The sequence below is a fragment of the Acinetobacter chengduensis genome (genome assembly GCF_003664645.1).
Classification (GTDB): Bacteria; Pseudomonadota; Gammaproteobacteria; order Pseudomonadales; family Moraxellaceae; genus Acinetobacter; species Acinetobacter chengduensis.
Genome location: NZ_RCHC01000016.1, coordinates 1 through 81492, shown reverse-complemented (window position 1 = coordinate 81492; position 81492 = coordinate 1). Strand labels below are relative to the sequence as shown.

The window sequence follows — 81492 nt, the reverse complement described above, 5'->3', positions numbered from 1 at the left end:
TTCGAAAAAAAGCTTTAAGCGTCTTTTTATTGCTCAATTTTGGCTATTTTTAACTAAAACTGGCATTGAATCTGCTTGTGTCATGCGGACAGACTGGTCTTGTTGATGCTCTTGCCAATTCAAATTGCGACAATCAATATATTCGCTATATCCCCCCTCACCTTCTTCTAACTGTTCGTTTAATTGGATTTGATAACTAAAACTTCCAGCATAACCTGCGCCTAAACCAAATTTAAAATCTCCTCGACTTTGTCCTTGCAAGCGAATCTGCATGTTTTCATTTTGCATACACCACTCAAATTCTCGTGGGAGATACATGTTACGCCCAGAGGGTGTGGTAATTTTGGGATACACGCGATGTATTCGAAAATAAACTGCTGTATCGAACATTTGCTGTGTATTGGCCTGAAGATCTCTTAAATAGATACGAGACTGTACGATTTGATTTCGCGTATCACGGAGTTGCATAAAAATGAGTTGTCGATCATTCCTCAGGTTCAACATACTCATGCTGTAAAATGCCAATGGAAAATGTGGAAAGGCTCTGGCTCTGGCGAACTCCAATGTTCCGAGCTGGTTAATATTATAAACTTGGCCCTTGTACGCCACTTGCCCCTGACATTGGCTCAATACACTCCAGTGTTCTGCCATGCCCATTCGTAGTTTAGTAATACATGAAACTATGTCAGAGCTTTGCACGCTCAGATCCAAGCGCAGCTCGGAATGTTCGCGTTGAAATTGAAAATTTGGAAAATCGCCAAAGACATCTGCATCATCCGCAATGTGAATATGTCGAGAAGCTAAATCAAATGTTGCATCTTTCTGATGCGCTTCAAACTGCCCCACCATGCGTGCACTACAGCTACTCATCAAATGAATTTTCTTTGTATCTAGAGCTGACTTATTATGAGCATGTTGCAATATAGGGACATTCACTTGACCAAGTTGTACGAAGAAATTGAGATAATGTAAGGGTGCTGGCAAGTTTGGGACTTTGAGTGCAATTAAAATGCCTTTGTATTTTTCTGTTGGCGTATGGAAAGGAATTTTTTGTTGTTTATAGAAGGGAGCTTGATTCAGCTGTTTGGACTGATCAAAGAAATCTTGAAATAACTGCATATCAAGCTCCTATTGATTTTGATTTTACATTTATGAGGCTCTTTGTTTTCTCGCCATTATTGTTGTTACAAAACCTGAAAGTGCATAAATAACCGCAATCACCAATACACCTACAGGAATATTATAAGTGACTGCCGCTAAAACAAATACAACAATAGGCAATACGGCAAATGGTACGCGCTTACGGTCGACTGTTTTAAATGAGTAGTATTTAATATTTGAAATCATGAGCAGACCAACCGCAATAATGACCCCCGCATTCAGTGCTTGAATACCAGCTTCACGCAAATCAAAAACGGCTGGGAAATCACGTGCTACCAAGACCAGTGAAATAATAATAACAGCTGCTAATGGGCTTGCAACACCAATAAAATATCGCTTATCTACAACGCCAATTTGCACATTAAAACGCGCCAAGCGGAATGCGGCGCATGCGGTATACACAAAACACGCAGCCAAACCAATACGCCCAAGATCATTCAAACTCCAGCTATACATTAAAATGGCAGGTGCCACGCCAAATGCAAGCAAGTCTGATAGTGAATCGAACTGTTCACCAAATGGGCTTTGCGCCCCAATGGCACGAGCAACACGACCATCTAAACCATCTAATAAAGCCGCAATAAAAATCGCATACACCGCTTGAGTGTAATCACCATTCATACTGGCAATAATTGAATAGAAACCTGATAACAACGCTGCGGTTGTAATCAGGTTCGGCCACAGATAGATACCTCGACGTTTGACTTTCTGTCCTTCATGGGTATGTTCTTCTTCCTCCACCTCAAAAGTAATGCCATCAAAGGCACTTTCATCTTTAGTAGAAGCTTCCCGTTCAGGTTTATTTATATTTGTCATTCTTCGATCCTAACTGTGACCTTTTGTCTTACTTAAATATTATGTGTAGCGTCTGGCTTATTCGCCAACCAACCAACGTACAGCAGCATGACCGCCACTTTCACTCATGCGAAGGTGTGGGAATAACCATTGTAATGCTTCATCAGCATCTTCAGAGAATTTCCAAGGTGGGTTAATCACCAATAGACCACAACCATTTAAGCCCACTGGAGTATCATCAGGCCATACACAAACTTCACATACCAACTGACGGCGAATACCTGTTTTGTACATTTTCTTTTCAAAACGTTCAATCATGGCGCGGTCTTTAATTGGATACCACACTGCAAAAACGCCTGTTGGCCATTTCTTATAAGCAGCAACCAATAATTCTACCAATTGTGGGAAATCTTTTCGTTCCAATTCGTAAGGTGGGTCAATCATCACTAGGCCACGTTTTTCTTTCGGTGGAATAACCCCTAAAAGACCTTCGTAAGCATCGCGTTCATGCAAGCCTGCACGTTTGTCAAAAATGTTGTGGCGTAACTGTTGAAATACATCACGTTGCATTTCAAAAATGGTTGCCTTATCTGTTTCACGCATACCTTCAAGCGCAAACCACGGTGAACCCGGATAAGCACCCTTACCAAAATTTTCACGCATTTTTTCAACAATTTTTAAATATTGTTGTACACCTTCTGGCGCATTGCGTTTAATCGAATCATCAAGTTTTACCAAACGATGAATACCATTTAAAAACTCACCTGATTTTTGTGCTTCAGAGGTTGATAAATCGTACTTACCTGCACCACCATGGGTATCTACATAGCGATAAGGTTTGTCTTTCGCATTCAGCCGACTCAATAACTGAAGCAATAAAACATGCTTCATAACATCGGCAAAGTTGCCTGCATGGAAATGGTGACGGTAGTTCATGTTTCTAAAATTCCTAATATCAACGGCTATTTTAGCATGAAAAATAGTTTCATTCCGATGCTATTCTTCTACTAGAATACATCGCTATTTTCCGACCATCATTAGGCTGTTTTATATGGATGCAATGCATCTCCCAAAGTCTTGGCCTGTTGAGCAAATTTTAGATAATTTAGCTCAACATGGCTTTGCAATTATTGACCAAGCGTATTCATCTGAATATACACGCGCATTGGTCCATGAATGTTCAACGCATTTAAATGAATTTCGCGACGCAGCCATCCAAAATGGCGTGGTCTCCAATATCCGTAGTGATCATATTTTATGGATTGATCAGCAACTCAAGGTCGCACAACAACATATTCAAGCTTTAAACGCCCTTTCACAACATTTGAATCAGGCGTTTTTTTTGGGCATTAAAGAAGCTGAAGCACATTTCGCTTGCTATAACGCGGGTGAATTTTATGCATTACACCGCGATAATCCCCAAGGTAAAAATGGACGCATGATTTCTACCGTGTATTACATACATGAAGCATGGGAAGATGGCTGGGGCGGAGAACTACGCCTCCAAGATAAAAATAATCAATGGCATATCATTCATCCACAACCCAATCGCATTGCTATTTTCCAAAGTGATTTGCTCCATGAGGTCTTAGAAGCTAAGCATCAACGCCTCTCTATTACGGCGTGGCTCCGAGCAGACCAGCCACTTTGGTAAAGGCAAAACTTTAAATTTAACAATTCATCCTCATATATGCTTCATTGCAAACATGAGGATGCTACCAATGCGTGACCTAACCAAAGACATCATTCAACGTATTGGTGAAACGGATCAATTGTACTTACAAGGCAATCAACCCGAACTCGCTTTAGAACGCGCTGACCTGCGCTTACAGTTGGTTACCCTAAGCCGTGTACGCCAAGAACAAATTCATTTCTTACAAGAAGCAGTCGTGCTGTTAGAGCAAGGTCGTCTTGAGTTTGAAGAAATGCCATTGAGCTTATATATCGACTTATCTTTGCACTTGGCTAAAGCGTATATGCTGTACTTTGAAGTAACACGTGAAGAACGCTTTGCAACCATTACCCAGCAAATTTTAAAGCCACTTGCACACGATGATGATGGTGATATTTACTTCTTCTTGGCCTATGCAGCTGCTTCAAAAAATGAACCCGCAATGACACGCCATTGGTTGGGTAAATATGCTAAAACCAATGCGTTTGACTTACAACTCATGAAAACACATCCTGCATTTGATGCTTACCGTGCTGAAGCATGGATGGATAAAATTGTAAAAAGTCGCTTGCACTGAGTCTTCTACCTAGGTGCGTAGTCCTAAAAACAAAAAAAGCCTCTAGAGATTGAGGCTTTTTTTGATATTGGGTTTATACCGCTTGAAGTTTATAAGCATCTAAGTGGAGTTGTTGGTTCAGCTCGTCCACCCAAATGGCCCAGTCATCATCTTGCACCAAATGACTGATTAAAAGCGCACGCTGTCCCTTATTCCAAAATGGTGCATCATGTAGTGACACATTGGCTGCCAGCTGATGTGTACGCACATAGAGTTCAATAGCAGCAGGACTGTTAGCGAGACCGAGCTGCGAAAATAGAAGTTCTAAGGATGGTTTGTTCTTCATGAGCTTTCGCCCTCCTTATCAGCTTAATTGTCATTTATTATTGAATTAACTTATAAGATGTCATAAAAAAAACCTAGTCATAAAACTAGGTTTGTTGTTACTTTTTGTGAGTGTTTTTTAATCTGCATGAAGTTGTTCATTCAATTGGTCAATGACCATGGCCCACTCATCATCTTTTTTCCAATGGCTGATTAAAAAATCTCGTTGGGATTTAGTCCAAAAATCTGCCTTATGCATAGGCGTATCTAAAGTTAGCTGATGTGTTTGAATAAACTGTTCGATAGCCTCAGGCGTGCTGTCTAAACCCAATTGCTGAAATAATAATTCTTGTGTGACATTCATATCCAACATGGGATTTTCCCTCTGATTTTCTTCTTTTTTAACTTAGCATGTTCAATCCTGTGCTTGTGCTGATATTTTTGAATGCATTGTTATTTTTTGTGCATAAAAAAACGCTCCAAATGGAGCGTTTTTTCTAATTTAATCGAAGATCAAATTATTTAATCATGTCAGCAACTGCTGCACGTTCTTCTTCTAACTCGTTTAGAGTGAAGTTGATACGTTCACGGCTGAATTCATCGATTTCAAGACCTTGAACGATTGTGTATTCGCCATTTTCGCAAGTTACAGGGAAACCGAACATTACGCCTTCAGGGATACCGTAAGAACCGTCAGAAGGAATACCCATAGTTACCCATTCGCCATTTGTGCCAAGAGCCCAATCGCGCATGTGGTCGATTGCAGCGTTTGCAGCAGAAGCAGCAGAAGACAAACCACGTGCTTCGATGATCGCAGCACCACGTTTACCAACAGTTGGAAGGAACACGTCTTTGTTCCAAGCAGCATCGTTGATTTTGTCTTTTAAGCTTTCGCCGTTTACTGTAGCAAAACGGTAGTCAGCATACATTGTTGGAGAGTGGTTGCCCCAAACTGTCATTGTTTTGATGTCAGAAACAGCAACACCAGCTTTTTGAGCCAATTGAGTCAACGCACGGTTGTGGTCAAGACGAAGCATAGCTGTGAAGTTTTTCGCTGGAAGATCTGCAGCAGATTTCATTGCGATGTAAGCGTTAGTGTTTGCAGGGTTACCTACAACAAGAACTTTAACGTCACGGCTAGCAACTTCGTTAAGCGCTTTACCTTGACCGATGAAGATTTCACCGTTTACTTTAAGAAGGTCAGCACGTTCCATGCCTGGGCCACGTGGACGTGAACCAACAAGAAGAGCGTAGTCAGCATCTTTGAATGCAACTTTAGGATCATCAGTACCGATCATGCCTTCTAAAAGAGGGAATGCGCAGTCATCAAGTTCCATCATTACGCCTTTAAGCGCTTGTTGAGCTTTCTCAACTGGAATTTCTAATAATTGAAGGATAACTGGTTGGTCTTTACCCAACATTTCACCGCTTGCGATACGGAATAATAAGCTATAACCGATTTGACCAGCTGCGCCAGTAACGGCAACACGAACTGCTTGCTTCATGTAATTATCTCCAATTGAGGAAGGTCATAATGATTAAATAGCTGTTCTATCTAATCTTAATAATCATAAACGGCAAAGATTGTACTCCAATCTTTTGACGCTTGCATGTAAAAGAGAATGCTTTTCAACAAAAGTATGATAGGAAATATAAATAAAATAGCAAAAAAGGCTTAAAAAGAGCCTTTAATTGTGAAAGTCGCTGGGCAATTATTTTGTACGTTTTTCGGACAAGCCTTGTAACGACCATTACTTTGATAGCAAATTTTAATTTCGGTTAATATGCTATTTGTTTTGTTCTGCTGACAACTAAATTCAAAACCTTGCGTTGGCAAACCTGGATTCAACCGCAACATACGATTACGTAACACCGAAGCTTGTATAACACGTGTTTCTTGACTGGTTAATTCATCAGGAATTTTTAGCTTTTCGGCATAGTTAATCATCATGCGAAAATACTGATTGGCCGCCATAGGGACACAACCACCTATGCTATGCCATAACTGTTTACGCGCATTTTCGTCTGGCATGACCCGTGCAACAACTTTGGCTTGAATTGGTGGCAAAGTTAAAGCGGTACTACTCACACAATTGTGCTGAGACGTGACTTCTGGATAAAGGCCAACAACATTCAATGAATAGCCTTCTAGACATTTACGTTTTTTATTGCGCTGGGGATCTAAAGAACACACAGCAGGCACAAGCTGTATTTCCATGACATATCCTGCAGGTGTAGGGCTTGCATGTGTACTCACTGCAAACATTCCCATACCCGCAATGCCATAAAAATATTGCAACAACTTGTCAGCATTTAGCCTGCTTAACAGCATGTATGTTGTCCCCAGTTTTTAAATTATTTATCTATGGGCGTAGCTATTATTGCGAATTTCTCAATGGAATCGCTTGCATACGCTGACCAATAGTTTGTGAGCCTTGTCCCAACAAGATACCGTAATGAGTAGCATTCGTCATTACATGTTTCACATAATCACGTGTTTCAGTTAATGGAATGGTCTCTGTATATTGGTCAGCTGCGATCGGTTGAGCATCGGGTTGCCAACGTCGCGCACGATTCGGACCCGCATTGTAGCCCGCTGTTGCCAATACAGGACTATTGCTTAATTGGCGTTGAATCATCGACAAATAGAAGGTGCCATAGCGTACGTTAGTATTCATATCACTTAAAGCAGCAGGGTTATAAGTTTCCCCCATTTGGCGTGCCACCAATTTAGCGGTGTCAGGCATAATCTGCATGAGTCCACCTGCCCCCACATGGGAACGTGCACTGGTCACAAAGCGACTTTCTTGACGCATTAAACCATAAGCCCAAGCAGGGTCAATGCCAGCATTTTGGCTATGTGCAACTACATAAGAGCGGTGTGGCATGGCATAACGGTAGTTATAATTATGCTTAACTGTAGTTCTGTCGGCCGCATAAATAGCACGGTCATACCACCCCATATCCGTTGCGCGTTTAGCTGCTGCCAAAATTAAACCATCATCATGGCGTAAATACGCTTGTCGTACAGCCCAGTTCCATTCACGGTTCACAAAGCTGTCTGAAGCACCTACGCTACGTAAAGCAAATGCGCGTCGGAAATGTATATCTTGGCTCAATCGAACTGCATCTTGATTGGTCGCTTCGCTATACGCTGGAATATTGTTATAAGCTTGCCCAATACGGTCTTTGGCCAAAAGGTTGTGGTAGTCATCCCCCACAGACAATTGACGATAAATTTCCTGCGCAGCTTTTTTAGACTTATTATCACCTTGCTGTTCATAAGCACGTGCTAGCCAATACTGCCAACGGTCTTCTTGACGTTGCGTGACACTCATGCCATCAATTGCACGAAGAAGACTATTCCAGCCATTAAAGCGAATTGCTTGGCGAGCATAGATTTCCGCTTCTTCAGGACTGAGTGGCAAACCGTAACTAGCATCATAAAAATCCAGCACTTCACGATTAAAATTATTTTTCATTACTGTAGTGCCCCCGACATACGCCACTGCACGATACACAGCTTTTTGTACGTCTTCAGGTAGCCCTTCTGCTGTACGGCGCGCAGTCGAGAATGCTGCATTTAAATCACTATCGGCCAAACGACCAATGGCATAAACAATGTAGGCTTGATCTTCTTTTGTGGCTTTAGGCGCATTCCACAAATAGTTTAAAGCATTGGCTTGAATGCTATTGAGCTGTGCCAAACTCAAATTTATGCCAATACTTTGCGCTGTCGCAATGGCTTGACCAGATTGACCTGCTCTTAACTGCCCCCACAAACGTTGCTGACGATCCTGTGTAGTCATCAGTGGGCTAGAAAGCATCATACGTCCCAAGCCCGTACAAGAATCAGGTTGTGAGTTGGTGGTTAGCCAGACATCTTTATATTCTGCAAACACCAATGGATCACCTGATTTAGCACGAACTTGTGCCATTGCACAGCTTTCTGCTTGGTCTGGATTACTCACATACTGTAAAACTGGTTGGGCTGAAGCAAAGTCTGCCATTTTGACTTTTTCTTCAACATAATCTGCGGATAGTTTTTCTGCCATTGCAGACTGAGGATAGCGCTGTGCAAAATTGGTAATAGAACTGGTCGGTTGCGAGGCTAAATTCGTATTGAGCATCCAATATTCAGGATAGTAACCTAAAGCATCGTTTTGCATTTGTGCCTGATACTGCTGCAATAAGGAAATATTACCTGAGTTGGCCGCACGTAATGCGTCATTAAACTGTTCATCTGCAGCTTGTGCAGAAATACTGGCGCATGCAGTTGCTACACCTAAGGCAAGTATTTGATAAGATTGTTGAGATTTGAAAATTCGATTTAACATCTACGACTTGCCTTCTATTTCTTGCATCGTTTTATGACATCGCCCATGACATTTTTAGTGCTCATGTTTAAATTTAGCTATGCGGCTACATTTGCAGTTTTCAACCAGTTTAATAAGTCTAAACCAACGATATTGTTCTGTTGTGTAACCTTATGATTAAACAATATTAATTTTCAAACATTTTTCGTTCACAAATCAATATTGTTGATTGCTTATTTTAAACTATAAGTTTAGCTCGAATTACTGCTAAAATACGGCCCTTTCAAAATTTCCTTATACAGAACTTCGCCACTTAGCGACGAATTGCGCGCCAAGTAGCCGATAATGTATATCTCAAATCTATCCTAGGAGCCTGCATGACGGTTCAAACCTTCATTCCAAATGCTGCCCCAGCTGCCTCAGAAAACACTGTCACCCAGCCACAGCACACCCCAGCTAACGATACAACAGTGAAAAAACTGTACATCGAAACGCAAGGGTGTCAGATGAATGAGTATGATAGTCACCGTATGGCTGACCTGTTGGGCGATTCGCACGGTTATGTACTCACCAAAGACCCGAAAGATGCTGATATTCTACTAATGAATACCTGTTCTATTCGTGAAAAAGCACAAGAAAAAGTGTTTTCTGAATTGGGTCGCTGGCGTAAGCTGAAAGAAAAAAATCCAGATTTAATTATTGGTGTGGGTGGTTGTGTTGCGTCTCAAGAAGGTGACAACATTCAAAAGCGCGCCAATTATGTCGATATGATTTTTGGTCCACAAACCTTACACCGTTTGCCTCAAATGCTGGATCAACACTTTGAGCAAGTAGAAAAGCCGAAAAAAGAAAAAATCAAACTGGTGGATATTTCATTCCCAGATATTGAAAAATTCGACTTTTTGCCTGAGCCTCGTGTTGAAGGCTATAAAGCTTTTGTGTCTATCATGGAAGGCTGTTCTAAATACTGTTCATTCTGTGTTGTACCGTATACACGCGGTGAAGAAGTTTCTCGCCCACTCGATGACGTATTAGCAGAAATTGCAACACTGGCTGAAAAAGGTGTGCGTGAAATTTCACTCTTGGGTCAAAACGTAAATGGTTATCGCGGCGAAACTTTCGAAGGTGAAATTTGCACATTTGCAGATTTACTGCGTTTGGTTGCAGAAATTCCGGGTATTGGCCGTCTGCGCTACACCACTTCTCACCCGCTTGAGTTTAATGATGATTTAATTCAATGCTACCGTGATTTACCGCAAATGGTTTCGCATCTGCATTTACCTGTACAAAGCGGTTCAAATGATGTGTTACAAGCGATGAAGCGTAACCACACCATTGATGTCTACATTGAAAAAATTGCAAAACTACGTAAAGTTCGTCCAGATATGCATTTATCGAGTGACTTTATTATTGGCTTCCCTGGCGAAACTGATGAGAACTTTGAAGAAACCTATCAATTTATTAAAGATATGGACTTTGATCACTCATACAGCTTTGTGTATTCAAAACGCCCAGGTACGCCTGCAGCCGAACTGGAAGACACGACATCTGAAGATGTGAAAAAAGAGCGTTTGGCGAAAGTTCAAGATTGGATTAAACAATCGAGTATTGATAAGACCAATGCGATGCAAGGCACCATTCAACGTGTATTGATTGAATCTGTTTCAGAGAAAGATCCAAATATACTGATTGGTACTGCAGACAATACTCGTTTAGTTGGTTTTATTGGTGATCCTGCTTGGGTAGGCCGCTTTGCAGAGATTGAAATTACCGACATCAAAACTTTGAAGTTTGTGTATGGTGAACTCTTGAATCTTGAGCCTGACGTGGCGTAATGTAGAGGTATTCGCTAGACCACTTAAAGGAATTCTCTTGACTGCAGCGATTCGACGTACAGTAACATTTCCAGGCATTTCAATGGACCGTTTACAAAGCATGCTTGGTGCATATAACGGTCACTTGAAACAAATAGAACAACGTTTAGATGTCCAAATTGCTCACCGAGGCGACGCCTTTTTTGTCGATGGTGATATCCAAGCGGTAGAGCGAGCTGAGGGCTTGCTCCACCGTTTATTTGAAGAATCCGAAAGCACAGCACAAATTACCGCAGATACACTTCACCTTATGATTCAGGGCAGTCAAACTGACCGTGAACTGCAAGAGGACCTTGACGATCAAGAACATACTGGTTTAGAAGACGTTTATTTACAAACTCGCAAAGGCCGTATTAACCCGCGTGGTGCCAATCAAAAGCGCTATGTTCAGCGTATATTACAAAGTGATATTTCTTTTGGTATTGGCCCAGCAGGTACAGGTAAAACCTATCTTGCCGTTGCTGCTGCCGTGGATATGTTGGAACGCAATGAAATTCAACGTATTTTATTGGTTCGTCCAGCAGTTGAAGCCGGTGAAAAACTCGGTTTCTTACCTGGCGATTTAAGCCAAAAAATTGACCCCTACTTACGCCCTTTATATGACGCTTTATATGAAATGCTTGGTTTTGAAAAAGTAACCAAGCTGATTGAACGTCAAGTGATTGAAGTTGCACCACTGGCTTATATGCGTGGTCGTACACTGAATCATTCATTTGTGATTTTAGACGAAGCACAGAACACCACACCTGAACAAATGAAAATGTTTTTAACTCGTTTAGGCTTTGGTTCACGTGCCGTGATTACGGGTGACATTACACAAGTCGATTTGCCTCGTGGTCAGCAATCGGGCTTAGCGCATGCGCTTCGCGTGATTGATAAAATCAAAGAAATTCATATCACTCGTTTCCATTCTCGTGATGTCGTTCGTCATCAGCTGGTACAAAAAATTGTCGAAGCGTATGAGGGTTGGGACAGTGAACAACAGCGTTTAAGCGCAGAAGCCCGTGCAGAGCGTAAAGCGCGTCAGGAAGCTTTGATTGCTGACAATGACGCCAAAGCCGATGCACAAAATGATGATAATTAAGGATTCATTTTGAAACTTAGCCTCTCCCTACAGCAGGATTTTCAAGCATCAGAATTGGTGTTGAAACGTGCTCATATCAAAAAAGTGGTGGAAACCACCCTTCGCTTTATTGATACCCAAAGTGATTGTGAAATTGGTATTGCCTGTGTAGACAACGAAGAAAGCCATAAACTCAATTTGGAATATCGCAAAAAAGACAAGCCGACCAATGTCTTGTCTTTCCCTAGCGACTTGCCAGATGAAATGGCTGCAGTCTTAGACGTATTTCCAATTGGTGATTTGGTCATTTGTATTCCAGTTGTACTACGTGAAGCCAATGAACAACAGAAGGCACCACTTACTCATTTTACGCACATGCTGGTACACGGTACGCTACATTTAATGGGTTATGACCATGAAACTTCTGAAACAGATGCTGAAGAAATGGAAGCTTTGGAAATTGAGATTTTGGCGAAGCTCGGTTTTGACAATCCTTATTTAGAACAAGACTAAAACCTAAAAAAGCGAACTTCGGTTCGCTTTTTTATGCTCGATTCCAATCATTAATATAACCCCCCACTTTCTAAAATGATCAGTAATTAAAGCTATGAAATATGTTGTGATTTTTAAAGCCCAAATTCAACACTTAGACACTGGCTATTTTCAAATGGCTCAAACCCTACGTGAAAAAGCACTACACAGCTTCAACTGCCTTCAATTTGAAGCATTAAGTGAAAATGGCCATGAAATTGCACTGTCATATTGGGAAAATCTTGCTGACATTCACGCGTGGCATTTAGATACGGAACATCAAGTCGCACAGCAGTTGGGTAGAGACAAATGGTATAAAAACTTTAGTGTTGAAATCTGTGAAATTAAAAAACAGTATGCCTCAGACCCAACCATATCGCACTAATTCCTAGCGATACTCCCATCAACAATACGCGAACGACAAAACCAATCACAATGAACTTTAACCATTCAGAGTAGCTATAACGCGTATAATGTTCACCAAAACGTTGCTTAATATTTGCAACTTGCTGACGTACAAATAAAAAATACCATAAGATTAAATACCAGAAAAAAAAGCCATTGATCATTGCGGTATTTGTGGGATAAGCCAAACTGCAAATGATCGAGAGTAACCACACAGCCAGACCCGCAATCATCCAATTTTTTGCTTTGCTCGCCGCGTCTAGATCATTCAGCTTTTGCGCATTTTTATACAGTAAATAGCTACTACAGATAGGAGTAACGAGCAGAGCCCAACAACCCGCAGCATTGGGATTCCATAATTTTAACGGCTTTTCTTGTAATTGAAGTTCAGACATTGAATTTACTTTTCTATTTTAAAAACAAATATATCCTATGTTTTAGTTTACTTCAAATTCTGCTTCTGCTGGGTCAAAACGCCATGTACGAACCACGCGCAGTTCGGATATATCTTTCATCTTAGAATCAAAATGCGCAAAAGGTGCAGCTTTACGCACAGAGGCCTTAGCCGCTTCATCTAAAACAGGATGTCCAGAACTCTCCAGCAAACGAATCGCGCGAATCCCCCCACTCGCGTTTAAAATCACCATTAACTGTACTTCACCTGCTAAGTTCTGGGCGCGTGCCTGCTCTGGATAATTTTGGTTGCCATAAAATTCTACTTTTTGGCGGAATTTTTCCATATAAGCGGCGGTATCATCTTGCTTCGCTTGTACACCATCAATGGTTTTAATTTTTTGCTGACGGCTAAAATTTTGCTGGCGCTGTAAATATTGCGCTTCAATACTTGCCACCATCGCCGCTTTGGCAGAAAACTGGCTTTGTAATTCTTCAGCTTGTTTTTTTCGTTGGTTTTCGTCGGCTTGTTTTTGCCAGCTGAGCGTGGTCATCAGTACTTTTTCTTCAAAGTTCAGTTCGCGCTTTTGCTGAATTTTATCCAATGCTTGCTGGGCTTGCTCGCCACTGTCCTGATCGACCATCGGTGCAGGCATGTCTGTAGACATCCGATGCTTCTCTCGAAACTTTCCTGAACCTTGTTGATCGGCTTGTGCAAGATAATCTGCATCTTCCACAGTCGTATCACTTGGCCTCAGACTCACAGCAATTTCTTTGGTGGTCTCAAATGCTGCTTGTGGTACTCCAAATTGCACCATGAGCAGCGAGATATGTAATACCGCAGCAACTGTAAATGCACTGACAAATATCGGGTCTTTCCACCATTCATTTTGCAAAGGTTTGAATGTCTTTTTCTTCAGCATCACATTAATACGACAATTTGCCGAGTTCCCTAACAAGCATAAAAGAGTATAAAATAAACCTAGTTTTCATATTTTTATGAAAGCGAGAGGTTTATCAACAAATACACAACACATGACTCTGTGCACTTTAAAATCCTAAAAATGGTGCAATTTATTTTGCTAAACTGCAAGAAAGAAAACTTGTATTTTTTCAATTATTCGACAAGATACACCACGCTAAAAAGCCTACTTGCCAGGATGCTTTCAATATGCAAACGCTTATTTCCAATATTTCTAAACGTATACGCCAAGTCTATCAACGGGCGGAAGGATTTATTGAAGACGAGCGTGAATTTCCACTTTCTCAAGTTTTTTTAAATGCAACCTTTCAGCGTTTTGTGACTGACAACGTTAAAATGCTACAAGATCTGCATGCCGATTTGCATGATGACTGGTTACGGTTATATGCCACGCTGAATTATAATGGTTTAGATATTACGCTGACCGTTGACCTAAAACTGGTGCAAATGGAGCTCAACAAAACCACACAGTTAATTGTGTTTGAGCAAATTAGTGACACCAAAGTTTTAGATGCCAAATACCCCAATATTTTTTATAAATGGGGCGTAAAGTTTGCGCTGTTTTTCTATCAAAAAGTACTGAATGATGATCCGCTCGGTATGATTTTAGAAAAACTCAATGTGATTAAAGTCAAAGATGATTTATTGCATTTAGATTTAAACCGCTGGCTTGGTAAAAGCCGTTCGATTATTGAAACCTTATCCAAAGTTCATGTGAATCACGCCACGCTCAGAGAGGCTGAATTGGTAGTGATTGGCAACGTCAACATTGCTGCGCTATTTAGTAAAATGGCAGAAGAACGCATAGAAGACTGGGACGAAGAGCCTGAATCGGATAGCGAAGTCACCCCGATTCAACAAAAGATCAAATAACAGCAACTCAAACAAAAATGCAGTGCTAAAAATAAGCAGAAAATTACATTTCTTACGATATTTCGCTTATTTCTCCACAATCAAGGTGCATAATTCTGTTTAATTGCAGAATATTCTGCACCAAATACAAAGCTTAGAAGGAAAAATACTGATGGCTAAATATGTGATGAAAACTTTTGGCATCGCAGCAGCTGTATCGACTGCAGTCCTTTGTTCAGGATTTGCAAGTTCTGCTTTTGCCATGAGTCCCTATCAAGCAAATTACCAATTCAACTATAACGGTAAAAACGTCGGCTCTGCCTCACGTAATCTGACGCAGTCAGGTAATAACTGGACTTATGTATTTGCAGCCAAAGCGATTGGTATGGCATCTGCGACCGAAACCAGTAACTTTAGCTTCAGTAATGGCAAAATTACTTCAAAAAGCTTTAGTCGTACCAGTAAGATTCTTATTCATAACAACACGATGAGTATTAACTTTAACCCAAACAGCAAAACCATCAACACCAAAAAAGATGATAAAGCACGTTCGTTTGCTTGGCAAAATGGTGTGTTAGATGAACTAAATGCTGAACTTCAAATCCGTGAGGATTTAAAAAATGGCGGTTTAAAGTCTAAATACTATTTGGCTGATGCGAAAGACGTGGAAGCTCGTCGCTTTGTAAAACAAGGCAATGAATCGGTTAAAACCACTTATGGAACATTTGATACCATTAAAGTCGTAATGCAACATGACAAGCCGGGTCGTGAAACCATTTTCTGGCTTGCGCCAAAATTGGATTATCTTCCTGTAAAAGTGAGCCATGTCGATCAAAAAACGTCATATTCTCTGCTTTTAACAGGCTATAAGGGTCCAACAAAGTAAGTAAATTAGCCGATTTTGCTTGCATTTTCTGCAATGCTTTTTAAAATACGCTTTTGCTTTAATGAGCACCCGCTCTTGAGGATTCTCCCGTGCATGCACTAGAACAGAAAATCTTAGCTGAAGGTATCGTTCTATCTGATGAAGTTTTGAAAGTCGATTCTTTCTTAAACCACCAAATTGACCCCGTAATGATGCAGCAAATTGGTCAAGAATTTGCGCGCTTATTTAAAGATGCAGGCATCACTAAAATTATTACGATCGAAGCTTCAGGTATTGCGCCTGCAGTGATGGCTGGTTTAGAGCTTGGTGTTCCAGTTATTTTTGCACGTAAATATCAATCTTTAACTTTAAAAGATGATTTATTTCGCTCAAAAGTATTCTCTTTCACGAAACAAGTTGAAAGCACCATCGCGATCTCTAAAAAGCATATTTATGCTACAGACAAAGTTTTAGTGATTGATGATTTCTTGGCAAATGGCCAAGCAGCATTAGGTCTTGCTGACTTAATTCATCAAGCAGAAGCTTCTGTTGTTGGTATTGGTATTGTGATTGAAAAATCATTCCAACCTGGTCGCGATATTTTGCTTGAAAAAGGTTACCGTGTTGAATCATTGGCACGTGTTAAATCTTTGACCAATGGTACTGTTGAATTTGTTCGTGACTAATTCAAACACCATTAAAAAAGCGCCATTTGGCGCTTTTTTTTGCTCAAAATTACTGTTTTTTCCAAACATGCTCTTTAATTTGTACAGGATTTGGAATGAGCTTCAGCTCTGAAAATAAATCTGCAATTTTTTGCTGATCTTGTATGACAGTGTCATTCAGATACTGGGTTTGTACCGTATCTGGGCGCTTAGACAGCACTTTCTCAGCCACAGTTCGGTCAATGCCCGTGCTGTCTGCCAAAATTTGAATCGCCTCTTGTGGATGTGCCTGAATCCATTTATCTGTTTCATTTAAAGTATCCACAATTTTTTGCGCATCTTTAGGGTGTGCAGTCAAAAATTGTGGCGAAGACAGATAGAAACTATAAATAGAAGGCAATTGTGAGGCATCAAAAATTACCCGTGTATCCCCTTTAAGTGCTGCAGCACTTGCATAGGGATCCCAAACGGCCCATGCATCAATCGATCCTTTATCCAAAGCTGCACGAGCATCTGCTGGCGTTAACCAAATGGGTTCAATATCTTGCCAAGATAATTTAGCTTTGGTTAAAACTTGTGCCAAGAAATAATGCGCACTTGAGCCTTTAGTCAAAGCAATACGCTTGCCTTTTAAATCCGCTAAATTTTGAATTGCACTATTTTTAGGGACCAATAAATCATGTGAACTTTTAGAGTTAATTTCGTAACCTAAGTAATCAATCGGTTTATTTGCAGATAGCGCGAAAATAACTGGGGTATCTCCCGTATAACCAAAATCGATCGCACCCACATTCAGTGCCTCTAAAGTTTGTGGCCCCGCAGGAAATTCTTTCCATTCTACTTTTACATTCGGAAAAGCCTGTTCAAAGGCTTGAGTCTTTTTGGCCACAATTAATTTGAGTGCCGCTTTTTGATAACCAATATTTAACTGTTTTAAGCTTTGCTCCGAAGCAACGTCCTGAGGCTTAGTCTTATTATTTTGATCACAGGCAACCAATCCTAAACTCAAACCGAGGACCGCAACAGATGCCAGAATTTTTTTCATCGTTTTATCCAATATATTCTTTAAAAATTTATACTGCACACCTTAACGACTTTTGATTTTCTGCTGAAATCATTTTTTATCACAACTAAATCTTAGAAATTAATTTAATATTACAAAATTGCTGAATATAAACTTGGTCATTTAGGTCAGCATAAGTCAGTTAAAATCATGTTTTAATAACAACTGAAATACATAAAATTGAGTAAATGGATCTTTTGAACATACTCAATAATGGATGAGCCAACACTATGAATGAACTTACGCCCGTGCAATGCCCAAAATGCGCTTCGAGCGATGTAGAAGCACGTAATCACGAACAAACCCTAGAAAAAATTGGTGGCGTTTTACTTAGTGGTGCAGGCACTGCAGCAGGTACTGTAGGCGGTGCAGCATCTGGTGCATCTATTGGTGCTGCCATTGGTGGTGTAACCGCTGGGCCACTTGGTGTCATTATGGGCGCAACCATTGGCACCTTTGTGGGTGCAATTAGTATTGGTGTTACAGGTGGCTTTTTAGGGCATCGCGTAGGTAAAAAAGCCGGTCAAATTGTAGATAAAAATATATTCCTCGACTATCAATGCAACACATGTAAACACCGTTTTGCGGTCGAACATGCCGTACAAATTAAAAAATAATACGATAAATACTCTTAGAAAAAGCGCTCAATGAGCGCTTTTTAGTTTTTAGCCCGCTAGCTTTTGCACAACTTGTGCCAAACGCTTGCCTTGTTCTTCACACAAGATTTTCTCATCTTGACTGATAGATAAGTCATGACGTGGGCCACTCACATGGCTTGCTCCATAAGGCGTACCGCCAGTTTTAGTATTCGACAGTGCAGGCGCTGCATTGCTTAACCCCAGAATCATCATGCCATGATGAAATAAGGGTGGAAGCATGGTTAATAAAGTACTTTCTTGACCACCATGCATCGAGCCCGATGAAGTAAATACGCAAGCAGGCTTGCCATGTAATGCTCCATTCAGCCATAAGCTGGTAGTTTGATCGAGGAAGTGTTTCATTTCAGATGCCATATTGCCAAAACGAGTCGGTGAACCCAAAGCCAATCCAGCACAATTGGCTAAGTCATCTAAACTACAGTAAATATCACCTTCATCTGGAATACTGGCTGCTGCGACAGTCACCACAGTAGACAATTGCGGTACGGTGCGAATTTTGACTTGCATGCCTGTAGACTCAATACCATTCGCAATGAAGTGTGCCATTTCCTTGGTTGCGCCATTTTTACTGTAATACAGAACTAAAATATAAGGTTGCATGGTGATTTAGGCGATGTAATTAAAAAAATAAACTATACGGTATTTTTTCAATTTTTTGGTTAAGCTTAGAGCCGAATATTGAAAAATGATGATTAGAACAATTGAGGCTGTAATTTATGATTGCCGAATATTTCAAGAAACTTCCCTTTTATGACAAGAAATGGTTTCAGTTTGTTTTATTCGTTATACGGCGTTTTGAAGCCGATCGTTGCCGTGAACAAGCAGGTTCTTTGACCTATACTACGCTGTTTGCTGTCGTGCCTATGCTGACGGTTTTTTTGGTGATTATCTCTTCCATTAAAGCGCTAGAACCTGCACGCCAACAACTCCAACAACTGATTTATAGTAATTTCTTACCTAAAACCACCATTGCATTTGATAAAGCACTTAATGCCTTTACTGATAAATCCAGTAATTTAACAGTGATTGGTATTTTATTTTTATTCGTCACCACCGTGATGATGTTGACCAGCATTGAGACCGTATTTAATCGCATTTGGCGTGTAACTGAAACTCGTGGTGGAATTTTGGGCTTTATGCGCTATTGGACCATTATTTCACTCGGACCCATTTTATTGGGTAGCGCATTTGTCATTTCCTCTACGATGGCCTCGTTAAATGTGCTGAACAATAACTTTGCAGGCTATGAGCTTGATGGTGAGTTCATCTTCTGGCTCATCTCATTTGGTTTAACTATTTTAGGTTTTTTTATTTTAAATTGGACCATTCCCAATCGGAACGTCCCGATCAAAGCGGCTTTCATTGCTGGTTTATTTAGCGCAGTCGTTTTCGAGCTACTCAAAAATCTATTTGGTTTCGTGATGAGCAACTTCACCAGTTATCAACTGGTTTATGGTGCATTCGCCGCAATTCCTATTTTCCTGCTGTGGATTTTCTTATCTTGGAATATTGTGCTATTGGGTGTCGAAATCAGCTATGCGCTGACTGCCTTTGATGCTGATGCCAGTCGCGACCGTAAGCGCCACCCTGTAATTATGCTACTTGATCTGCTTGAGCTGTTTTACCAAAAGCAAAAAGTCGGTTTGAGTGTCAGTGAATCCGAAGCTTTAGAAGTGCTAGGTCGTGATGAAATTGGCCGTTGGCCGAGCTATGTCAAATTACTCGAGAAACAAAACTTGATTACGCGCACGGATAACAATAATTTTGTGTTGGCACGTAATCTTGCACACATTGATTTTTGGACTTTTTATTCACAGCTTCCGTATCCACTGCCCCATCGTAAAGACATTGGCAATATTCATGCAGATGATGTGTGGATGGAAAAAATTGGGCCTGCCTTAATTGAGTCCGATGATTATTTGGCAGCTAAATTGGCCATTCCTTTATCAACGATTTTGGAATCTAAATAAGCACGCCTCAGATTTAATCAAAAGCCTCATTCAGTGAGGCTTTTGATTATTTGCTAGTGGTATCTCACACAGCACTTAGCGACTTGGCTGTTTAGCACGCCCAGATAAGCTCACAATGAGTACACCCAGCATGACCATGCTAGTACCAATAATAAATGCACGTTCTAAAGGCTCATTTAAAATAACCACACCAAACAAAATACCAAATAGAGGAGTTAAAAAAGAAAATACTCCTAAGCGTGAGGCCAAATATTTTTTAAGTAACCAAAACCAAGTTAAATAACTGACAAATGAAATCATCACCGCATGAAACAGCAAGCTACTGATGGTCAGCATAGACCAACGAATTTCGCTTTGCCCTAATACAAATGCCATGGGCAACAAGCAAATAAAGCCACCGAATAATTGATAAAACAAAGTCTGTGTAGCTGGTGCTTCAGACAAATTTGTTAATCGCACCGCAAGCGTCGTAGATGCCCAAAATATGCCAGCGCACAGTGCCAGTAAATCACCCAAAATCACATGACTTAGGTTTTGTAATGATGATTCACGCTCACCGCCCAAAAATGTGGTGACAATACCTAAAAAAGCAAGCGCAATACCACTCCACTGCTTCCATGTCAGACGTTCTGCTGGTAATTTCCAATGCAACCCCAATGCCACAAAGATTGGAGCGGTATATAACAAAACTACAGTGTGTGAGGCCGTCGTAAAACGTAAAGCTTCGGCCAATAGGCAAAATTCTGTGGCAAACAACCCTGCAACCAGCGCACCAGAAAACCAATACTGACGTGACCACAAAGACTGACCTTGCGCCAACTTAATCAGTGGAAAGACCAATAATGCGGATAACCCTGAACGCAAAGCCATTTGCATCAGGGGGGAAATATCCTCTGCGGCCAATTTCACCACAATTTGTTGCAAACCCCACAATATACATAAGCCAAACATTATTGATGAAGCTTTGGCATCCAATGCCTGACGTTCTTGCACACCGTCTACTCTTTGCCCTAAACCGCAACACAGTAGCACTGTCCTGTCTAAAAAACACCTGCGAATATTGACTTTTTAGCTCTTACATCACATACCAATTTCTCGGTAGATCAAATACTTCTTAGCAAATATCAGCTAAATTTGAGTCTAAAGTCCTTCAAAAGAAAAATACTTTATTTTATAAAATGAACCCGTGTCCATGTGCGTGCAATCTGACGATGTAAACTTACCGTCATCACGCCCAACATAACGAAACCCGTGCCAATCAGAAAATTAAACTCAATGTGCTCATGCAAAAAAATCACACCAAACAGCATGCCAAAAATAGGCGTCAGAAATGAAAATACCCCTAAGCTGTTGGCTAAATATTGGCGTAATAACCAAAACCATAGCATCAGGCTAAAGAAAGACATGAGCAGCACATTAAATAGTGTGCTAGTTAGCACTACCCAACTCCAATGAATCACGCTTTGGCCTGTAATAAAAGCCAGAGGCAATAGAATGAGAAAGCTACCCAACAACTGATAAAACAGTGTTTGTGTCGCAGGTGCATCAGCCAACTTGGTCAAACGCAGTGAAATTGTGGTTAAGGCCCACATCACACCTGCCATCAGAGCCAAAAAATCACCCCAAAGCGCATGTGTTAATTCTCCTGTGGCGTCATCACGGCCCATAAAGGACAATACAATGCCTGAAAAAGCGAGAAAAATACCGCCCCATTGAATTAAATTGAGCTGTTCTGCGGGCAATTTCCAATGCAAACCCAATGCAACAAAAATTGGCGCGGTATACAGCAACACAACTGTATGTGAGGCCGTGGTATAACGTAATGCTTCGGCCACAAAAAGAAATTCGGCAGAAAATAAAATAGCCAGCCACAGACCAGGGAGCAGATAGTCTTTACGATATAAATCTGAAAATTGCTGAAGACGAAGCAATGGAATGACCAACAAAACCGATAAGCCTGAACGAAGCGCGATTTGCATGATGGGGCTAATATCAGGTGTAGCCCATTTCAGCACCACCTGCTGAATTCCCCAAATCATACATAATAAAATCATCCAACCCGATGCTTGTGCATCAAGTGCTTTACGCTGTTCCACGGTCATTGCTCAAAACTCAAAGAGCCTGCTACTATAGACCTGTCATAAATCAAATATATAGTTTAAAACAGACAATTGATTGTTGAATTCAGGCAATTTTAAGCATGGGAAATCGCACAAGCGCATCACGCCCTTTAGGCATGCAACTCAAAACTAATGATCATATCGATGCGGCACTCTGGATCAGCTTCCGCGATGATCCAGCGCAGTCAATTTACCCCCACATGGCCATGCATGGGGAGAGTTTATTTATGCCTTTGATGGCATTATGGAGCTCAATATTGATCAAATTGATTATATCACTCCACCGCCTCATGGGATTTGGCTACCCCCGCACGTTCAACATAGTGGGCTAAATCGTACGGCGGTGTCTCATGGCACACTCTATGTTCATGAAAGTCTATGCCAAGACTTACCACAGCAAGCTGGTATCTTACTTAGCTCACCATTGGTTTCCGCCATTTTTGAACATTTAAGACAAACACCAAATACTGAGTCTAGCGCCGAGCACCAACGCTTACTCAGCGTGCTGGTCGATCAACTCAAATATGCCCAATTGGTTAGTAGTTATTTACCACACTCTGAGCACCCAACACTGCAAAGCCTGTTAAATGATTTACACCAAGCACCTGCGAACAATCAATCTTTAGCTATGCTGGCAAAACAATACAATATGACGGAGCGTACGCTAGCCCGACTCAGTCAAAAAGAATTAGGCATGTCTTTACATGAGTGGCGCCAGCGCCTCAAAGTGATTAAAGCAATGAGCTTACTCAATCGTGGCGATACCGTAGAAAGTATTGCTTTCGATTTAGGCTACGCCAATTCATCCGCATTTATTAATATGTTTAAACGTTGGATGCACATTAGCCCCGATCAATTTCGTAAAAAGTTTGCCAAATAAAAAATAGCTCTAAAACAATTTTTCTGTGTATTGTTTTTCAGTAGATATAAAAAAGGACTGTAGCGACAGTCCTTTTTTGATGACTTTCAATTATTTTACAAAGGTCGTCCAAACATAATCTTGTTGTTGGCCTTGCAAGGTCATTCGCAATTGATCACCTGCCTGTAAAGCCGCAACGCCAGCTGGCGTACCCGTCATAATTACATCACCCGCTTCAAGCGTAAACACCTGACTGATATCTGCCAGTAAAGTACCCACATCAAAAATCAGGAGTGCCGTATCACCTTTCTGGCGGATTTCATCGTTTACTTGCAACGTGTAATGCACATCTTTCCAGTCATTTACCACCAATGAAACATCCACCCAATCGGCCAACACACATGAACCATCATAGGCTTTCGCACGTTCCCAAGGATGACCTTTCTTTTTCAAGTCATCTTGTAAATCTCTTAGGGTAAGATCTAAACCTAAAGTGACTGCATCTACGGCTTCTAATGCTTTTAGTGGATCAGTTTCGGCTTTGAGTGTCTTAGCAATTCTTAAAGTTAACTCGCACTCATAATGACAACTGCCTAGTGTTTTATTCCACTCAATGCCAGCGTCTAAAGGAGATAAAGCACTCGGTGGCTTTATAAACAGAACAGGTCGATCAGGAATTGCATTGCCCAGTTCTTTCGCGTGATCTGCATAGCTACGACCGACGCAAACAATTTTAGATGGACGTTTCATCATGATCTCCCCTTTCTGTTTTGATTAGATTATTTCTTAAATGAATTTTCAAAAATGCTTTGATCTGCTGGATTGGTAAAAGCACGTTTTGGAATAATCACCACCGTACGATTTTTCATTTCCAACATATAAGTCAGCTTACCTGAGGCAAAGGTTGCGACATCGGCATAATTAAATATATTTTTACGCTCATTGGCAAAAATTTCACCATGATCTTGATACAGATCAATGCCCTGTTCACTTTTACCAAATTGGTACTTAATAAACTGACGCTTAAACATCATCGGTAAGAACCAATAACGCATCAGTATTTGCATGATTAAAAAGAAGGCGCCTAAAGCCACGTAATAACGACCGACACTACTAAAGCCCAAAGAAAAGCCCCAAATGATAATACCGATGCTAATTAAAGGCGTAATAAAGCGAGTGAATTGCTTTTTACCAAAAGTCGCTAAAGCAAAACCATCTTGAGATTCTTCTAAATTCAAGGTGTAACGTAACGATAATGCGGGTTGAGTCTCTGACATCTGCTCACATACATATTTTAAAATCTAAATTGAGCTAGATATTACACCAGAAAAGTGACTTTCCTTATTCTTTTTAGTATCAGATATACACACTTCGGCGCTGTTCTTTTCGTTGAAAATGCGCTAAAACTGCCAACAAATAAAAAATGCATATTACAGGATGTCCTATGCAGTATATTCAAATAAAAACATCACTCATGCTCACTTGTCTCATGCTTGCAGGAAACGTATCTGCACAAATTGTGCCTTGGAAAGCTCAAATTCCGAGTGCATTAAGTGAATTTAATAATGATCCTCAAGCCTTAGCAACACTGACTGGAGAGCATATTTTGATTTATGCCCATCCTGCACAGTCCATACAATTACCAACTATGCGTACAGGCAAAAAAACAACGGGACAATACTATAGCGCATCGGTGGTCATTCCAGCCAATGTACAACAAGTCAGCCGTTTGCTCCTCAACTACAGTAATTATGCAGGCTTATTTCCGACGCTTAAATCAGCCAAAGTGCTTGAGCAACAAGGCACCATCAGTCAAGTTAAATACAATATTCATATTCCAACGCCCATTCCTGTACTGAATTTCCGTGAAACGGTACTCATGCAACATCAGGCCGATGCCAATAGTATTTCAACTCTGATCTTAGATGCACCCGTGCCTTATGCTGCAGGTAAAATTGAATGGTTTGAACTCAAGCCAAATCAAACCTTAGTCACGCTCACGCAATGGGGAGATTTGAATCAGCCCAAAGGTTTTTTATTTAGTAAAATTCTGAATGCATTGCCCGATGCCAAACTTGGCATTCCAGCTGGTACCAACGCTTTTTTACTCGAGTCTTTACAAAAGCGCTTTAAGACCAGCCAAGCACAGCCTTTAGGCACAGGCATATTGCCTACAGCCGGCTTAGACCGAAATGAACAAGTGAAAGTGGCGCAACTGAGCCGAAACTCACAGGAACCCGTAAGTTTTGTACTTACGGCTAAAAATGTGCCCTATTCACATGGCACAGAGAAATTACGCTTTAGTACCAGCTATCAATATTATGCCCATAGCCCTGCTCAGCTTCAGCAATGGTTAACGCCAAGTAGCTATCAACAATTATTTCCCAATCAAATTAAACAGGTCCGTGTACGCAAGCTGGATAACAAGCAAATGGATGCAAGCTATAAAGTGTCTGTGGGCTTAGGCGTAATTAACATTCCCTTCGATTTTAAAATGCGCTTTAACTACGCCACAGATTGGCAAAATGAATTTTATGCCAATGGTGGCGATTTAAAATTTGTGAGGGGTGGCATGCAGTTAATACCGCTTCAGCAAGGCACACTATTGAGTGTAACCAGCGCCATGAAAATTGATCAAGATGCGCCATTTTTATTACGTGCCATGCGAAGTATGCCTTATTCAGACATGTTACCTGCTTTAGGTGGCAATACCGTTTTTGTACTTAAAGTAAAACAAAAGGCTGGCGCTTAATTTTTTGAATTCGATTTAGAGTTATTTTAAATAATTCAGGCACAAAAAAACCGCAACAAATGCGGTTTTTTCAATTTAAATCAAGTTGGTGCGCCCAGAGAGATTCGAACTCCCGACCCCTTAGTTCGTAGCCAAGTGCTCTATCCAGCTGAGCTATGGGCGCGACGTCTTGATGTGGTGCATTATACGTGAAATTTCAGCTTTGTTAAGCTTTAATTTGTATGAACACGATCAACTGCCTAGATATTAGACATTAAGAGCTTTATTCTATTAAAACTAAGCCTATTTAAATTATGATCTAAGGATACACAGTGCTGTATTTAACGCCTATGCTCAAAGCTAAATGTTGTTCATGATAAAAATGTGAGCGCGCTTGCCCTAATATGAACTGGCTGTTCTTTTTCGCTTTACGATACGTATAGTAGGTAGAAGATTTGATGCAAAATGTACAGGCACAAAAAAACCGCAATAAATGCGGTTAATTGTTCAAGTTGGTGCGCCCAGAGAGATTCGAACTCCCGACCCCTTAGTTCGTAGCCAAGTGCTCTATCCAGCTGAGCTATGGGCGCTTAACTTGTGTCGTCTTAAAAGACTACGTTATCTACTTTACTTATTGGTGCGCCCAGAGAGATTCGAACTCCCGACCCCTTAGTTCGTAGCCAAGTGCTCTATCCAGCTGAGCTATGGGCGCGACATAAGTAAAGTTGGCGGTGAGAGAGGGATTCGAACCCTCGATACAGTTGCCCGTATGCATCCTTAGCAGGGATGTGGTTTCAGCCACTCACCCATCTCACCGTAACGTGGCGCCATAATACAAAGTTAACCCCATACGTGCAAGCACTATCCCCCACTTTTTTTCATATTTTCGTTCAATTAAATATTTTTTATACAATTTTTCAAATTAAAGCCCGAAAAACACTTTAAAAATGCCACATTAAGCACATTAATTCAGCATTCGTTATAAAATGCATGTCAAACACACAATATTGCAATCATTTACGTGCAGTCTGCTGTCGCATGACTTATGCTAAACCTATCTTCTGACATGAAGCCAAAGACATTATGAAAAATTGGGTCGATCCTGAAGCAAAAGCTGAAGCCGAACGTTACGAAAATCCGATTCCGAGCCGTACGCTCATTTTAGACATTATTGAACAGCGTGCACCGCTGTCGCATGCCGACTTGGTTGAGCATTTTGAAATTGCTGATCAAAAAAGTATTGATGCGCTCAGCCACCGCCTAATTGCGATGGTTCGTGATGGGCAATTAATGAAAGATGGATTTAAGTTTCAATTGGCCACTGAACAGCCGACCCATGATGCGACGGTTTATGTCAATTCTAAAGGTATGGGCAGTGCCAGCATAAAAGGTGAAGATGATCTTCTATTGCCTGAGCGTGAATTACGTCAGGTCTTTAATGGTGACCGCGTTAAAGTACGTCAGACCTCAGTTGACCGTAAAGGTAAAGCATGGGGCTTTATTACTGAGGTTGTAGAGCGTCGTGTTAAACAAATTATTGGTAAAGTCTCAATTCACGATGGCGAATACTTTATTCAACCCGCGAATCCAAATGCACATCAGCCAATTACTTTAGAAAAAGAACTGATTGAGCATGCCAAAGTAAACTTAGGCGATTCAGTGCGTGTTGAAATTGATGACTACCCAACCAAAGAAGAATTTGCGACAGGTCATGTCATTCAATCTATGGCAGATAAAGCCGATACAGAAATTATTATTCCACAAACTATTTTAGAGTTTGGCTTACCTTACGAGTTCCCAGAAGAAGTTGTAAAAGAAGCAGAGAGCTTTAAAGAACCATCAGCTAAAGACCGTGAAGGCCGTATTGACCTACGCGATTTGCCATTAGTCACCATTGATGGTGAAGATGCTCGTGACTTTGACGATGCAGTTTATGCTGAAAAACGCCCAGGTGGTGGCTACAGAGTTGTCGTAGCGATTGCCGATGTCAGTCACTATGTGCGGATTGGTAAACCTTTGGATGATGAAGCACAAGAGCGTGGTACCTCAGTGTACTTCCCGCATTTTGTTTTGCCAATGCTCCCTGAAGCGTTGTCAAATGGTCTGTGCTCACTTAATCCAAACGTCGACCGCTTATGTATGGTGTGTGACTTGAACCTTTCACGCGCAGGTCGTGTGACAAGTTATGAGTTCTATCCTTCGGTCATGCACTCTAAAGCACGCTTAACCTATACCCAAGTGGCACAATACTTTGATGGTGACAGTCAGGCTGTGACTGAAGACCGTAATGTTCGTAAGTCACTGAATACGCTTTTCCAGCTTTACCATGTGTTAAAAGATCTACGCGCTCAGCGTCATGCAATGGAATTTGAAACTGTCGAAACCTACATGACCTTTGACGAGCTTGGTGGTATTAATGAAATTTTACCGCGTACACGTAATGATGCACACAAACTGATTGAAGAATGTATGTTATTGGCCAACGTAGCAGCGGCCGAATATGCATTAAAAAATGAAGTTCCAATGCTCTACCGTGTGCATGAGCCACCAGAGTTTTCACGTATTCAAAAAGTACGCGATTTTGTGAAGTTATTGGGTCTTAAATTCCCAGAGCAACCAACGCAAGCGGACTATCAAGCCGTGATTGAAGCGACCAAAGACCGTATTGATGCTCCGAGCATTCATGCCGTGTTATTACGTTCAATGATGCAGGCGTATTACGGCGCGAAAAATGCAGGTCACTTCGGCTTAGCTTATGAAGCATATACACACTTCACTTCACCAATTCGTCGTTATCCTGACTTACTCTTACACCGTGCAATTAAGGCCAGCCTGACAAACAAAAAATATCCGCTTTCGGGTGCTTCATTGGATGATGCAGGTCAACACTTCTCTGCAACTGAACGTCGCGCAGATGAAGCTTCTCGCTCTGTAACCACATGGCTGAAATGCCATTATATGCAACAGCATTTAGGCGCAGAGTTTGTTGGTACGATTTCTGCAGTAGCTGAATTTGGTTTATTCGTGACCCTCAAAGACCTTTATGTCGATGGTATGGTACACGTAAGCCAATTGGGCGATGACTTCTTTGTATTTGATCAATCGAGCCAAAGCTTAGTTGGACAAAACCGTGGCCAGACCTTTAGCTTAGGTGATGAAGTTCGTATTAAGGTGGCGGGTGTTAATCTTGAAGAGCGTAAAATCGACTTTGAATTGATTCAACAGTTGAGCCATGCAGGTCGCCCTATTCGTAGCAAAGCACCACGTGTGACTAAGCCTAAAGTGGTCCGCGAAGCGAAAGAAGAAGTCTTTAGCGAACGTCCGAAGAATCACGAAGCGCCTACGTTGAGTGAAGACGGAGAACGTCCCATTCGAAAGAAAAAGCCAAAATCAAAACCCAGCACCTACGGCAAAAAGCCTGCTAAAAAATCTGCAACAAAATCTGAAGCAAAGGCTAAAGATAAAGTAAAGAAAAAGGCCAAATTAAAAAAGAAAAAGTCGAATGCGAAAGCAAAGACTGAGTAATTTTAGCTTGGACTTAAAAAGAGCGCTTCGGCGCTCTTTTTTATTGGCTGATCGTTTTACACAAGTTCAGAACATAAAAGAATAAATTCACTGCTTTACTTGATTTATGCCTAAATTACCCCTACATCTACAGATAACATAGGAAATTAAGACGGCATACCCAACATGACATTAGAAAAGGCAACTTTGCCCGTTCCACAATTTAATCAAATCACATTAGATCAACTTAAAACACAAATCCAACAAGCCATTCAGCAAGGCCAAAACTTTTTAGATGAATTAAAGACTGTCCCAGACAGCATTCAACAGCAATTAACCGTACTCGAACAAATTGATACTCTCGAAAATAATATGAGCGAGGCTTGGGGCGTACTATCACACCTCAATGCAGTGATGAACAATGCACAAACACGTGAAGTTTATCAAGCACTGTTACCGAGCTTAAGCGAATACTATACAGCGCTCGGGCAACATACCGTGCTGTACCAAACCTATCAGCACGTCCGTGACGGTAGCTTATTTGAAACACTCCCAGCTGCACAGCAAAGTGCTATCAAATTATCACTACGCGACTTCAAGCTCTCAGGCGTGGCTTTAGAAGGTGAAGCGAAAAAACGCTATGCCGATATTTCTGCGCGTTTATCGCAATTATCGTCGGACTTTTCCAACCACGTACTGGATGCTACACAAGCCTTTATGCTTCCGCTGAGTGAAGAACAATTAAAAGGCCTTCCTGACAGTAGTATTGAATTACTCAAGCAATATGGCCAGCAACGCGAACAAAATCAGCCGACTGCAACTTTAGATATTCCCTCTTATTTGGCCATTATGACCTATGCTGAGGATCGTGCATTACGTGAAACTTTGTACAAAGCCTACACCACACGTGCATCTGATCAAGCAGATACACCTGAATTTGATAACACGCCAGTGATGGAAGAAATCTTAAGTTTGCGTCAGGAAATGGCGGGCTTATTAGGTTTTGGTAATTATGCAGAACTGTCTCTTGCTAGCAAAATGGCGCCAAACGTAGAAACAGTACATCAATTTTTGGTAGATCTTGCAGAACATGCACGCCAGCCTGCACTCAAAGAAGTTGCAGAACTGAAGAGCATTGCCAGTGCAGATGGAATTCAAGACTTGCAACCTTGGGACACCGGTTTCTATTCTGAAAAGCTGAAAATGCAGCAGTTTAATCTGTCGCAAGAAGCACTCAAGCCCTACTTCCCTGCACCAAAAATTTTGCAAGGCTTATTTAGCATTGTAAATCGCTTATACGGCGTTCAAGTGATTGAGCGTGATGCACCAGTATGGCATCCAGATGCACGTTATTTTGAACTTGAAGAAAACGGCACAGTGATTGGCGGTTTTTACTTCGACCTTTATGCACGTACTGGCAAACGTGGTGGTGCATGGATGAGTGGCTTCCGCTCACGTATGCAGACGGAGCACGGCTTACAAAAGCCAATTTGCTATATGGTGTGTAATTTTACACCACCTGTAGGTGATCAACCTGCGCTATTAACTCATGATGAAGTCAATACCTTGTTCCATGAGTTTGGTCATGGTCTACATCACATGCTCACAGAGGTTGATAATATTTCTGTGGCTGGTACACATGGTGTTGCATGGGATGCAGTCGAATTACCAAGTCAATTTATGGAGTTTTGGACATGGGATACAGAGAGCCTCGACTTACTCAGTGAGCACATCGAAACACAGCAACCTTTACCGGCAGATTTGCTTCAAGCTTTGCTGAATGCTCGCTTCTTCCAATCTGGTATGCAAACGCTACGTCAAATTGAATTTGCTTTATTTGATCTGAACATTCACAGCCGAACACCTGCACTGAATGCCACTCAAATTCAGGCCGAATTAGATCAAATTCGTACCCAATTTGCTGTAGTACCAACTGTTGCCTACAACCGCTTCCAACATGGTTTTAGTCATATTTTTGCAGGGGGTTATGCTGCAGGATATTACTCATACAAATGGGCCGAAGTTTTGGCCAGCGATGCTTTTGACCGCTTCGAAAAAGAAGGCATTTTCAACACCCAAACAGGTAAAGATTTTCGCCAAGCGATTTTAGCGGTAGGTGGAAAAGATGCTGCACTCGACGCTTTTGTGAATTTCCGTGGACGCGAGCCGAAAATAGATGCACTGCTTCGTCACCAAGGTTGGACGAACGCATCATAAACTCTTAAACTAAGGGCCTTAATTTTATAGTAGGTAAGTATGATGACCATTAAACGCCGATTTATTGCTGGCGCCAAATGTCCGAAGTGTCAAGCGATGGATCGTGTTGTCATGCTTAGCTCAAATGATGATGAATGGATTGAGTGCATTGATTGCGGTTATAGCGAAAACCGTCCGACGCATGTAGAAGAGCCTGAGACTCCGGCAGTGCCCGACGAAATTGGTGTCATTCAATTCAAACCTCGTCAGCCAAAATAACAATTTAGGTCTATGTATGACAGAAGATCAAAGAAATAGCCCGAAACTTTTAATCGGGATTATTGGGGGACTCGGCGTACTGGTTGCGCTTTTTTTTGCTTATCAATGGTTCAGCTCTTCAGCAGAAGACGTTGCTCCTGTTTATGACACCATTGCCAGTGAAGCAGTAATTACAGCCATAAGCGAAGCGAGCACAGAAACAACGGCAGCCTCTGAAATAAATACACAAGAATCAAGCTCAGCGGAAGCAAGCCATACAACTGAGTCAAAACCGCTGGTTACAGAAGATATATTAACAGCACCGATTCCTGAAAATGCCTCTTTAGCCAAAGAGGAACAGGCTCGACTCGCGGACCTGCAAGCGCAACTTGCAGAGCAAGAAAAAACCCTGAAAGCACAGCATGCTGATGCTGATCAGCTGATTAAATTAAAAGAAGAACAACTCAAACTCCTTGAGCAACAATTGGCACAAGAGCACTAAACAACTCAATAGTTTATTTTCCTCACATAGTTTTGCATATAAAACAGGCTAGAATGACTTCAGATTTTCTGGCTTGTTGTTTATGTCTACACTTTCCTCATTCAATCACACCCTAAAAGCGATTGGCTTTTTAATGCTGTCTGCCTTTTTATTTTCAATTATGGGTGTCTGCATTCGTTTGGCTTCACACAGTGTGGACAATGCCACTATTGTATTTTTTCGCAATGTCGTAGGCCTATTCATTTTTCTGCCGTTTATAATCAAAAAAGGCAGTGGATTTTTTAAAACTGAAAAACTCTGGATGCATACATGGCGTTCTGTGGTTGGATTGATTGCGATGTATGGTTTTTTCTATGCCATTGCACATTTAAAACTGTCCAATGCCATGGTATTTACCTATTCCTCCCCTATTTTTATTCCACTCATTGCTTGGCTATTTCTAAAAGAAAAAATTACTGCAAAAATGCTGATTGCTGCTTTAGTTGGACTGATCGGTGTTCTTTGCGTCGCCAAGCCAGATTCTGGCATGTTCAATCAACTTTCGTTGATTGGGTTAGGCGCAAATTTTTTAGCAGCCATGGCCTTTGTGACGGTACGTGCACTCACAGCAACAGAACCACCTGAGCGCATCGTGTTTTATTTTTGCTTTTTTGGCACGCTCATTTCAGCTATTCCAATGTTTTGGTCATGGCGTCTATTCACATTCACTGAGCTCATGTACCTGATCTGTGCTGGATTATTGGCAAATATCAGCCAGCTGTTTATGTCTACCGCTTATAAACTCGCACCAGCAGGCCAAATTGGCCCCGTCAATTATATTGCCATTATTTTTGCAGGGATTTGGGGCTTTATAATGTGGCATGAAATTCCAGACTTTTATAGCCTCATCGGATTTGCCATTATTTTTATGGCCATTATTTTATGCAATCCTTTTTCAAGCTATCTAAGTGCTTTACACGCACAGACAAAACCGAATCATCTTAAGTTCATATCACACATAAAAAATGCACCCCAAGGTGCATTTTTTATTTCATTATTTGTACCAGTCAAATAACTTAAAGATGTACGGCGCATAGGTCACAATCAGTAATGATGGGAATAATACCAATATTGGTAGAATCCAACGCTCATAACGATAGTAGAAATTGGTGTACATCGCTTTTGCTTCTGCATCCGCCTCACGCACCTCATCATCACCAACGGACAATCGTGTCAGCAAATGATTCAGTGCCACAGGTGGAGATACATAACCTAACTCAAATGCAACCAGTACAATCATCCAGAAATGGATTGGATGAATGCCATTTTCATACGCGACAGGTGCAACTGTTGCCGCAACCAAAATTACCGCGCCAAATGGGTCGGTGGTCATACCAATAATCGCCAGTAGCAATGCAATAAAGGCCAACGAAATGTAAATATTACCCAAATGTGTTGGTAATAATTCTACCACTTCAGTACGTTCAATTAAGCCACCCACGCTTGCAGATAACGCCATCAAGATAATCAGCGCGCCAATATGACCGACTGTTTCAGATGAAGCAAACCAAATTGAGCTACCAAAGCCACGGCGCTGTCCGTCATGCTCACGCATAAATGTTGAGCTTTGTGCATGCTGTTCTGCCAAGGTTGCATGTTGATCGACAGGTGTCGGCGTAAAACGATCCGCAAACCAACGGTCAAACATAATGTAAGCAATCAAGATAATTGGTAACACTACAGGTGCAGTGAACTCGTCCATCTTGGTGTCTAAACCATATTTATAGAATGCAATCACAATGAGCGTTAGCACAATGTATGGAATCACAGGAACAAAGGCACGAAGCATACCTGGAATTGCCACTTTTGGTGAATTCACACGGAAACGTGTTTCCGCTAAGAATAATGAAATACCTAAGAAAATAAATGCAGTCAGCCAGAATACATAAATACCATGATCAAATAGCTCATCGGAGGTGACATGACGACTGTCGAGCATTGAAATCAAAATAATTAATAAACATGGACGAATCACTACACCAAGCGAGCCCGACATGGCAGACACAGCCAAAGCAAATTGACGGCGTGAACCGGAGTTCCAGACTTCTTTATAAATTATCGCACCTGCAGCCACAACAAAGATACCCGAAGCACCGGTATAAGCTGTAGGAATAGCAGCAGCAATCAAAATTAACCAAGTCAGGGTTTCTGGTGCCAAGTTCCATGGACGCAAAATCCCCAAGAAAAGATCCATCACCCGTGTTTGGGTGAGCAACATACCCGCCCAAATGAACAGCGCAAGGTTTAAGAAAATACCTGAGAACTCAACCAACTGTCCCAAATAAATCCCTTGCCCCATTGGATAGTCCATGAAGAAGGTAAACGCGATCCCTGTAATAATCGCCATGTACGCATACAGTGGCACGCTGAGTAATGCAAAACCAACATTACCTGGCCCCTGTTCTTTCACTGCTGGCGTTTTAAAGAACTGGAAAATACTAATCAGCATGACTGAGCCAAATAGTGCTAACCAAAGCCAATAGACGGCCAGAGTTTCAGTAGTGGATGCGACTCCAGAATTGAGCACTGAGTTAAATTGGCTATACACGGAATAGGTTAATAGACCATTACCAATTGCCATAAAGAGCGCATATACGCGATAGTCTAGCTTCGTGGTCGGTGCACGTAGGCCAATATGGTGGAATTTTACTGATGCTGTAATTGCAGACACCAAAACCATCAACAGTAAAATCAAGACACGGTTTTCAGAACCGAATTTGAAAATACCAAAGAAGGTGGTTTCAACCGTACGATAGGTACGAATACTTGGATGATCATCCAAATATTTTTTTGCTTTGTCATAAAATTGGAATTTTTCTTCACACTGTTGCACACCCGCCATAATAGACGCGCGTACATCTGACTCAGAGGCACTGCCAAAGATATCTGCAAATTCGTCATTTGCATTTTGCTTCATTTGGGTCTGCACCATTGCATCGACATTCGGATGACGATCACAATCAGGTGCAACTGGTTCAGCACGTAAAAAAGAGTACTGCATACCAATAGCTTCATTGCCATACAGTTTTTCACCTGTACGCAATAGCTGGCCATGAATCATTTCGCCCGTGCCAATGATGAGAGTCAACAGCAGTAAGAGCAGAACGATAAAGGTCGAGATCCAGTTATTCCATATATAACTTAACAGTCCGAGTCCGGATCTGCTGTTTTGATCATTTTGCATGTATCTTCCTATTTTTATTTTGGGTGCGAGCTCTTGGCTTCACCCTTGTCCTTCTTCCCGAAAAATTCCTTTTTCGGTATTTCTGTTTGTTATTCCGATTTTCTTTCAATGTGCAACAATTAGGCAGATATTAAAATGACAATATGTATTTTCTTTTATGAAAAAAATGTCAACTCGATCACTTCTCTATTCATCATTTCTCTGCAATGAAATAACTCCCAATCACATAGATGACGGCTAATACAATGCCCCAAATCACCCCTAATAAATGGGCTTCAACTAAAACGGGACTCCCGATCAATTGAGCAGTCCCCATACTGCCAAAAGTATTTTCCCAAACCAATTTTGACAAAATTAATAACAGTACAAATGTAGCAAAACGACGTTCACGCTTATATAACAAATGTACACAGGCAATAGATGCATACGCCCCATGTAGTACGCCTGAAAGCCCAGCATAGGCTTCTACATCTGGTAAAAAAATGTAGAAACTCAGGCTAATTAACGGTGGAAGTGCCAGTAACAACGCGACAAAGTGCCAAAGGGATACACGTGGAAAAATAAAAGGTAAACAAATAAATGCCAGCATATTCAAAAAATAATGCATCCATCCCACATGAACCCAATGAGCTGTCCATAAGCGCCAAAATTCGCTAAACAGCCCATCTTGCCAGTAGATGAATGCATCCATATACACTTGCAAACAGGCAGAGAAAGATACAAATACTGCTAAAAAAACAATTTTTCGAATTAAAAATTGATCTTGCATGTACCTTACTCCATGATATTTGCCCACACGTCGCAATGAGCTTCCGCTCAATTCCTGAGACTGATGTTTATTGCGATTTACCCTCTTCAAATAAATCATCTAAATCAGAAGAAGAACCGCTGTCATCCCAAAAACGTTGCATGCCATCATCTGCGGTACGTGTACCCGTATGCTCTGTCCAATAGCGATCTGAAATGCCTTTCACCATCAACTCAGCCATACTATCAATCAGCTTAAATTGTGGATTGACTGGTTTTTCTTCAGAACGAGCCTGTGCAAAACTTTTTAACGCATCACGAATTTTAGCATCATCACCGCTGGCTTGAGCGGCCACTGCATACATCGCATGCGGTAAGCGCACGCCTTTTTGCTCACCAATGGCCATGGATTGTTTTAAAGTTTGGTATGGATCTGGTTTATCATCCCCCGCCCCTGGCAATAGCGTCCAAATCACGGCGCGAGTTGCATTTGGCGCACCCCAAAATTTTTCATTATTTAAGCAACTCATACCACGTTCAACCACGGCTGCAATATCTTTAGGGACATTGACTGCACCACCGGAGTTAATATCATTGGTCATGGCCTGTAAACCACTGAGCATTCCCAATAAATAAACAGTCTGTTCAATATCACTGTTCATTTTGCCACAACCATCACCGAGTGCTTTTTTGTATTTCTTTTCATAGCGCGACTGGAACAACTGATAGCCTGTATATTGGCGCTGTGCGGCTAAACCCGCCCAACGTTTTTGCTCAATACGCGCATCTTGTGCTTCAGTCACTTGATTAGATTTAGATGCACGAAGATAGCGTAGCTCTGCATCCAAAGCTTTTTGCTCTGCACACATCCCAGAAGCTGAATACATCAGTACTGCCACACGTGTTGGGTCTGCTCCCATATCCTTAGTGGCCATAATCGCAGGCGTCAATGAATTACCTGTGTTGCAGATCATCTCTGCATCATCCATGGCTAAAATTGGCGGTACGATATGATTTTCTGTAAAACCTAATGCCACATTGGCACCTGTCTTGATCACTTGTGAACAGCCAGATAATAAAAATGTAGTTGTTATTGCGACTGCCACACCTTGGCAAATGCGTTGGACGTTCGACATATTCCTGTCCTCTATAATTTTGTTTATGTCCATCTCGACAAACATATCAGAAGCGTTTTCTGTTTTAAAGAGTATTTACTCTAATTCGAGTATGCACTGTGCCATTATTTTAGCGAGTTGCAATTGACTGAAATGATAAGGAGGCCAAATTTTGGGCAAAAAAAAGCAGCACTGCGACGGTTCAGCACATGCTGCTTATTAAAAGTTGAGCGCCTAAACGCTAATCATGTTGTGCAATTCGTTCCTTCAGCACTGTTCCTAGCCGTCCTACTACAATTGCCATAACAATCGCAGCTGCCAGAAGCATCCAAGTTGGATAGTCCATAAGAGACTCCTCATTACGCTGTTGGTAGAGTTAATGTACATGTATCAAAAAATATCCAGCACAATAATTGTCAGACAATTTATATTTTCTGCCAACTATTCAACAGACTGTCTGACAACATTGTGAGATATGCATTGTATTAAACTGATTTTTATAGTTTTTATAATTTTGAAAAAAACAAACCTGTCTAACAATTAGATCATTTTCGCCAATACTTTTAATGACTTCCATTGCTTAAATGCAACTTGGTCACACCAAATAATCATTGGCTTTGTACGTGCATGTTGAAAATACACCACAATATACACTTGATGGTCGATAATATGGCTGATTTGAACACGCTGTGGTTGACCGTACTTCGTCAAGGTCCAATCACGTCCATCTAGATATTCTAACGCGCTAATATTTGGACGCTTACGGTAAAACAACGCATAGATGACCAAGCCGAGTAGCAATAATATGCACCAAAGCCAGATGGCTACAACCTGATAGAGTAAGGCCATTAAAACCGTGAATATGGCAAACTGAAACACTAGCGCTATCAGACTAGGTTTCAGCTGGAAATTTCGCTTATCCATGAACGTAGTGTTTTAACTTCTGAATAAAATCACGTAATTCTGGGCGTGGTGGTTCACTGACTTCCATAAACCAATCCAATAAGTCTGGATCTTCTTGCGCTACCAATTCTGCAAACATGTCTTTTTCAAATTGATCTGCTTGCAAGTAGTAATTTTTGACGTAGGGATCAAAATATACATCAATTTCTTTTAAACCGCGTCGCGCACGGTAAATGACTTTGCGTTCTTCCAAGCTGATGTCATCAGTCATCGCATTCCCCAATGTTAGATTTAAACGCCACTATTTTACCTTATTCAGCTCTATTAATTGGCACCTTTTCGCAAGATTGACCGAAAGCATCAGTAAATTTTCTACAATTGAGCATTCAGCACATTGCTGAGGGCAGAACATTCTTATAATTTTCAAATACACGCACACAATAAGGATAATTCAAATGCAATCTGGAGCGATTCGCCCTCTTCTTAATATGTTACCACGTAAACTGTTTGATGCTGATCATGAAGCATTCCGCGATACTGTACGCAAATTTTATGAAAAAGAAGTCGTACCCAATATTGAAAAATACGAACAGCAGCAACATGTGGACCGCGATCTATGGAATAAAGCAGGCGCTCTAGGATTATTGTGTACGACCATGCCTGAAGCCTATGGTGGCTCTGGTGTTGACCGTCTATACAGCATGATCCTCATTGAAGAACAAGCTTATGCTATGGATTCTTCAACAGGTTTTTCTCTGCATTCAGATATTGTCGCTAACTATATTTATAACTTTGGCAATGAAGAACAGAAGCTAAAATGGCTACCCCAAATGGCCAGTGGCGAATGTGTTACAGCAATCGCTATGACCGAGCCAGGTACAGGCTCAGACTTACAAGCAGTTCGCACAACGGCTGTACTTGATGGCGATGACTATGTGATTAATGGCTCTAAGATTTTTATTACCAATGGCTACCTCTGTGATATGGCCATTGTCGTATGTAAAACTGGTCACTCAGAAAAAGGCTCTGCAAATTTATCATTAATTTTAGTTGAAGCAGACCGAGTGGGCTTTAGCAAAGGCAAGCCATTAAATAAAATTGGGATGAAAGGCCAAGATACCTGCGAGTTATTCTTTGATAACGTGCGCGTACCCAAAGAAAATTTACTGGGCATGGAGGGTATGGGCTTTATGATGCTGATGAAAGAATTGGCTTGGGAACGCATGTTGGTTGCGATTATTTGCCAAGCTGGTGCAGAAGCTGCTTTTGCACATACCGTCAAATACACCAAAGAGCGCAAAGCCTTTGGTAAAGCCATTGGTACCTTTCAAAACAGTCGCTTTAAACTCGCAGAATTGCGTACAGAAATTGATTTCTGTCGGGCCTATTTGGACCGTTGTATGGAACTACAATTGAGTGAACAACTAGGGATTGATGCAGCTGCCGCAGCCAAGTACAAAATTTCAGATATGTTTTCAAAAGTGGTAGATGAATGTCTACAGCTCCATGGGGGTTATGGCTATATGCTTGAATATCCAATTGCACGTGCTTATATCGATAACCGTGCCAATCGAATCTATGCGGGCACCAATGAAATTATGAAAGAATTGATTTCTCGTACACTCTAGCCTTCGGCACTTTTTATTCAAATTACAGCAACGCGATTAGATCTGCGTTGCTGTTATATTTTTACAGTGAATATTTTTAAAATAGCTCGCTCAGAAACTCTTGAATAATGTGCAAGACCAACTCAGGTTGCTCTTTATGAGGCAAATGATGTAATCCTTCTAAAATATGCATTTCAGCGTGCCCATCAACACCATCAAATAGCCGTTGTGCTTGTTTGGTACTACCATATTCATCTAATTCACCATGAATAATTAGGCTCGGACAGCTCACTTTTGGCAAAACAGTGGCTAAATTCCAGTGTTTGAACTCAGGTGCAAGCCATGTTTCCGTCCATGCATCCAATACCCACTGTGCTTTCTGCGGATGGTATTTATCTAAGCGCTCTAACTGCCCTGGTTGTTTAAAGCCTTTTTTAGCCTCACGAATACCCTGTAAAGTTTGCTCTTCCACTTCAAATTGAGCGGCTATACTGACCAAACCCATACATCGCTGTGGTTCTTGTGCGCCAATCGCAAAGGACATAGCACCTCCAACACTATGCCCTAACACTACAAATTGTGTGAACTGAAAATATGCCACCACAGCCTGAAAAGCCTGCTGTGCTTCATTAAGTACAAAATCCAAAGCTGGCAAAGATGTACACGCATCCGAATGCCCAAAGCCTAAACGGTCATAAGCATAGACTTTGCGTTTCGTCAGCTCAGCCAACTGCGCTGGAAAGTCACGCCATAAAGCAACGCTACCTAAAGAATCATGTAGCAAAATAATAGGGGCCAATTCTAGGTTGGCATCAGTCACTTGCCAAGAATGCGCATATAAGCAAAATGCGCCAAAAGGCACTTGGTATTGTTGTGTTTGAATATCCATTACATGAGATCTATTTCTGTCCTATCTACATCTTGTCTGAACTCCCGCCTCAGACAAAGCGAAATAAGTGAACTTTAAATTCATAAAAAAAGGAGCTCCAAGAGCTCCTTCTCATATCTAGCATAATAAAGAGATGATTCTAAAACCTCAAAATATCTATTAAGAAACTAAACGAGGCTTCGTCACTGATGCAGCTGATTTCTTACTAAATTTAAGAATGCTGTCTTCAAAGCCAGCTTTTTTTAATGCCTTACGGTCTGCCAAATAATTATTGGTTACACGCCACGGGCCACTCTTACCTTGTTTCGGCATTACATCTACCGCACGAGCAATATACCCTGAACTTAAGCTACCCATAACCGTATCTTGCTCAATTTGAGTTGCATCACCTTGTGGTAAAACTTCGTTATAGCCTTTCTCATCCATAAAGTTTAGTAAACGGCAGATATATTCAGCAGCAATATCCACTTTCAAAGTCCAAGACGCGTTGGTATAACCAATAATTAATGCCATATTCGGCACATCACTCACCATCACACCTTGATATAACATGTGCTCAGAAGTATTTAATGGCTTACCATCGATCGTGGCTTTAATACCACCCAAAATTTGAATATTCAAGCCTGTTGCAGAAATCACAATATCCGCATCTAAATGTTTACCAGACTTCAGCTGAATACCTTTTTCTGTGAAGCTATCAATTTGATCAGTTTCAACACTTGCACGGCCTTCACGTAAAATCTTAAATAGATCACCATCTGGCACAACGCATAAACGCTGATCCCATGGATTATATTTTGGCGTAAAATGCTTCATATCCACTTTACCCTTCAATTGCATCTTGATCGATTGCAATAAGAACTTACGAAGCAATTCGGGTTGCTTTTGAGCGACCGCATAAACAGCACGTTGCACACCAATATTACGTGCACGCGTTAACTTATAAGCTAAATCTTCAGGCAAAACTTTGCGCATTTTGTCATAAATCATGTCAACTGAAGGAATAGATGCGATGTAAGTCGGTGAACGTTGTAACATTGTGACATGACCCGCCCCACCCTTCGCCATGGCTGGAACCAAAGTAATCGCAGTAGCACCACTGCCAATAATGACGACTTTTTTACCTGTGTAATCTAATTTCTCAGGCCAATGCTGTGGATGAACGAATTGACCTTTGAAGGCACTTTGATTCGGGAAATCAGGCTGAAAACCTTGGTCATAGTTATAATAACCTGTACAACCTACAACAAAGTTTGCAATCCAAGTTTCTTTCTTATTTTCTGCATTTTCAATTTCAACTGACCATTTTTTGCTATTTGAGTCATAGTTGGCACTCAATACGCGATGTTGAAAATGAATTTTTTCTGCCAATTGATTTTCATCAATCACTTCAGACAAATAACCTTTAATAGATGCACCATCCGCCAACACGCTCGCCTTCTGCCATGGTTTAAAATTAAACCCAAAAGTTGACATATCTGAATCAGAACGGATACCTGGATATTTAAATAAATCCCATGTTCCACCAAAACTTTCGCGACGTTCAATAATTTCAAATGAGCGTTGTGGACACTGCTTTAATAAATGCGCTGCGATACCAATACCAGAAATACCAGCACCGACAATTAGAATATCAACTTGCTTTTCCATGTTGTTCTTTTAACCTATCTCAGTTTTATAGTTTTATTAAAGCACATATTTGACAATACGCAATGTCAAGTTTGATTAAATTTATTATTTTCCGTGTCATTTAAGGACAAAACAATTTTTTGTCTAACAATAATTTTTAGGCATAAAAAAAGACCGGCTAAAAGCCGGTCTTTCTTAGAACAACTAACGCTATTCTTGTACGAAATTATTTAACTTCGCGATCTACAAGCTCAACGTAAGCCATCGGTGCAGCATCACCCGCACGGAAGCCCGCTTTAAGAACACGTAGATAACCGCCGTTACGTTCTTTGTAACGAGGGCCAAGAACGGTAAATAATTTACCAACAGTTGCTGCTGAACGAGTACGAGCAAACGCTAAACGGCGGTTTGCAACAGTATCGTTTTTAGCTAAAGTGATTAAAGGCTCAGCAACACGGCGAAGTTCTTTCGCTTTAGGCAAAGTTGTTTTAATTAACTCATGCTCAACTAAAGCATTTGTTAAGTTTTGGAACAACGCCTTACGGTGACTGCTTGTACGGCCTAATTTCACACCACTATTACGATGACGCATGGTGATAGTCCTACTTAATTAACGGCTACGATAGGCAAAGCGGTCGTCCATGCGTAAACTAGCTGGTGGCCAGTTTTCTAAACGCATGCCAAGCTGCAAGCCTTTCGAAGCTAGAACATCTTTAATCTCAGTCAACGATTTTTTACCTAAGTTAGGAGTTTTTAACAACTCAACTTCAGTACGTTGAACAAGATCGCCAATGTAGTAAATATTTTCTGCTTTCAAACAGTTAGCAGAACGAACAGTAAGCTCTAGATCATCTACTGGACGAAGCAAGATTGGATCAACTTCTTCACGAGGTTCTTGAGCAACTGGTGCTTGATCTTTCTGAAGATCAACAAAGATTGCAATTTGTTGTTGCAAGATTGTTGCCGCTTTACGGATCGCTTCTTCTGGATCTACAGTACCATTTGTTTCAAGATCAATGATCAGTTTATCAAGGTCAGTACGTTGTTCTACACGAGCGTTTTCCACTGTGTAAGACACACGTTTAATAGGGCTATAAGAAGCATCTAATTGTAAACGACCCACTGGGCGAGTTTCGCCTTCTGGGAAGCGTGAATCAGAAGTCTCGTAACCACGACCTTGAGAAACTTTCAGGCGCATCTTAAGATTGCCTGTAGCACTTAATGTGCCGATCAAGTGTTCAGGGTTAACCACTTCAACATTATGAGGTAAACGAAGGTCAGCGGCTGTTACGTCGCCAGGACCTTGTTTTTCTAATGTCAAATAAGCTTCATTTTGATCGAACAGCTTAATAGACAATCCTTTTAGGTTCAGCAAGAGCTCGACGATGTCCTGCTGCAAGCCTTCCAAAGTACTGTACTCGTGCTCGACACCTTCAATTTCAACTTCAACCACAGCAGCGCCAGGTAAAGAAGAAAGTAGGATGCGACGTAAAGCATTACCAAGAGTATGACCAAAGCCACGCTCTAAGGGTTCTAGAATAACTTTTGCCGAGGTCCCGCTTGCCGCTTCGACCTTAATCGCTTGCGGAGTTAGAAACTCATTTGCAGTACGCGTCATTATTGCTACCTCAAGGATTATTTAGAATACAATTCTACAATCAAGCTTTCGTTGATTTCAGCAGGTAAATCAGAACGATCTGGAGCAGCTTTGAACGTACCTTCCAATTTAGAATGGTCGATTTCCATCCAAGAAGGAATGCCACGTTGAGCAGCTAATTCAACTGCGTTTTTAATACGCAATTGTTGTTTAGCGCCTTCGTGAACTGCAATCACGTCACCAGCTTTAACTTGGATAGAAGCGATGTTAACGCGACGACCATTTAAAGTGATAGAACGGTGAGATACAAGCTGACGAGCTTCTGCACGTGTAGAACCAAAACCCATGCGATAAACAACGTTATCTAGACGGCTTTCAAGCAATTTCAACAAGTTTTCACCTGTTGCGCCTTTAACACGAGCAGCTTCTTTGTAGTAGTTACTAAATTGACGTTCTAAAACACCGTACATACGACGTACTTTTTGTTTTTCACGTAATTGTAGTGAATACTCAGATTGTTTGCCACCACGAGCGCCACCATGTTGGCCAGGTGCTTTAGCAGCTTTTTTTGTTTTGACGTCAAATGGTTTAACGCCAGATTTTAATTGCAGGTCTGTCCCTTCGCGGCGAGAGAGTTTGCATTTTGGACCAATATAACGAGCCATGAATGTTTCTCCTTACACGCGACGTTTTTTAGGTGGACGGCAACCGTTGTGCGGGATTGGCGTCACATCGGTAATGCTGTTAATTTTATAACCCACTGCACCTAAAGCACGAACCGCAGATTCACGACCTGGACCAGGACCTTTTACAAGGACATCCAAGTTTTTCAAACCGTAGTCTAAAGCAGCTTTACCAGCAACTTCAGCAGCTACCTGAGCAGCGAACGGAGTTGATTTACGTGATCCACGGAAGCCTTGTCCACCAGAGGTAGCCCAAGCCAGTGCATTACCTTGACGATCGGTAATAGTCACAATGGTGTTATTAAAAGAAGCGTGAATGTGTGCAACACCTTCAGAGACGGTACGAGTGACCTTCTTGCGTGTGCGAGTATCTTTAGCCATCTTTTAGCTTCCAGAAATCTTATTTCTTAATAGGTTTGCGCGGACCTTTACGGGTACGTGCGTTAGTTTTGGTGCGTTGACCGCGGACAGGCAAGCTGCGACGATGACGAAGACCGCGGTAGCAGCCTAAATCCATTAAACGTTTAATGTTCATGGAAATTTCGCGACGTAAGTCACCTTCGGTAGGAACCTTAGCAACTTCTGCACGAATCGCATCAAGCTGAGCGTCATCTAATTCACGGATCTTAGTCGTAGTAGCGATACCAACAGTAGCTAAGATATTCTTAGCAGTGTGGCGGCCAACACCAAAGATATACGTGAGAGAGATAACAGCATGCTTGTTATCCGGAATGTTTACACCGGCAATACGAGCCATTCAATTTTCTCCAAAAAGGCAGTTAAGATAATCAACCGCCCCACAAAAATCTTGAGGGGCGGATAATAACCTAATTAGCCTACTGAAATCAACAGGTCTAGATCAGATTAACCTTGACGCTGCTTATGACGAGGTTCAGCGCTACAAATTACGCGAATAACCCCATTACGACGGATAACTTTACAGCTACCACAAATTTTCTTTACAGAAGCTTGTACTTTCATGATGAAACCTCAAGTGCGCTTATCCCTTAGGATGAGCAGTCGTTTTTCTCATTAATGATTGATTATCGTACTGATGCGATGTGAGATGAGCTTGTAGCTGAGCCATAAAGTCCATCACAACAACCACTACGATCAGTAAAGACGTACCACCTAAGCTGAATGGAATACCAAACGAACTTTGTAGAATCATCGGCATTAAACAGATGACTGTGATATAAATCGCGCCGATAAAGGTCAATCGATTGAGAATATGATCTAAGTAACGAGCAGTTTGCTCACCTGGACGAATACCAGGCACATAAGCTCCGCTGCGTTTTAGGTTCTCTGAAACTTCTTTAGGGCTAAATACTAGCGCAGTATAGAAGTAACAGAAAAAGATAATTAACGCACCAAAGAGCACCAAATACAACGGCTGTCCAGGCGACAAAACGAGTGCCAAATCTTGTAGGCCACGCTTAATAAAACCAGCATCAACATCATGACTACCTACCCACTGACCTAAGCTCGCAGGAAATAATAGCAATGAACTTGCAAAAATTGCAGGAATCACACCAGCCATGTTAATTTTTAACGGCAAATGTGTCTGTTGTGCTGTAAATACACGACGACCTTGTTGTTTTTGAGCATAGTTTACTGGAATACGACGTTGCGCTTTCTCAATAAACACAATTGCTACTAATACTGCAATCGATAATACAGCAAAAACTGCTAAACCAATCATACTTGATTGACCATTATCGATAGACGTAAATGATTGCAAAACTAAGTTTGGCAAACCAGCAACAATACCCGCGAAGATGATCATGGAAATACCATTCCCCACCCCACGCTCGGTAATTTGTTCACCCAGCCACATTAAGAACATTGTACCTGCAACTAAAGAAGTTACAGCTGGAACATAGAATGCAAGACCCGAAGTCAAAGTAATATTTTGACTAATTAGACCTGCACACATACCAATCGCTTGCACAAGTGCAAGGAACAACGTGCCCTGACGTGTATATTGGTTAATCTTACGCTTGCCTTGTTCGCCTTCTTTTTTCAAAGCTTCAAGCGAAGGAACCACTGTTGACATCAACTGCACGATAATCGACGCAGAGATGTACGGCATGATCCCTAGAGCAAGAATTGACATCCGCTCTAATGCACCACCTGAAAACATATTAAACAAACCAAGGATCGTGCCTTGGTTTGCATTAAAAAGGTTTTCAAGCGCAGCATTATTAATGCCCGGTACTGGTATATGCGCTCCTAACCGAAAAACCAACAACGCCCCGATGAGGAACATCATACGACGAATTATTTCACGGTATTTCACATGAAATGGTTGACCTTTCATCATGTTAACATGACCTGACGAGCTAGGAGACATAGACACTGGGGATTACTCCTCGACTTTGCCGCCAGCAGCTTCAACAGCAGCTTTAGCGCCTTTAGTCAATGCAACACCTTGTACAGTGAAAGCACGAGTAATTTCACCAGAAAGTACGATACGTGCACGAAGCATATCTTTACGTACAACGTTAGCAGCTTTTAAAGTTTCAAGAGACACAATGTCGCCTTCTACTTTAGAAAGTTCTGATAAACGTACTTCAGCAGTTTTCAACGCCTGTTGGCTAGTGAAGCCGAATTTAGGTAAACGACGGTAAAGTGCAGTTTGACCACCCTCGAAACCTGGGCGTGTACCACCGCTCTTACGTGAGTTTTGACCTTTGATACCACGACCACCAGTCTTACCAACGCCAGAACCAATACCACGGCCTAGACGAAGGTTATCACGTTTAGCACCTTCTGCAGGTGCAATTGTATTTAAACGCAGAGTCATGGCTTATTCCTCTACACTAACCATATAGTAGACTTGGTTGATCATACCACGGTTAGAAGGTGTGTCTAACACCTCTACAGTATGACCAATACGACGCAGACCTAAACCTTTAAGGCTAAGCTTGTGATTTTTCAAGCGATGCGATGCAGATTTAGTCTGGGTAACTTTAATCGTTTTCATGATTGATTACCCTTGAATTTGTTCAACAGTAAGACCACGTTTCGCAGCAACCTTCTCTGGAGAAGTCATGTCACGCAGACCATTAAAAGTCGCGTTAACCACGTTTGCAGCGTTAGTAGAACCGTAGCATTTAGTCAATACGTTGCGTACGCCAACAGCTTCTAAAACTGCGCGCATAGCACCGCCGGCAATTACACCAGTACCTTCAGAAGCAGGCTGCATGTAAACGCGACTTGCGCCGTGGCGTGCATTGATCGGATGCTGAACAGTACCATCAACAAGGTCAACAGTAATCATGTTACGACGAGCAGCTTCAAGTGCTTTAGAAATAGCAGCTGGAACTTCACGTGCTTTACCACGACCAAAACCTACGCGACCATTACCATCACCCACAACAGTTAATGCTGTGAAAGAGAAGATACGACCACCCTTAACAACTTTGGCTACACGATCAACGGCAACCAGCTTTTCAACAAGACCTTCGTTTTGTTCAACTTTAGCCATGATTAGAACTCCAAGCCGTTTTCACGAGCAGCATCAGCCAAGGCTTTGATACGACCATGATATTTGAAACCAGAACGGTCAAATGCAACTTTAGTAACACCAGCTGCTTTAGCACGTTCTGCGATTAAAGCACCTACTTGTTTCGCTGCTTCAACGTTGCCAGTTGTACCTGCACGTAAAGTAGCATCTAAAGTAGAAGCTTGAGCTAATACTTTGCCACCATCCGCTGAGATAACTTGAGCATAGATGTGACGCGGTGTGCGGTTTACACACAAGCGAGTCGCACCCAATGCACGAATGTGCAAGCGTGTGCTTTTCGCACGACGCAAACGGGATTGTTTCTTTTCGTTCATAAGAACCTCGCGCCTTATTTCTTCTTAGCTTCTTTACGAAGTACAACTTCGTCAGAATAACGAACACCTTTACCTTTATAAGGCTCTGGTGGACGGTAGCCACGGATTTCCGCAGCAACTTGACCTAAAGCTGCTTTATCAGCAGATTTAAGGATAATTTCAGTTGCAGTTGGAGTTTCAGCAGTCACACTTGCAGGAAGTGCATAATCAATTGGGTGTGAAAAACCAAGGTTAAGGTTAACAACGTTACCTTTAACCGCAGCTTTATAACCAACACCAATCAATTGTAACTTGCGTTCGAAGCCTTCGCTAACACCTTTTACAAGGTTATTTAAGACAGCGCGAGCAGTACCAGCTTGCATCCAAGCGTCTTTCGACTCTTTAACTGGAGCAACTTGAAGTTTACCTTCTTCCTGTTTAAGCTCGACCAGCGCATGCAGGTTGAAAGACAAAGTACCCTTAGTGCCTTTCACTTCGACCTGCCGGCCGTTCTGAGTAACTGTTACACCGTTAGGTACAGTTACTGGGGCTTTAGCCACACGAGACATGAGGAATCACCTATTAAGAAACAAAAGCAATAACTTCACCACCGATGCCCGCAGCACGTGCAGCGCGATCAGTCATGATGCCTTTGCTTGTAGAAACAATTGCAATACCTAAACCTTGCTTAACGCTTGGAAGGCTATCTTTACCGCGGTATTGACGTAGACCTGGACGGCTTACGCGTTTCACAGTTTCGATAACTGGTTTGCCTTCGAAATATTTTAACGTAATAGTTAAAGTTGCTTTGCCTTCAGCGTCTGCAACTTCTACGTTAGAGATGTAACCTTCTTGTTGAAGTACGTTTGCAATTGCAACCTTCAACTTAGAATTAGGCATAGAAACAGTTTGTTTCTTAGCCATTTGTGCGTTACGAACACGTGTTAGCATGTCGGCAACGGTATCTTGCATACTCATTTATAGTGCTCCTTACCAGCTTGCCTTAACAACGCCCGGTACATCACCTTGCATTACTGTGTCACGTAATTTGTTACGGCTTAGACCGAACTTACGGAAGTAACCATGAGGACGACCAGTTAAACCACAGCGGTTACGTAGACGTACTGGAGATGCATTACGTGGTAATGCTTGAAATTTCATCATCGCTTCGAAACGTTCTTCGTCTGATGCATTTACGTTTGCAATAATTGCTTTTAATTCAGCACGTTTTGCAGCGTATTTAGCAACAGTAGCTTCGCGTTTCAATTCGCGATTAATCATACCTTTCTTAGCCATATCGACCTCTTATTTGAACGGGAAGCCGAATGCACGCATAAGCGCACGGCCTTCGTCATCGGTGCGAGCAGTCGTAGTGATGGTAATATCCATACCACGAATACGATCAATCTTATCAAAATCGATTTCAGGGAACATGATTTGTTCCTTGAGACCCATTGAGTAGTTACCACGGCCATCAAATGATTTCGCAGAGAAACCACGGAAGTCACGGATACGTGGGATCGCGATAGAGATCAAACGGTCTAAGAATTCGTACATTTGCTCGCCGCGTAAAGTAACTTTACAACCAATCGGCCAACCATCACGGATTTTGAAACCAGCGATAGATTTACGAGCTAAAGTAAGAACTGGTTTTTGACCAGCAATCGCTTGCATATCTGCAAGAGCACCATCAAGGAGTTTTTTGTCAGCAGAAGCTGCGCCAACACCCATGTTGATCGTGATTTTAGTAATGCGAGGAATTTCCATCACATTTTTAACGGCTAATTGCTCTTGTAACTGAGCTTTTAGTTCGTCGTTGTAACGCGTTTTAAGTCTGGCCATAGCCTAAATCAACCTATTACTTCGCTACCGCCACTGATTCACCAGATGACTTGAATACGCGAGTTTTCACGCCTTCAACTACTTGGTAACCAACACGGTCAGCCTTTTGGGTTGCAGCATTAAAAATTGCCACGTTAGAAATATGAAGCGAAGCCTCTTGAGTTACGATGCTACCTTCAGCGCCCGTAGCACGGTTTGGCTTTTGGTGCTTCTTAACTAAGTTAAGGCCTTCAACCTTCACTTGGTCATTCGAAACAGACAATACAGTACCCTGTTTGCCTTTTTCTTTACCTGCGATCACGATTACTTGATCGCCTTTTTGAATCTTAGCCATGATTGCCTCTTATAGAACTTCAGGAGCCAGTGAAATAATTTTCATGAACTGCTCAGTACGAAGTTCACGTGTCACTGGTCCAAAGATACGAGTAGCAATTGGCGCTTTGTTGTTGTTCAAAATAACAGCTGCGTTATCGTCAAAACGAATAACTGAACCGTCTGCACGGCGGATGCCGAACTTTGTACGTACAACAACAGCATTCATCACATCACCTTTTTTAACGCGTGAACGTGGAATTGCTTCTTTTACAGTAACTTTAATAATGTCGCCAACAGATGCATAACGACGATGTGAACCACCAAGTACTTTGATACATTGTACGCGGCGAGCACCACTGTTGTCTGCTACGTCGAGCATACTTTCGGTCTGAATCATTGCCCTACTCCAAAACCGAGCATCACCGGTCACAAATTCGAAAGGCTCAAAGAGTACTCGAATTTGACCGATGATGCAACTAGAACGTTAATTACTCAGCAGCTGCTTCAATAACTTCAACTAAAGTCCAAGACTTAGTTTTAGAAACTGGGCGGCTTTCTTTGATGGTTACAACGTCGCCAGTTTTAGCTGTGTTGTTTTCATCATGAGCATGTAATTTTGTTGAACGGCGGATTGATTTGCCATACAACGGGTGTTGAACACGGCGTTCGATAAGAACAACGATAGACTTGTCCATCTTGTCGCTTACTACTTTGCCTGTTAACGTGCGGACTGTTTGTTCACTCATTGTCCGTTCCCCTGTTTTTCGGTAAGGAGGGTCTTAATACGAGCAATTGTCTTACGAGTAAGCGCAACTTCGTGCGATTTACCCAATTGACCAGTTGCTTTTGCCATACGAAGACGGAATTGGTTAAGCTGTTGCTCATCAAGCAAAGCTGTCAACTCTTCTACCGACTTTTCACGTAGATCATTAGTTTTCATTACATTACCGTCCGAGTCACGATAGTGGTTTTAAACGGAAGTTTAGCTGCAGCAAGCTTGAATGCTTCTGTCGCTAACTCGTCGCTAACACCATCAATTTCGTACAAGACTTTACCTGGTTTGATTTCGCAAACCCAGTATTCCACAGAACCTTTACCTTTACCCATACGAACTTCTAATGGTTTATTAGTAATTGGTTTGTCTGGAAAAACACGGATAAAGATCTTACCACCACGTTTAATACGACGGCTGATTGTACGACGCGCAGCTTCAATTTGACGTGCAGTCATACGACCACGTTCAATTGATTTAAGTGCGATTGTACCGAAAGATACTGAGCTACCGCGATGTGCAAGACCAGTGTTACGGCCTTTTTGCACTTTACGGAATTTCATACGTTTAGGTTGTAACATGGATTATTCTCCTTTTTCAGCAGAACGATCATTGCGACGACCACGACGCTCTTGACCTTCACCACGACCACGACCACGTTTAGCTGGACGCTCTTCTGCAGGAGCTGGGTTCATGACTTGTTTCATGCCACCCAAGATCTCGCCACGGAAGATCCAAACTTTAACACCGATCGTACCGTAAGTAGTCTCAGCACGCATAGTTGAGTAATCGATGTCAGCACGTAAAGTATGTAGAGGTACACGACCTTCACGATACCATTCTGTACGAGCGATCTCAGCACCACCTAGACGGCCTGATACTTCAACTTTGATACCTTTAGCACCAGCACGCATAGAGTTTTGTACCGCACGCTTCATAGCACGACGGAACATCACACGTTTTTCTAATTGAGAAGCAATTGCTTCAGCAACTAAACGAGCGTCTAAGTCTGGGCGATCGATTTCATTGATGCTAACTTGCGCAGGAACACCCATAATGGCTGTTAATTCGCGTTGTAGTTTCTCAATGTCTTCGCCTTTTTTACCGATAACGATACCTGGACGAGCAGTGCTAATAGTAATTTTAGCAGCGCCTGTAGGACGTTCGATAAGAATATTGCTGATCATTGCATTCTTAAGTTTTTTAGTTAAAAACTCACGAACTTGCAAATCTTTAAGCAAGTATTCAGCGTATTGTTTCGGACTCGCATACCAGTTAGCGTTATGACGTTTCACAACACCTAGGCGGATACCGATTGGATGAACCTTCTGACCCATATCAAACCCCTACCTTAACGGTGATGTGACAAGTACGCTTAGTAATACGATCTGCACGGCCTTTAGCACGTGGCAAAATACGTTTAAGGCTCATGCCTTCATCAACGTAGATCGTAGAAACTTTAAGATCGTCTACATCTAAACTGTTATTGTGTTCAGCGTTTGCAATCGCAGACTCTAATGCTTTCTTAACTAAAACTGCAGCTTTTTTATTGCTGAAAGTTAAAATGTTAAGCGCATGTGCAACAGATTTACCGCGCACAAGATCCGCAACCAAACGTGCTTTTTGTGCCGAGATAGCGGCACCGCGTAATTTAGCAGTTACTTCCATCATAGCACCTATTAACGTTTAGACTTCTTGTCAACACCGTGACCACGATAGGTACGAGTTGGCGCGAATTCACCTAGTTTATGACCAACCATGTGTTCAGATACGATTACTGGAACATGATTACGGCCATTGTGTACAGAAATTGTTAGACCAACAAAATCCGGTAAGATCATCGAACGACGCGACCAAGTTTTGATCGGCTTACGGTTATTAGCCGCGATAGCCGCTTCAACCTTAGCGAACAAGTGCGCATCGACGAATGGGCCTTTTTTCAGAGAACGAGGCATTGTCAGATTCCTTTACTTGTTACTTAACGCGACGGTCGCGAATGATCATCTTAGTCGTACGCTTGTTGGTACGTGTTTTGTACCCTTTAGCTTTTTGACCCCATGGGCTTACAGGTTGAATACCTTTGTTACGCCCTTCACCACCACCGTGTGGATGGTCTACTGGGTTCATCGCCATACCACGAACGGTAGGACGAACACCACGCCAGCGCGATGCACCAGCTTTACCCAATGAACGAAGGTTGCTTTCTTGGTTAGAAACTTCACCAAGAACTGCGCGGCACTCAACGTGTACTTTACGCATTTCGCCTGAACGTAGACGAATGATTGCGTAAGAACCGTCACGACCTAACAACTGAGCAGAAGTACCAGCAGAACGTACTAATTGTGCGCCTTTACCGATTTTAAGCTCGATGTTGTGAAGTGTAGAACCGATTGGCATGTTGCGAAGTGGCAAGCAGTTACCTGGACGAATTGGAGCATCGTTACCAGATTGTACTTGATCACCAGCGCGAAGGCCTTTAGGTGCAATAATATAGCGACGTTCACCGTCAGCATATTTCAATAAAGCAATATGAGCTGTACGGTTAGGATCGTATTCAATACGCTCAACTACAGCTGGAATGCTGTCTTTGTTACGTTTGAAGTCAACGATACGATAGTGCTGTTTATGACCACCACCAACGTGACGAGTCGTAATGTGACCGTTATTGTTACGACCACCAGTACGTTTTTTAGCTTCTACCAACGGAGAGTACGGTGCGCCTTTGTGAAGGTGATTATGAACCACTTTCTCTACAAAGCGACGTCCTGGAGACGTTGGCTTACATTTTTGAATCGGCATAATTTTCGTCCTTATTCCGCTGCGTTTTCAGCGGTATCGCCCAAGTCAGCCATTTCAACATCTTGGCCAGCTTTCAGGGTGACGTATGCTTTTTTAACATCAGAACGACGTCCTAATGTTTTACCAAAGCGTTTTGTCTTACCTTTAGTGATCGTTGTGTTAACTTTAACAACTTGAACACCAAACAGTTGCTCAACTGCTTTTTTGATTTCAAGTTTGTTTGCATTTAATGCAACTTTAAAAACTTGAACACCAGCAGTTTCACCTAAAACTTGTGCTTTTTCTGAGAATACAGGTCCTTGTAGGACTTGATATAAACGTTCGTTGTTCATCCGAGTTCTACCTCAATTTTCTTAGCAGCAGCTACAGACATAACAACTTTATCGAACGCGATCAAGCTAACAGGATCGATTGCAGTAGCATCAACAACATCCACGTGTGGAAGGTTGCGCGCAGCAAGGTATAGATTCTCATCTACAGCTTCTGTAACGATCAATGCGCGAGTTGCATTTAAGTCGTTAAGTTTTGCAAGCAATTCTTTAGTTTTTGGAGCAGCAACAGCAAACTCTTCAACCAATACCAAGCGATCTTGACGAACAAGTTCAGCTAGGATGCATTGCATAGCACCGCGATACATTTTACGGTTTACTTTTTGAGACCAGTCTTGTGGACGAGCAGCAAAAGTTTTACCACCGCCAACCCAGATTGGGCTACGAATAGAACCAGCACGAGCGCGGCCAGTACCTTTTTGACGGAATGGTTTTTTACCACCGCCAGAAACGTCTGCACGAGATTTCTGAGCTTTAGAGCCTTGACGACCACCAGCTAAATAAGCTGTAACTACTTGGTGAACAAGAGCTTCGTTAAAGTCACGACCAAAAGCAACTTCAGATAACTCAACAGCAGAGCCGGAAACAGTATTTAAATTCACAATATTTCCCCTCAGGCCTTGATCGTAGGACGAACAGTAACGTCACCACCAGTAGCACCAGGAATCGCGCCTTTAACAACAAGAACTGAACGTTCCGCGTCAATTGCAACGATCTCAAGACCCTGTGTAGTTACGCGTTCAGCACCTAAATGGCCAGCCATTTTTTTGCCTTTGAATACGCGACCAGGAGTCTGGTTTTGACCAGTAGAACCTAAAACACGGTGAGAAACTGAGTTACCGTGAGTAGCATCTTGAGTACGGAAGTTCCAACGCTTAACGCCACCTTGGAAACCTTTACCTTTAGATGTACCAGTTACGTCAACGATTTGACCAACTGTGAACAAGTCAACAGTTAGAGTACCACCAACTTCACGACCTTCAAGATCAGCTTCTGTAGCGCGGAATTCTTGAACTAGACGACCAGCAGCAACACCCGCTTTAGCGAAGTGACCTTTCTGAGCGTTAGTTACGCGAGATTCGCGACGTTCACCAGTAGTGATTTGAATCGCTTGATAACCATCAGTTTCAAGCGTTTTGATTTGAGTGATACGGTTAGGATCAACCTCAATCACTGTTACAGGCACAGAAACACCAGCATCTGTAAAGATACGTGTCATACCGCACTTGCGACCGACTAAACCAATAGCCATGTGCATTAACCTCTAAAAAAGCGGCTTAATTAACTTCTTATAATTCGTTAATTAACCCGAAAGCCTTAACCCAAAGCGATCTGAACATCAACACCAGCTGCAAGATCTAACTTCATCAATGCATCTACAGTTTTGTCTGTAGGTTGAACGATGTCGATCAAACGCTTATAAGTACGGATTTCGTACTGGTCACGTGCATCTTTGTTTACGTGTGGTGATGTTAAAACGTTAAAACGTTCAATGCGTGTAGGCATTGGAATTGGACCGCAAACTTGTGCGCCAGTACGTTTTGCTGTTTCTACGATTTCTTGAGATGATTGATCAATTAAACGGTGATCAAAAGACTTAAGACGGATACGAATTCTCTGGTTAGACATACCAGTTAACTCCAAGCCAAAAATATAAAGAATCACTCTTGACGCATCTCACCCCACTAAATAAAGGCAAGTGTCAAGAGCAGTGAATTATCACTAAGGTCACGATCGATGCCGCGACTGTCACGATGTTAACTACTTTATTCGTAGCCAACCCCCTTCATCGAAGGGTCGCCCATTATAGCTATTGTTTAATGCATAAGCAAATCTAAAATCGCTTTTTTATCATGTTTTTCAATTTATTCATGCTTTATTACATTTGGCATACACTACTTCGCTACTTCTTTGTAATACATACTCTATTGCTTGGTTTAATATTTGATTTCCCTGAATAAATTTATTCTTATTGCTCAATTTTAGCGCCTTTTCCGGTTGAATATATTTACCAGTATATTGGTCATCTATATCATCTGTTTCTAAGAACAAATTTAAGGCATGTGGCGTAATTTCAGGATGAAATTGAAAGCCCAATACATTTTGCCCAATCTGATACATTTGATTACGACACCCATCATTTTCTGCCAAATGGATCGCACCTTTAGGAATTTCAAAACTTTCTGCATGCCATTGCATGACTTGAAACTCTTCGGGTAAATGAAAACAATGCGCTGGAACATGTTTTGTTTTACGTACTGGTAACCAACCGCGCTCTTGATGTGGACTTTTACTGACTGCCGCACCTAAAGCATTGGCAATTAACTGCCCACCCAAACATAAACCTATAACAGGCTTTCCTTGTGCCAAGTAACGCCTTAACCAGCGCTTTTCTATCTTTAACCATGGGAAATTGGCTTCATCATTTACACTCATGGAACCTCCCATAATGATGAGTAAATCAACATCATCAATATGGGGCAATGCTTCAATATCTAAAGCCAAATCTACAGGTAATGCAAAAAACTCTGTTGCCGAAATTTTTGCATTCAGGCTTTTTAAGTATTCATAACAACTTCCGAACCCTTCACCAGCAATATGCTGAAAATAATGGACTTTTAACTGTGGCTTCATTCACTTTCCTATATCTTTTCTCTCTTATAAGAAGTGGTTTTGCAAAAATGAAGCCAACTTTCCTGCTTTGCATTTGGCTTAAACAATTTATACACATTGTGGTGTATTTGGGATGAATCCCTTAAGCTCGAATGCAAGATTCAACTAATTAATGAGCTTCGCTGTGAAAAATAAGCCTCAAACCACTCTCATTCATGCACCAAGACGCGCCCCTCAATATATAGAAACTGTTCAACCTCCCTTATTTCGTGCATCTACAATTATTTTTAACAACACGGATGCCCTATTTAATCGCCATTGGACAGATGCCTACGACTACAGTTATGGCACACATGGAACCCCTACTACTTTCATACTAGGCGATAACATTGCACAAATTGAAGGCGGTATATATAGCTTACTTGCGCCTAGTGGCTTGTCGGCGATTAATTTAGTCAATTCTTGTTTTTTAAGTCAGGGCGATGAAGTCTGGGTGGCCGATAATATCTACGGCCCAAATATGGAGCACTTGCGAAACTTAGAGTCACGCTATGGAATTAGTGTAAAAGTCTACAATGCTTTGGATGTTTCAAGCTTTAATCCAAGCACTAAAGCCAAGCTTATTTGGTTGGAGGCAACTGGTTCAGTCACTTTAGAATTTCCAGACCTCATTGGCTTAGTAAAGAAAGCCAAAGCTCAAAATATATTAACTGCCCTAGATAATACTTGGGGCGCAGGACTTGCTTTTAATGCCTTTGATTTTGGTGATGAACATTTAAGTGTTGATATGACTGTACACGCACTCACTAAATACCCAAGTGGTGGTGCTGATATCTTAATGGGGTCTGTCGTGACCCGTGATCAAAAGTTACATCACAAGCTATTTCGTATGCACGCCATTCAAGGGATTTCTATTTCTGGTGATGATGTGGCACAAGTACAACGTAGCCTAGCATCGATGCAGTTACGTTATGAACATCAAGCGCATAGTGCTTTAACGCTTTTGGATTGGCTGAAGCAACAAACTGAATTTGCACAAGTACTCCATCCTGCTGACCCCGATTCTGCGGGACACGAGTATTGGAAAGATATTTGTAAACAAGGCCATAGTGCTGGATTAGTCAGTGTTATTTTTAAACCCGAATATGACATGCAGGCAATCCGTCGTTTTTGCGATGCATTACAGCTGTTTAAGTTAGGCTTTAGCTGGGGTGGCCCAGTCAGTTTAGTCATGCTTTATAATTTAAAAGAGATGCGTACGTTAGAACATACACATTTACAACAAGGTTTGCTGGTCCGTTTCTGTATAGGACTAGAACATCCTCAAGATTTAATTCAAGATATAGAAAATGCTTTAAAACAAATGAACCAACAATTACATGAATAATTAGATTAAGGCTGAACTATGGGCACACCAATTGTTATTGCAAAAAAAACCTCAGATACACAACAAGAGATCATCTTGCTCTCGGAATTTGCCAACCGTCACGGCTTAATTGCTGGTGCAACAGGTACTGGTAAAACAGTGACTTTAAAGGTAATGGCTGAAAGTTTTTCACACTTAGGCGTGCCCGTATTTTTGGCCGATGCCAAAGGCGATGTTTCCAGTCTTGCAAAGGCTGGCACCGCCAATCCCAAATTTGATGCACGCTTGCAAACTTTAAACATTGAGCAGATCGAATTCAGTGCTTCCCCCGTGGTATTTTGGGATCTGTTTGCCGTGCAAGGCCATGCTATTCGCGCAACTATTTCTGAAATTGGGCCACTGCTGTTAGCTCAAATGCTGAATTTGAATGATACGCAAGAAGGCGTGCTTTCTGCCGTATTTCGAATTGCAGATGATCAGGGTTTGTTGCTGATTGATTTTAAAGATCTCAAAGCCCTACTCAATTATGTGAGTGAACATGCAACAGAATTTAAAGCTGAATATGGCAATCTTTCTCCTGCAAGCCTAGGCGCTATACAACGCAACTTGCTGGCACTAGCCGACCAAGGTGCAGATCAGTTCTTCGGCGAGCCTGCCCTCAATATCATGGATTTTATTCAAACCGACGCACAAGGCCGAGGTAATATCAACCTGCTGGCCGCTGACAAACTGATGAATACCCCTAAGCTATATGCAACCTTTTTACTTTGGATGCTGTCAGAACTGTTTGAACAACTCCCCGAAGTTGGTGATATGGATAAGCCTAAATTGGTCTTCTTCTTCGATGAAGCACATTTATTATTTGATAATGCCAGCCCCGCATTACAACAGAAGATTGAGCAAGTCGTGCGCCTGATTCGATCTAAAGGTGTCGGCATTTATTTTGTGACACAAAACCCTCTCGATTTGCCCGAAAGTGTATTGGGACAGCTCGGTAACCGAGTACAGCATGCGCTACGTGCATTTACCCCCAAAGATCAAAAAGCAGTTAAAACTGCAGCCGATACCTTCCGCCCTAACCCTGAATTTAAAGTAGATCAGGCCATTACTGAGCTTGCCGTCGGTGAAGCACTGATTAGCTGTCTGGACGAACAAGGAACACCACAAATAGTTGAGCGTGGCTGGATTATGCCACCACATTCTGCCTTTGATCCGATCAGCACTGATGAACGTAAAGCACTGATGGCTCAAAGCATTGTTGCGGGGATTTATGAACAGAGCGTTGACCGTGAAAGTGCTTTTGAAATGTTGCAACAGAAAGTCAATGAACGCCAACAACAAGCCGTACAAGCAGAGCAAGATAAATTACAAGCCAAGGAACAAGAGGCTTTAGAAAAGCAACAAGCCAAGGAACAAGCTACACTGGAAAAACAACAAGCGCGCGAACAAGAACGCCTCGCCAAAGAACAGCAAAAAGAAGCTGAGCGTGCAAGCAAACAACGCGAAAAACTCATTCAAGATACATTCGGCACCTTTGCAAAAAGTGCAGCGCGTAGTCTTGGCGGCACTACTGGACAAAAAATTGTCCGTGGTTTACTGGGTTCCCTCTTCGGTAAAAAGTAATCTAAAGCACCAATCAAAAATGATTAAATTATGGGATATTTTTATATCCCATAATTTTTTTATGGTTTTTATTTAAAGATGTATTGCAAATATATCTTTAAATATGTATTTTAAATACATCTTAAACACCAGATCAAAAGAAGTTCAGCCATGACTCCACAACATATTGAATTAGTTAAATCTACTGTGCCTGTACTGCGTGAAAATGGTGTGGCACTGACCAGCTACTTTTACCAGCGCATGCTCAAGAACCATCCTGAACTTAAAAATGTATTCAATCTCGATCATCAAAGTACAGGTCGCCAGCCTCGCGCCTTGGCAGCTGCAGTATTAGCTTATGCAGAGCATATTGAAAACCCAAGTGTTTTAGCCAAAGCAATTGAACACATTTCGACTAAACATGTGAGCTTAGACATTCAGCCTGAGCAATATGCAATTGTGGGTGACAACCTATTGCATTCGATCAGTGAAGTGCTTGATGTACCCATGGATTCTGATTTGATCGCCGCATGGAAAGAAGCGTACTTGCAATTGGCCGATATTCTAATTGGTGCTGAAAAAGCCAAATATGAAACGCTTGCTACACAAAATGGTGGTTGGGCTGGCTGGCGTGCGTTTACTGTCGATGCGATTGAAAATACAGAAACTGGTAAAATCTTTACCCTCACTCCAAAAGACCAGCAAGATGTTGTTTCAGCAAATGCGGGACAATTTATTTCTGTAAAAGTACAAGTACCTAACCAAGAATTGCAACAACCACAACAGTTTAAATTTAGTCAGGCACAGCAAAACAATCAGTTTGTATTTGAAGTACAACCTGAAGAAAACCACAGCGAATTTTCAGTTGCAAATATTCTCATTCACCATGTAAATGCAGGCGATACAGTTCAACTGACTGCACCACTATAAGCATCTAAAAAGTTAGCAACTCATTCAAACATGCTGAGAAAGTTCCCTTCGGGGAGCTTTCACGTTAAGATAATCCACAATTTAGGATCCTTTTAACTTATGCAGCTGAACAAATTTACCGATTATGCCTTGCGTATACTCATGTATGTCTCACGCCCACGTGAGCTACCGTATACCATTGCGGAAATTGCTCAAGATCTGCATGTTTCACAAAACCATTTAGTGAAAATCGTGCACTTTATGGGAAAACAAGATTGGATTATTACCACTCGAGGTAAAGGTGGTGGCATTCGTTTAAATCCGAGTGCCCTACACATGCGTCTGGGTGAAATTGTTCGCACCTTGCAAGGCGGTAGCCCAATTGTCGAATGCAACACCCCACCCTGTGTACTGCGTGCTGGCTGTGGTTTAAAAGGCATTTTAGACCAAGCATTAGAGCAGTTTTATGACAGTTTAAATCAATATAGCTTGCAAGATATTTTGCAACGCAGTGGCCCAGCCAATTTCACTACACAATCGCCAATTCAGCTGATCAATCTTTAAAATCCATACTTTCCGCGGGGAATATTCGCTTGCTCACCGGACTTCCTTTATAATGGTTGTTTGTACCCGTTATTGAAGTTGAGTTATGCATCAGCACAGAGGAAAGTCTAGAAACAGTAAGACAGCCAACGCACCTAAGCAAAAGATCAGCTATGAGAAAAAAGTTGATCCTGCCATTACTGAGTACTCTGTACGCGCATTAAACTGGTTGCGTAAAGCTGAATTCTTAATGAGTGCACCCAAGCTGAACTTATGTGTAGAAGACACAGGCTATGAAATTGCCTTTGCCGGTCGCTCAAATGCAGGTAAATCAAGTGCGATTAATGCACTAACCAACCAAAAACAGCTGGCGCGTGCTTCTAAACGCCCTGGCCGTACGCAAATGATCAACTTTTTCAGCTTAGGTAATCCAGATCAACGCTTAGTCGATTTGCCTGGTTATGGCTATGCTGCCGTTCCAGAAGCCATGAAAATTGTGTGGCAAAAAGAGTTAGAGAACTACCTCATTCACCGTGAAAGTTTGCAAGGTCTTGTTTTGTTGATGGACATCCGCCATCCATTACAGCATTTTGACGTGATGATGTTGGAATGGGCTTATTCGCGTAAACTGTTTGTGCATGTACTTCTAACCAAATCAGACAAACTTAACCGTGGTCCAGCATCAAAAGCCTTGCAAGAAGTGAAAGCACAACTGAAAAAAATGAAGTTGCAGTTTTCAATTCAAACTTTCTCATCTTTAAACAAACAAGGTTTGGAAGAGTTGGCAAGTATTATGGGCGGTCGTTTGAACTTTACCCTTGAGCAAGCCGCTGAATTTGACTTGGCAAGTATTCCTGATGCTGAAGCTGACGAGTTTGTAGAAGGTTCAGATGATGAACTCGAAGATGATTTCGATGAGTCAGCGTTTGAAGCTTTAGATGTTGATGAGATTACAGAAGAACCATCAATTTCAGGCAACGAAGCTCAAACACCTGAAAAATAATCTGAACTCTCAAATCAGGTTGTTTATGAGATACATTGTCTAACAATAAACAACTCTATTTGATAACGAAATGTCCCGTATTGATAATCACAATACGGGACATTTTTTTCATACTGACTGCATGAACAATGTAAATAAATTAGCGCATCCAAAAAAGTCGCGCATTACAATAAGGATAGTCAGATGAAATTACTCTCCCGCCTGAAAAATTCAAAAATAGGCTCTTCTATTAGTTACAGCATCAAGCCACGTAAAGTTAAATTTGAATGGCAGGACACCCCTGTTGACTGGATTCCAAATCAACCTTTTGTCAGCTATTTTATTAATGAAATTAATATGATTTTGCCCGCGGGTGAGTTTTGGTTCTGTCGTCTTTATAACAAAGTACTGCCTAAAATAACCGATGAAAAACTTGCAGAAGATGTGCGCGCATTTATTCGCCAAGAAGCGATGCATGCTCAAGCACACAATTCTGCCAATAAAGAATATCTAACAGTACGCAACATTGATGTGAGCCGTAACTTAAAAATTATGGAGTTCCTGTTTGGCAAGGTATTGGCCGACCAGCCGATGGGCCTTGAAGTACCTAAAGCACTCGAACATCAGTGGGATTTGTTTCGTCTTGGAATTATCGCAACCGTTGAACACATGACCTGTGTACTCGGAAAATATGTGCTGTATAACACTGAATGGCAACGTTTAGGCGCAGACCCCAATATGTTGGACTTGGTTAAATGGCATGGTGCAGAAGAAATTGAACATCGCACGGTGGCTTTTGACTTGTACCGTCATTTAGGTGGTGGCTATATTTCACGTTACTATCAAAGCTTGCTGGTGATTGTTGCCGTAATTGGTCTATGGACTGATGGTGCAGCACATATTTTAGGACAAGATCTGCGCTATGCATCAATTAAACCTGCGGTTTATAAGCCTTGGATTTGGCGTGAATGGGCACGTATTGCACAAAAAGATAATCGATTAATGCCTCATCCACTGTGGTTGATTTCTCAGCAATTGGGCTATTTAATGCCTTGGTACGATCCTGTACATGAAGCTAAAACTGAAGATGCGATTGCTTATTTGGATCAATCACCTGCAGCTAAACGTGCACTGCCAAAAGTTGCTGCATAAACCATTAACCTAAGCACCCTATAAGCTTCATGGCTGAAAAATAAGATTGAAAATTAAAAAAGCAGGCGCTGATGCCTGCTTTTTTTATGATGCTCAATTCTCTATAGATAATAGATATTCATCTACACCACTACAGTGCAGAAAAAAATCAATCTTGAATTAACTTTCTGTTGCTACTTCAGGTTCTCGCGTGTGGCGATCCACCACCACACTAATCATCATATCACCCTGCACATTTACGACTGTACGCACCGTATCTAATAAGCGGTCAATGGGCAGTAAAATGGCTATTGCTTCGGCGGGCAAGCCCACGGACTGTAGCACCATAATCATGGTGACCATACCCGCACTTGGAATACCAGGTGCACCTAGTGATGCAATCATCGCAGTGGCGCAGACAATTAATTGTTGCCCCAAGCTCAAATCTAGTCCCATTAGGTTTGCAACAAATAGTGCAGCCGCGGCTTCATATAACGCAGTACCATCCATATTCAGCTGCGTGCCCAACGGAATAACAAAACCCGCCGTTTGTGGACGCACACCTAAATTTTCCTGTGCACATTTCATGGACAATGGCATGGTTGCAGAACTAGAACTGGTTGCAAATGCCGTGATCAGTGCCGCACGAGTCCCTTTAAAGAAGGTAATTGGGCTCATTTTGCCAAAAATCCACAACAGTAGTGGTAACACCACCGCACCGTGAAAAATAGTGGTTCCTGTAACTACGGCAGCAAATTCAGCCAAGCGGCTCAGTACAGAAATATCTTCTGTGGCAATTAACTTGGCCAATAACGCAAAAATGCCCAATGGTGCCAGTTTCATGACCCAGCTAATCATTAACATCATAATGTCAAAAAACTGCACACTCAGCTTACGCACACTCCTGAATTTATCCCCACCTTTCACCAATGCCACACCCAACAGTAAAGCAAAGACTACAACTGCGAGTACATTGCCTTCAGCAAAAGCTTTAAAGGGGTTAATTAAAGTATTTTGAATAAAATTAGTAAAAAATGATGATGGTGTCAGAGTATCTGGGCTTTGGTGCTGAGCCATCGCCTCTTGGAACATTTGGATGTCCACCCCTTTGCCCACCTGAAACAGATGCGCACAGGCCAAGCCCAATATAAGCGCCAGTGTAGTGGTGGTTACACAACAAGCCAAAGTGATTTTCCAGACACGGCCTAATTGCCCGCCCGCCTGCAAATTAGAAACACCCACCACAATCGAACTAAAAATAAGTGGGATCAACAGCATTTTTAGTAGTCCAATAAAAACACTGCTCATCAGCCCTAAGCCATATAAGCTCGCACTAAAGAATCCACTGTCTGGAAACAGATTCATTAAAAAACCGAAAACAACACCTAAAATGGCTGCAATCAAAATTTGGGTATTTAAGCTCATAGCTGAGTCATTTTTTTCAGGACATACTGCCAAGAACTATGCCATGTGCAAGGCAAAGATTCGATATTTATTTATGTAAAGCCCTGCAATTTTCCTGCTAAGGCATAGTACTGCCAATAAACATTCAACATTGCTGAATCGCTCACTCAAAGAATATTTAGCTCCTAGAAGTACCCTATCTTTTGCAACGCAGGCATAAAAAAACCGAATCCATCGATTCGGTTTTTGAAAATCAGCGACCTAAAAAAGCTTATTGCGTTTCAATTTCACGCAAACGAATTAAACCTTCTTGTGTGGTGCTACAGACCAACTCGCCGTTCTGCCACATACGGCCAAAATTCAAACCGCGTGAACTTGAGCTCACAGTTGCATCCATGTCGTATAGCATCCAGTCGTCCACACGAAATGGTTTATGGAAATACATGGCGTGATCAATGCTTGCACATTGCAAACTTGGCGATAAATAGCTTAAACCGTGCGGACGTAGCGCAGTCGTCATTAAAGTAAAATCTGAATAAAAAGCCGCAATCGCCTGATGCAAAGAAATATCATCGACATCATCCGCAATTTTGTCATGCGTACGAATATAATGTGCATACGATGGTGCAGCGGGTTGTGGCTGGAACGGATTTTGCGGATCAATTGGGCGAATTTCGACATGACGGTCTCGCATAAATGAAGCACGTACATTTTCAGGGACAAATTCAACCAACATTTTTTTAAGTTCAGCTTCTGATTTTATATCTTCAACCGCTGGATAATCCGGCTCTGCCACCTGATAATTTAAACCTTCTTCTTGTTCAGCAAATGACACCATGCACATAAAAATGGTTTTGCCATGCTGAATCGCACGCACCTGACGACTCACAAAACTACGGCCATCACGGATACGATCAACTTCATAAATAATTGGGGCGCTAACATCTCCACCAAATAAAAAGTAAGCATGCAGAGAATGAGCAGGACGATCTGTTGTATATGATGCTGCGCGAAGGGCTTGGCCTAACACTTGACCACCAAACACACGTTTACCCACCAAATTACGGCTTTGACCGCGAAAGATGTTCTCTTCTAGCTTTTCTAAGCTAAGCAGTTCAACTAACTCTTGAGTTAAAGCATTCATATACGACCTATTTGCATGGGATCACCCGAAATCAGGTAAAATTTAAATTCACAGTTCAGCACTATATTGCCATAAAAACCCACTAAAACCCTAAAGATTGGCTGACTGGACTGTCATATTCTTCTTCGAAATTATCTACTAAAAATACGTTTTTTAACGATAAAATCTTACAATATGTCTATAAAATGTTAGAAAATAGCATACTGTTTTTCGCTAAAATTATGCAAAATTTGTATCCCCCGAAATTTAATCGGGCTGGTTCATTCAAGTAGGAGTCTTTATGTCCAAGTCTGGCTTTGGTCAAATGTATCGAAAGCTTTCAAGTAAGCTTCTTGACCTCGTGGTAACACCACACGTTCTTGGCGAAGTGCCTACTGAACCTGCAATTGCAGAAACTTCAGATCAGCCACAATCTAAAAAGATTGTCTGCTATGTATTACAAACACATTCACGTAGTAATGCATTGGTGGTCGATGGTGAAACACGTCGTTTAAAATTGCACGCTGCGCTCGACCCGCTGAATGTGGGAACACATACTGAAAAAGCCTCAGTATTATTTTTACAGCATCGTGATGAAAATAATCTACTAAATCCGCCCCCACATGCTTTTCCACCACGCCTTTTGCGTTTAGTAGAAGCTTTAGAAAAACAGCCTGATTTAGATATTGAACTGGTTCCTGTAACCTTGCTCTGGGGCCGTGATCCAGAAAAAGAAGATTCTTGGTTAAAACTTTTATTTACAGATACTTGGTCTACACCAAGCCGTGTTAAACAGTTAATGAATATTGGTCTACATGGTCGTCAGACGTATATCGAATTTCATGAACCACAATCCCTACGAGCATTGGTCGATTATGCAAAGACTACGCATCCAAATCTGTCACCTGCCACTTATATCTTAAGTACGCTAAATGACTATCTTGATGGTCAACGTGAAGTGGTTTTAGGCCCAGATTTATCTGACCGTCGCAATGTGATGCATGGCTTGATTAAAGCCCCTGATGTGCAAGATGCAATCCGCCGTGAAAGTATTCGTGGCAAGATTAGTATGGTCGAAGCTGAACGTCGTGCGATTGGTTATCTAAATGAAATCGTGTCGGACTATTCACATTCAACTGTGCGTTTTGCAGACATTGCCTTAACTCGTTTGTGGACACAGTTATATGACGGTGTAGAAGTACATAATTTTAGTACTGTTCGCGAATTGGCTAAGGACTATGAAATAGTCTATACACCATGTCACCGCAGTCATATTGACTATCTATTACTGTCTTATGTGATTTATAAACGCGGGATGATGGTGCCGTACATTGCTGCGGGCGATAACTTAAATATGCCATTTGTCGGTCAAATTCTACGTGGCGGTGGTGCGTTCTTTATTCGCCGTAGCTTCCGTGGAAATGGCTTATATACGACGGTATTTAAAGAATATCTATACAGCATTTTGTCACGTAACACGCCACTCGAATACTTTATTGAAGGTGGCCGTTCGCGTACTGGTCGTCTGCTTCCACCTAAAACTGGCATGCTCGCAATGACCGTACACAGTCACTTACGTAACCCTGCGAAACCGATTGTGTTCTTACCAACTTATATTGGTTATGAACGCTTAATGGAAGGTGCAACCTACGTAGGCGAAATGAACGGTAAGCCGAAAGAAGGCGAATCGGTTCTGGGCATTGTGAAAACTTTACGTAAAATTGAACGTATTTTCGGTAAAGTGCATGTGAACTTTGGTGAGCCAGTTTTCCTCAATGATGTACTGAAACAACATGGCGTAGAGAATGTCAAAATTGAAAAAAATGACGACGCGATGCCAGCAGAAGTTTCAGATGCGGTCACCAGCTCTGCACATGCCATTTTGGAAAACATCAACCGTGCTGCCGTAATCAACCCTGTATCTTTGCTGTCACTGATTTTATTGGCTACGGCAAAACATACACTGGATGAAGAAATCTGTATTAATCAGCTCGATACATACCGTAACCTGCTCACTGCCCTGCCGTATGATGCACGCATGCAAGTTACACCTTTGTCAGGTAAAGAAATTATTGCCTACGGCTTGAAACTGAAATTGATTAAGCGTGTGAAGCATGTATTAGGCGATATTATTGCGATTGAAGATGGTCAAGCTGTATTGCTAACTTATTTCCGTAATAACATTTTGCACGCATTCATTTTGCCTTCACTCATTGCTGCCTTGGTGGAACATAACGGTTCAATCCGTCGTGGTGACCTCATCAATGTAATCCGTACTTTATATCCATTCTTAAAAGCTGAATTGTTCTTAAAATGGAAAGACGAAGAGCTTAAAGATCAAATTTGTGCTTATGCTGAAGCATTAATTCAAGCTAAGCTGATTTCTGAAGATACGGAAGGCAACTTAATTTCACCTGCACCAAACAGCGAATACCACAATCAATTGGTGGTGTTGGCTGCTCCTGTAATGCAGAGCCTTGAACGTTACTACATGACGTTAGCTTTAATTACTCAGCGTGGTTCAGGCAACATTTCAACGCGTCAGGTGGAAGAACTGAGTCATTTGGTGGGCCAACGCCTATCTGTACTGTATGAGTTCAACTCGCCTGAGTTCTTTGATAAAGCCTTATTCCAAAGCTTTATTAAAGTGCTGACGCAACAAGGTTATATCAGTACCAATGCTGACAATGCCATTGTATTTGATGAAAACTTCCAGAATGTTGCACAGTACGCCAATTTGGTACTGGACGATGTGACTTTGCAAATGCTACAGCACATTACAACATTCAGCGATGAGGAGCTAAAAGAAGCATTAGATAAAGTTGCTGATGAACAAGCGAAGAAACGCGCAAAACGTAAAAAGAAATAAGCGCTTATTTTCTTTCTGGTTGCGCGATATCTAGCACAGAAAAATGACTCAGTGACAGAGGGGGCAAGTTTTTAAAACTTGCTCCCTCTTTTTCTCTGCTTCATACACTTTTTGTATTTAAAGCATATATTTCGAATTTAGCAGAAGCACTATGCTGATAAATACGCTATAAAACATTTAGATAATAACTTTGAATATTGAACAATGGATTTTAAAAAATTAACCCAGAACAATAATAATTATGAAGTTAACCACAAGTTACCTTTTGCGAGTCGAACACCTGCAACATGTAGTGCTGATGATGTAAAACAAGCATTTCTATTTAGTTGGAATATGACTTTTGGTGCTACAGGAGAACATCGAAGCCATCGATCTGGCGGGAAAATCAGTCGTGATAATCGTCAAAAATTTTCTGATGTGTTTATAGGCAAATTAGGCGAAGTCGCTTTTTATAACGTAGTCAAAAATAGAGAAAAGGTTCATAAAGTTACCAATATTGATTATGAATGTTATGGCTTAGGCGCATGGGACAGCTCAGATTTTGTGGTAAATGATCAATATCATATTGCAATAAAAACAACAAAACACTTTGGCAATTTACTTTTATTAGAAGAAAAAGACTGGATAATTCGTGATGGCAAAGCCACGTATTTGCCCAATCAGCATTCAGAAAGTAAAGGCATTTATGATTTTCTATTTTTTAGTCGTGTAAATACCGATCTTCATGACCTTTTAAATCAGATCAAAATATCAACAGAAGCGGATCCCGAAGCTTTAAAGCCTATTTTTTTAGAGCAAATTTTGCCTAAAGTATCCGTTGCTTTAGAAGTGGTTGGCTATGTGTCCAATCGCAATTTAGTCAAAATGATTGAAGAGGAATATATCCTACCACAAAATGCGATGCTGAATGGAAAAACCCAAATGGATGCCTCAAACTACTATCTTCAAAGTGGCTTTTTTAGAGAAATTCCAGCAGGCTAATTTAGCCATTTGGCTTTCAACATTTCCTCAATTAAAAGCCTAGGTTAAGACCAAGATGAGCATGTTAATTCACGCTCATCTGTACGGTCTTCAAGCTGTAACTGTTCTAAATCCAAAAATCTTAGTTTGCAATTCGGCATTTAACTGTAAAGTTAAAAATACCCGATCATGCTATAGAAGCTCTATTTGCAAGCTTTCAGTTTTTTCTTTTTTAATGTTTAAAGCTTTTCTAATTTCTAAAGCAATTCTTTCAATAACGGGCACTACCACACTGTTGCCTGCCTGTTTATACAGATTTGCATTGCTAGTTTGTTGAGGCAAAATAAAATCTTTAGGGAAACCTTGGAAGTTAAAGCATTCTCGTGGCGTTAATTTTCTAATGGTATCCGCTTTACCTTGTACATTGAGCAAAGGAACATTGTGACCACCTGTGCCCATATTGGCAGTTAAGGTTGGGCACATATTGCTTTTGTTGGCACGAACATACTGACGGCGCCATTGATACAAGGTTTCTGCATCTTTAATGTCTTCAACCAGTTGATTAAAGAAAGGCGTCTTTTCTGTATAGAAGTATTTTTTGTCAATGTTCGCTTCATCTTCCAACAGATCACTAATCTTGGTTTCTAGAGGGATCGCTTCTGGAAAATTAAACTTTTCATGCGCTTTAATATCTTTAAAACATACCACGTAAATACGTTCACGGTTTTGAGGCGTATTCCCGTATTCACTTGCATTTAAAACTTTGTATTTAACATGATAGCCATGATTTTTAAGGCTTTCTAAAATCACTTTAAATGTATTCCCTTGGTCATGACTGACTAAGTTTTTGACATTTTCGAGCAAAATTACAGCGGGCTTTTTCTCATTAAAAATTCGTTCTAGCTCAAAATATAAGTTTCCGCGGCCTTTTTCATCCTCAAAACCTTGGCGATAACCTGCAACAGAAAATGCTTGGCATGGAAAACCTGCAAGCATAATATCGAAATCTGGAATTTCAGAAGCATCTACGTCATTGATATCTCTATGATCAACATAAAAATTAAAATTCGCGCGGATTGTTTCTACTGCGAATTTATCAAGTTCATTTGCATAGATAGTCTCAAATCCTGCTTTATCAAAGCCAAGATCGATTCCACCAACACCTGCAAAAAAAGACGCACACTTCATTTCTATTCACGATATGTTTTAACTTATAAGAAGTCTAAAGCCTTATGCCTAAAAAAGCAGCCCATAAATTGGAGCAAATACATAAATAATTTATACACCCATTATGTTTAGGTTAATCTGCGTACTCGTTAGAAAATAAATTAATAAAAACATGAATTATAAAGTTTTTTATTCAATTCAATCTTAATACTCAAGATTTCAACAAAATAATAAAAATGAATAGATACGCGATAAACACTTATAAATTAAAAAGATTTATTCCATCATCATTGGCTATCCTGCCCAAGCTCATACAAACAACAATATAAAAAATTGAGATGATTAGGGGGCTAAAGAAAAAATAACAGGGCTATGATCAATGAATCATATACAACGCCAAGTACAGAGAATATCCCTTCAGTCAGAGCTCATCATGTATTAATCGAAAGCCGATGGCTTTCATGCGCGTGGCATAAATCCTTTTCCCCGTTTCTCGCTCACTTTCCAGTACCAGTTCAGCTAAGTTCAAAGATCTTTGAATTTTTAGTATTCGTTCATGTAAAGATTGTGGCTGATTATTGGTGCAGATATATGATTTTTCAGGATGTTCCACGTGAAGTAGATGCACCAAAAACCGCGCAAGATCGTCAATATGTATCCTATTTGACCACTGAATCGTTGGGTAGCTTGTAGTATGTGCTGCCAGTTTCTGCATACGAGCAGATGAACCACTGTAAATCCCAGTCGGACGTACAATTACACAGGCTTGATCCAAATACTGCTGATATAACTGTTCCATGCCTAGCAACAAATTGCCTTGCACATCACTCGGATTGGGTACAGTGTCATCATCAACGTATTCGCCTGCATTTTCACCATAGACCCGCGTAGATGAAACTACAATCAGTCGCTGAATAGGATGATCTTTTAAGGCCTGAACAATAGGTTTTACACTATCAACATAGGTCTGCTGATACGCCTCTATCGTGGAGACATTGGGTGACAACAACACATAAGCGATATCTACAGGTGCAATGTCGCTCAAATCTAATCGCTGTACATCTTGAATCAGATGATTGGCATAAACATCCGTTTTCAGGCTTTGACTGATTGTGGTAATTTGGTGGCCCTGCTCAAATAACAGTTTTGCAGCGCGTTGAGATGTTTTACCATAACCTATAAATAAAATATGCATTTAGCACCTAATCACAGACGTATGATCTGTCCAAAACAGACCGAGGGGAAATGGCTGCTGTTCATCAACTGCAAGGCGTAGGCAATGCTGCTAGCGCATTACTTGAAAAACTGAATATTTTTACCACCGACGACTTACTGTTTCATTTGCCACGTGACTATGAAGATCGTAGCACCATTATACCAATGAATCAGCTGACTGTTGGCCGTAGCTATTTGCTCGAAGGCATTGTCAAAAGTGTGGACTTTCCGCCAGGTAAACGCAAATCTATGGCGGTGTTGCTGGATGATGATACTGGCAAAGTCACCCTACGTTTTTATCATATTTATAAAGGGATTACTGACCGCGCAAAAATGGGCGCTCGCCTACGCATCTTTGGTGAAGTTCGTGTAGGTGCGCGCGGACTGGAAATGTACCATCCAGAATTACAATTAATTAGCGAAGATACCCCGCTACCGCAAACCCAACTAACGGCTATTTACCCTGCAACCGAAGGGCTGACACAGCCCAAACTGCGTGAATATGTCAAACAAGCTTTAGAAAATCACAGCGATAACCTACCTGAACTACTGCCACCAAAATTTACCAATGGCTATGCACTGAAACAAGCGCTGGACTATATTCATCATCCACCCGTCAATGCCAATATGTTGCAGCTGACCCAAGGTTCACACCCTGCCCAGCAACGTTTGATTTTTGAAGAACTGGTGGCGCATCAAGTCAGCATGCTGAGTCGCCGTGCTTATATCCAACAAATTGAAGCGCCTTCATTTAGCCCTAGTCAAAACTTTGCCAAGGCTTTACTCGCTAGCCTACCCTTTGAGATGACAGGCGCACAAAAGCGTGTGTCTAAAGAAATTGCTCAAGATTTAAAACAGAATAAACCCATGCTCCGTTTAGTTCAGGGTGATGTGGGTGCAGGTAAAACACTGGTTGCAGGTGTGGCAGCCTGTCATGCCTTAGAAGACGGCTGGCAAGTTGCCTTAATGGCGCCAACTGAAATTTTGGCAGAACAACATTATTTAAACTTTAAAAAGTGGTTTGAGCCTATGGGCCTGACCGTATCTTGGCTTTCGGGCAAACAAAAAGGTAAGGCCCGTGCTACTTCTGAACAAAGCATACAGGACGGTAGCGCCAATTTAGTAGTCGGTACGCATGCGCTATTTCAAGACAATGTGGCCTTTGCCAAGCTTGGGCTAGTCATTATTGATGAACAGCACCGTTTTGGTGTCGATCAGCGTTTGGCACTACGCAACAAAGGCTTAAATGGCATGACCCCGCATCAGCTAGTGATGACCGCTACCCCTATTCCCCGCACGCTAGCAATGTCTGCTTATGGCGACCTAGATACCTCAGTGATTGATGAACTGCCACCAGGGCGTACTCCTATTCAAACGGTCACTATTCCACTCGACCGTCGTGAAGAGGTATTACAACGTATTGCCACCAACTGTGCTGAGGGCAAACAAGCTTATTGGGTGTGCACACTGGTAGAGCAATCAGAAACTTTAGATGCTCAAGCCGCTGAAGCCACTTTTGCAGAAATTAAACAACGATTCCCTGAAATCAATATTGGTTTAGTACACGGCAAAATGAAAGCCGATGAAAAGCAACTGGTGATGCAACAGTTTAAAAATAATGAACTACAATTGCTGATTGCTACCACCGTGATTGAAGTTGGGGTTGATGTGCCCAATGCATCCATCATGGTCATTGAAAATGCTGAACGTTTAGGATTATCTCAATTACACCAGCTTCGCGGACGTGTAGGACGAGGTGCTAAAGCCAGCTTTTGCGCTCTGCTGTATAAAAATCCGCTGTCGCAAAATGGCCAAGAACGCTTACGCATCATGCGTGAAACCAATGATGGTTTTATTATTGCAGAAAAGGATTTAGAAATTCGTGGGCCGGGTGAAATACTCGGGACTAAACAAACGGGCGATATGGGCTTTCGTGTAGCAAAATTAGAACGTGATGATCATCTGCTGGATCAGGCCCATTATGTTGCCCAGCAAATTTTAAAAGATCACCCCCAAAATGCCGAAGCGTTACTCAAGCGTTGGCTACCGGAAGCCCCACGCTATGCCTACGTCTAATTCTATATGGCAACAATTGACAGGATTGCTTAGAAGCATTCAACCCTGCCAACTTTGCCATGCAGATACGCAACACTGGCATCAGGTCTGTGAGGACTGTTGGAAGTCACTCCCTTGGCAAAGGCAAGCATTACAACGCCAAGGTATAAACATTATCGCGCCATGTCGTTACGACTATCCACTTAATCGAATCATTCAACAATACAAATATCAACAACAACTTCAATTTCAGCCACTTCTATCTGGCTTACTCAGCACGCTAAAACTGCCCCAAAAAATACATGCCATTGTTCCCATGCCTATATCGACAGAACGACTCGCAGAACGAGGCTTTAATCAGTCCTTATTGATTGCTCAAGATTTAGCAAAACAATTAAATGTTCCTATTTGGCAACCTGTCACGCGCTTAAAACAGCATGCACAAAAAGGCTTGAGCCGTTTAGAGCGTATGAGCGATATACAGCAACAATTTAAATTGACGCCACCAGATCCCGTACGTTATCGACATGTTTTGATTGTCGATGATGTGGTGACTACTGGTAGCTCTATTCAAGCGCTACACAACTGCCTCATAGAATTGGGTTGTCAGCAGATCTCTGTTGCTTGCTTAGCGGTTGCAGAAGTTTAAAGTTATCTAAACAAATATAGCCTATTGCTCATGAAGTGACTGAAGACACCAGTTGCTGTTTAATCCATGGAATAATAATTTGTGTGGTCAATGGTGCGAGCGGTGTTTCGTTGTCATCTAAATCTACCCAGCGCATTTCTGCAATTTCTGCATGTACTGTTGGAATTTGATCTAAAGTTACATGGTAGACATAACTCACCAATTGATGATCTGGCTCATTGGCAGTCGCCGTTTCAAAACGCCCAAGATAATGCTGAATGTTGGCCTGACAGCCAATTTCTTCAGCAATCTCACGCACAATAGTCTGCGCTGGAAGCTCATTCGGTTCCAGCTTGCCACCCACCTGCATAAAGCAGGCAGTATTTTTCTTACGTACTACGAGCATTTGTTGCTGTTCATTCAACACAATGCCCGCAGCCACAGTAATGACTTTCATCTTAATGCTTCACCAAATCTTGTTGATCTGCCGCCATGCCCCATTTAGGTTGTGGCGCCGTATATTGCTTAAACTGCATTAAAATATCTTCGATTTTATCTGATACAACCAGCGCATCAGCAAAGCGAGTTTGTGTAAAACCCTTTTCAACTGTGAGCTGAATAAACTTAAGTAAATCAGTATAAAAATCATCAATATTTAAAAATGCGTAAGGTTTCAAATGAATGCCCAATTGTGCCCAAGTCCATTGTTCAAAAATTTCTTCCAATGTTCCTGCACCACCTGGAATCGCAATAAAACCATCCGAGAGTTCAGACATTTTGGTTTTACGCTCATGCATGTTTTGCACTACATACAATTCAGTCAAATGTGGATGCGCCAATTCACGGTCCACCAATTGCTTAGGAATCACGCCAATCACTTGACCACCCGCCTGCAACGCACTGTCTGCCACAATGCCCATCAGGCCTGAACGGCCACCACCATACACCAATGTGATGTGATGTTTTGCCAAACATTGCCCCACCTGAATTGCGATTTGCTCATAAACAGGGTCTGTACCTAAGGCCGAACCACAAAAAATTGCTATAGAATTCATCATCTCTTACCCTGTTATTGAATTGTCATGCTTGGAATCTAAACTTCGTTCAGATTTTTTAATAAAATAATCATTCGAGCAGTGTATTTCTAAGCATCCTTGTCTAAAATACACGCATTCATTTTTACATACTGCGCAAGGGAGAAAAGACGGCATGCTGGAAGCCTTTTACGCCACAGAGCGCGGTAGTTTAGAAGATACCACAGTCAATGGTGACTTCGATCTACATCAAGATTTAGTCTGGCTTGACCTCATTGCACCATCTCAAGAAGAACAGCAATGGATCATGGATGCATACGAGCAAAATTTACCAACGCTCAAATCTCTAGAAGACATTTCTTCCTCTGCACGATTTTACCGTGATGACGACGGTATTTTGCATATCAGTACGTATTTTTTAACGAAAAATAAAAACTTTCAGGTCGATGGTGAAACTGAAGAAAACTCTAGCATTTTAGCCACGGTACAGACAGTCGCTTTTATTTTACATAAAGAGCGCCTATTTACTTTGCGTGGTGAAAAGCTGGTGGCATTTCGTGCCTTTCGTGCACGTGCGCGTCGCAATGACTATGAGATTGATTATAAAGATCCAACGTGGATTTTATTGGGCCTCTTAGAAGCGAAACTTGATGAGCTTGCGGATATCTTAGAAGATATCCACAAAGACTTGGAAAAATACTCCACAGAAGTGCTGAACAACCGTCACCGTGAAATGATTTTAGATTTGGATGACATGATTACCCGCTTGGCACAATTAGAAGACATGCTTGGGAAAGCACAGCTGTGTCTTATTGACCTACGTCGTGTACTCACCTTCTTATCACGGCCTCGTGCGCTGGGCAGTCATATTTACGATGCAGATATTCGAGAGCTCAGCGAAGACGTGCGCTCACTGGTCGAACATGATGCTTTCTTATTCCAAAAAGTACGTTTCTTGCTAGACACCACATCAGGCTTCATTAATACCGAGCAGAACGATACCATTCGTCGATTTTCGATCTTACCAAGTATGCTAGCGCCACCAATGCTGGTAGCCAGTATTTACGGCATGAACACCGACGAGCTCCCTTTTGCACATGGGACTACCAGTTTTATTATGGTGAGCTTAATTTTAATTGCTTTCTTAATTGGCCCGCTCATTTATTTCCGTTGGAAAAAATGGATTTGAGCAAGCTTTAAAGCCCTACTAAAGACAGAAGCACAAACACCACAACTTATTTCCCCCCATGATTTAGGCAGCATAAAAAAGCGCCTTAAAAGGCGCTTTTTTATTCGCTACAATTTTAAATGATCTTCAAATCATGCTCTAAATGACAGGCCTGTATGATTTTCATCATTTTTTCAGGGACTGCTTTAAACGCTAGACCTTGCGCATTTGGTGTTTGTCGCAACCAACGCACCAACACAGCCAATGCCAGCGTACTGCCATGCTCCAGAGCAGATAAATTCACTGTAATGGGGTATTGCTGCTGTGTCTGAAGAACTTTCAGCCCCTGAGCGTAGTACTGTTCAGCATTGCCATAGTCAATTTTTCCAGTCACATGCAATTCTTCAGCAGTGAATTCAATCATATTAAACCTGCTTATTTTTTCTTTTCAACGGCAGCTTCAGCATCAGGCTTGAAGTTCGCAATTGATTTATCCAAGTTACCACCATTACGTTTTACAGTTGCCGCAAACTGATTACGGAATTGTAAACCTAGGTCGATGCCTGAAACGTTAATATTACGGATTTTCCATTGGCTACCTTTATCTGCCAACTGGAAAGATACTGGAATTTTTTCGCCATTGTTAATAAAGTCGATCGTCACAACAGGATTGGTTGGGTTATTCGACTTAAATGGACGCATGGTGTAGGTTTGGTTGCTATATTTTGCAAAAGCAGTACCATAGTTTTCGATGAGAGTTTCACGGAAATTCTTTTCGAACTGAGCACGTTGCGCAGCCGTACTGTTCTGATTCGTTGCGTATGTACCCATCACAATGCGCGTGAATGCTTGTGAATCAATATACGGGTCAAGATTTTGACGCACAATTGCTTTTACTGCTGCAGGGTTATTTTGCAGTTTAGATTGGTCTGCTTTTAAACGAGTGATCAACCCATCAGCCACTTTCTTAATAAATGCAGGTGGCGTTTCAGATGGTGCTGCAAAAGCGGTACCTGCAAGCATTGTCGAAAGTATGCTAGCTGTTAAGGTTTGTTTCACCAAAGTATTCACGTGTTTTCTCCTCAAAAAACTATTCTGTAAATGACGGTTCTGCATCTGCAGTGGTATCTGTCTCTTCAGCTTTAGCGTCAGATGACTTACCTGCACCACCGGTTACAAATTTGGTAATTAAGTCTTCAATTTCCATCGTGCCCTGTGTGTTCACAATTTGAGAGTCACGCTTCAAATAATTCAGACCGCCACCTGGTACAATTTTCAAATATTTCTCACCCAACAAGCCGTTGGTTGCAACCATAATATAAGCATCTTCGTCCAGATTGGTGATGGACTTCATGTTAGCAATAAGTTGCTTTTCCATTTCTTTTTGTTGTGCAGGATCTGCTGCTTCATAGTCCGAACTATAGCGTAGCTCTTCTAAAGCATCTTTTTGAACTTGTTTTAACTGTTCTGCATTAAAGGTCGTTAAGCTACCATCTAGTGTCAGATGTACTGTCGCTAAACGTGTTACAGGGTCGAGGGTAATTGAATCTACTTGTCCAATTTTAACACCACTCATAGCCACTTTTGCACGCGGCTTAATCCCATTCACATTTTCAAAAACAGCGGTCATTCCATAGCTGTCTTTTAAATTGTTGCCCACCAAACCGCTCACACGCATGGCTAAGAAGAATAAAGCAATACCAAATAGAATTACAAAAATGCCGACGGCCAGCTCACTCGTACGTGATTTCATTAAATACCTCCGAACATGACCGCAGTCAACACGAAATCAAAACCTAAAACACACAGCGACGAATACACCACTGTACGTGTTGTAGAAGTTGCAATACCTTCAGATGTTGGTTCACAAGCATAGCCTTGATACACCGCAATCCATGTACAAATTAACGCAAACACAAAACTTTTAATAATCGTGCCATTCAGCACATCTTTAAAAAATTGCACGCTACTTTCTATACCACTCCAGTACGAACCTTCATCCGCACCCAAGAAGTCTACACCTACCAATTTACCGCCCATAATGCCGACCGCAGCGAAAATGACAGACAACATTGGCAGACTGATGATACCTGCCCATAAACGTGGTGATATCACACGTTTTAAAGGGTCTACACCAATCATTTCCATGCTTGACAGCTGTTCAGTGGCTTTCATTAAACCAATTTCAGCAGTTAATGCCGAACCCGCACGTCCTGCAAACAATAAAGCAGCAACGACAGGTGCAAGTTCTCTTAACAACGTTAATGCAACCGCCGTACCAAGCATGGCTTCACTACCGAAAGTAGATAAAATGCTGTACATCTGTAGGCCCAAGACTGAACCAATAAACAGGCCTGATACACTAATAATCAGTAACGACAGCACCCCAACACGGTACATCTGATAAATAAATAGCTTCACCCCAAGCCATGTTGGCAAAGAGCACAAAATTTGCAACAACATAATAAATGCTGTGCCAATGCCTTGAACACGTTCAATGACGCGTCTACCTAATGTGGCAATTGCATTCATGAACGAACCTCTTGCGACAAATATGGCTGATGGCTAAATTGATAGTCGACCGGACCATCGACCGAACCTGTAAGGAACTGACGGACAAAAGGCGATGCATGTGCTTTAAGCTCAGCAGGTGTCCCCTCGCCCTGAACTTTGCCTTCTGCAACCACATAAATATAGTCAGCAATCGATAAAGTCTCTGCGACATCGTGCGACACAATAATCGTCGTCAGGTCCAGAGCTTCACGTAAAGAACGAATTAAACGCGTTAATACGCCCATTACAATCGGGTCTTGGCCCGCAAATGGCTCGTCATACATAATCAGCTCAGGATCCAGTGCAATCGCACGTGCTAATGCCACACGACGATTCATCCCACCCGATAATTCTGCAGGCATAAACTGTTCTGTACCACGTAAACCAACAGATTCAAGCTTCAGTGAAACCAATTCTGATATGAGATGCTCAGGTAATTTGGTATGCGCGCGAATTGGAAATGCTACGTTTTCATAAACCGACATATCTGTAAATAATGCACCGCTTTGGAAGAGCATGCCCATACGTGCACGTGCAGCAAATAATTCTTGACGCGACATTTGGCCAATATTTTTACCATCTAGGAGGACTTCACCTGCATCGGGTACCAACTGACCACCAATTAGACGCAATAAGGTGGTTTTACCCGTACCTGAAGGCCCCATAATGGCAGTGATTTGACCACGACGAATGGTTAAGCTGACATTGTCATAAATGACACGCTCTCCTCGCTTAAAACTCAAATTTTTCACTTCAATCAGTGATTGAGCCTGAAGAGGTGTTGGATTATTCATAGCTGAGCTTATTCCTGCATTTTTTCAGCACGCATACTATAAAGGATTAAAGAACATAATGTTACCTTTCCATGTAACAGAAGATGATTAAATTATAGTGGTTTTTTACTTTTTATTTTTTAAAGCTTGGTAAAAACAAGGCGTGCGAGTTTAAACCCAATGATTATAGATATAATAAACAATATTGCTTAAAAATAAAGCTAACCCGATATAAGGCATAAGCACCTCCAAAGAAGAAGCTTGTAAAAACTGCTTGCTAGCATTCAATATATTTATCAAATAAGACAAGAAACATGATCAAGTATACATTTTATAAAAAAAAGGACAAATAAAAACCGGCGAATGGCCGGTTTTTATTTTTTATTTCAGACGAAATTCAATTAGTCATTGAATTTGCGACCGCGTTCGCCATCTTCACGACGTGGACGGTCTGAATTAAATTCGCGACGTGGACGGTCATCACCAAAACTACGTTTTGGACGGTCACCAAAACCACCTTCACGGCGTGCTGGACGATCACCAAAATCACGTTTTGGACGATCACCAAAGCCACCTTCGCGACGTGGTTTGTAATCTACGCGGTTGCCACGGTTGTCATCATTCGAATCAAAACGTGGTTTATCATTGAAACCACCTTCACGACGTGGGCGATCGTTGTTGAACTCACGACGTGGACGGTCTTCGAAACCACCTTCACGGCGTGGACGATCGTTGTTGAATTCACGACGTGGACGGTCTTCGAAACCACCTTCACGGCGTGGGCGATCGTTGTTGAATTCGCGACGCGG

90 protein-coding genes, 4 tRNA genes and 4 pseudogenes are annotated in these 81492 nt (G+C 41.6%); 30 read left to right on the top strand and 68 right to left on the bottom strand.

Features of this window, described 5'->3' with window-relative positions; all coding sequences use genetic code 11:
- Nucleotides 1–33 precede the first annotated feature (33 nt).
- Genes D9K81_RS13740 through D9K81_RS13730 form a run of 3 tightly spaced genes read right to left on the bottom strand, consistent with a single transcriptional unit; the run spans nucleotide 34 to nucleotide 2892 of the window.
- Complete coding sequence (locus tag D9K81_RS13740) at nucleotides 34–1119, bottom strand: DUF6670 family protein (protein WP_120373498.1); 1086 nt, start codon at nucleotides 1117–1119, stop codon at nucleotides 34–36.
- Between the two features lie 30 nt (nucleotides 1120–1149).
- A complete protein-coding gene (gene pssA, locus D9K81_RS13735; protein WP_120373499.1) occupies nucleotides 1150–1977 on the bottom strand; it encodes a CDP-diacylglycerol--serine O-phosphatidyltransferase in 828 nt (275 codons plus the stop codon).
- A 57-nt stretch (nucleotides 1978–2034) separates the two neighbouring features.
- Nucleotides 2035–2892 carry a 23S rRNA (adenine(2030)-N(6))-methyltransferase RlmJ gene (locus D9K81_RS13730; RefSeq protein WP_106984086.1) on the bottom strand — a complete coding sequence of 286 codons (858 nt, stop codon included), beginning with the start codon at nucleotides 2890–2892 and terminating at the stop codon, nucleotides 2035–2037.
- A gap of 115 nt (nucleotides 2893–3007) precedes the next feature.
- On the opposite strand from D9K81_RS13730, the gene D9K81_RS13725 reads away from it, so the two are divergent.
- Both D9K81_RS13725 and D9K81_RS13720 read left to right on the top strand, forming a co-directional pair.
- Nucleotides 3008–3610, top strand: a complete 603-nt coding sequence (locus D9K81_RS13725) for a 2OG-Fe(II) oxygenase (RefSeq protein WP_120373500.1) — start codon at nucleotides 3008–3010, stop codon at nucleotides 3608–3610.
- A gap of 67 nt (nucleotides 3611–3677) precedes the next feature.
- Nucleotides 3678–4205: a hypothetical protein gene (locus tag D9K81_RS13720; protein ID WP_120373501.1), complete on the top strand. Its 528-nt coding sequence runs from the start codon at nucleotides 3678–3680 to the stop codon at nucleotides 4203–4205.
- A 73-nt stretch (nucleotides 4206–4278) separates the two neighbouring features.
- Here the strand turns inward: D9K81_RS13720 and D9K81_RS13715 are convergent, their stop codons facing one another.
- The 5 genes from D9K81_RS13715 to D9K81_RS13695 form a co-directional block, all read right to left on the bottom strand.
- The gene (locus D9K81_RS13715; protein ID WP_120373502.1) at nucleotides 4279–4530 is read right to left on the bottom strand and encodes a DUF2789 family protein; all 252 of its coding nucleotides are present in this window, start codon (nucleotides 4528–4530) and stop codon (nucleotides 4279–4281) included.
- A gap of 117 nt (nucleotides 4531–4647) precedes the next feature.
- A complete protein-coding gene (locus D9K81_RS13710) occupies nucleotides 4648–4881 on the bottom strand; it encodes a DUF2789 family protein (protein ID WP_120373503.1) in 234 nt (77 codons plus the stop codon).
- A 145-nt stretch (nucleotides 4882–5026) separates the two neighbouring features.
- The gene (locus D9K81_RS13705) at nucleotides 5027–6013 is read right to left on the bottom strand and encodes a malate dehydrogenase (protein WP_120373504.1); all 987 of its coding nucleotides are present in this window, start codon (nucleotides 6011–6013) and stop codon (nucleotides 5027–5029) included.
- A gap of 170 nt (nucleotides 6014–6183) precedes the next feature.
- Nucleotides 6184–6840 carry a ribonuclease T2 family protein gene (locus D9K81_RS13700; RefSeq protein WP_171406933.1) on the bottom strand — a complete coding sequence of 219 codons (657 nt, stop codon included), beginning with the start codon at nucleotides 6838–6840 and terminating at the stop codon, nucleotides 6184–6186.
- A gap of 46 nt (nucleotides 6841–6886) precedes the next feature.
- Nucleotides 6887–8845, bottom strand: a complete 1959-nt coding sequence (locus D9K81_RS13695; protein ID WP_120373505.1) for a lytic transglycosylase domain-containing protein — start codon at nucleotides 8843–8845, stop codon at nucleotides 6887–6889.
- 356 nt (nucleotides 8846–9201) lie between these two features.
- On the opposite strand from D9K81_RS13695, the gene miaB reads away from it, so the two are divergent.
- From miaB to D9K81_RS13675, 4 genes are all read left to right on the top strand, one after another.
- Nucleotides 9202–10659 carry a tRNA (N6-isopentenyl adenosine(37)-C2)-methylthiotransferase MiaB gene (miaB, locus tag D9K81_RS13690; protein WP_120373506.1) on the top strand — a complete coding sequence of 486 codons (1458 nt, stop codon included), beginning with the start codon at nucleotides 9202–9204 and terminating at the stop codon, nucleotides 10657–10659.
- A 37-nt stretch (nucleotides 10660–10696) separates the two neighbouring features.
- Complete coding sequence (locus tag D9K81_RS13685) at nucleotides 10697–11782, top strand: PhoH family protein (protein WP_120373507.1); 1086 nt, start codon at nucleotides 10697–10699, stop codon at nucleotides 11780–11782.
- A gap of 9 nt (nucleotides 11783–11791) precedes the next feature.
- Entirely contained in the window at nucleotides 11792–12274 is a 483-nt protein-coding gene (gene ybeY, locus D9K81_RS13680; RefSeq protein WP_120373508.1) for an rRNA maturation RNase YbeY, read from the top strand.
- Nucleotides 12275–12368: 94 nt separating this feature from the next.
- Nucleotides 12369–12677: an antibiotic biosynthesis monooxygenase family protein gene (locus D9K81_RS13675; protein ID WP_120373509.1), complete on the top strand. Its 309-nt coding sequence runs from the start codon at nucleotides 12369–12371 to the stop codon at nucleotides 12675–12677.
- Here the strand turns inward: D9K81_RS13675 and D9K81_RS13670 are convergent.
- Both D9K81_RS13670 and D9K81_RS13665 read right to left on the bottom strand, forming a co-directional pair.
- Entirely contained in the window at nucleotides 12637–13092 is a 456-nt protein-coding gene (locus tag D9K81_RS13670) for a hypothetical protein (RefSeq protein ID WP_120373510.1), read from the bottom strand. The two genes, D9K81_RS13675 and D9K81_RS13670, sit on opposite strands and share 41 nt — an antisense overlap.
- A gap of 42 nt (nucleotides 13093–13134) precedes the next feature.
- Nucleotides 13135–14013, bottom strand: coding sequence for an energy transducer TonB (locus D9K81_RS13665; RefSeq protein ID WP_120373511.1), 879 nt, complete (start codon nucleotides 14011–14013; stop codon nucleotides 13135–13137).
- A gap of 248 nt (nucleotides 14014–14261) precedes the next feature.
- Between D9K81_RS13665 and D9K81_RS13660 the strand changes: the two genes are divergently transcribed.
- From D9K81_RS13660 to D9K81_RS13650, 3 genes are all read left to right on the top strand, one after another.
- A complete protein-coding gene (locus D9K81_RS13660) occupies nucleotides 14262–14945 on the top strand; it encodes a hypothetical protein (protein WP_120373512.1) in 684 nt (227 codons plus the stop codon).
- 151 nt (nucleotides 14946–15096) lie between these two features.
- Nucleotides 15097–15810, top strand: coding sequence for a DUF3108 domain-containing protein (locus D9K81_RS13655; protein WP_120373513.1), 714 nt, complete (start codon nucleotides 15097–15099; stop codon nucleotides 15808–15810).
- Nucleotides 15811–15899: 89 nt separating this feature from the next.
- Nucleotides 15900–16475: a xanthine phosphoribosyltransferase gene (locus tag D9K81_RS13650; protein ID WP_120373514.1), complete on the top strand. Its 576-nt coding sequence runs from the start codon at nucleotides 15900–15902 to the stop codon at nucleotides 16473–16475.
- 49 nt (nucleotides 16476–16524) lie between these two features.
- On the opposite strand, the gene D9K81_RS13645 is transcribed toward D9K81_RS13650, so the two are convergent.
- A complete protein-coding gene (locus D9K81_RS13645; RefSeq protein ID WP_120373515.1) occupies nucleotides 16525–17499 on the bottom strand; it encodes an aliphatic sulfonate ABC transporter substrate-binding protein in 975 nt (324 codons plus the stop codon).
- A gap of 248 nt (nucleotides 17500–17747) precedes the next feature.
- On the opposite strand from D9K81_RS13645, the gene D9K81_RS13640 reads away from it, so the two are divergent.
- Nucleotides 17748–18134 (top strand): hypothetical protein, encoded by a 387-nt coding sequence (locus tag D9K81_RS13640; protein WP_120373516.1) that lies wholly within the window; start codon nucleotides 17748–17750, stop codon nucleotides 18132–18134.
- A gap of 48 nt (nucleotides 18135–18182) precedes the next feature.
- Here D9K81_RS13640 and wrbA read toward each other — a convergent pair whose 3' ends face one another.
- Nucleotides 18183–18776, bottom strand: a complete 594-nt coding sequence (gene wrbA / locus D9K81_RS13635; RefSeq protein ID WP_120373517.1) for an NAD(P)H:quinone oxidoreductase — start codon at nucleotides 18774–18776, stop codon at nucleotides 18183–18185.
- A gap of 116 nt (nucleotides 18777–18892) precedes the next feature.
- Between wrbA and D9K81_RS13630 the strand changes: the two genes are divergently transcribed.
- Nucleotides 18893–20146 carry a YhjD/YihY/BrkB family envelope integrity protein gene (locus D9K81_RS13630; protein WP_120373518.1) on the top strand — a complete coding sequence of 418 codons (1254 nt, stop codon included), beginning with the start codon at nucleotides 18893–18895 and terminating at the stop codon, nucleotides 20144–20146.
- A 75-nt stretch (nucleotides 20147–20221) separates the two neighbouring features.
- Here D9K81_RS13630 and D9K81_RS13625 read toward each other — a convergent pair whose 3' ends face one another.
- Complete coding sequence (locus tag D9K81_RS13625) at nucleotides 20222–21139, bottom strand: DMT family transporter (protein ID WP_120373519.1); 918 nt, start codon at nucleotides 21137–21139, stop codon at nucleotides 20222–20224.
- Between the two features lie 173 nt (nucleotides 21140–21312).
- Nucleotides 21313–22242: a DMT family transporter gene (locus tag D9K81_RS13620; protein ID WP_120373758.1), complete on the bottom strand. Its 930-nt coding sequence runs from the start codon at nucleotides 22240–22242 to the stop codon at nucleotides 21313–21315.
- Between the two features lie 104 nt (nucleotides 22243–22346).
- Here D9K81_RS13620 and D9K81_RS13615 point away from each other — a divergent pair.
- Nucleotides 22347–23146 (top strand): annotated as a pseudogene (locus D9K81_RS13615) (AraC family transcriptional regulator).
- Nucleotides 23147–23236: 90 nt separating this feature from the next.
- Here the strand turns inward: D9K81_RS13615 and D9K81_RS13610 are convergent.
- Together D9K81_RS13610 and D9K81_RS13605 are read right to left on the bottom strand one after the other, a co-directional pair.
- The gene (locus tag D9K81_RS13610) at nucleotides 23237–23878 is read right to left on the bottom strand and encodes a fumarylacetoacetate hydrolase family protein (protein ID WP_120373520.1); all 642 of its coding nucleotides are present in this window, start codon (nucleotides 23876–23878) and stop codon (nucleotides 23237–23239) included.
- A 26-nt stretch (nucleotides 23879–23904) separates the two neighbouring features.
- Complete coding sequence (locus D9K81_RS13605) at nucleotides 23905–24402, bottom strand: YcxB family protein (protein ID WP_120373521.1); 498 nt, start codon at nucleotides 24400–24402, stop codon at nucleotides 23905–23907.
- A 197-nt stretch (nucleotides 24403–24599) separates the two neighbouring features.
- On the opposite strand from D9K81_RS13605, the gene D9K81_RS13600 reads away from it, so the two are divergent.
- Nucleotides 24600–25877 (top strand): SRPBCC family protein, encoded by a 1278-nt coding sequence (locus tag D9K81_RS13600; protein WP_120373760.1) that lies wholly within the window; start codon nucleotides 24600–24602, stop codon nucleotides 25875–25877.
- Nucleotides 25878–25963: 86 nt separating this feature from the next.
- On the opposite strand, the gene D9K81_RS13595 is transcribed toward D9K81_RS13600, so the two are convergent.
- The 4 genes from D9K81_RS13595 to D9K81_RS13580 all read right to left on the bottom strand — a co-directional run bounded on the left by D9K81_RS13595 (nucleotide 25964) and on the right by D9K81_RS13580 (nucleotide 26672).
- Nucleotides 25964–26040, bottom strand: a tRNA-Arg gene (locus D9K81_RS13595).
- A gap of 329 nt (nucleotides 26041–26369) precedes the next feature.
- A tRNA-Arg gene (locus tag D9K81_RS13590) sits at nucleotides 26370–26446 on the bottom strand.
- A gap of 45 nt (nucleotides 26447–26491) precedes the next feature.
- A tRNA-Arg gene (locus D9K81_RS13585) sits at nucleotides 26492–26568 on the bottom strand.
- Between the two features lie 14 nt (nucleotides 26569–26582).
- Nucleotides 26583–26672: transfer RNA gene (locus D9K81_RS13580), tRNA-Ser, on the bottom strand.
- A 264-nt stretch (nucleotides 26673–26936) separates the two neighbouring features.
- Between D9K81_RS13580 and rnr the strand changes: the two genes are divergently transcribed.
- From rnr to D9K81_RS13555, 5 genes and pseudogenes are all read left to right on the top strand, one after another.
- On the top strand, nucleotides 26937–29381 hold the full coding sequence (gene rnr / locus D9K81_RS13575) for a ribonuclease R (RefSeq protein WP_198488307.1): 2445 nt from the start codon (nucleotides 26937–26939) through the stop codon (nucleotides 29379–29381).
- A 165-nt stretch (nucleotides 29382–29546) separates the two neighbouring features.
- Entirely contained in the window at nucleotides 29547–31577 is a 2031-nt protein-coding gene (locus D9K81_RS13570; protein WP_120373523.1) for a M3 family metallopeptidase, read from the top strand.
- Nucleotides 31578–31625: 48 nt separating this feature from the next.
- The gene (locus D9K81_RS13565) at nucleotides 31626–31835 is read left to right on the top strand and encodes a YheV family putative zinc ribbon protein (protein ID WP_171406936.1); all 210 of its coding nucleotides are present in this window, start codon (nucleotides 31626–31628) and stop codon (nucleotides 31833–31835) included.
- A gap of 16 nt (nucleotides 31836–31851) precedes the next feature.
- Nucleotides 31852–32316, top strand: coding sequence for a hypothetical protein (locus D9K81_RS13560; protein WP_120373525.1), 465 nt, complete (start codon nucleotides 31852–31854; stop codon nucleotides 32314–32316).
- A gap of 82 nt (nucleotides 32317–32398) precedes the next feature.
- Nucleotides 32399–33250, top strand: a pseudogene (locus D9K81_RS13555) (DMT family transporter); the annotation flags it as partial.
- Between the two features lie 99 nt (nucleotides 33251–33349).
- Here the strand turns inward: D9K81_RS13555 and D9K81_RS13550 are convergent.
- The 5 genes from D9K81_RS13550 to D9K81_RS13530 form a co-directional block, all read right to left on the bottom strand.
- Nucleotides 33350–35539: a TRAP transporter large permease subunit gene (locus D9K81_RS13550; protein WP_120373527.1), complete on the bottom strand. Its 2190-nt coding sequence runs from the start codon at nucleotides 35537–35539 to the stop codon at nucleotides 33350–33352.
- Nucleotides 35540–35732: 193 nt separating this feature from the next.
- A complete protein-coding gene (gene rrtA, locus D9K81_RS13545) occupies nucleotides 35733–36308 on the bottom strand; it encodes a rhombosortase (protein ID WP_120373528.1) in 576 nt (191 codons plus the stop codon).
- A 67-nt stretch (nucleotides 36309–36375) separates the two neighbouring features.
- Nucleotides 36376–37422 (bottom strand): hypothetical protein, encoded by a 1047-nt coding sequence (locus D9K81_RS13540; protein ID WP_120373529.1) that lies wholly within the window; start codon nucleotides 37420–37422, stop codon nucleotides 36376–36378.
- A gap of 519 nt (nucleotides 37423–37941) precedes the next feature.
- Nucleotides 37942–38325 (bottom strand): protein YgfX, encoded by a 384-nt coding sequence (locus tag D9K81_RS13535; RefSeq protein WP_120373530.1) that lies wholly within the window; start codon nucleotides 38323–38325, stop codon nucleotides 37942–37944.
- Entirely contained in the window at nucleotides 38318–38575 is a 258-nt protein-coding gene (locus D9K81_RS13530; RefSeq protein WP_106984050.1) for an FAD assembly factor SdhE, read from the bottom strand. The genes D9K81_RS13535 and D9K81_RS13530 overlap by 8 nt, the downstream gene beginning before the upstream one ends.
- A 184-nt stretch (nucleotides 38576–38759) precedes the next feature.
- Between D9K81_RS13530 and D9K81_RS13525 the strand changes: the two genes are divergently transcribed.
- Nucleotides 38760–39932, top strand: a complete 1173-nt coding sequence (locus D9K81_RS13525; protein WP_120373531.1) for an acyl-CoA dehydrogenase family protein — start codon at nucleotides 38760–38762, stop codon at nucleotides 39930–39932.
- Between the two features lie 76 nt (nucleotides 39933–40008).
- On the opposite strand, the gene D9K81_RS13520 is transcribed toward D9K81_RS13525, so the two are convergent.
- The 31 genes and pseudogenes from D9K81_RS13520 to D9K81_RS13370 form a co-directional block, all read right to left on the bottom strand.
- Nucleotides 40009–40800 carry an alpha/beta fold hydrolase gene (locus D9K81_RS13520; RefSeq protein ID WP_120373532.1) on the bottom strand — a complete coding sequence of 264 codons (792 nt, stop codon included), beginning with the start codon at nucleotides 40798–40800 and terminating at the stop codon, nucleotides 40009–40011.
- Nucleotides 40801–40959: 159 nt separating this feature from the next.
- The gene (locus D9K81_RS13515) at nucleotides 40960–42450 is read right to left on the bottom strand and encodes a flavin-containing monooxygenase (RefSeq protein WP_120373533.1); all 1491 of its coding nucleotides are present in this window, start codon (nucleotides 42448–42450) and stop codon (nucleotides 40960–40962) included.
- Between the two features lie 205 nt (nucleotides 42451–42655).
- Nucleotides 42656–43021, bottom strand: coding sequence for a 50S ribosomal protein L17 (gene rplQ / locus D9K81_RS13510; RefSeq protein WP_004641032.1), 366 nt, complete (start codon nucleotides 43019–43021; stop codon nucleotides 42656–42658).
- Between the two features lie 18 nt (nucleotides 43022–43039).
- A complete protein-coding gene (locus D9K81_RS13505) occupies nucleotides 43040–44047 on the bottom strand; it encodes a DNA-directed RNA polymerase subunit alpha (RefSeq protein ID WP_106984046.1) in 1008 nt (335 codons plus the stop codon).
- A gap of 17 nt (nucleotides 44048–44064) precedes the next feature.
- Nucleotides 44065–44691 (bottom strand): 30S ribosomal protein S4, encoded by a 627-nt coding sequence (rpsD, locus tag D9K81_RS13500; RefSeq protein WP_004691294.1) that lies wholly within the window; start codon nucleotides 44689–44691, stop codon nucleotides 44065–44067.
- 12 nt (nucleotides 44692–44703) lie between these two features.
- Nucleotides 44704–45090, bottom strand: a complete 387-nt coding sequence (gene rpsK / locus D9K81_RS13495; RefSeq protein ID WP_001040166.1) for a 30S ribosomal protein S11 — start codon at nucleotides 45088–45090, stop codon at nucleotides 44704–44706.
- A 19-nt stretch (nucleotides 45091–45109) separates the two neighbouring features.
- Nucleotides 45110–45466 (bottom strand): 30S ribosomal protein S13, encoded by a 357-nt coding sequence (gene rpsM, locus D9K81_RS13490; protein ID WP_106984045.1) that lies wholly within the window; start codon nucleotides 45464–45466, stop codon nucleotides 45110–45112.
- 107 nt (nucleotides 45467–45573) lie between these two features.
- On the bottom strand, nucleotides 45574–45690 hold the full coding sequence (rpmJ, locus tag D9K81_RS13485) for a 50S ribosomal protein L36 (RefSeq protein WP_000867907.1): 117 nt from the start codon (nucleotides 45688–45690) through the stop codon (nucleotides 45574–45576).
- 19 nt (nucleotides 45691–45709) lie between these two features.
- Complete coding sequence (gene secY / locus D9K81_RS13480; protein ID WP_171406935.1) at nucleotides 45710–47029, bottom strand: preprotein translocase subunit SecY; 1320 nt, start codon at nucleotides 47027–47029, stop codon at nucleotides 45710–45712.
- Nucleotides 47030–47074: 45 nt separating this feature from the next.
- Nucleotides 47075–47515 (bottom strand): 50S ribosomal protein L15, encoded by a 441-nt coding sequence (gene rplO / locus D9K81_RS13475; RefSeq protein WP_120373535.1) that lies wholly within the window; start codon nucleotides 47513–47515, stop codon nucleotides 47075–47077.
- Between the two features lie 3 nt (nucleotides 47516–47518).
- Nucleotides 47519–47695, bottom strand: coding sequence for a 50S ribosomal protein L30 (gene rpmD / locus D9K81_RS13470; protein WP_004809788.1), 177 nt, complete (start codon nucleotides 47693–47695; stop codon nucleotides 47519–47521).
- Between the two features lie 6 nt (nucleotides 47696–47701).
- The gene (gene rpsE / locus D9K81_RS13465) at nucleotides 47702–48199 is read right to left on the bottom strand and encodes a 30S ribosomal protein S5 (RefSeq protein ID WP_004786901.1); all 498 of its coding nucleotides are present in this window, start codon (nucleotides 48197–48199) and stop codon (nucleotides 47702–47704) included.
- Between the two features lie 2 nt (nucleotides 48200–48201).
- A complete protein-coding gene (rplR, locus tag D9K81_RS13460) occupies nucleotides 48202–48552 on the bottom strand; it encodes a 50S ribosomal protein L18 (protein ID WP_106984042.1) in 351 nt (116 codons plus the stop codon).
- A gap of 14 nt (nucleotides 48553–48566) precedes the next feature.
- Entirely contained in the window at nucleotides 48567–49100 is a 534-nt protein-coding gene (gene rplF / locus D9K81_RS13455) for a 50S ribosomal protein L6 (protein ID WP_120373536.1), read from the bottom strand.
- A 13-nt stretch (nucleotides 49101–49113) separates the two neighbouring features.
- Entirely contained in the window at nucleotides 49114–49509 is a 396-nt protein-coding gene (gene rpsH / locus D9K81_RS13450; protein WP_120373537.1) for a 30S ribosomal protein S8, read from the bottom strand.
- A gap of 12 nt (nucleotides 49510–49521) precedes the next feature.
- On the bottom strand, nucleotides 49522–49827 hold the full coding sequence (gene rpsN, locus D9K81_RS13445) for a 30S ribosomal protein S14 (RefSeq protein WP_120373538.1): 306 nt from the start codon (nucleotides 49825–49827) through the stop codon (nucleotides 49522–49524).
- Nucleotides 49828–49836: 9 nt separating this feature from the next.
- Entirely contained in the window at nucleotides 49837–50373 is a 537-nt protein-coding gene (rplE, locus tag D9K81_RS13440; RefSeq protein ID WP_120373539.1) for a 50S ribosomal protein L5, read from the bottom strand.
- A 16-nt stretch (nucleotides 50374–50389) separates the two neighbouring features.
- Nucleotides 50390–50707 (bottom strand): 50S ribosomal protein L24, encoded by a 318-nt coding sequence (rplX, locus tag D9K81_RS13435; RefSeq protein ID WP_120373540.1) that lies wholly within the window; start codon nucleotides 50705–50707, stop codon nucleotides 50390–50392.
- A gap of 9 nt (nucleotides 50708–50716) precedes the next feature.
- Entirely contained in the window at nucleotides 50717–51085 is a 369-nt protein-coding gene (gene rplN, locus D9K81_RS13430) for a 50S ribosomal protein L14 (RefSeq protein ID WP_106984037.1), read from the bottom strand.
- A 91-nt stretch (nucleotides 51086–51176) separates the two neighbouring features.
- Nucleotides 51177–51434: a 30S ribosomal protein S17 gene (gene rpsQ / locus D9K81_RS13425; protein ID WP_120373541.1), complete on the bottom strand. Its 258-nt coding sequence runs from the start codon at nucleotides 51432–51434 to the stop codon at nucleotides 51177–51179.
- The gene (gene rpmC, locus D9K81_RS13420) at nucleotides 51431–51628 is read right to left on the bottom strand and encodes a 50S ribosomal protein L29 (protein WP_005012982.1); all 198 of its coding nucleotides are present in this window, start codon (nucleotides 51626–51628) and stop codon (nucleotides 51431–51433) included. The genes rpsQ and rpmC overlap by 4 nt, the downstream gene beginning before the upstream one ends.
- A complete protein-coding gene (gene rplP, locus D9K81_RS13415; protein WP_106984035.1) occupies nucleotides 51628–52041 on the bottom strand; it encodes a 50S ribosomal protein L16 in 414 nt (137 codons plus the stop codon). Before rplP ends, rpmC begins: the two co-directional genes overlap by 1 nt.
- A pseudogene (gene rpsC, locus D9K81_RS13410) lies at nucleotides 52020–52797 on the bottom strand (30S ribosomal protein S3). Before rpsC ends, rplP begins: the two are co-directional and overlap by 22 nt.
- Nucleotide 52798: 1 nt before the next feature.
- Nucleotides 52799–53128 (bottom strand): 50S ribosomal protein L22, encoded by a 330-nt coding sequence (gene rplV / locus D9K81_RS13405; protein WP_106984033.1) that lies wholly within the window; start codon nucleotides 53126–53128, stop codon nucleotides 52799–52801.
- An 11-nt stretch (nucleotides 53129–53139) separates the two neighbouring features.
- Complete coding sequence (gene rpsS / locus D9K81_RS13400) at nucleotides 53140–53415, bottom strand: 30S ribosomal protein S19 (protein ID WP_004281508.1); 276 nt, start codon at nucleotides 53413–53415, stop codon at nucleotides 53140–53142.
- 19 nt (nucleotides 53416–53434) lie between these two features.
- Nucleotides 53435–54259, bottom strand: coding sequence for a 50S ribosomal protein L2 (rplB, locus tag D9K81_RS13395; protein WP_120373542.1), 825 nt, complete (start codon nucleotides 54257–54259; stop codon nucleotides 53435–53437).
- Nucleotides 54260–54270: 11 nt separating this feature from the next.
- Entirely contained in the window at nucleotides 54271–54591 is a 321-nt protein-coding gene (gene rplW / locus D9K81_RS13390) for a 50S ribosomal protein L23 (RefSeq protein WP_106984032.1), read from the bottom strand.
- Complete coding sequence (gene rplD, locus D9K81_RS13385) at nucleotides 54588–55190, bottom strand: 50S ribosomal protein L4 (protein ID WP_120373543.1); 603 nt, start codon at nucleotides 55188–55190, stop codon at nucleotides 54588–54590. The genes rplW and rplD overlap by 4 nt, the downstream gene beginning before the upstream one ends.
- Before the next feature lie 11 nt (nucleotides 55191–55201).
- A complete protein-coding gene (rplC, locus tag D9K81_RS13380) occupies nucleotides 55202–55840 on the bottom strand; it encodes a 50S ribosomal protein L3 (protein WP_106984030.1) in 639 nt (212 codons plus the stop codon).
- A 65-nt stretch (nucleotides 55841–55905) separates the two neighbouring features.
- Nucleotides 55906–56217, bottom strand: coding sequence for a 30S ribosomal protein S10 (gene rpsJ, locus D9K81_RS13375; RefSeq protein ID WP_004725677.1), 312 nt, complete (start codon nucleotides 56215–56217; stop codon nucleotides 55906–55908).
- Between the two features lie 240 nt (nucleotides 56218–56457).
- Nucleotides 56458–57222 carry a type 1 glutamine amidotransferase gene (locus tag D9K81_RS13370; protein ID WP_120373544.1) on the bottom strand — a complete coding sequence of 255 codons (765 nt, stop codon included), beginning with the start codon at nucleotides 57220–57222 and terminating at the stop codon, nucleotides 56458–56460.
- Nucleotides 57223–57385: 163 nt separating this feature from the next.
- On the opposite strand from D9K81_RS13370, the gene D9K81_RS13365 reads away from it, so the two are divergent.
- From D9K81_RS13365 to D9K81_RS13340, 6 genes are all read left to right on the top strand, one after another.
- Entirely contained in the window at nucleotides 57386–58588 is a 1203-nt protein-coding gene (locus D9K81_RS13365) for a PLP-dependent transferase (protein WP_120373761.1), read from the top strand.
- An 18-nt stretch (nucleotides 58589–58606) separates the two neighbouring features.
- Complete coding sequence (locus D9K81_RS13360) at nucleotides 58607–60190, top strand: helicase HerA-like domain-containing protein (RefSeq protein WP_120373545.1); 1584 nt, start codon at nucleotides 58607–58609, stop codon at nucleotides 60188–60190.
- Nucleotides 60191–60340: 150 nt separating this feature from the next.
- Nucleotides 60341–61099, top strand: coding sequence for a globin domain-containing protein (locus tag D9K81_RS13355; protein ID WP_120373546.1), 759 nt, complete (start codon nucleotides 60341–60343; stop codon nucleotides 61097–61099).
- A gap of 99 nt (nucleotides 61100–61198) precedes the next feature.
- Nucleotides 61199–61642 (top strand): RrF2 family transcriptional regulator, encoded by a 444-nt coding sequence (locus D9K81_RS13350; RefSeq protein ID WP_120373547.1) that lies wholly within the window; start codon nucleotides 61199–61201, stop codon nucleotides 61640–61642.
- An 85-nt stretch (nucleotides 61643–61727) separates the two neighbouring features.
- A complete protein-coding gene (gene yihA, locus D9K81_RS13345) occupies nucleotides 61728–62624 on the top strand; it encodes a ribosome biogenesis GTP-binding protein YihA/YsxC (protein WP_120373548.1) in 897 nt (298 codons plus the stop codon).
- Nucleotides 62625–62807: 183 nt separating this feature from the next.
- Complete coding sequence (locus D9K81_RS13340) at nucleotides 62808–63755, top strand: metal-dependent hydrolase (protein WP_120373549.1); 948 nt, start codon at nucleotides 62808–62810, stop codon at nucleotides 63753–63755.
- 159 nt (nucleotides 63756–63914) lie between these two features.
- Here D9K81_RS13340 and D9K81_RS13335 read toward each other — a convergent pair whose 3' ends face one another.
- Nucleotides 63915–65159 carry a dicarboxylate/amino acid:cation symporter gene (locus tag D9K81_RS13335; RefSeq protein ID WP_120373762.1) on the bottom strand — a complete coding sequence of 415 codons (1245 nt, stop codon included), beginning with the start codon at nucleotides 65157–65159 and terminating at the stop codon, nucleotides 63915–63917.
- A 250-nt stretch (nucleotides 65160–65409) separates the two neighbouring features.
- Nucleotides 65410–66282: an acyl-CoA thioesterase gene (locus tag D9K81_RS13330; protein ID WP_120373550.1), complete on the bottom strand. Its 873-nt coding sequence runs from the start codon at nucleotides 66280–66282 to the stop codon at nucleotides 65410–65412.
- A gap of 280 nt (nucleotides 66283–66562) precedes the next feature.
- Between D9K81_RS13330 and plsB the strand changes: the two genes are divergently transcribed.
- Nucleotides 66563–69130, top strand: coding sequence for a glycerol-3-phosphate 1-O-acyltransferase PlsB (plsB, locus tag D9K81_RS13325; protein WP_120373551.1), 2568 nt, complete (start codon nucleotides 66563–66565; stop codon nucleotides 69128–69130).
- A 204-nt stretch (nucleotides 69131–69334) separates the two neighbouring features.
- On the top strand, nucleotides 69335–70111 hold the full coding sequence (locus tag D9K81_RS13320) for a hypothetical protein (RefSeq protein WP_120373552.1): 777 nt from the start codon (nucleotides 69335–69337) through the stop codon (nucleotides 70109–70111).
- 171 nt (nucleotides 70112–70282) lie between these two features.
- On the opposite strand, the gene dcm is transcribed toward D9K81_RS13320, so the two are convergent.
- The gene (dcm, locus tag D9K81_RS13315; RefSeq protein WP_120373553.1) at nucleotides 70283–71278 is read right to left on the bottom strand and encodes a DNA cytosine methyltransferase; all 996 of its coding nucleotides are present in this window, start codon (nucleotides 71276–71278) and stop codon (nucleotides 70283–70285) included.
- A 400-nt stretch (nucleotides 71279–71678) separates the two neighbouring features.
- Nucleotides 71679–72452, bottom strand: coding sequence for a Rossmann-fold NAD(P)-binding domain-containing protein (locus D9K81_RS13310; protein ID WP_121523442.1), 774 nt, complete (start codon nucleotides 72450–72452; stop codon nucleotides 71679–71681).
- 50 nt (nucleotides 72453–72502) lie between these two features.
- Between D9K81_RS13310 and recG the strand changes: the two genes are divergently transcribed.
- Together recG and D9K81_RS13300 are read left to right on the top strand one after the other, a co-directional pair.
- Nucleotides 72503–74548, top strand: coding sequence for an ATP-dependent DNA helicase RecG (gene recG, locus D9K81_RS13305; protein ID WP_120373555.1), 2046 nt, complete (start codon nucleotides 72503–72505; stop codon nucleotides 74546–74548).
- The gene (locus D9K81_RS13300) at nucleotides 74535–75176 is read left to right on the top strand and encodes a ComF family protein (protein ID WP_120373556.1); all 642 of its coding nucleotides are present in this window, start codon (nucleotides 74535–74537) and stop codon (nucleotides 75174–75176) included. Before recG ends, D9K81_RS13300 begins: the two co-directional genes overlap by 14 nt.
- Before the next feature lie 28 nt (nucleotides 75177–75204).
- Here the strand turns inward: D9K81_RS13300 and D9K81_RS13295 are convergent, their stop codons facing one another.
- Complete coding sequence (locus tag D9K81_RS13295; protein WP_120373557.1) at nucleotides 75205–75612, bottom strand: NUDIX hydrolase; 408 nt, start codon at nucleotides 75610–75612, stop codon at nucleotides 75205–75207.
- A 1-nt stretch (nucleotide 75613) separates the two neighbouring features.
- A complete protein-coding gene (locus D9K81_RS13290; RefSeq protein ID WP_120373763.1) occupies nucleotides 75614–76210 on the bottom strand; it encodes an LOG family protein in 597 nt (198 codons plus the stop codon).
- Between the two features lie 154 nt (nucleotides 76211–76364).
- Between D9K81_RS13290 and D9K81_RS13285 the strand changes: the two genes are divergently transcribed.
- On the top strand, nucleotides 76365–77378 hold the full coding sequence (locus D9K81_RS13285; RefSeq protein WP_120373558.1) for a CorA family divalent cation transporter: 1014 nt from the start codon (nucleotides 76365–76367) through the stop codon (nucleotides 77376–77378).
- Nucleotides 77379–77493: 115 nt separating this feature from the next.
- On the opposite strand, the gene D9K81_RS13280 is transcribed toward D9K81_RS13285, so the two are convergent.
- From D9K81_RS13280 to D9K81_RS13255, 6 genes and pseudogenes are all read right to left on the bottom strand, one after another.
- Entirely contained in the window at nucleotides 77494–77781 is a 288-nt protein-coding gene (locus tag D9K81_RS13280) for an STAS domain-containing protein (protein WP_120373559.1), read from the bottom strand.
- A gap of 11 nt (nucleotides 77782–77792) precedes the next feature.
- The gene (locus D9K81_RS13275) at nucleotides 77793–78428 is read right to left on the bottom strand and encodes an MlaC/ttg2D family ABC transporter substrate-binding protein (RefSeq protein WP_120373560.1); all 636 of its coding nucleotides are present in this window, start codon (nucleotides 78426–78428) and stop codon (nucleotides 77793–77795) included.
- A gap of 19 nt (nucleotides 78429–78447) precedes the next feature.
- Complete coding sequence (mlaD, locus tag D9K81_RS13270) at nucleotides 78448–79110, bottom strand: outer membrane lipid asymmetry maintenance protein MlaD (protein WP_120373561.1); 663 nt, start codon at nucleotides 79108–79110, stop codon at nucleotides 78448–78450.
- Nucleotides 79110–79889, bottom strand: coding sequence for a lipid asymmetry maintenance ABC transporter permease subunit MlaE (mlaE, locus tag D9K81_RS13265; RefSeq protein WP_120373562.1), 780 nt, complete (start codon nucleotides 79887–79889; stop codon nucleotides 79110–79112). Before mlaE ends, mlaD begins: the two co-directional genes overlap by 1 nt.
- Complete coding sequence (locus D9K81_RS13260; RefSeq protein ID WP_120373563.1) at nucleotides 79886–80704, bottom strand: ABC transporter ATP-binding protein; 819 nt, start codon at nucleotides 80702–80704, stop codon at nucleotides 79886–79888. The genes mlaE and D9K81_RS13260 overlap by 4 nt, the downstream gene beginning before the upstream one ends.
- 380 nt (nucleotides 80705–81084) lie before the next feature.
- Nucleotides 81085–81492: pseudogene (locus D9K81_RS13255) on the bottom strand (DEAD/DEAH box helicase); the annotation flags it as partial.

Coding starts and splice junctions, on each gene's coding strand:
- D9K81_RS13740 (WP_120373498.1), bottom strand. CDS start 1,119: ATGCAGTTATTTCAAGATTTCTTTGATCAGTCCAAACAGCTGAATCAA.
- pssA (WP_120373499.1), bottom strand. CDS start 1,977: ATGACAAATATAAATAAACCTGAACGGGAAGCTTCTACTAAAGATGAA.
- D9K81_RS13730 (WP_106984086.1), bottom strand. CDS start 2,892: ATGAACTACCGTCACCATTTCCATGCAGGCAACTTTGCCGATGTTATG.
- D9K81_RS13725 (WP_120373500.1), top strand. CDS start 3,008: ATGGATGCAATGCATCTCCCAAAGTCTTGGCCTGTTGAGCAAATTTTA.
- D9K81_RS13720 (WP_120373501.1), top strand. CDS start 3,678: ATGCGTGACCTAACCAAAGACATCATTCAACGTATTGGTGAAACGGAT.
- D9K81_RS13715 (WP_120373502.1), bottom strand. CDS start 4,530: ATGAAGAACAAACCATCCTTAGAACTTCTATTTTCGCAGCTCGGTCTC.
- D9K81_RS13710 (WP_120373503.1), bottom strand. CDS start 4,881: ATGTTGGATATGAATGTCACACAAGAATTATTATTTCAGCAATTGGGT.
- D9K81_RS13705 (WP_120373504.1), bottom strand. CDS start 6,013: ATGAAGCAAGCAGTTCGTGTTGCCGTTACTGGCGCAGCTGGTCAAATC.
- D9K81_RS13700 (WP_171406933.1), bottom strand. CDS start 6,840: ATGCTGTTAAGCAGGCTAAATGCTGACAAGTTGTTGCAATATTTTTAT.
- D9K81_RS13695 (WP_120373505.1), bottom strand. CDS start 8,845: ATGTTAAATCGAATTTTCAAATCTCAACAATCTTATCAAATACTTGCC.
- miaB (WP_120373506.1), top strand. CDS start 9,202: ATGACGGTTCAAACCTTCATTCCAAATGCTGCCCCAGCTGCCTCAGAA.
- D9K81_RS13675 (WP_120373509.1), top strand. CDS start 12,369: ATGAAATATGTTGTGATTTTTAAAGCCCAAATTCAACACTTAGACACT.
- D9K81_RS13670 (WP_120373510.1), bottom strand. CDS start 13,092: ATGTCTGAACTTCAATTACAAGAAAAGCCGTTAAAATTATGGAATCCC.
- D9K81_RS13665 (WP_120373511.1), bottom strand. CDS start 14,013: ATGCTGAAGAAAAAGACATTCAAACCTTTGCAAAATGAATGGTGGAAA.
- D9K81_RS13660 (WP_120373512.1), top strand. CDS start 14,262: ATGCAAACGCTTATTTCCAATATTTCTAAACGTATACGCCAAGTCTAT.
- D9K81_RS13655 (WP_120373513.1), top strand. CDS start 15,097: ATGGCTAAATATGTGATGAAAACTTTTGGCATCGCAGCAGCTGTATCG.
- D9K81_RS13645 (WP_120373515.1), bottom strand. CDS start 17,499: ATGAAAAAAATTCTGGCATCTGTTGCGGTCCTCGGTTTGAGTTTAGGA.
- D9K81_RS13640 (WP_120373516.1), top strand. CDS start 17,748: ATGAATGAACTTACGCCCGTGCAATGCCCAAAATGCGCTTCGAGCGAT.
- wrbA (WP_120373517.1), bottom strand. CDS start 18,776: ATGCAACCTTATATTTTAGTTCTGTATTACAGTAAAAATGGCGCAACC.
- D9K81_RS13630 (WP_120373518.1), top strand. CDS start 18,893: ATGATTGCCGAATATTTCAAGAAACTTCCCTTTTATGACAAGAAATGG.
- D9K81_RS13610 (WP_120373520.1), bottom strand. CDS start 23,878: ATGATGAAACGTCCATCTAAAATTGTTTGCGTCGGTCGTAGCTATGCA.
- D9K81_RS13605 (WP_120373521.1), bottom strand. CDS start 24,402: ATGTCAGAGACTCAACCCGCATTATCGTTACGTTACACCTTGAATTTA.
- D9K81_RS13600 (WP_120373760.1), top strand. CDS start 24,600: ATGCTCACTTGTCTCATGCTTGCAGGAAACGTATCTGCACAAATTGTG.
- D9K81_RS13570 (WP_120373523.1), top strand. CDS start 29,547: ATGACATTAGAAAAGGCAACTTTGCCCGTTCCACAATTTAATCAAATC.
- D9K81_RS13560 (WP_120373525.1), top strand. CDS start 31,852: ATGACAGAAGATCAAAGAAATAGCCCGAAACTTTTAATCGGGATTATT.
- D9K81_RS13550 (WP_120373527.1), bottom strand. CDS start 35,539: ATGCAAAATGATCAAAACAGCAGATCCGGACTCGGACTGTTAAGTTAT.
- rrtA (WP_120373528.1), bottom strand. CDS start 36,308: ATGCAAGATCAATTTTTAATTCGAAAAATTGTTTTTTTAGCAGTATTT.
- D9K81_RS13540 (WP_120373529.1), bottom strand. CDS start 37,422: ATGTCGAACGTCCAACGCATTTGCCAAGGTGTGGCAGTCGCAATAACA.
- D9K81_RS13535 (WP_120373530.1), bottom strand. CDS start 38,325: ATGGATAAGCGAAATTTCCAGCTGAAACCTAGTCTGATAGCGCTAGTG.
- D9K81_RS13530 (WP_106984050.1), bottom strand. CDS start 38,575: ATGACTGATGACATCAGCTTGGAAGAACGCAAAGTCATTTACCGTGCG.
- D9K81_RS13525 (WP_120373531.1), top strand. CDS start 38,760: ATGCAATCTGGAGCGATTCGCCCTCTTCTTAATATGTTACCACGTAAA.
- D9K81_RS13520 (WP_120373532.1), bottom strand. CDS start 40,800: ATGGATATTCAAACACAACAATACCAAGTGCCTTTTGGCGCATTTTGC.
- D9K81_RS13515 (WP_120373533.1), bottom strand. CDS start 42,450: ATGGAAAAGCAAGTTGATATTCTAATTGTCGGTGCTGGTATTTCTGGT.
- rplQ (WP_004641032.1), bottom strand. CDS start 43,021: ATGCGTCATCGTAATAGTGGTGTGAAATTAGGCCGTACAAGCAGTCAC.
- D9K81_RS13505 (WP_106984046.1), bottom strand. CDS start 44,047: ATGACGCGTACTGCAAATGAGTTTCTAACTCCGCAAGCGATTAAGGTC.
- rpsD (WP_004691294.1), bottom strand. CDS start 44,691: ATGGCTCGTTATATTGGTCCAAAATGCAAACTCTCTCGCCGCGAAGGG.
- rpsK (WP_001040166.1), bottom strand. CDS start 45,090: ATGGCTAAAGATACTCGCACACGCAAGAAGGTCACTCGTACCGTCTCT.
- rpsM (WP_106984045.1), bottom strand. CDS start 45,466: ATGGCTCGTATTGCCGGTGTAAACATTCCGGATAACAAGCATGCTGTT.
- rpmJ (WP_000867907.1), bottom strand. CDS start 45,690: ATGAAAGTACAAGCTTCTGTAAAGAAAATTTGTGGTAGCTGTAAAGTT.
- secY (WP_171406935.1), bottom strand. CDS start 47,029: ATGAAAGGTCAACCATTTCATGTGAAATACCGTGAAATAATTCGTCGT.
- rplO (WP_120373535.1), bottom strand. CDS start 47,515: ATGACTCTGCGTTTAAATACAATTGCACCTGCAGAAGGTGCTAAACGT.
- rpmD (WP_004809788.1), bottom strand. CDS start 47,695: ATGAAAACGATTAAAGTTACCCAGACTAAATCTGCATCGCATCGCTTG.
- rpsE (WP_004786901.1), bottom strand. CDS start 48,199: ATGGCTAAAGTTGAACAAAACGAAGGTCTTGTTGAAAAGCTGGTTGCC.
- rplR (WP_106984042.1), bottom strand. CDS start 48,552: ATGAACGAAAAGAAACAATCCCGTTTGCGTCGTGCGAAAAGCACACGC.
- rplF (WP_120373536.1), bottom strand. CDS start 49,100: ATGTCTCGTGTGGCTAAAGCCCCAGTAACTGTACCTAACGGTGTAACA.
- rpsH (WP_120373537.1), bottom strand. CDS start 49,509: ATGAGTATGCAAGATACCGTTGCCGACATGCTAACACGTGTTCGTAAC.
- rpsN (WP_120373538.1), bottom strand. CDS start 49,827: ATGGCTAAGAAAGGTATGATTAATCGCGAATTGAAACGCGAAGCTACT.
- rplE (WP_120373539.1), bottom strand. CDS start 50,373: ATGGCCAGACTTAAAACGCGTTACAACGACGAACTAAAAGCTCAGTTA.
- rplX (WP_120373540.1), bottom strand. CDS start 50,707: ATGGCTAAGATTCAAAAAGGCGATCAAGTAATCGTGATCGCAGGTAAA.
- rplN (WP_106984037.1), bottom strand. CDS start 51,085: ATGATTCAGACCGAAAGTATGCTCGACGTAGCAGACAACAGTGGTGCT.
- rpsQ (WP_120373541.1), bottom strand. CDS start 51,434: ATGAGTGAACAAACAGTCCGCACGTTAACAGGCAAAGTAGTAAGCGAC.
- rpmC (WP_005012982.1), bottom strand. CDS start 51,628: ATGAAAACTAATGATCTACGTGAAAAGTCGGTAGAAGAGTTGACAGCT.
- rplP (WP_106984035.1), bottom strand. CDS start 52,041: ATGTTACAACCTAAACGTATGAAATTCCGTAAAGTGCAAAAAGGCCGT.
- rplV (WP_106984033.1), bottom strand. CDS start 53,128: ATGGAAGTAACTGCTAAATTACGCGGTGCCGCTATCTCGGCACAAAAA.
- rpsS (WP_004281508.1), bottom strand. CDS start 53,415: ATGCCTCGTTCTCTGAAAAAAGGCCCATTCGTCGATGCGCACTTGTTC.
- rplB (WP_120373542.1), bottom strand. CDS start 54,259: ATGCCGATTCAAAAATGTAAGCCAACGTCTCCAGGACGTCGCTTTGTA.
- rplW (WP_106984032.1), bottom strand. CDS start 54,591: ATGAACAACGAACGTTTATATCAAGTCCTACAAGGACCTGTATTCTCA.
- rplC (WP_106984030.1), bottom strand. CDS start 55,840: ATGGCTATTGGTTTAGTCGGTCGCAAGTGCGGTATGACACGTATCTTT.
- rpsJ (WP_004725677.1), bottom strand. CDS start 56,217: ATGTCTAACCAGAGAATTCGTATCCGTCTTAAGTCTTTTGATCACCGT.
- D9K81_RS13370 (WP_120373544.1), bottom strand. CDS start 57,222: ATGAAGCCACAGTTAAAAGTCCATTATTTTCAGCATATTGCTGGTGAA.
- D9K81_RS13360 (WP_120373545.1), top strand. CDS start 58,607: ATGGGCACACCAATTGTTATTGCAAAAAAAACCTCAGATACACAACAA.
- D9K81_RS13355 (WP_120373546.1), top strand. CDS start 60,341: ATGACTCCACAACATATTGAATTAGTTAAATCTACTGTGCCTGTACTG.
- D9K81_RS13350 (WP_120373547.1), top strand. CDS start 61,199: ATGCAGCTGAACAAATTTACCGATTATGCCTTGCGTATACTCATGTAT.
- yihA (WP_120373548.1), top strand. CDS start 61,728: ATGCATCAGCACAGAGGAAAGTCTAGAAACAGTAAGACAGCCAACGCA.
- D9K81_RS13340 (WP_120373549.1), top strand. CDS start 62,808: ATGAAATTACTCTCCCGCCTGAAAAATTCAAAAATAGGCTCTTCTATT.
- D9K81_RS13335 (WP_120373762.1), bottom strand. CDS start 65,159: ATGAGCTTAAATACCCAAATTTTGATTGCAGCCATTTTAGGTGTTGTT.
- D9K81_RS13330 (WP_120373550.1), bottom strand. CDS start 66,282: ATGAATGCTTTAACTCAAGAGTTAGTTGAACTGCTTAGCTTAGAAAAG.
- plsB (WP_120373551.1), top strand. CDS start 66,563: ATGTCCAAGTCTGGCTTTGGTCAAATGTATCGAAAGCTTTCAAGTAAG.
- D9K81_RS13320 (WP_120373552.1), top strand. CDS start 69,335: ATGGATTTTAAAAAATTAACCCAGAACAATAATAATTATGAAGTTAAC.
- dcm (WP_120373553.1), bottom strand. CDS start 71,278: ATGAAGTGTGCGTCTTTTTTTGCAGGTGTTGGTGGAATCGATCTTGGC.
- D9K81_RS13310 (WP_121523442.1), bottom strand. CDS start 72,452: ATGCATATTTTATTTATAGGTTATGGTAAAACATCTCAACGCGCTGCA.
- recG (WP_120373555.1), top strand. CDS start 72,503: ATGGCTGCTGTTCATCAACTGCAAGGCGTAGGCAATGCTGCTAGCGCA.
- D9K81_RS13300 (WP_120373556.1), top strand. CDS start 74,535: ATGCCTACGTCTAATTCTATATGGCAACAATTGACAGGATTGCTTAGA.
- D9K81_RS13295 (WP_120373557.1), bottom strand. CDS start 75,612: ATGAAAGTCATTACTGTGGCTGCGGGCATTGTGTTGAATGAACAGCAA.
- D9K81_RS13290 (WP_120373763.1), bottom strand. CDS start 76,210: ATGAATTCTATAGCAATTTTTTGTGGTTCGGCCTTAGGTACAGACCCT.
- D9K81_RS13285 (WP_120373558.1), top strand. CDS start 76,365: ATGCTGGAAGCCTTTTACGCCACAGAGCGCGGTAGTTTAGAAGATACC.
- D9K81_RS13280 (WP_120373559.1), bottom strand. CDS start 77,781: ATGATTGAATTCACTGCTGAAGAATTGCATGTGACTGGAAAAATTGAC.
- mlaD (WP_120373561.1), bottom strand. CDS start 79,110: ATGAAATCACGTACGAGTGAGCTGGCCGTCGGCATTTTTGTAATTCTA.
- mlaE (WP_120373562.1), bottom strand. CDS start 79,889: ATGAATGCAATTGCCACATTAGGTAGACGCGTCATTGAACGTGTTCAA.
- D9K81_RS13260 (WP_120373563.1), bottom strand. CDS start 80,704: ATGAATAATCCAACACCTCTTCAGGCTCAATCACTGATTGAAGTGAAA.